This window comes from Methylobacterium sp. 22177 (genome assembly GCF_052045615.1).
GTDB classification, from domain to species: domain Bacteria; phylum Pseudomonadota; class Alphaproteobacteria; order Rhizobiales; family Beijerinckiaceae; genus Methylobacterium; species Methylobacterium radiotolerans.
The window spans coordinates 56,188-150,279 of the sequence record NZ_JBQEPK010000013.1; the positions used below are offsets into that span (position 1 = coordinate 56,188).

80 protein-coding genes and 1 pseudogene (1 of these 81 only partly in view) are annotated in these 94,092 nt (G+C 72.8%); 36 read left to right on the forward strand and 45 right to left on the reverse strand.

Annotated features, from left to right (window positions below; translation table 11 throughout):
- A protein-coding gene (locus tag ACTJK8_RS14280; RefSeq protein WP_440762087.1) for a hybrid sensor histidine kinase/response regulator crosses the window boundary here: on the forward strand, positions 1-1,297 show its 3' portion. Its footprint begins 323 nt before the window's first position; 1,297 of the gene's 1,620 nt are visible here — the last part of the coding sequence; its start codon lies beyond the left edge, outside the window; the stop codon is at positions 1,295-1,297.
- Positions 1,298-1,314: 17 nt separating this feature from the next.
- The gene (locus tag ACTJK8_RS14285) at positions 1,315-1,629 is read left to right on the forward strand and encodes a hypothetical protein (protein WP_012320505.1); all 315 of its coding nucleotides are present in this window, start codon (positions 1,315-1,317) and stop codon (positions 1,627-1,629) included.
- 51 nt (positions 1,630-1,680) lie between these two features.
- On the opposite strand, the gene ACTJK8_RS14290 is transcribed toward ACTJK8_RS14285, so the two are convergent.
- Together ACTJK8_RS14290 and ydiJ are read right to left on the reverse strand one after the other, a co-directional pair.
- Entirely contained in the window at positions 1,681-2,571 is an 891-nt protein-coding gene (locus ACTJK8_RS14290; protein ID WP_440762088.1) for a ketopantoate reductase family protein, read from the reverse strand.
- An 8-nt stretch (positions 2,572-2,579) separates the two neighbouring features.
- Complete coding sequence (gene ydiJ, locus ACTJK8_RS14295; protein ID WP_440762089.1) at positions 2,580-5,663, reverse strand: D-2-hydroxyglutarate dehydrogenase YdiJ; 3,084 nt, start codon at positions 5,661-5,663, stop codon at positions 2,580-2,582.
- A gap of 114 nt (positions 5,664-5,777) precedes the next feature.
- Here ydiJ and ACTJK8_RS14300 point away from each other — a divergent pair, with 114 nt between their 5' ends.
- The 6 genes from ACTJK8_RS14300 (at position 5,778) to rpmG (ending at position 11,224) form a co-directional block, all read left to right on the forward strand.
- The gene (locus tag ACTJK8_RS14300) at positions 5,778-6,116 is read left to right on the forward strand and encodes a hypothetical protein (RefSeq protein ID WP_043074193.1); all 339 of its coding nucleotides are present in this window, start codon (positions 5,778-5,780) and stop codon (positions 6,114-6,116) included.
- Positions 6,117-6,253: 137 nt separating this feature from the next.
- A complete protein-coding gene (gene rnr / locus ACTJK8_RS14305) occupies positions 6,254-8,575 on the forward strand; it encodes a ribonuclease R (protein ID WP_058606207.1) in 2,322 nt (773 codons plus the stop codon).
- A 23-nt stretch (positions 8,576-8,598) separates the two neighbouring features.
- Entirely contained in the window at positions 8,599-9,063 is a 465-nt protein-coding gene (locus ACTJK8_RS14310) for a DUF983 domain-containing protein (protein WP_024829237.1), read from the forward strand.
- Positions 9,020-9,766, forward strand: a complete 747-nt coding sequence (locus ACTJK8_RS14315; protein WP_012320511.1) for an NUDIX hydrolase — start codon at positions 9,020-9,022, stop codon at positions 9,764-9,766. Before ACTJK8_RS14310 ends, ACTJK8_RS14315 begins: the two co-directional genes overlap by 44 nt.
- The gene (locus ACTJK8_RS14320; protein WP_234740692.1) at positions 9,763-10,950 is read left to right on the forward strand and encodes an MFS transporter; all 1,188 of its coding nucleotides are present in this window, start codon (positions 9,763-9,765) and stop codon (positions 10,948-10,950) included. Before ACTJK8_RS14315 ends, ACTJK8_RS14320 begins: the two co-directional genes overlap by 4 nt.
- A gap of 106 nt (positions 10,951-11,056) precedes the next feature.
- On the forward strand, positions 11,057-11,224 hold the full coding sequence (gene rpmG, locus ACTJK8_RS14325) for a 50S ribosomal protein L33 (RefSeq protein WP_012320513.1): 168 nt from the start codon (positions 11,057-11,059) through the stop codon (positions 11,222-11,224).
- A gap of 390 nt (positions 11,225-11,614) precedes the next feature.
- On the opposite strand, the gene ACTJK8_RS14330 is transcribed toward rpmG, so the two are convergent.
- The 5 genes from ACTJK8_RS14330 to ACTJK8_RS14350 form a co-directional block, all read right to left on the reverse strand.
- Positions 11,615-12,532, reverse strand: a complete 918-nt coding sequence (locus ACTJK8_RS14330; RefSeq protein WP_024829236.1) for a LysR family transcriptional regulator — start codon at positions 12,530-12,532, stop codon at positions 11,615-11,617.
- 76 nt (positions 12,533-12,608) lie between these two features.
- Complete coding sequence (locus ACTJK8_RS14335; RefSeq protein WP_440762090.1) at positions 12,609-14,270, reverse strand: OFA family MFS transporter; 1,662 nt, start codon at positions 14,268-14,270, stop codon at positions 12,609-12,611.
- A gap of 253 nt (positions 14,271-14,523) precedes the next feature.
- Entirely contained in the window at positions 14,524-15,210 is a 687-nt protein-coding gene (locus ACTJK8_RS14340; protein ID WP_012320516.1) for a hypothetical protein, read from the reverse strand.
- Positions 15,211-15,372: 162 nt separating this feature from the next.
- A complete protein-coding gene (gene acnA, locus ACTJK8_RS14345) occupies positions 15,373-18,072 on the reverse strand; it encodes an aconitate hydratase AcnA (protein ID WP_012320517.1) in 2,700 nt (899 codons plus the stop codon).
- A 414-nt stretch (positions 18,073-18,486) separates the two neighbouring features.
- Positions 18,487-19,305: a hypothetical protein gene (locus ACTJK8_RS14350; protein WP_440762105.1), complete on the reverse strand. Its 819-nt coding sequence runs from the start codon at positions 19,303-19,305 to the stop codon at positions 18,487-18,489.
- A 126-nt stretch (positions 19,306-19,431) separates the two neighbouring features.
- Between ACTJK8_RS14350 and ACTJK8_RS14355 the strand changes: the two genes are divergently transcribed.
- A complete protein-coding gene (locus tag ACTJK8_RS14355; RefSeq protein ID WP_024829233.1) occupies positions 19,432-20,832 on the forward strand; it encodes a leucyl aminopeptidase family protein in 1,401 nt (466 codons plus the stop codon).
- A gap of 37 nt (positions 20,833-20,869) precedes the next feature.
- Here the strand turns inward: ACTJK8_RS14355 and chrA are convergent, their stop codons facing one another.
- From chrA to ACTJK8_RS14375, 4 genes are all read right to left on the reverse strand, one after another.
- A complete protein-coding gene (gene chrA / locus ACTJK8_RS14360) occupies positions 20,870-22,252 on the reverse strand; it encodes a chromate efflux transporter (RefSeq protein ID WP_024829232.1) in 1,383 nt (460 codons plus the stop codon).
- On the reverse strand, positions 22,210-23,382 hold the full coding sequence (locus ACTJK8_RS14365; protein ID WP_012320521.1) for a M20 aminoacylase family protein: 1,173 nt from the start codon (positions 23,380-23,382) through the stop codon (positions 22,210-22,212). Before ACTJK8_RS14365 ends, chrA begins: the two co-directional genes overlap by 43 nt.
- Before the next feature lie 65 nt (positions 23,383-23,447).
- Positions 23,448-23,906 (reverse strand): Cu(I)-responsive transcriptional regulator, encoded by a 459-nt coding sequence (gene cueR, locus ACTJK8_RS14370; protein WP_059408587.1) that lies wholly within the window; start codon positions 23,904-23,906, stop codon positions 23,448-23,450.
- Complete coding sequence (locus tag ACTJK8_RS14375; RefSeq protein WP_440762091.1) at positions 23,903-26,377, reverse strand: heavy metal translocating P-type ATPase; 2,475 nt, start codon at positions 26,375-26,377, stop codon at positions 23,903-23,905. Before ACTJK8_RS14375 ends, cueR begins: the two co-directional genes overlap by 4 nt.
- Before the next feature lie 175 nt (positions 26,378-26,552).
- Between ACTJK8_RS14375 and ACTJK8_RS14380 the strand changes: the two genes are divergently transcribed.
- The gene (locus tag ACTJK8_RS14380; RefSeq protein ID WP_012320524.1) at positions 26,553-27,164 is read left to right on the forward strand and encodes a glutathione S-transferase family protein; all 612 of its coding nucleotides are present in this window, start codon (positions 26,553-26,555) and stop codon (positions 27,162-27,164) included.
- Here the strand turns inward: ACTJK8_RS14380 and ACTJK8_RS14385 are convergent.
- The 11 genes from ACTJK8_RS14385 to ACTJK8_RS14435 form a co-directional block, all read right to left on the reverse strand.
- A complete protein-coding gene (locus ACTJK8_RS14385; RefSeq protein ID WP_012320525.1) occupies positions 27,146-28,417 on the reverse strand; it encodes an ATP-binding protein in 1,272 nt (423 codons plus the stop codon). The genes ACTJK8_RS14380 and ACTJK8_RS14385 overlap by 19 nt on opposite strands.
- Positions 28,418-28,435: 18 nt before the next feature.
- A complete protein-coding gene (locus tag ACTJK8_RS14390; RefSeq protein WP_012320526.1) occupies positions 28,436-29,524 on the reverse strand; it encodes a lysylphosphatidylglycerol synthase domain-containing protein in 1,089 nt (362 codons plus the stop codon).
- 151 nt (positions 29,525-29,675) lie between these two features.
- Positions 29,676-30,305: a uracil-DNA glycosylase gene (locus ACTJK8_RS14395; RefSeq protein ID WP_012320527.1), complete on the reverse strand. Its 630-nt coding sequence runs from the start codon at positions 30,303-30,305 to the stop codon at positions 29,676-29,678.
- A complete protein-coding gene (locus ACTJK8_RS14400; protein ID WP_012320528.1) occupies positions 30,295-31,053 on the reverse strand; it encodes a PIG-L deacetylase family protein in 759 nt (252 codons plus the stop codon). Before ACTJK8_RS14400 ends, ACTJK8_RS14395 begins: the two co-directional genes overlap by 11 nt.
- Before the next feature lie 115 nt (positions 31,054-31,168).
- Positions 31,169-32,407 (reverse strand): glycosyltransferase family 4 protein, encoded by a 1,239-nt coding sequence (locus tag ACTJK8_RS14405; protein WP_012320529.1) that lies wholly within the window; start codon positions 32,405-32,407, stop codon positions 31,169-31,171.
- A gap of 85 nt (positions 32,408-32,492) precedes the next feature.
- Complete coding sequence (locus ACTJK8_RS14410) at positions 32,493-33,365, reverse strand: sugar phosphate isomerase/epimerase family protein (RefSeq protein WP_012320530.1); 873 nt, start codon at positions 33,363-33,365, stop codon at positions 32,493-32,495.
- Entirely contained in the window at positions 33,362-34,963 is a 1,602-nt protein-coding gene (locus ACTJK8_RS14415; protein WP_012320531.1) for a YcaO-like family protein, read from the reverse strand. The genes ACTJK8_RS14410 and ACTJK8_RS14415 overlap by 4 nt, the downstream gene beginning before the upstream one ends.
- A gap of 215 nt (positions 34,964-35,178) precedes the next feature.
- A complete protein-coding gene (locus ACTJK8_RS14420) occupies positions 35,179-36,174 on the reverse strand; it encodes a Gfo/Idh/MocA family protein (protein ID WP_012320532.1) in 996 nt (331 codons plus the stop codon).
- On the reverse strand, positions 36,174-37,355 hold the full coding sequence (locus ACTJK8_RS14425) for a class I SAM-dependent methyltransferase (protein ID WP_043074197.1): 1,182 nt from the start codon (positions 37,353-37,355) through the stop codon (positions 36,174-36,176). Before ACTJK8_RS14425 ends, ACTJK8_RS14420 begins: the two co-directional genes overlap by 1 nt.
- A gap of 44 nt (positions 37,356-37,399) precedes the next feature.
- A complete protein-coding gene (locus tag ACTJK8_RS14430; RefSeq protein WP_440762092.1) occupies positions 37,400-38,329 on the reverse strand; it encodes a hypothetical protein in 930 nt (309 codons plus the stop codon).
- Between the two features lie 40 nt (positions 38,330-38,369).
- The gene (locus ACTJK8_RS14435; protein WP_012320535.1) at positions 38,370-39,560 is read right to left on the reverse strand and encodes an inositol-3-phosphate synthase; all 1,191 of its coding nucleotides are present in this window, start codon (positions 39,558-39,560) and stop codon (positions 38,370-38,372) included.
- Between the two features lie 337 nt (positions 39,561-39,897).
- On the opposite strand from ACTJK8_RS14435, the gene ACTJK8_RS14440 reads away from it, so the two are divergent.
- From ACTJK8_RS14440 to ACTJK8_RS14470, 7 genes are all read left to right on the forward strand, one after another.
- Positions 39,898-41,118: a transglycosylase SLT domain-containing protein gene (locus ACTJK8_RS14440; protein WP_012320536.1), complete on the forward strand. Its 1,221-nt coding sequence runs from the start codon at positions 39,898-39,900 to the stop codon at positions 41,116-41,118.
- A gap of 480 nt (positions 41,119-41,598) precedes the next feature.
- The gene (locus tag ACTJK8_RS14445; RefSeq protein WP_012320537.1) at positions 41,599-41,835 is read left to right on the forward strand and encodes a DUF6894 family protein; all 237 of its coding nucleotides are present in this window, start codon (positions 41,599-41,601) and stop codon (positions 41,833-41,835) included.
- Positions 41,836-41,952: 117 nt separating this feature from the next.
- Entirely contained in the window at positions 41,953-43,014 is a 1,062-nt protein-coding gene (locus tag ACTJK8_RS14450) for an MBL fold metallo-hydrolase (protein ID WP_012320538.1), read from the forward strand.
- Positions 43,015-43,199: 185 nt separating this feature from the next.
- Entirely contained in the window at positions 43,200-44,819 is a 1,620-nt protein-coding gene (locus tag ACTJK8_RS14455) for an ABC transporter substrate-binding protein (RefSeq protein ID WP_024829222.1), read from the forward strand.
- Positions 44,820-44,917: 98 nt separating this feature from the next.
- On the forward strand, positions 44,918-45,163 hold the full coding sequence (locus tag ACTJK8_RS14460) for a hypothetical protein (RefSeq protein ID WP_024829221.1): 246 nt from the start codon (positions 44,918-44,920) through the stop codon (positions 45,161-45,163).
- Between the two features lie 196 nt (positions 45,164-45,359).
- The gene (locus tag ACTJK8_RS14465) at positions 45,360-45,773 is read left to right on the forward strand and encodes a histidine kinase (RefSeq protein WP_012320541.1); all 414 of its coding nucleotides are present in this window, start codon (positions 45,360-45,362) and stop codon (positions 45,771-45,773) included.
- Positions 45,774-46,128: 355 nt separating this feature from the next.
- On the forward strand, positions 46,129-46,425 hold the full coding sequence (locus ACTJK8_RS14470) for a hypothetical protein (RefSeq protein WP_440762093.1): 297 nt from the start codon (positions 46,129-46,131) through the stop codon (positions 46,423-46,425).
- 73 nt (positions 46,426-46,498) lie between these two features.
- Here the strand turns inward: ACTJK8_RS14470 and pcaD are convergent, their stop codons facing one another.
- Together pcaD and ACTJK8_RS14480 are read right to left on the reverse strand one after the other, a co-directional pair.
- Positions 46,499-47,296 (reverse strand): 3-oxoadipate enol-lactonase, encoded by a 798-nt coding sequence (gene pcaD, locus ACTJK8_RS14475; protein ID WP_012320543.1) that lies wholly within the window; start codon positions 47,294-47,296, stop codon positions 46,499-46,501.
- Between the two features lie 88 nt (positions 47,297-47,384).
- Positions 47,385-47,657, reverse strand: a complete 273-nt coding sequence (locus tag ACTJK8_RS14480) for a DUF2061 domain-containing protein (RefSeq protein ID WP_012320544.1) — start codon at positions 47,655-47,657, stop codon at positions 47,385-47,387.
- A 207-nt stretch (positions 47,658-47,864) separates the two neighbouring features.
- Between ACTJK8_RS14480 and ACTJK8_RS14485 the strand changes: the two genes are divergently transcribed.
- On the forward strand, positions 47,865-48,134 hold the full coding sequence (locus ACTJK8_RS14485; RefSeq protein ID WP_012320545.1) for a hypothetical protein: 270 nt from the start codon (positions 47,865-47,867) through the stop codon (positions 48,132-48,134).
- Between the two features lie 54 nt (positions 48,135-48,188).
- Here ACTJK8_RS14485 and ACTJK8_RS14490 read toward each other — a convergent pair whose 3' ends face one another.
- Positions 48,189-48,572, reverse strand: a complete 384-nt coding sequence (locus ACTJK8_RS14490; RefSeq protein WP_012320546.1) for a hypothetical protein — start codon at positions 48,570-48,572, stop codon at positions 48,189-48,191.
- 138 nt (positions 48,573-48,710) lie between these two features.
- On the opposite strand from ACTJK8_RS14490, the gene ACTJK8_RS14495 reads away from it, so the two are divergent.
- Positions 48,711-49,139, forward strand: coding sequence for a DUF1810 domain-containing protein (locus tag ACTJK8_RS14495; RefSeq protein WP_012320547.1), 429 nt, complete (start codon positions 48,711-48,713; stop codon positions 49,137-49,139).
- Positions 49,140-49,143: 4 nt separating this feature from the next.
- Here the strand turns inward: ACTJK8_RS14495 and ACTJK8_RS14500 are convergent, their stop codons facing one another.
- Together ACTJK8_RS14500 and ACTJK8_RS14505 are read right to left on the reverse strand one after the other, a co-directional pair.
- Positions 49,144-51,588, reverse strand: a complete 2,445-nt coding sequence (locus tag ACTJK8_RS14500) for a PBP1A family penicillin-binding protein (RefSeq protein ID WP_058607396.1) — start codon at positions 51,586-51,588, stop codon at positions 49,144-49,146.
- A gap of 160 nt (positions 51,589-51,748) precedes the next feature.
- A complete protein-coding gene (locus ACTJK8_RS14505; RefSeq protein WP_024829216.1) occupies positions 51,749-52,411 on the reverse strand; it encodes an HdeD family acid-resistance protein in 663 nt (220 codons plus the stop codon).
- Positions 52,412-52,605: 194 nt separating this feature from the next.
- On the opposite strand from ACTJK8_RS14505, the gene ACTJK8_RS14510 reads away from it, so the two are divergent.
- Positions 52,606-53,874 carry an HlyD family secretion protein gene (locus ACTJK8_RS14510; protein ID WP_440762094.1) on the forward strand — a complete coding sequence of 423 codons (1,269 nt, stop codon included), beginning with the start codon at positions 52,606-52,608 and terminating at the stop codon, positions 53,872-53,874.
- Positions 53,871-55,535, forward strand: a complete 1,665-nt coding sequence (locus tag ACTJK8_RS14515) for a DHA2 family efflux MFS transporter permease subunit (RefSeq protein WP_012320551.1) — start codon at positions 53,871-53,873, stop codon at positions 55,533-55,535. The genes ACTJK8_RS14510 and ACTJK8_RS14515 overlap by 4 nt, the downstream gene beginning before the upstream one ends.
- 72 nt (positions 55,536-55,607) lie before the next feature.
- On the opposite strand, the gene rimM is transcribed toward ACTJK8_RS14515, so the two are convergent.
- The 5 genes from rimM to ACTJK8_RS14540 are packed head-to-tail and all read right to left on the reverse strand — an operon-like array spanning position 55,608 to position 58,814.
- Positions 55,608-56,303, reverse strand: a complete 696-nt coding sequence (gene rimM, locus ACTJK8_RS14520) for a ribosome maturation factor RimM (RefSeq protein WP_012320552.1) — start codon at positions 56,301-56,303, stop codon at positions 55,608-55,610.
- A 12-nt stretch (positions 56,304-56,315) separates the two neighbouring features.
- Complete coding sequence (gene rpsP, locus ACTJK8_RS14525) at positions 56,316-56,678, reverse strand: 30S ribosomal protein S16 (protein ID WP_012320553.1); 363 nt, start codon at positions 56,676-56,678, stop codon at positions 56,316-56,318.
- A gap of 7 nt (positions 56,679-56,685) precedes the next feature.
- On the reverse strand, positions 56,686-57,018 hold the full coding sequence (locus ACTJK8_RS14530; RefSeq protein ID WP_012320554.1) for a chorismate mutase: 333 nt from the start codon (positions 57,016-57,018) through the stop codon (positions 56,686-56,688).
- Entirely contained in the window at positions 57,015-58,577 is a 1,563-nt protein-coding gene (gene ffh / locus ACTJK8_RS14535) for a signal recognition particle protein (protein WP_024829213.1), read from the reverse strand. Before ffh ends, ACTJK8_RS14530 begins: the two co-directional genes overlap by 4 nt.
- Positions 58,578-58,595: 18 nt before the next feature.
- Complete coding sequence (locus ACTJK8_RS14540; RefSeq protein ID WP_012320556.1) at positions 58,596-58,814, reverse strand: glutathione S-transferase; 219 nt, start codon at positions 58,812-58,814, stop codon at positions 58,596-58,598.
- A gap of 311 nt (positions 58,815-59,125) precedes the next feature.
- Between ACTJK8_RS14540 and ACTJK8_RS14545 the strand changes: the two genes are divergently transcribed.
- Positions 59,126-59,755, forward strand: coding sequence for a hypothetical protein (locus ACTJK8_RS14545; RefSeq protein ID WP_012320557.1), 630 nt, complete (start codon positions 59,126-59,128; stop codon positions 59,753-59,755).
- A gap of 450 nt (positions 59,756-60,205) precedes the next feature.
- Positions 60,206-61,243 carry an aromatic ring-hydroxylating oxygenase subunit alpha gene (locus ACTJK8_RS14550; protein ID WP_167539008.1) on the forward strand — a complete coding sequence of 346 codons (1,038 nt, stop codon included), beginning with the start codon at positions 60,206-60,208 and terminating at the stop codon, positions 61,241-61,243.
- Positions 61,244-61,250: 7 nt separating this feature from the next.
- On the opposite strand, the gene ACTJK8_RS14555 is transcribed toward ACTJK8_RS14550, so the two are convergent.
- On the reverse strand, positions 61,251-61,982 hold the full coding sequence (locus ACTJK8_RS14555) for a class I SAM-dependent methyltransferase (protein ID WP_012320559.1): 732 nt from the start codon (positions 61,980-61,982) through the stop codon (positions 61,251-61,253).
- Positions 61,983-62,057: 75 nt separating this feature from the next.
- On the opposite strand from ACTJK8_RS14555, the gene trmD reads away from it, so the two are divergent.
- The gene (gene trmD / locus ACTJK8_RS14560; protein WP_440762095.1) at positions 62,058-62,822 is read left to right on the forward strand and encodes a tRNA (guanosine(37)-N1)-methyltransferase TrmD; all 765 of its coding nucleotides are present in this window, start codon (positions 62,058-62,060) and stop codon (positions 62,820-62,822) included.
- Here trmD and ACTJK8_RS14565 read toward each other — a convergent pair.
- Positions 62,780-62,959 (reverse strand): hypothetical protein, encoded by a 180-nt coding sequence (locus tag ACTJK8_RS14565; RefSeq protein ID WP_012320561.1) that lies wholly within the window; start codon positions 62,957-62,959, stop codon positions 62,780-62,782. The genes trmD and ACTJK8_RS14565 overlap by 43 nt on opposite strands.
- Before the next feature lie 215 nt (positions 62,960-63,174).
- Here ACTJK8_RS14565 and ACTJK8_RS14570 point away from each other — a divergent pair, with 215 nt between their 5' ends.
- On the forward strand, positions 63,175-64,344 hold the full coding sequence (locus ACTJK8_RS14570) for a phosphoserine transaminase (protein ID WP_024829210.1): 1,170 nt from the start codon (positions 63,175-63,177) through the stop codon (positions 64,342-64,344).
- A gap of 152 nt (positions 64,345-64,496) precedes the next feature.
- Here the strand turns inward: ACTJK8_RS14570 and ACTJK8_RS14575 are convergent, their stop codons facing one another.
- From ACTJK8_RS14575 to tesB, 3 genes are all read right to left on the reverse strand, one after another.
- Positions 64,497-65,996 (reverse strand): ammonium transporter, encoded by a 1,500-nt coding sequence (locus tag ACTJK8_RS14575; RefSeq protein ID WP_024829209.1) that lies wholly within the window; start codon positions 65,994-65,996, stop codon positions 64,497-64,499.
- Positions 65,997-66,077: 81 nt separating this feature from the next.
- Positions 66,078-66,416, reverse strand: coding sequence for a P-II family nitrogen regulator (locus ACTJK8_RS14580; RefSeq protein ID WP_010683623.1), 339 nt, complete (start codon positions 66,414-66,416; stop codon positions 66,078-66,080).
- A 300-nt stretch (positions 66,417-66,716) separates the two neighbouring features.
- Complete coding sequence (tesB, locus tag ACTJK8_RS14585) at positions 66,717-67,616, reverse strand: acyl-CoA thioesterase II (protein ID WP_083374385.1); 900 nt, start codon at positions 67,614-67,616, stop codon at positions 66,717-66,719.
- Between the two features lie 100 nt (positions 67,617-67,716).
- Between tesB and ACTJK8_RS14590 the strand changes: the two genes are divergently transcribed.
- On the forward strand, positions 67,717-68,982 hold the full coding sequence (locus tag ACTJK8_RS14590; RefSeq protein ID WP_440762096.1) for an FAD-dependent monooxygenase: 1,266 nt from the start codon (positions 67,717-67,719) through the stop codon (positions 68,980-68,982).
- A gap of 21 nt (positions 68,983-69,003) precedes the next feature.
- Here the strand turns inward: ACTJK8_RS14590 and ACTJK8_RS14595 are convergent, their stop codons facing one another.
- From ACTJK8_RS14595 to ACTJK8_RS14615, 5 genes are all read right to left on the reverse strand, one after another.
- Entirely contained in the window at positions 69,004-69,954 is a 951-nt protein-coding gene (locus ACTJK8_RS14595) for a phosphatase PAP2 family protein (RefSeq protein WP_440762097.1), read from the reverse strand.
- Between the two features lie 74 nt (positions 69,955-70,028).
- The gene (locus ACTJK8_RS14600; protein WP_440762098.1) at positions 70,029-71,081 is read right to left on the reverse strand and encodes an acyltransferase family protein; all 1,053 of its coding nucleotides are present in this window, start codon (positions 71,079-71,081) and stop codon (positions 70,029-70,031) included.
- A 133-nt stretch (positions 71,082-71,214) separates the two neighbouring features.
- Positions 71,215-71,718 carry a cupin domain-containing protein gene (locus ACTJK8_RS14605; protein ID WP_012320568.1) on the reverse strand — a complete coding sequence of 168 codons (504 nt, stop codon included), beginning with the start codon at positions 71,716-71,718 and terminating at the stop codon, positions 71,215-71,217.
- Positions 71,719-71,847: 129 nt separating this feature from the next.
- Positions 71,848-73,380 (reverse strand): glycosyltransferase family 2 protein, encoded by a 1,533-nt coding sequence (locus ACTJK8_RS14610; RefSeq protein WP_440762099.1) that lies wholly within the window; start codon positions 73,378-73,380, stop codon positions 71,848-71,850.
- Between the two features lie 19 nt (positions 73,381-73,399).
- The gene (locus tag ACTJK8_RS14615) at positions 73,400-76,534 is read right to left on the reverse strand and encodes a rhamnan synthesis F family protein (protein ID WP_440762100.1); all 3,135 of its coding nucleotides are present in this window, start codon (positions 76,532-76,534) and stop codon (positions 73,400-73,402) included.
- 345 nt (positions 76,535-76,879) lie between these two features.
- On the opposite strand from ACTJK8_RS14615, the gene ACTJK8_RS14620 reads away from it, so the two are divergent.
- From ACTJK8_RS14620 to ACTJK8_RS14650, 7 genes are all read left to right on the forward strand, one after another.
- Positions 76,880-77,884 carry an AAA family ATPase gene (locus tag ACTJK8_RS14620; protein ID WP_012320571.1) on the forward strand — a complete coding sequence of 335 codons (1,005 nt, stop codon included), beginning with the start codon at positions 76,880-76,882 and terminating at the stop codon, positions 77,882-77,884.
- Between the two features lie 2 nt (positions 77,885-77,886).
- Positions 77,887-78,798, forward strand: coding sequence for a DUF58 domain-containing protein (locus ACTJK8_RS14625; protein ID WP_012320572.1), 912 nt, complete (start codon positions 77,887-77,889; stop codon positions 78,796-78,798).
- A 7-nt stretch (positions 78,799-78,805) separates the two neighbouring features.
- Positions 78,806-81,625, forward strand: coding sequence for a DUF4159 domain-containing protein (locus ACTJK8_RS14630; RefSeq protein WP_440762101.1), 2,820 nt, complete (start codon positions 78,806-78,808; stop codon positions 81,623-81,625).
- Between the two features lie 334 nt (positions 81,626-81,959).
- Positions 81,960-84,041, forward strand: coding sequence for a hypothetical protein (locus ACTJK8_RS14635; protein ID WP_440762102.1), 2,082 nt, complete (start codon positions 81,960-81,962; stop codon positions 84,039-84,041).
- Positions 84,042-84,189: 148 nt separating this feature from the next.
- Entirely contained in the window at positions 84,190-86,115 is a 1,926-nt protein-coding gene (locus ACTJK8_RS14640) for an extracellular solute-binding protein (protein WP_440762103.1), read from the forward strand.
- Between the two features lie 14 nt (positions 86,116-86,129).
- The gene (locus ACTJK8_RS14645) at positions 86,130-87,977 is read left to right on the forward strand and encodes an extracellular solute-binding protein (protein ID WP_043343275.1); all 1,848 of its coding nucleotides are present in this window, start codon (positions 86,130-86,132) and stop codon (positions 87,975-87,977) included.
- A 4-nt stretch (positions 87,978-87,981) separates the two neighbouring features.
- Positions 87,982-89,088, forward strand: coding sequence for a microcin C ABC transporter permease YejB (locus tag ACTJK8_RS14650; protein WP_012320577.1), 1,107 nt, complete (start codon positions 87,982-87,984; stop codon positions 89,086-89,088).
- A gap of 19 nt (positions 89,089-89,107) precedes the next feature.
- Here ACTJK8_RS14650 and ACTJK8_RS14655 read toward each other — a convergent pair whose 3' ends face one another.
- Positions 89,108-89,599, reverse strand: a complete 492-nt coding sequence (locus tag ACTJK8_RS14655; protein WP_012320578.1) for an Rrf2 family transcriptional regulator — start codon at positions 89,597-89,599, stop codon at positions 89,108-89,110.
- 191 nt (positions 89,600-89,790) lie between these two features.
- On the opposite strand from ACTJK8_RS14655, the gene hmpA reads away from it, so the two are divergent.
- On the forward strand, positions 89,791-91,032 hold the full coding sequence (hmpA, locus tag ACTJK8_RS14660; protein WP_182177735.1) for an NO-inducible flavohemoprotein: 1,242 nt from the start codon (positions 89,791-89,793) through the stop codon (positions 91,030-91,032).
- A 7-nt stretch (positions 91,033-91,039) separates the two neighbouring features.
- Here hmpA and ACTJK8_RS14665 read toward each other — a convergent pair whose 3' ends face one another.
- Complete coding sequence (locus ACTJK8_RS14665; RefSeq protein ID WP_012320580.1) at positions 91,040-91,858, reverse strand: AraC family transcriptional regulator; 819 nt, start codon at positions 91,856-91,858, stop codon at positions 91,040-91,042.
- Between the two features lie 62 nt (positions 91,859-91,920).
- Between ACTJK8_RS14665 and ACTJK8_RS14670 the strand changes: the two genes are divergently transcribed.
- Together ACTJK8_RS14670 and ACTJK8_RS14675 are read left to right on the forward strand one after the other, a co-directional pair.
- Positions 91,921-93,117, forward strand: coding sequence for an MFS transporter (locus ACTJK8_RS14670; RefSeq protein WP_012320581.1), 1,197 nt, complete (start codon positions 91,921-91,923; stop codon positions 93,115-93,117).
- Positions 93,118-93,181: 64 nt separating this feature from the next.
- Complete coding sequence (locus ACTJK8_RS14675) at positions 93,182-93,691, forward strand: GNAT family N-acetyltransferase (RefSeq protein WP_012320582.1); 510 nt, start codon at positions 93,182-93,184, stop codon at positions 93,689-93,691.
- 37 nt (positions 93,692-93,728) lie between these two features.
- Here the strand turns inward: ACTJK8_RS14675 and ACTJK8_RS14680 are convergent.
- Positions 93,729-94,092 (reverse strand): annotated as a pseudogene (locus ACTJK8_RS14680) (multidrug effflux MFS transporter); the annotation flags it as partial.

The following is a 94,092-nucleotide window of genomic DNA, read 5'->3' on the forward strand; positions in this document are numbered from 1 at the left end:
CCTGAACTACCGCAAGAACGGCTCGACGTTCTGGAACGCCCTGTTCGTCTCTCCGGTCTACAATGCCGACGGCGAGCTCGTGTACTACTTCGGTTCGCAGCTCGACGTCTCGCGCCGCCGCGACGCCGAGGAGGCGCTGGGTCAGGCCCAGAAGATGGAGGCGCTCGGCCAGCTCACCGGCGGCATCGCGCACGATTTCAACAACCTGCTGCAGGTGATCGTCGGCTACGTCGACATCCTGGCGGCCGGCCTGGAGAAGCCCGACGCCGACCGCGCGCGGCTCGGCCGCGCCACCGAGAACATCCGGCAGGCGGCCGAGCGCGCCACGACGCTGACGCAGCAATTGCTGGCCTTCGCCCGCAAGCAGCGGCTGGACGGACGCGCGGTCAACCTCAACACCCTGATCGAGGGTATGGGCGAGATGGTCGCCCGCTCGGTGGGCGAGGCCGTGAAGGTCGAACTCGATCTCGCGCCGGATCTCTGGAACTGCCGCGTCGACCCGACCCAGGCCGAGGTCGCGATCCTGAACGTCCTGATCAACGCCCGCGACGCGATGCCGGAGGGCGGCACCGTCCGGATCTCCACCGAGAACAGCGAGGTCGCCTCGCGCGGTCGCGAGATCGGGCCGCTGCGCGACGGCCGCTACGTCAGCATCGCCATCAAGGACACCGGCACCGGCATCCCGCCCGCCGTGCTCGCCCGGGTGATGGACCCGTTCTTCACCACCAAGGAGGAGGGCAAGGGCACGGGCCTCGGCCTGTCGATGGTCTACGGATTCGCCAAGCAGTCGGGGGGCGCCGCGCAGATCGAGTCGGCGGTGGGGGCCGGCACGACGGTGCGCCTGTCGTTCCCCGCGACCGACGGCGACGTCAACGCGCCCGCGAAGGTCTCGCTGCGGGCCGTGGACCGCCAGGGCACCGAGACGATCCTGATCGTCGACGACCGCGAGGACGTGGCCGAGCTCGCCCGCACGATCCTGCGGGACTTCGGCTACACGACGCTGGTGGCGAGCAACGCCCGCGAGGCCCTGGAGATCCTGGATTCGAGCGGGAAGGTCGACCTGCTGTTCACCGATCTGATCATGCCGGGGGGCATGAACGGAGTGCTCCTGGCCCGCGAGGCCCGGCGCCGCCAGCCCAAGCTCAAGGTGCTGCTCGCCACGGGCTACGCGGAGGCGAGCCTGGAACGAACCGATATCGGCGGCTCGGAGTTTGATCTCCTGAACAAGCCCTACCGGCGCACGGAGCTAGTCCGCCGCGTCCGCGCGATCCTCGACGGTCCGACCGGGGTAGGCTGAGCTTCGGGAGACGGCCCATGTCCCAGGGCGACAAGTCGAAATACACCGACAAGCAGAAGCGCAAGGCCGAGCACATCGCCGAGTCGTACGAGTCCCGCGGCGTGCCGGAGAAGGAGGCGGAGGCCCGGGCCTGGGCCACCGTCAACAAGGACGACGGCGGCGGCAAGAAGCCGGGCGGATCGGGCCGCGGCAAGGCCACCGGCCACCCGGCCGCCCACAAGGGCGGCGCGTCCGGCGGCAAGGCCTCGGCCGGGCGGACGGCCGCGGAGCGCTCCGCCTCCGCCCGGAAGGCCGCCGCGACCCGCAAGGCCAACGCCGCCGCGCGGGCGTGACCGCCCGCCGCGGACCGGGCCGCCGACGTCCATGCCCGTGCAAGGACGGCCTCAGTCCCGCCGCTCGGCGAGCTTGACCAGCGCGTGCAGCAGCCGGTTGACCGGCGTCGGGATCCCGTGCGCCGCGCCCCTGCGCACGATCGTGCCGTTGAGGTGGTCGATCTCGCTCGGCCGGCCGCGGGCCAGGTCCTGGGCGGTGGACGAGCGCTGGCCGGCCATGGCGGCGCTGAGCGCCATCACGTCGTCGAGGATGCGGGGCGACACCGACACGCCCTCGGCCTCGGCGACGCGCGCGCATTCCTGGACGACGTCGGCGATGACCGCGGTCACGCCATCGCCCTCCACCAGGCGGCCGTAGGGCAGCTGCGTCAGGGCCGACAGGGCGTTGTAGGCGCAGTTGATGATCAGCTTCGCCCAGAGCGCGTCGACGGCCTTCGCCGAGACGGTGGTCGGGATGCCGGCCGCCGCGAACGCGGCGGCGACGCGCGCGCTCGTCCCCGACGCGCCGAGGATCAGGTCGCCGCGCCCGTTGTGCCGGACGTGGCCGGGGCCGGCCATCGCGGTGGCGACGTAGACCGCCACCGGCACGACCGGGCGGCCCAGCACGGCGGCGAGCCGCTCGGCGTTGTCGACGCCGTTCTGGAGGCTGAGGACCGTGGCGGCCGGATCGAGATGGCGGGCGATCATCGCGCCCGCCGCCTCGGTGTCGCCCGACTTCACGCAGACCAGCACGAGGTCGGCGCCCGACACGCCCGCCCCCGCATCGGTCGCCCGGACGGGCACCGAGGCCGTCCCGGCCGCGCTCTCCAGCACGAGACCGGCCTTCTCCACCGCCTCGACCAGGGCGGGACGGCCGATCAGCGTCACCGCGTGGCCGGCCCGCGCCAGGAGAAATCCGTAGTAACAGCCGACCGCGCCGGCCCCCACGACCGCGACGTTCATGGCGGGGCTCACGGCGCCACCGCCGCGGCGCGCTCGGGATGGAACGGCGCGGCGGCCGCCGCGGCCGCACGGACATGCTCGAGCAGCGCCTGGGCCGGGTGCCGCAGCCGCACGCCGTCGACCAGCTTGGCCTGCGAGCGGCAGGAATAGCCGTCCGCCAGCAGCGTGCAGCCGGGCGCCTCGGCGACGTGGCGGGCCCAGCTCAGGCCGTAGATCGCCTCTGAGGTGGCGCGGTGGCGCGCCTCGTGCCCGTAGGTCCCCGCCATGCCGCAGCAGCCGGCGGCCGGCACTTCGAGCCGCAGGCCGAGATGGGCGAACACGGCCTGCCAGTCCCGCACCGCGCCCGGCGCGTTGGTGCGCTCGGTGCAGTGCGGCAGCAGCCGCAGCGTGCGCCCGCCGTGCCCCGGCGCGATCCGGTCGAGGCGGCCGGCGAGCCATTCCTGCAGGAGGTGGACTTTCGGAAGGTCGCCGCCGAGCGCCTGCGCGTATTCGGACCGGTAGGTCAGCGTCATCGACGGGTCGATCCCGACCAGGGGCACGCCGTGCCCGGCGAGGTCGCGCAGCATCGCGACGTTGGACCGGGCGACGGCGGCGAACCGCGCCAGGAAGCCGTGCACGTGCAGCGGCTTGCCGTTCGGCCGGTAGGGCACGAGCCAGGGCCGGAAGCCGAGGGCGGCGAGGAGCTCGCAGCTGTCGGCCACGACCGCCGCGTCGAAGTGGCTGGTGAAGGCGTCCTGCACCACCAGCACGGACCGCGCGCGCTCCTGCGCATCCAGTCGGGCCAGGGCGTCCGAGGTCGCGACGGCGACGCCGCTTTCCGCCAGCCGCGCCGCGAGCGCGACCGGCGACAGGGCCGGGATCGCGACCAGCCCGGCCCGGGCCAGGATCAGCCGGGCCAGCGGGTTGGCCAGGACCGCGTTGCTCAGGCGCGGCGCCCGCGCCGCCAGCGGCAGCAGCGGCTCCAGCGCCGCCACGAGATGGTCCTTCAGCGGCCGGGCGTAGCGCGTGTGGTAGAGCGCCAGGAACTTCGCCCGGAAGGTCGGCACGTCGACCTTGATCGGGCACGACCCCGTGCAGGACTTGCAGGCGAGGCAGCCGTCCATCGCCTCCTTGACGGCGTGGGAGAAGTCGTCGGCCTCGGACCGGCCGCGGAGGCGGCTCCGCAGGGTCGCCGCCACGTCGCGCAGCCACCCGGCGCGCTGCCGCGCCAGCTCGGCTGCCGGGTCGACCCCGGCTTCCGCCGCGCGGCGCAGCCACTCGCGCATCAGGGAGGCACGACCCTTGGGCGAGTGGCGCCGCTCCCGCGTCGCCTTCCAGGACGGGCACATGGCCTCGTCCGCGTCGAAGCTGAAGCAGGCGCCGTTGCCGTTGCAGTGGAGCGCCGCGTCGAAGTCGTGCCGGACCGGCGCCGGGATGGCGCGGTCCTGCTCGCCCCGCCGCGGCACGCCGTCGATCCGGGTGAGGCCCGCGCCCCTGGCCGAGGCGATCTTGCCCGGGTTCATCCGGTCGACCGGGTCGAAGGCGCGCTTGACCGCCTCCAGCGCCGGCATCAGCGGCCCGAACGTCTCCGGCACGAATTCCGAGCGGAAGCCCTTGCCGTGCTCGCCCCAGAGCAGGCCGCCGTACTTGGCGGTGAGCGCGACCACCCCCTCCGTGACCTCGCGGATCAGGCCGTTCTGGGCCGGATCCTTCAGGTCGATGGCCGGCCGGACGTGCAGCACGCCGGCATCGACGTGGCCGAACATGCCGTAGCGGAGCCCCTTGCCGTCGAGCAGCGCGCGGAACTCCGCGATGAAGTCGGCGAGCCGCTCCGGCGGGACCGCCGTGTCCTCGACGAACGGGATCGGGCGCGCGTCGCCCTTGGCGGCGCCGAGCAGGCCCACCGCCTTCTTGCGCATGGTCCAGAGCCGCTCGATCGCCTCGCCCCGGGCGATGGTGAAGCCGAGGCGCTTGGTGTCGGTGCCGCGCTCGGCCTCCAGCATCCCGGTGAGCCGCGCGAGGGCGGCCTCCACGACGGTCTCGTCGTCGCCGACGAACTCCACGAGGTTGATGCCGTCCACCGGTCGCCCGGCCGGGTCGTCGGGGAAGAAGGCCCGGACCTCGGCCCAGATCGGATCCTTGCGGGCGAGCGCCAGCACGGTCGAGTCGATGGTCTCCACCGAGGCGGCGCCGAAGGGCAGCAGCGCCTGCGCGTCGCGGAGCGCCGCGTCGAAATCCACGTAGGACAGCGCGACCAGGACCGCGGCCTTCGGGATCGGCAGAACGTTGAGCCGCGCCTCGGCGATCAGCGCCAGCGTCCCCTCGGAGCCGCAGATCACGCTCTTGAGGTCGAACCGGCCGGCCGCGTCGCGCAGATGCGCGAGGTCGTACCCGGTGAGGCAGCGGTTGAGCTTGGGAAAGCGCTCGGCGATGAGCGCCGCGTTCTCGGTGACGACGGCGTCGACGGTACGGTGGATCTCGCCGACGCGGTCGTCGCGGCCCTTGGCGGCGGCGAGGCCCTCCGCGTCCAGGGGCTCGGCGGTCCAGACCGTGCCGTCGGTGAGCACGCAGGTCAGGGCCAGGACGTGGTCCCGGGTCTTCCCGTAGAGGCATGAGCCCTGCCCGCAGGCATCGGTGGAGATCATGCCGCCGATCGTGGCGCGGTTCGACGTGGACAGCTCGGGCGCGAAGAATAGGCCGTGCTTGGCCAGCTCCCGGTTGAGCTGGTCCTTCACCACCCCCGGCTCGACCCGGACGACGCGGTTGACGACGTCGATCTCCAGGATGCGGTTCATGTGCCGGGAGGTGTCGACCACGAGGCCGTGGCCCAGCGACTGACCGTTGGTGCCGGTCGCGCCGCCCCGGGGCCGGATCACGATCTCGGAAAAGCGCGGGTCGTCGAGGAGCTTGGCGATGCGCACGAGGTCGTCGCGGGTGCGCGGAAACGCCACGCCCCCGGGCGCCACTTGGTAGATCGAGTTGTCCGTGGAGAAGACCGTGCGGTCGGCATCCGACAGCGTCAGGTCGCCCTCGAAGCCGCGCAGGCGCAGCTCGGCGCAGGCCGCGGCATAGAGCGGCACGGCCTCGGTGTGGCGGGTCAGGACCGGGATCATCCGCGCCTTCTACACCCGACGGATCGCGGGAGACCATCGGCGACGGGACGAGGCGCGCTGGCATCCGGCTTGCCACGCACCTGCGACCGGCCGCGGCCTTCGAGACGGATGCCCATGAACGCGAGCGTCGAACGGGTCAGGGATGCCCTGGCCGAGCTGATCAAGGCCGCACTTCTCTCCGATGACGGCCTGAGCCGCGCCTGCCGCGACGCGGGTCGCGCCAAGCTCGCCGACCTCGCGGGCGACCCGCCCGGGCCGGAGAGCGTGCGGATGGACGGCGCCTGGACGCTCGCCGTGCAGGAGGCGGAGAGACCGGAACTCGCGCCGCTCGAGGGACGGGTGAACCTGACCCTGCCGCGCGCCTGCCCCTTCACCCTGGACGAACTCCTAGCGCCCGGCCTCAACGTGGACCTGGCCGTGGCGCGCATCCGGAAGAGCGCGTCGACGGGCTGATCGCGCCTGTTGAGGATTGCCGGGACAACGTTGCCGCGCGCGGGCGGGACACCCATGTTACACGCACAGGACCGACGCCTCGGTCCCGCGCCCGCACGCGGGTCCCGTCTATCGCAGAACTGTCCGGCACCCCCCTTTTGGCACGACGCACCACCGCCCCGGCGGCCGAGCCCGCCGCTCCGCAGCCCTTCCCCACCCGTGAGCAGATCCTCGCCTTCGTCGCCGAGTCGAAGGAGCGCGTCGGCAAGCGGGAGATCGCCAAGGCCTTCGGCATCAAGGGGGCCGCCAAGATCGACCTGAAGCGCGTCCTGAAGGAGATCGAAGAGGACGGCGCCCTCGACCGCGGCCGCGGCGGCCTCGCCCCGGCGGGCCACCTGCCGCCGGTCGTGCTGGCCGACATCCGCTCCCGCGACCGCCACGGCGATTTCCTGGCGATCCCGGTGGAGTGGACCGGGACCGGCAAGCCGCCCGCCATCGTTCTGGTGCAGCCGCGCGGCCCCCGGAAGGGCAACCGCCCGGCCCCGGGCATCGGCGACCGCGCCCTGATCCGGGTCGAGCGCGACGCGGAAGGCGGCTACGCCGGCCGGGTCGTCAAGGTCATCGGCAAGAACAAGGCCGAGATCATCGGCGTCTACCGGGCCGGCGCACAGGGCGGCCGGATCGTGCCCGTCGAGAAGCGCGCGCAGGGCCGCGAGATCCTGATCCCGCCCGGCGAGGAGGGGCAGGCTCGCGACGGCGACCTCGTCAGCGTCTCGCTGGAGCGCGAGACGCGGTTCGGCCTGCCGAAGGGGCGTGTGCGCGAGCGATTGGGCTCGCTCGGTTCCGAGAAGGCGGTGAGCCTGATCGCGCTGCACCTCCACAACATCCCGCACGTCTTCGCCGACGCGACCCTGGCGGAGGCCGACGCCGCCAGGCCCGCCACGCTGAAGGGCCGCGAGGACTGGCGCGACCGGCCCCTCCTGACCATCGACCCGCCGGACGCCAAGGACCACGACGATGCCGTCATGGCCGAGGCCGATCCCGACCCGGCCAATCCCGGCGGCTTCATCCTCACCGTCGCCATCGCGGACGTGGCCGCCTATGTCCGGCCGGGCTCCAGCCTCGACCGCGAGGCCCTGGAACGGGGCAACTCGGTCTACTTCCCCGACCGGGTCGTGCCGATGCTGCCCGAGCGGATCTCGAACGACCTCTGCTCCCTCCGCGAGGGCGAGGACCGGCCGGCGCTGGCGGTGCGGATGGTCATCGCCGCCGACGGCGAGAAGCGCCGCCACGGCTTCCACCGGGTGATGATGCGCTCCCGCGCGAAGCTCGCCTACGCGCAGGCGCAGGCCGCCATCGACGGGCGCCCGGACGATGCGACCGGGCCGCTTCTGGAGACGGCCCTTCGCCCCCTCTGGGCGGCCTACGCGGCCCTGCGCGCGGCCCGCGACCGCCGGGGGCCGCTGGCCCTCGACCTGCCCGAGCGCAAGGTCCTGCTCTCGCCCGAGGGCGCGGTCGACCGGGTGATCGTGCCGGAGCGCCTCGACGCCCACCGGCTGATCGAGGAGTTCATGATCCAGGCGAACGTCGCCGCCGCCGAGACCCTGGAGCAGGCCCGACAGCCCCTGATCTACCGCGTCCACGACGAGCCCGCCCTGGAGAAGATGCGGGCGCTCGGCGAGGTCCTGGCCTCGGTCGGCATCAAGCTGCCGAAGGAGGGCGCGCTGCGGCCCGCCCTGTTCAACCGGATCCTCGCCACCGCGGCCGAGACCGAGCACGGCGTCTTCCTCAACGAGGTGATCCTGCGCAGCCAGGCCCAGGCCGTCTACGCCCCCGAGAATCTCGGGCATTTCGGCCTGAACCTGCGCCGCTACGCGCACTTCACCTCGCCGATCCGGCGCTACGCCGACCTGATCGTGCACCGGGCGCTGATCACCGCCTGCCGGCTCGGATCGGACGGGCTCGCGAGCGACGTCTCCCTCGGCGAGCTGGCGCAGATCGGCGAACAGATCTCGGCGGCCGAGCGCCGCGCCATGGCGGCCGAGCGCGAGACGATCGATCGGCTCATCGCCCACCACCTCGCCGACCAGGTCGGCGCCACCTTCGCGGGCCAGATCGCCGGCGTCACCCGGGCCGGGCTGTTCATCAAGCTCGACGAGACGGGCGCGGACGGCTTCGTGCCGGTCTCGCAGCTCGGCGCCGACTATTTCCGCCACGAGGAGGGCCGCCACGCCCTGGTGGGCGAGCGCACCGGGGAGACGTTCCGCCTCGGCGACCGGGTCGAAGTGCGGCTCGTGGAGGCCGCACCGGTGGCCGGGGCATTGCGCTTCGAGCTGCTCAGCGAGGGCCGGACCCGCTCCGGTGGCCGGACTGCCGGGCCCGGCAAGAAGGCCGGCGGCCGGGCCTTCAAGGCCGCGCCGCCCGGCCGCCCCCCCGGCATCCGCAACACCGGGTCGCGCCACCGCGGCTCGCGCCGCTGACCCGGGCGGTGTAGACCCTGGACATGGCCGCCGACGCGATACCCGAGCGCACCCGCCTGATCCCCGCGATGGCCCGGGGCTTCATCGGCCGCTGCCCGCATTGCGGCCAGGGCCGGATCTTCGGGCGCTTCCTCAAGGTGCGGCCGGCATGCGACGTCTGCGGCCTGGAGCTGCACCACCACCGGGCCGACGACCTGCCGCCCTACGTGGTGATCTTCATCGTCGCCCACATCGTCGGCTACCTGATCCTCGAGACTGAGAGCGCCTACGACGTGCCGCTCTGGGTCGAGATGGGCGTCTGGCCGGTCTTCACCCTGGTCTTCGCGCTGGTCCTGCTCCAGCCCGTGAAGGGCTCCGTCGTCGGGCTGCAATACGCCCTTGGCATGCACGGCTTCGCCACGCTACCGCGGAGCCGCCCCGCCCCGGGACCGGAGGAGACACGCCTTGCCGCTGCCGCAGCAGGAGCCCCAGATCGCCACAGCTCCTGAGCGGAAGCCCGCCGCTGCCGCGCGCCTGCGGCCGCGGGACGCCGCGACCATGATCGTGATCGACCGGCGCGGACGGGGCAGCCCGAAGGTCCTGATGGGCCGGCGCAACCCGAACCTCGCCTTCATGCCGGGCAAGTTCGTCTTCCCGGGCGGCCGGATCGAGCTCGGCGACCGCCACATGCCGGTGGCTGGGGCGCTGCCCGACTACGCCGAGGCGGCGCTGACCCGGCAGGTCTCCCGGCCCCCGCACCATCTCGGCCGGGCCCTGGCGCTCGCCGCCATCCGCGAGACCTACGAGGAGACCGGCCTGCTGCTGGGCACGACCGAGCACGGCGCTCCCGAGGACGTTCCGGCGGGCTGGGAAGGCTTCGCGCGGCACGGCGTCCTGCCGGACCTCGAGGCGCTGCACCTCGTCGCCCGCGCGATCACCCCGCCGAAGCGGGTGCGCCGCTTCGACACGCGCTTCTTCACCGTCGACCGCCGCATGGTGGCGGCCGAGGAGCCGGGGCGGGTCCAGGCCGACGCCGAGTTCACCGAGCTCGCCTGGGTCAGGCTCGACGCCGCCCGCAAGCTCGACCTGCCCACCATAACCCGCGCGATCCTGGACGATCTGGAGGCGCAGATCGCCGCCGATTTCGCGCCCTACCGGATGATCCCCTTCCACTACGAGCGCTACGGGCGGCGCGAGCGGGTGGCCTTGTGAGCGGTTCCAACGGATTGGAGCAGGAGCAGCGGCGCGGGATCAGGTCGGAGGAGGTGGCGGCGATCTCGGCGGCCGTGACCTGCGTCACCGTCGTCGGCATCGGCCTCAGCCTGTCGATCCCGCTCCTCTCGATCGAGATGGAGCGTCGCGGCGCCTCGAGCACGCTGATCGGGCTCAACACCGCGGTGGCGGGCATCGCCAGCATCTGCACGGTGCCGTTCGTGCCGCGCCTCGCCGCGCGGGTCGGCGTCGCCCCGCTGCTCGGGCTGGCGCTCCTCGTCGGGGCGGTCAGCCTCGCGCTGTTCCCGCTCCTGCCGGGCATCGCCCTGTGGTTCCCCCTGCGCTTCGTCTTCTCGGCGACGCTCGGCGCGCTGTTCGTCCTCTCCGAGTACTGGATCAACGCCGCCGCCCCGCCGGAGCGGCGCGGTCTGGTGATGGGCATCTACGCCACCGTCCTGGCGGCGGGCTTCGCGGTCGGACCGCTGCTGCTGGCCCTGGTCGGCACCGAGGGGCTGGCGCCCTACGCGACGGGGGCCGCCCTCATGCTGGCCGGCGGCCTGCCCATCGCCCTGGCCCGCGGCCTGTCCCCGACGATCGAGACGGGCTCCGGCCGCGGCATCCTCGGCTACGTCCGGCTCGCCCCCGGCGCCCTGGCGGCGGCCCTGGCCTACGGGGCGGTGGAGACCGGCATCTTCGCCATCCTGCCGCTCTACGGCCTGCGCCTCGGCTACGACGCGCAGGGGGCGGCCGGCCTCGTCAGCCTGATCGCGCTGGGCAACGTCCTGTTCCAGATCCCGTTCGGCTGGCTCGCCGACCGCCTCGACCGGGGCGCGGTGCTCCTCGGCGCGGGCCTCGCGGGCGCCGCGGGCTCGGCCCTGATCCCCCTCGCGGCCGGCCATCCGGCGGCGTTCGGTCTGCTCCTCCTCGTCTGGGGCGGCATCGCCGGCACCCTCTACACGGTCGGCCTCGCGATGCTGGGCGACCGCACGCCGCTGAACGACCTCGCGGGCGCCAACGCGGCCTTCGTGGTGCTCTACAATGTCGGCCTGATGCTGGGACCGCCGGTGATCGGCGGCGGGCTCGACCTCGTGCCGCCGAACGGGTTCGCGCTGGCGCTGCTCGCCCTGTTCCTGGCCTTCGCCGGCTGGCTCGCCGCGACGGAGCGCCGACGCGCCCGCTCTTGACCTGCCGGGCCCGATCGGGCATTCACCCGCCCGTATTCGGCCGGGCCCTCCCGGCCATTTGCGTTTCGCTCACGCGGAATGCCGCACCCTGCAGGAGCGCCGCGCCATGGCCAAGGCCGTCACCGTCAAGATCAAGCTCGTCTCCACCGCCGACACGGGCTACTTCTACGTCACCAAGAAAAACTCCCGCACGCAGACCGAGAAGCTGACGATGCGCAAGTACGATCCGGTCGCGCGCAAGCACGTCGAGTTCAAGGAAACCAAGATCAAGTAAGCCCGCGGGCCGCATCGCGGCCCCACGGCCGACGGGAAGCCGCTCCGACACGGGGCGGCTTTTTCTTTGCCCGACACCGCGATCCCGCCCGCGGCCGGGCGAACTCGGAGCGCTGCGGCCCGAACGGCCGACAGCTTGGCGCCAGCACGAATCGTTAACCGTCGCTCGTCCCGGAGGCTGCTCGATTCGCCGGCCGATCACCGGCCCGCGGGTTCGGCCAGCCCGACAGGTGGAGGGCGGGTTCGATGCAGCGGATCCTGCTGGCGCTTCTCATCACCGCGGCGGTACTCGCGCTCTGGCTCCTCCTGACGCTGCCGGTGCACGCGCTCCGTGCGACCCGCGGATTGCTCCCGGCACGCCGCGCCCCGGTCCGGGCGCGGAGCCGATCGCTCACGCGGGCCCCGACGCTGCCAGATCCGGATCGAGCGTCCGCGCCAGGGACCGCGCGATAGAGACGAGGGCCGTGACCATCGGCGTGGACGGCTCGCGCCGCGGGGCGACGAGGCCGATCGTGTGCTCCAGGTCCGGCGCGGTGATCGGGAGGCTGCGCACGCCCGCCATGGGGCCGAGGGCGTCGACCAGAATCTCCGGCATGATCGAGGCCCAGCGCAGGGTGCGCACATGGGTCAGCAGCACGATCATCGAGTTCGATTCGAGGGTCGCGGCGGGATCCGCACCCGCCTCCCGGATCTGATGGTCGATGATCCGCCGGTTCTGCATGTTCGGCGTGAGCAGGCAGAGGGGCAGCCGGCTGGTCTCGGCCCAGGTCACGTTGGCGCGATCGTCGAACGGGCCGCCGATCGCCGTCACGAGGCGGTAGCGCTCCCGGTAGAGGGGAACGGAGATCACCCGCCCGAGGGGCTCATTGTCGAGGTAGGTCAGGCCCGCATCCGCCTCCAGGTTCTCGATCAACGAGAAAATGTCGGCCGAGGTGGCGGATTCGACCGTCAGCCGCACGTCCGGGTGCCGCTCGCGGTAGGGCGTCGTGAGGTTCACGATCATCGGCAACGCCGTGGGGATGGCGGCGATGCGCAGGTGGCCGGTCAGGCCCCGGCGCAGGCCGGTGACCTCCTCGTGCATGGCCCGCGCGTCGGCCACGATGCGCCGCGCCCATTCCAGGACCCGCTCGCCCTCGGGGGTGAAGCCCTGGAAGCGGGAGCCGCGCAGCACGAGCTGCACGCCGAAGCGGTTCTCCAGCTGCTTCACGCCGGCCGAGAGCGTCTGCTGGGTCACGCCGCAGGCTTCGGCGGCGTGCCCGAAATGCTGCTCGCGGGCGAGCGCGAGCAGGAAGTCCAGCTTGTCGATCACGACGACGGCATCCCGGCACGGCGAGGCGCCGGAAACCTAGCGACCCGCCGTGCCCGCCACAACCGAGCGCGCCCGCTCAGCGGAACAGGATGAACGCCTTCGACAGGGTGATGCCGATGCCCCAGACGATCGGGATGCCGACCACCGCCCAGGCCACGGCGGCCCCGGCGCTGAACCCGCCGCGGCCGATGCCGAAGGAGCCGGACGGTCCCGAGGCCGTGGCGCCCGCGCGGACGTCCAGGGAGGCCCGCTCGGAATCGGACATGAACCAGCGCTGCGCCAGCGGCCGGACCAGCAGGTTGCAGAGGAAGCCGACCGCCAGGAAGCTCGCCAGCACGTACATGGTCCGGCCGTAGAGATCGGCCCCCTGCACGCCCGCGGCGACCTGCGCCTCGCGGATCTTGGTGATGACGAAGGGCCCGACGATGCCGGCCATCGACCACGCGGTGAGCAGGCGCCCGTGGATCGCGCCCACGAACTGCGTGCCGAACACGTCGGCGAGGTAGGCCGGCACCGTCGCGAAACCGCCGCCGTACATGGACAGGATCACGCAGAAGATCGCGACGAACAGCGCCTGCGAGCCGATGCCGGCGGCCCAGGGCGCCGCCGCGTACAGGAGGCCGCCCAGCGCGAAGAAGATCGCGTAGGTGCCCTTCCGCCCGATCCGGTCCGACATCGAGGCCCAGAAGAACCGGCCCAGGATGTTGAACAGGGACAGCAGGCCGACGAAGCCGGCCGCGATGGCCGCGACCTGCGCCTTCTGGCCGGCGTCGAGGGCCGAGAAGCCGGTGCCGGGCAGGCCGATCAGCTCGCCGCCGAAGATCTCTTGGAGCATCGGCGAGGCCAGGGCCAGCACGCCGATGCCGGCCGACACGTTGAGGAACAGGACGAGCCAGATCATCCAGAACTGGAAGGTCTTGTGGGCGTCGCGCAGGTGGACGTGCCCCGAGGCGATCATGGCGTTCTTGGCAGTCGGGCTGGTCCAGCCGGCCGGCCGCCAGCCGGCCGGCGGCACCCGGTAGCCGAACGCGCCGCCCAGCATGAACAGGATGTACCCGACTCCCATCACCGCCAGCGTCTGCCAGACGCCGGCCGAATCCGCGGTCCGGAAGCCCTTGATCAGGCTGTCGGCCAGGGGCGAGCCGATCATCGCGCCGCCGCCGAAGCCCATGATCGCCATGCCGGTTGCCATGCCGCGGCGATCCGGGAACCACTTGATCAGCGTCGAGACCGGCGAGATGTAGCCGAGGCCCAGCCCGACGCCGCCGATCAGGCCCATGCCGAGCCAGACGATCCAGAGCTGGTGGATGTAGACGCCGAAGGCGCCGATCAGGAAGCCGCCGCCCCAGCAGAGGGCCGCCGCGATGCCGGCCTTGCGCGGGCCCGCCCGCTCCAGCCAGCCGCCGAACAGCGCGGCCGAGAGGCCGAGCACGACGATGCCAATGGAGAAGACCGTGACGAGGTCGCTGACGCGCCAATCGCAGGTGGTGGTGAACAGGGCCGTCATCACGCCCATGTCGGGGCAGGCGGCGGGCGCCGGCTTGCCCACGGAGAGCGCCCGGGTCAGCGGCAGCCAGAACACCGACAGACCGTAGGCCATCCCGATGCAGAGATGAATCGCCAGGGCCGCCGGCGGCACCAGCCAGCGATTGAAGCCCGGCTTGGCGACGATCCGCTCGCGCGACAGCAAACTCGGCGTTCCCTCAGGCGCGATCGCGCCTGCCACTCCAGCACTCATGATGGACTCCTCCGCCGCGGCCTCGTTGGCGGGCCGCTCGGCGGGCGACCATGCGCGATCTGTGTGCAGGGTGCCAGCGCGCGACACGCTGAGCCGGCGTTTTTAATCCCGTTGGCCGCCGCCTGTATGCATATTCCGCGTGCACGGGTGGCGAGGCGCGGTCGGGAACCGGCTCTGCCGTGCAGCCGACCGCGCGGAGATCTCCGCGGAGCCGGGCAGCGGTCTTGTCCGGCGCCCGGCCCCGCGGTCCTTCTCACATCGGCGGGGTCAGGCCGTCCTTGCCGACCGCCACGAGCTTGCCCTCCGCCTTGGGACCGTCCTTGGCGACCACGGCGAAGACCTTGGAGCCGGGCGTCAGGATCGCCTTGTCGGCGGGCTCGAAGGCGACGATCGGCGCCGAGGACGGCACCACGATCTCCTTGGATCCATCCTTGCCGTAGCTCACCGTCAGGGTGCGCTCGCCGCCCGAGGCGGCCTTGTCGGCCTTCACGGTGCCGTTGGTCATCGCGCTCTTCACTTTCGGGGCGTTCGACGACTCGGCCTTCACGGTGCCGTTGGTCATCGCGCTCTTCACCTTGGCGCCGGCGCCCGCGGTGTGGTCGGTGATCGAGTCCCAGCCGTAATGGCCCTCGCCCGTGCCGCGCATCGACTCGGGGAAGAGCACGACCTCCAGGGCGGTCATCGGGTTCTCGCCCTTGGTGGCGGTGCCGATGAAGACGCCGTCCTTGATCGCGTCGAGGCTGGACGGGACCACCCAGGCGAACTTGGCGCCGGCGACGTCGACCGTCTCGGTCTTGCCGTCCTCGGTCTTGATCGTGAGCGTGCTGCCGTCGGCCTTGTCGACGGTCCCGCGGACGCGCTCGACCTGCGCGGCGAAGGCCGCGCTCGACAGCAGGGCTGTCAGGCCGGCGGCGGCGAGGGTCTTGCTGAGATGCTTCATCGAGGTCCCATCCTGGCTTCGGGAGCCGGGTTATGGGGCGCCCCGCGCGCGAAACAAGGTTGTGCGCAAGCGAAATGCCGGGCCTGTGAAACAAATAAGGCGGCGCCCGGTTGAGCGCCGCCTCATGGGTCGGTCGGGCGGCCCGAGGGCCGCCGCAGGAGGCTAGGCCGCGAGCGAGCGGAGCACGTAGGGCAGGATGCCGCCGTTGCGGAAGTACTCGAGCTCGTCGAGCGTATCGATGCGGCAGGTCAGGGGAACCTGCTTCACCGAGCCGTCGGCGGACTTGATCTCCGCGGTCAGCGTCTGGCGGGGCTTCAGCTCCCCGGCGAGGCCCTTGATGGTGACGGTCTCGTCACCCTTCAGGCCCAGCGACTGCCAGCTCGTGTCGCCCTGGAAGACCAGCGGCACCACGCCCATCCCGACGAGGTTCGAGCGGTGGATGCGCTCGAAGCTCTCGGCCACCACGGCGCGGACGCCGAGCAGCTTCGTGCCCTTGGCCGCCCAGTCGCGCGACGAGCCGGTGCCGTACTCCTTGCCGGCGAAGATGACGAGCGGCGTGCCCTGCTCGGCGTACTTCATCGCCGCGTCGTAGATGAACATCTTCTCGCCGGACGGCTGGAAGTGCGTCCACCCGCCCTCGACCACGCCGCCGGAGGCGTCCTTCACCATCTGGTTCTTGATGCGGATGTTGGCGAAGGTGCCCCGCATCATCACCTCGTGGTTGCCGCGCCGCGTGCCGTACTGGTTGAAGTCCTGCACGCGCACCTGATGCGACTGCAGGTACTCGCCGGCCGGCGACGCCGCGCGGATGTTGCCCGCCGGCGAGATGTGGTCGGTGGTGATCGAGTCGAGGAACAGGCCGAGGATGCGCGCGCCCTCGATGTCCTCGACCGGCTTCGGGGTCTTCTCCATGCCGACGAAGTAGGGCGGGTTCTGCACGTAGGTGGAGCCCGGGTTCCACGCGAAGGTCTCGGCCTCGGTGACCTCGACGTCCTTCCAGTTCTGGTCGCCGCCGAACACGTCGGCGTAGCGGGACTTGAACAGCGCCGAGGTGATGTTCTCCTCGATGAACTGCTGCACCTCGGCCGAGGACGGCCAGATGTCCCTCAGGTAGACCGGCTTGCCGTCGGATCCCTGGCCCAGCGGCTCGGTGGTGATGTCGATCTGGAGCGAGCCGGCGAGCGCGTAGGCGACGACCAGCGGCGGCGAGGCGAGGTAGTTCGCCCGCACGTCGGGGTTCACGCGGCCCTCGAAGTTGCGGTTGCCCGAGAGCACCGCCGCGGCGACGACGTCGTTGTCGTTGATCGCCTTCGAGATCGCCTCCGGCAGCGGGCCGGAATTGCCGATGCAGGTCGTGCAGCCGAAGCCCACGAGGTTGAAGCCGAGCGCGTCCAGCGGCTCCTGCAGGCCGGACTTCTCCAGGTACTCGCCGACCACCTGCGATCCGGGCGCGAGCGAGGTCTTCACCCAGGGCTTGGAGCGCAGGCCCTTGGCGACGGCGTTGCGGGCCAGCAGCCCCGCGCCGATCATCACCGAGGGGTTCGACGTGTTGGTGCAGCTCGTGATCGCGGCGATCACCACGTCGCCGTGCCCGATGTCGAAGTTGGTGCCCTCGACCGGGTAGCGGCGGGCGAGGTCGGCGGCCTTCTTGAACTCGGTCTCCATGGAAGCGGCGAAGCCCGCCTTGGCGCCGTCGAGGAGCACCCGGTCCTGCGGGCGCTTCGGGCCGGCGAGCGAGGGCCGGACCTCGCCCATGTCGAGCTCCAGCGTGTCGGTGAAGACCGGGTCGGGGGTCTGGGCGTCGCGCCACATGCCCTGCGCCTTCGCGTAGGCCTCGACCAGGGCGATCCGATCGTCGGAGCGGCCGGTGACCTTCAGGAAGTCGATAGTCTTCTGGTCGACCGGGAAGAAGCCGCAGGTCGCGCCGTACTCGGGCGCCATGTTGGAGATCGTGGCCCGGTCGGCGACGGCCATGTCGTCGAGGCCGGGACCGTAGAACTCCACGAACTTGCCGACCACGCCCTTCTTGCGCAGCATCTGGGTGACGGTGAGCACGAGGTCGGTGGCGGTGGTGCCCTCGGGCAGCTTGCCCGACAGCTTGAAGCCCACGACCTCGGGGATCAGCATCGACAGCGGCTGGCCGAGCATGGCCGCCTCGGCCTCAATGCCGCCGACGCCCCAGCCCAGCACGGCCATGCCGTTGACCATGGTGGTGTGCGAATCGGTGCCGACGAGCGAGTCGGGATAGGCGACGTCGGCGCCGTTCTCCGACTTCGTCCAGACGGTCTGGGCAAGGTATTCTAGGTTCACCTGGTGGCAGATGCCGGTGCCCGGGGGGACCACCGAGAAGTTGTCAAAGGCCGACTGGCCCCACTTCAGGAAGGTGTAGCGCTCGCCGTTGCGCTCGTATTCCAGGGCGACGTTGTCGGCCAGCGCCTTCGGGGTGCCGAACTCGTCGACGATCACCGAGTGGTCGATCACGAGATCGACCGGCACCAGCGGGTTGATCTTCTGCGGGTCGCCGCCGAGCGCCACCATGGCGTCGCGCATGGCGGCGAGGTCGACCACCGCCGGCACACCGGTGAAGTCCTGCATCAGCACCCGCGAGGGGCGGAACGCGATCTCGACCTCGGCCTTGCCCTTCTGGTCGAGCCAGCCGACGGCGGCCTCGATGTCGGCCTTCTTGACCGAGCGGTCGTCCTCGTAGCGCAGCAGGTTCTCCAGGATCACCTTCATGGAGAAGGGCAGCGCGGCGGCGGAGGCGAGGCCGTTCTTCTCGGCCGCGGGAATGGAGTAGTAGGTGTAGGTCTTGCCGCCGGCTTCGAGCGTCTGGCGGGCCTTGAAGCTGTCGAGTGAGGGCACGGCTGGTTCTATCCTCGCTGCGGGTTGTCGAACACGCGCAGGCAAGACCTGCGCTACGAGATCTGTGTTCGGCCTGTGTAGCGCCCGACGGGCGCGCGCCGCCCCGGGAGTGCCCGGGCAGGACGATGCGCGGGGGCGATTTGGACGCCCGTGATGCCGCGCGGCGCAGCCGCGGAGGGATATAGAACTTTTCGAATCTGGCCGCTACCGGGTCGTCATGACAGGCGCGTTTTCCTGTCGGGCCCGGAGCGCGAGGGCGCGAGCGCGGTCAGCGGCCGGGCGCTGGGACGCGTCGGGAAGGCGTCCTGCGCGACGGCGCAGCACCGATCCGGGGCGCGGAGCCGGGACCGGGGGTGTCGAGCCGGCGTGAGGGCCGGCATGGCTGAGCCGCGCAAGGCCGGGCGGGTCGCCCGATCACCCCTGCCCCGGCAGGCCAGCGCCGGACAGCGCCTTCGACCGATTCGGCTGGGCCGCGAGCCGGCGCAGGGAGGCGACGTTCGTGGCCGCCTCCTCGGCGCTCATGTCGCGGCGCAGGACGGCCTCGGCGTCGGCGAAGCGGCCCTTGAGGCTCAGGACCATGGCGAGGTTTGCCCGCACCCGCGCGTCGGCGCCGGGCTGGTCGGCGGCGAGCCGCAGGGTCTGCTCGGCCTGATCGAGGTTGCGCGACAGCGCGTAGGACAGGCCGAGATTGGACAGGAGCGAGGGCTCGTTCGGCCGAATCTTGAGGGCGGCCTCGTAGAAGCCCTGCGCGCGGGCCTGCTCGCCGAGCTGGGCGGAGGCCGAGCCCTGCGCCGACAGGATGCGCCAGTCGGGATTGGCGGGGGTGTGCGCGTTGGCCAGCACGTCGATCGCCTCGCGGAAGCGGCCCGCTTCGACCAGCGACTTGCCGTAGGCGCCGAGAAGGGCCCGGTCGCGCGGGTTGCGCAGGGCGGCCTGCTGCAGCACCGCCGAGGCCTGGCTGATCTGATCGGTGGCCCGCAGGGCGCGGGCGTAGGCCATCGCCGTGCGCCCGTCGGCGGGGTCGGCGTTGAAGCGCTCGGCCAGCCGGTCGACGTCCTGCCGCGAGGGCGCCGCGGCGGCCGCGGATGGGCCGCCGAGGGGGCCGATCGAGCCGGTCGTTTCCGGAGAGCCGGTGTTGCAGCCGGCGAGGCCGAGCGCGACGGCGGCCGCGAGGGCCGCGCGGCGTCCGGCACGGGCCTGGGACTGGGTGACCCGGAACAGGGCCGTCATCATGGTGCGCTCCGCCGGCATCTGGACCGGACGCGATGGCACGCGCTTCACGCTCCCGGCCGGCCGGTGATAGAGCGTTAACCCTAATCACCGGTTAAGCCGCCGCTCCGGGCGGCACGCGAGAGGCACATGACCCAGGCCGAGATTCCGGCGACGACCCGCGGGCTCCTGCCCGGCGACACCCAGGCCGTACCGGTGACGCTGGTCACGACGGGGGATTGGGCGGTCGTCGAGTCCGGCCTGGAGCCGGCCCAGCGGAGCTTCGCCCAGGCCATCGGCTTCACGCCGAAGGCGGGCAGCCTCGCGCTCCTGCCCGGCCCGGACGGCAGCCTCGCGCGGGTCCTGTTCGGCCTCGGCGATCCGGAGGCGGCCGCCTACGACCGTCTCCTCGTCGGCAAGCTGCCGGGGCTGCTGCCGGAGGGGATCTTCCGCCTCGAGAACGCCGCCGAGCCGCATGAGGCCGCCCTCGCCTGGCTGATGGGGAGCTACCGCTTCGGCCGCTACCGGTCCGGCGGCGGGACCAAGGCCCGGCTCGCGGCGCCGGCCGGCATCGACGCGGCCGAGGTCGAGCGGATCGCCGCCGCGGTCGCGCTGGGCCGGGATCTCGTCAACACGCCGGCCAACGATCTCGGACCCGCCGAGATCGAGGCGGCTGCCCGGGCACTCGGCGACCGTCACGGCGCCACCGTCACGGTGACGGAGGGCGCGGCCCTCGCCGAGGGGTACCCGCTGATCCACGCGGTCGGCGCCGCCTCGCCCCGGGCACCGCGGCTGATCGACCTGACCTGGGGGCCGGCGGACGCGCCGCGCGTGACCCTGGTCGGCAAGGGCGTCGCCTTCGACACCGGCGGCCTCGACCTCAAGCCGTCGGCCGCGATGCTGCTGATGAAGAAGGATATGGGCGGCGCCGCCGCGGCGCTGGCCGCCGCCGACATGGTCATGGGCGCGGGCCTGACCCTGCGCCTGCGCCTGCTGATCCCCGCGGTGGAGAACGCGGTCGCGGGCAACGCCTTCCGCCCCGGCGACGTGCTGCCCAGCCGGGCCGGGCTCAGCGTCGAGATCGGCAACACCGACGCGGAGGGCCGGCTGATCCTCGCCGACGCGCTCGCCCTCGCGGACGCCGACGCGCCCGAGCTGATCCTCGACTTCTCGACCCTGACCGGTGCGGCCCGGGTGGCCCTCGGGCCGGACCTGCCGGCCTTCTTCACGGAGGACGACGCGCTGGCCGAGGCGGTGGCGCGGGCCGGGCGGACGGCGATCGATCCGGTCTGGCGCATGCCGCTGCACGCGCCCTACGCGAGCCTGCTCGACTCCAAGGTGGCCGATCTCAACAACGTCTCCGGCGGGCCGTTCGCGGGGGCGATCACCGCGGCCCTGTTCCTGCGCCGCTTCGCGCCCAACACGAGGGCGCACGGCCATTTCGACCTCTACGGCTGGAACCCCTCGACCAAGCCCGGCCGGCCGGAGGGCGGCGAGGTCCAGACCGCGCGGCTGACCTACGCGCTGCTCAAGGCCCGCTACGGCGGCTGATCGCCGCTCTTCGCTGCGCTCGGGACGACGGAGCGGCTCAAACGAGCCCCGCCTGCCGCAGCAGGATCCCGGCCCCGGCGCACAGCGCCAGGGTCTGGAGCGTCCCGAGCCCGAACCGGAAGACCGCGAGGATCGCCGCCAGGGTCAGCAGCAGGGCGGCCGGGTCCAGGCTGCCCGGCACCGGCAGGTCGAGCCTGAGCGGCCCGAGCGGCACCGTCTCGACCTGGGCGAACAGCGTCCGCAGCCCGAACCACACCGCGAGGTTGAGGATCACGCCCGCCACCGCGGCGGTGATCGCCGAGAGGGCGCCGGCCAGCCGGCGGCTGCCGCGCAGGCGCCCGATCAGCGGCGCGCCGGCGAAGATCCACAGGAAGCACGGCACGAAGGTGACCCAGGTCGTCAGCAGCCCGGCGAGCGTCCCGGCGAGCAGCGGCGGCAGGGCGCCGGGCGCCCGGAAGCCCGCCAGGAAGCCCACGAACTGGAGCACCATGATCAGCGGGCCGGGCGTGGTCTCGGCGAGCCCGAGTCCGTCGAGCATCTCGCCGGGCTTCAGCCAGCCGAACTGCTCCACGGCCTGCTGCGCCACGTAGGCGAGCGCCGCGTAGGCGCCCCCGAAGGTCACGAGGGCCATCTTGGAGAAGAACAGCGCCACCTGCCCGAAGACCGGCGGCACGCCGGGCAGGACCAGCAGCGCCGCCACCGGCAGGAGCCAGACCGCGAGCCAGAGCGCGGCCGTCCGCAGCGAGGACGCGGCGCCGACGCGCTCCCGCGGCAGCGCCGCCTCGCCGATCAGGACGTCCGCCTCCTCCGCCGGATCCACCGCGCGCTCGGCAGCCGGGCGCCGGCCGCGGGCGAGGCCGAGCGCGCCGGCGGCGACCACGACCAGCGGGAACGGCACCGCGAGGGCGAAGATCGCCACGAAGGCCGCGAGGGCCACGAGCCGGTCCGTCCGGTCACGCAGGGCGCGGCCGCCGAGCCGCCACAGGGCGTGCAGCACGATGGCGAGCACCGCCGCCTTGAGGCCGAAGAACAGCCCGGCGACCGCGTCGACATGGCCGTAGAGCACGTAGAGCCAGCTCAGGGCCATCAGGGCGAGGAGCCCGGGCAGCACGAACAGCCCCCCGGCGACGAGGCCGCCCGCCGGCCCGTGCATGAGCCAGCCGATATAGGTGGCGAGCTGCTGCGCCTCCGGCCCCGGCAGCAGGGTGCAGAACCCGAGCCCGTGCAGGAAGCGCCGCTCCGAGATCCAGCGCCGCTCGTCCACCAGGATGCGGTGCATCACGGCGATCTGCCCGGCCGGCCCGCCGAAGGAGAGCGCCGCCACCCGCAGCCAGACCGGGACGGCCTCGGCCAGCGACGGGGCGGCGGGCGGCGCGCTCAGGCGCTGCGCGGCAGCCCGGTCTCGATCAGGCGCGCCCACAGGGAAGCCCCGTACGGCGCGGCCGCGTCGTTGAAGTCGTAGTGCGGGTGGTGGAGCGAGGCACTGTCGCCGTTGCCGATGAACATGTACGCGCCGGGGCGGCGGCCGAGCATGTAGGAGAAGTCCTCGGCGGTCATCATCGGCGCCACCGCCCGGTCGACGTTCTCCCCACCCACCAGCGCCGCGGCGACGCCGGCCATGAAGTCGGTCTCGGCGGGATGGTTCTCGGTCACCGGGTAGCTCGCCCCGTACTCGACCCGGCCCCGCGCGCCGAAGCCGCCGGCGATCTCGGCCACCAGGGTCTCGATCCGCGCCTTGATCTGGCTGCGCACGGCCTGGGACAGGGTGCGCATCGTGCCCCGCATGGTGACGGTCTGCGGAAGCACGTTGAAGGCCTCGCCGGCCTCCAGCGCGCAGACCGAGACGACGGCCGACTGCACCGGGTCGAGGTTGCGCGACACGATGCTCTGCAGGGCGATGATGACGTGGCTCGCCACGAGCACGCTGTCGACGGCGTTCTGCGGCAGGGCCGCATGGCCGCCCCGTCCCTCGATCGTGACGGTGAACCGGTCGGTCGAGGCCATGATCGGCCCCGGCCGGATCGCGAAGGTGCCGACCGCCATGCCGGGAATGTTGTGCATCCCGTAGACCGACTCGACCCCGAACCGCTCCATCAGGCCGTCGTCGACCATCGCCTCGCCGCCGCCGCCGCCCTCCTCGGCGGGCTGGAAGATCAGCACGGCCGCCCCGTCGAAATCCCGGGTCTCGGCCAGGTACTTGGCGGCGCCGAGCAGCATGGCGGTGTGCCCGTCGTGGCCGCAGGCGTGCATCTTGCCCGGCACGGTCGAGCGATAGGGCAGGTCGCGCACCTCCTGGATCGGCAGGGCGTCCATGTCGGCGCGCAGGCCGATGGCGCGGTTCGAGCTGCGTCCCCGGCCGCGGATGACGCCGACCACCCCGGTGCGGCCGATACCGGTAACGACCTCGTCGCAGCCGAAGGACCGCAGCGTCTCGGCGACGAAGCCGGCGGTGCGGTCGACGTCGTAGAGCAGCTCGGGATGGGCGTGCAGGTCGTGCCGCCACGCCGTCATCGTGTCGGCGAAGGCGTGGATCCGTTCGAGGACGGGCATCGGGTCGGGGCTCTCGTGGCCTTTGCGGGTGGGTCGGACCAGCAAAGCCGGGGCCAGAGCCGCCGTCAACGGCCACGCTTGACGAGCGCGCGGATCGCCCGCTGCCGCGTCGGCCCGTGATCCGGCGCCGCGAGATCATCGAGGATCGGACATTCTGGACGCGCGTCGCCGCAGCAGGCCTCCGCCAGATGCTCCAGCGTCCGGGCCATCCCCTCCATCTCGGCGATGCGGCGGCGCAGATCGGCGATCTGCTCCTGCGCGATCGCCTTCACCCCGGCGCTCGGCCGGGCCCGGTCGCGCCAGAGCGCCAGGAGATCCGCGATCGCGTCCACGCTGAAGCCAAGGTCGCGGGCGCGGCGGATGAAGCGCAGCGTGTGCAGGTCCGCCTCGCCGTAATGGCGGTAGCCGGCCTCGGACCGGGCGGCCGGCGGAAGCAGGCCGGTCGCCTCGTACCAGCGGATCATCTTGGCCGAGACGCCGGTGCGGCGCGCCGCCTCGCCGATCGTCAGGTTCGCCGCACTCATGCCGGCCTCGCGGCGAGGGCCGGCGTCGCGGCCGCCGCGGGCCACCCGCCGGCCCGGCGCAGCCGCAGGGCGTTGCCGAGGACGAACACGCTCGAGAACGCCATGGCGCCCGCGGCCAGGACCGGCGACAGGGCCGGGCCGCCGAACGGCACCAGCACGCCCGCCGCCACCGGGATCAGCGCGGCGTTGTAGGCGAAGGCCCAGAACAGGTTCTGGCGGATGTTGGCCATCACCGCCCGCGACAGCGTGAGAGCCTCGACCAGGGCTTCCAGGTCGCCCGACATCAGCACCACGTCGGCGCTCTCGACGGCGATGTCGGTGCCGGTGCCGATCGCCAGCCCGACATCGGCCTCGGCCAGCGCCGGCGCGTCGTTGATGCCGTCGCCCACGAAGGCCACCGGCCCGTGCGCGGCCCGGAACCGCTGAACGGCCTCGACCTTCCCGCCGGGCAGCACGCCGGCGGCCACGGCGTCGATGCCGAGGCTCCGCGCCACGCCGGCCGCCGTGACGGGATCGTCGCCCGTGACCATCGCTACCGCGAGCCCGCGCGCCCTCAGGGCCGCCACCGCCGCGCGGGCGCCCGGCTTCACGGGATCGGCCACCGCCAGGATCGCCGCGTGGCGGCCGTCGAGGACGAGGTGGATCGGACTCCGCCCCGCGCCCGCCAGCGACGCGGCCCGGGCGGCGAGATCCGGGTCCAGGGCGACTCCGAGGCGGTCCAGGTAGCGCGGCGCGCCGAGGGCCACGGCCCGGCCCGCGACCCGTCCGGAGATCCCGAAACCCGCCACCGCCTCGAAGCTGTCGGGCTCGGGCGTGGCGAGGCCGCGGTCGCGGGCCGCCGCCACGACGGCGCCGGCCAGCGGGTGCTCGGAGCGGGTCTCCAGCGCGGCGGCGAGGGCCAGCGCCGCGTCCTCCGCGACACCGGCGGCCGGAACGATCTCGGTGAGCCGGGGGCGCCCCTCGGTCAGGGTGCCGGTCTTGTCGAGGGCCACGACCCGCACGTCGCGCAGGCCCTGAAGCGCCGCGCCGTCGCGGAACAGCACGCCGCGCGCCGCCGCGCGCCCGGTGCCGACCATGATGGCGGTGGGCGTCGCCAGCCCCATGGCGCAGGGGCAGGCGATGATCAGCACCGCCACGGCGTTCACCAGGGCCGGCCCCAGGGCCGGGGCCGGCGCCAGGATCAGCCAGGCCAGGAAGGTCACCGCGGCGATGCCGATCACCGCCGGCACGAACCGCCCGGTGACGCGGTCGACCAGCGCCTGGATCGGCAGCTTGCCGCCCTGGGCGCGCTCCACCATGGCGGCGATCTGCGCCACCACGGTGGCGCCGCCCACGGCCCCGACCCGGAGGTCGAGGCTGCCGCGGCCGTTGAGCGTCCCGCCGACAACGGGATCGCCGGGCCCCTTGCGCACCGGGGCCGGCTCGCCCGTGACCATGCTCTCGTCGACGTGGCTGGTGCCCGAGACCACGGCGCCGTCAGCCGCCACGCGCTCGCCCGGGCGCACCCGGACCACGTCGCCGACGCGCAGGGCGTCGAGGGGCACCTCGGTCTCCGCACCGTCGCGGACGACGCGGGCGGTCTTCGGCGTCAGGTCCATCAGCCGCGCGATCGCCTGGCCGGTGCGCCCCTTGGCGCGCGCCTCCAGCGTCCGGCCGAGCAGGATCAGCGTGACGATCAGGACGCTCGCCTCGAAGTAGAGGTGCGCCGCCCCCGCCGGCAGGAGATCGGGCGCCAGCGTCGAGACCAGCGAGTACAGGTAGGCGGCGCCGGCACCGAGGGCGACCAGGGCGTTCATGTCGGGATGGCCGCGCAGCAGGCCCGGAACGCCGCGCAGGAAGAAGCGCCGCCCCGGGCCGGCGAGGACCAGGGTGGCCAGCACCGCCTGGATCAGGGCCGTCACGGGGCCTCCGTGCAGGGCGGGCAGGAGGTGGCCGCCCATGTCGAGGACCACGACGGGCGCCGACAGCAGGGCGGCGACGATCAGGTCGCGGCGCAGGGCGCGGCCCTCCTCGGCCTGACGGGCCGAGGGGTCGGCCGGATGGCCGGCCTCGACCGGCCGGGCCTCGTAGCCGGCCGTCTCGACGGCCGCCACCAGCGCGTCCATCGGCACCACGCCCTCCGGATGGCGGATCGCGGCCCGGCCCGCGGCGAGGTTGACGCTGGCCCCGGTCACCCCCGGAACGGCGGCCAGCGCACGCTCGACCCGGCCCACGCAGCTCGCGCACGACATGCCCTCGACGGCCAGCAGGCTCTGCGTCTCGGGGACGGGGTAGCCGGCATCCGCGAGCGCCGTCGCGACGTCGCCCGGGCCCGTGGCGCCGTCGAGGACGAGGCTGGCGCGGTGGGTGGCGAGGTTCACCGCCACGTCTCGGGCGCCGGGCAGCGCCGCGAGGGCGCGCTCGACGCGGCCGACGCAGGAGGCGCAGGACATGCCCTCGACGGGCAGGGTGAGGGCGACGGATTTCGACATGGCAGTGATCCGGTTCGAAGCGTCCATGCCCGGTCAGATGGGGCTTCCCATCATGGGAAGGTCAAGGGGTTGGCGGGCGACCTCCCCGGTCGGGCCCGCCGATGCGGGGCCGCCGCCGTTGTCGAATCGCGCGCGCCCGGCCAAGGTCCGCGCCACCGGAGCGGCGGGGACACGGATGGGCGAAGCGCTGACGATCTACGGCGACCCGGGTTCCGGGAACTGCCTCAAGGTCAAGTGGGTCGCGGCCCATCTCGGCATCCCGGCGCTCTGGCGCGACGTCGACGTCCCGGGCGGCGGGACGCGCAGGCCCGAGTTCCTCGCCCTGAACCCCGCCGGCCGCGTGCCGATCGTCGTCCTGTCCGACGGCACCGTGCTGTCGGAATCGAACGCGATCATCGTCTACCTCGCGGAGGGCTCGGCGCTGGTGCCCGCGGAGGCCCTGCCCCGCGCCCGCATGCTGCAGTGGATGTTCTGGGAGCAGTACAGCCACGAGCCCTACATCGCGGTCCGCCGCTACCAGCTCCACTATCTCGCGCGGTCGCCGGAGGATCTCGACCCGAAGCTCGCCGAGCGCGGCGCCGACGCCCTGCGGCTGATGGAGCGAACCCTCGCGCGCTCGGCTTTCATGGCGGGCGACACCCTGACCCTCGCCGACGTGGCGCTCGTCGCCTACACGCGCATGGCCCACGAGGGCGGCTTCGACCTCGCGGACTACCCGGCGATCCGCGCCTGGGTCGGGCGCGTCGAGGGCGGGCTCGGGATCGGCCCCTACGCCGGGCCGGCCTGATCGGCCGCGGCCTGCGGCGGCGCGGCGCCGTATTCCGGCAGGCTGACCCGCACGGTCGTGCCCTCCCCGGCCGCGCTCTCGATGGCAAGCCGCCCGCGGTGGCGGTTGAGGCTGTGCTTGACGATGGCGAGCCCGAGGCCCGTGCCGCCGCGGGCGCGGCTCGACGCGACGTCGACCCGGTAGAAGCGCTCCGTCAGCCGCGGGATGTGCTCGGGCGGGATGCCCGGCCCGTCGTCGGCCACCGACAGGACGACGCGGCGCCCGAGGCGCGGGTCGTCCTCGCGGGCGAGCCCGACGCTGATCCGGCCGCCGCCGTACTTCACGGCGTTCTCGATCAGGTTCTCGATCACCCGGGCGAGCTCGTCGGCGTCGCCGGGGACCGCGTAGGGGCCCGCCCCCTCCTCCAGTCGGATCGTGGCGCCCCGCGCCTCGGCGGGCAGGCCCTGGGCGTCGACCATCTGGCGGGCGAGCGCCCCGAGATCGACCACCGCGGTGGGCGCCACGTGCTCGCGCAGCTCGATCCGCGACAGCGACAGCAGGTCGTCGATCAGCCGCGTCATCCGCTGGGCCTGGACGCGCATGATCTCCAGGAAGCGCTCCCGGGCCTGGGCGTCGTCGCGGGCCGGACCCTGCAGGGTCTCGATGAAGCCGATCAGGGTGGCGAGCGGCGTGCGCAGCTCGTGGCTCGCGTTGGCGACGAAATCGACCCGCATCGCCTCGAGACGCCGGGCCGAGGTGAGGTCGCGCAGGAACAGCAGCGCGCTCACGCCGGACCCGTCGGGCATCGGCAGCGCGCCGATCTGGACCTCGAAGGTCCGCTCCAGCGGCACCCGGGTCGACAGCGCGACCCGGCGCGGGAGGCCGGAACTCAGCACCGCCTCGATGCCGTCGAGGACCTCCGGGTCGCGGAGCGCGAAGGACAGGGGCCGGGCCTGATGGAGCGCCGGCAGCAGCGCCCGGGCGGCGGGATTGGCCTCCAGCACCAGGGTGCGCCGGTCCACGAGGATGACCGGGTCCGGCACGTGGGCGAGCAGCGCCTCGGCGACGGCGTGGCGCGGCGTGGCGGCGGCCGGTCGCGCGACGGGGGCCTCGCGGCCGCGCCCGCCGAGCCAGCCGCCCAGGCAGACCGCCGCGAGCCCGATCAGGATCAGCGGGAGGTCGAGCCGCCCGGCCAGGGCGGTGGCGAGCCCGAGCAGGCCCGCGGCGATCGCGGCGCCAGTCCAGGCGGGGGAGCTGCGCAGGCGGCCGGACATGGCGGGCGCGCCGGCCGATCAGCGGGACTCGGACTCGTCGCGCCACGCCCGGCCGGACGGCCCGGCCGTGCCCTCCGGCGGGCCGGGATCGCGGGCACCGCCCGCACGCTTCACGATCTCGTAGAGGCCGAGCATCGCCAGGGCGGTCACGAACGGCACGACGTAGTAGCAGCCCCGGAACAGCAGCAGCGAGGTCAGCACCTCGTTGCGCGGCAGGCTCGACAGGGCGAGGAGCACGGTGGCCTCGAACACCCCGATGCCGCCGGGCGCGTTCGACGCGATCCCCAGCATGGCGGCCAGCACGTAGATCGCCAGGAAGGTGGTGAAGCCCAGCGTCGTCTCCTGCGGCAGCAGGACGTAGAGCACAGCCGCCGCCGCGCAGACGTCGCCGATGCCGACGATCATCTGGCCGATCGACACGGACGCCCCGGGCAGCTCCAGGCGCCAGTGCTTCACGGTGATGCTGCGCTTCTTGGCCGAGACCCAGGCCAGGTAGCCGAGCACCAGGGCGAGCGCCGCGAGGCCGACACCCTGGTTGATCCGGATCGACGTGAAGGCGAGCCCGGCGAGCTGGCCGGCCTCGATGATCAGGCTCAGGCCCAGCACCACGCCCATGCCGAGCCAGAAGGTGAAGCCGGCGATGACGGTGAGCGCGGCGATCTTGGCCGTCGAGAGGCCCTGCCGCGCGTAGATCCAGTAGCGGATCGTCCCGGCGGTGAGCAGCGGGAAGCCGAGGGTGAAGCTCACCGCGTAGCTCGTGAACGAGGCGAGCGCGGTGATCCGGTACGGCACCTTGATCTTGAGCTGGCGCAGGGCCAGCGCGTCGTAGCCGGTCAGGAACAGGTAGCTGACGCCGACGAACAGGAAGGCGAGGCCGAGCTGCTCGGCGGTCGCGGCCGCGATGGCGCTGCGCACCTCCGCCCAGCTGACGCTCTGCACGAGCTTCCACAGGACGCCGAGGGAGACCGCGAACAGCACGATGCTGGCCGCCGTGCCGATCCAGGCATAGCGGCTGCGCCGGCTCTTCCGCTTCGAGCCCGCTCCGGCATCGTGCTGGACCGGCTCGACCGGCTCGACCGGGCTCCGGTGCTGTCCCTGAAAATTCATGCCGATCGGCGTCCGCCCTTCCGGCTGCGCGGCCCGGCCGAAGGCCGTCAGCCCGTGCCGGAATCTCCCGGACCGCGGCCCGTTGCCCCGCATGTAGGCCGAACCGGCGCGCAAGGCCAGGGAAGGCAGGCCCGTGACGGGCGATCTATCCTCAGCCGGAGGCCCGATCGAGGATCGCGGCCGCCTCCGCGAGGCCGCGCCGGATCCGCTCGGGCACCTCCGGCGCGGTGCAGACATAGGTCGGGCTCGGGTGCGGCACCCGGATCACCGGCAGGTCGGGGCGGAGCGCCGCGAGGGACGGCGCCGCCTCCCCGGCGAAGCGGCCGGCCAGCACCGCCACGGCGAGGCGCGGCAGCAGGTCGAGGAGCGGGGCCAGATAGGGCGCGGCCGCCGCGACCTCCGCCCGGCGGGGCGCCCGGTTGCGGGCGCCCTCGGCGTGGATCAGCCAGGGGACCGCGTTCCAGATCAGCGTGTCGGCCCGGCTGAGCCCGGCCTCGGCGAGGAAGCGGAACAGGTTCGCGGCCGTGCCGTTCGCGCTGTCGCGGGTGACGAAGCCGGTGCGCAGCACCGCCGGGCCCGGCGTCTCGAGGAGGAGGAGCATCCGCGCCCCGACGCCGCCATCCAGGGGGTCGGGCGCCGGGACCGGGGCGCCGCGCTCGGCCGCGATGCGCGCCGCGAGGGCCCGGATCGGGGCGATGTGGGGGCTGTCGATCAGGGCGCGGCGGGCCGCCAGGGCCTCCGGATCGGCCAGCGCCTTCGGGGCCCGCGGCTCAGCCGGCATCGAGGCCGGGAATCGTCGGGCCGCCGCGACGCGACCGGCGGAAGCGCTCGGTGCCCGTCTCCCGGGCGAGGCGCGCGTCGAGGCCGGCCACGCCGCCGAACTGGAAGCCGATCTGGCTGGCATAGGCCGCGCAGGCGGCGCGCTTCCGGGCCTGGCACTCCGGGTCGAGGGTCACCGTCGCCTCGGGAAGTTCCGCGAAGAGGTCCGCGAGCGGCTCCCGGGGCGCAGCCTCGCGCACCGTGTAGGGGAAGTCGCGCCACCACAGGATCGGGAGAAGCGGGTCGAGGCCGCGCAGCGCCCGGACCGCCTGGACGTGATCGACATGGCCGCCGATCGCCTGGGGGGCGAGGAGGAGATCCGGTTTGTCCGCGGCGATCAGCGCCGCGACGGCGGGCGCGAGGTCGGCCGCGATGCCGTCATCGGCGCGGGTCTCGGAGAAGAGTTCCGGCGCCGAGCCGTAGCCCCGGTGCGGCGCCTCCCGGAATGGCAGGTGCACGGGCGGGGCGATGCCGAGCGCGGCAGCCGCGCGGACATCTTCGTCCCGGCGCAGGGCCATGTAGTCGATCTCCGGTCCCAGGCCCTTGTCGAGCTGGCAGGCGAGCGCGAAGCCCTTCGGCTCGGCGACGCTGCCGGTGAACAGGGTCACCATCACGACGCGCCAGCCCGCTTGCGCGAGGCTTGCCAGGAGGCCGCCGCACGAGAAGGCCGCGTCGTCGAGATGGGGGGAGAGGGCGAGCGCGGTGGGCATGGTTCAGAGCCTGTCGGCGGGCACGACGTCCGAGCCGCGACCTCATCCCGAGGTACCGCTGCGCAGCGGGGGCCTCGAAGGGGGTGGATCGGGATTCCCGAAGCTGGCGGACCGTTCAGAGCAGGTGCGGCTCGGCTCGGAAGCGGCAGGTCGGGTCGTCGGGCAGGTCTTCGGGAAAATCGGTGGCGGGCTGCTCGTGGCGCACCCGCGCGTAGACCTCCATGATCTGCCGCCCGACCGCGTGCCACGAGTAGACCCGCCGGCACTCCTCCAGGCCGGCCGTCGCGATGCGCCGGCGCAGATCGGCGTCCGTGACGATCCGGGTGAGCGCGGCGGCCAGCGCCGGGACGTCGCCCGGGTTGACCAGCAGCCCGTTCTCCCCGTCGCGCAGGCAGTCCGAGACGCCAACCGCGTGGCACGACACGGTGGCGAGCCCGGCCGCCAGCGCCTCCAGGATCGTGTTGGAGAAGCCCTCCGCGTAGGTCGGCGAGACGAACACGTCGGCGCGGCGGTAGAGGTCGGGCACGGAGCCGTATTCCGCGTAGCCCGTGAAGGCGATCGCGCGCTCCGAGAAGGCGCGCTCCGCGGCGAGCGCCTTGGCCGGGTCCACGTCGGGCCCGATTCCCGAGATCGTGGCCGCGAAGGGCGTGCCCTGCGCGCGCAGGATCGCCAGGGCCTCGATGAAGTCCAGCACGCCTTTCCGACGGTCGACCCGGCCGTGGTAGAACAGCCGCACCGGCCCGTCATGGGGCGCCGGCAGCCCGTCGGACGTGCCCTGCGCGAACCGATCGGTGTCGACCGCGCCGGGCACGATGGTGAAGCGGGCCGGGTCCGACCCGAGCCGCTCGCAGACCTCGTCCACGAAGGAGGCGCCGCCGATCAGCAGCGCGTTGGCGTGGGCCAGCACCTCGCACATGGCGACCCGGTGGGTCTCGCAGCAGGAGCCGACCCAGTGGCCGTCGCCGCCCTGGATCGAGACGACGCTCGGCACGCCGAGCTTGCGGGCGGCGAGCAGCACCGCCCAGCCGGTCGGGTAGCCGTACTGGGCGTGCAGGATGTCGAAGGGGTTCCGGGCGTGCTCCCGGGCGATCGCGTCCACCATCGTGGCGATGTCGCGCTCGAAATCGCCCGACGTCTGCTCGCCGAGCTGTTCCAGGCCGATCACCCGCACGCCCGGCACCGGCGGCGGCGGCCCGCCCCCGTAGACCCGGGTGCCGAAGGCGTCGCCCCGGTACTGCGAGATCATCGTGACGTCGTGGCCGGCGCCGACGAGTTCGCGCAGCAGGTTCTGCGCGTAGACGCTCATGCCCGATATGGCCGGGAAATAGCGGCGGCTGAGGAAGAGGATTCTCATCGCACCGCACCTTCGCAGAGACCGGGAGAGGCGCCGAGGCGCTCCCTCTCCCGTGCCCGATCCTCGCCTCGCCGCAATTCGGCCCTCACTGCCATTGCCGCCGCGTCTCCTGCTCGCCCGCCAGGACCGGGCCGGGGCGCCGGCAGCCGCGGAGATAGTCCAGCGCCTGCGGGATCATCACGTCGGCCCGGTGGCTCTCGCGGGAGAGCTCGACGCAGATCAGCTTGCCGAAGCCCACCGCCTCCAGAGCCTCCAGCACGCCCGGCACGTCCATGTCGCCCTCGCCGAAGGGCAGGTGGATGTGGCTGCCGCGCTTCATGTCCTCGATCGCCACGGTGCCGATCCGGTCGGCGAATTCCCGCACGGCGGCCGCCGGCTCGCGCTCGCCGGTGACGAGGCAGTGACCCGTGTCCAGGGCGAGCCTCAGCCCCGGCACGTCGAGCGCCGCGTAATCGTCGAGCGTCTCGATCAGCATGCCGGGCTCGGGCTCCAGGCAGGGCACGATTCCGGACTCGGCCGCGAAGGCCGCGACCTCGTGCAGACCCTCGACCAGCCAGCGCCGGGCCTCGCCGTGATCGACGCCGGGCTTCGGCACGCCGGCCCAGAACGAGACCGCCTCGGCGGAGAGCATCGCGCCGATCTCGATCGCGCGCTTCAGGAAGCCGACGCGCCGGGCGCGGCCCGCGGCGTCGGCGGTCACGAGCGTCGGCTCGTGCTTGGCGGACGGATCGAGCAGGAAGCGGGCACCCGTCTCGATGACGCAGGTCAGCTCCAGCTTCTCCAGCAGGCTCGCCACCCGGCCGGCCTCCGCCGCCCAGGTCTCGGCGAAGGGGTCGAGATGGTGGATGTCGAGGGTGAGCGCCACGCCATCGTAGCCCGCCGCCTTGATCAGGTGGAGCGCGTCGTCGAGGCGGTGGTTGGCCGCGCCGTTGGTGTTGTAGGCGAACCGGAGCGTCACGCCGCCCTCCCCTTCCGCTGGGCGAGGCGGAAGGGCGCGTGGTGCGATTCCGGCTCGCGGTAGAGCGGATAGTGCCGCCCGACGATCCGCTCGGCCAGGGCCACGTCGAACAGCGGCTGGCCGCCGAACCGCTCCAAGGCCTCCGGGGTGAGACGCACCGGGCGCAGGGTCTCGCTCTCGGTGCCGAACGTGATCAGCGGGTGGTCGCGGTCGAGAAGCTTCTTCGTGTTGCGCTCGCCGATCCGGTAGTAGCTCATGGTCTCGACCTCGAGCCCCGGCACGATCGCCTTCACGACGCCGACCCCGCCCCCCGGGGGCGTGCAATCGACGTAGAGCACGTCGAACCCGGCCTCCAGCAGCCGGTCGCAGGCGATCTTCCCCCGGGCGTGGCCGTCGGCGGCCGGGGTCGAGGGCAGCTCGGCGAAGCTTTTCGTGCTGCGCTCGGAATAGACCGTGTCGGCCAGCACGCCGCGCAGGTCGGCCGCCGGCATCTCGATCCATTCGAGCATGGCTTGCAGGGCGCGGCTCTCCTCCAGGTCCAGGCTCGGCAGCGCCTTCTGGATGAACGCGTCGACGTAGCCCGGCGGCGTCACCGTGGCGGCCATGTCGAGGGGGCCGTGGCCGAAGGTCTTGCGGACCCGCGCGGCCTGGAACTCCAGGAGCGCCTTGCGCAGCGCCCGCTCCCGGTCCGGGTCGCAGGCCTCGCCGCAGGCCGAGAGGGCGATCGGCGCCGGGGTCCGCGCCGGATCCTCGTCGTAGCCGACGACGTAGAGGTTGGTCAGGCCGAACTGGTCGGTGGCGAATTTCGGGAGCGCCCGGATCCCGAGCTCCTTGAGCCGGGCCAGCATCGCGGCGTTCTCCGGACCGATCCCCTCGAGGTCGAGCATCACGCCCTGGTCGAGGGCCCGGAACAGCAGCCCGTTGCCGTCCCGCTGCAGCAGCTCCAGCACGCCGTGGCCCAGCGCGAAGGGCACGTCCGGGCCGGCGCCGAGGCCGTTGGTGATCAGGTTGGTGAAGGGCTTGTAGCCCTCCGACAGCTCGAAATAGTCGGTCGCGGCGACGTCGAGAGGCATCAGGACGATCTCGCCCGTCGCGTGCCGGACGCTGGGGGTCCATTCGAGCACCGTGTCGCGGCCGACCGGGGAGCCGGCGGGCAGGCAGAGGGTCAGCGGGTCGGCGACCGACTTGGCGCCGTAGACCCGGACGAGATCGGTGTAGCTCGCCCGCTCCTTCGCCCGCGGCAGCACCGCGAGCGACGGCATCAGGTTCTCGGCGATCTCCGCGACGGCGCCGATCAGCGCCTCGTCGTCGGTGGCGCCGTAGCCGATGCCCGACGGCATCGCGCCCACGAAGAACGGGTCGTCGAGAAACAGGGCCACGAACCAGACCGGGACGCCGGTGCGATCGAGGGGCGCCAGCGGGAAGCCGACGACGCGCCCCTCCGGCAGGACGTCGAGATAGGCCTTGACCGGGTCCGGCAGGGTCCCGGGCAACCCCTCGATCGGCCGCTTGGCGCCGAAGCGGTAGGGGCGCGGCGCCTTGATCCGCTCGTGGCGGGCGCGGTCGTCCTGGTCGTGGAAGGCGTCTGCGTTGCTCAAGTCGTGTTCCCGTCTGCCGCGACCGCCTGCCTTCCCACCTTCGTCCTATCCCCCCTCATCCCGAGGTGACCGCGAAGCGGGCCTCGAAGGAGGGCTCCAGATAACGCCGGGACCCCTGGAGCCCTCCTTCGAGGCCTCCACTGCGCTCCGGCACCTCAGGATGAGGGGTGAGTGGGAGATGCTTGGGTCGGTTGCGTGATTGAAATTCCTGTCCGCTACCCCTGCCCGTACGCGCGCGCGACGAGCCGCATCGTGTGGAGGTCGCGCGCGGCCGAGTAGGCCACCCGCTCCTCGGGCCGGCGCAGGGCCGAGCCGAAGGCGCGCACCTGCTCGGCGAAGGGCGAGCTGTCGGCGTCGAAAGCGAGCGGCTCCGCGCGGCCGCTGGCACCGTCGATGAAGGTCAGGGATCCGCCGGCCGTCTGGCCCATCGTGTTCTCGGCGACGAGCAGGCCCTTCGTGCCGACCACCTCCAGGCGGCGGCGGGGCAGCGCGTCCGGGCAATTGTAGGCGACGTGGAGGCTCGCCAGCGCGCCGCCCGCGGTCCGCCCGATCAGCAGGGCGCCGTCGTCGACCGCGTAGTCCTGGGCCCTGGTCTGCGTCAGGGCCGCGAGGTCGGCGATCGGCTCGCCGAGCAGGAAGTCCACGAGGTCGAGCCCGTGCGGGGCGAGGTCCATCAGCGCGCCGCCTCCGGCCTGGGCGGCGTCGATCCGCCAGTTCGGCTGGCCGGCCTCCGACCAGTCGCGCCCGAGCCAGCAGGCATAGACGATCCGCACCGCCGTCACGGTGCCGAGCCGCCCGGCCTCGACCTGCGCGCGGATCGCCCGGTGGGCCGGGTGGTGCCGCTGGTCGAAGGCCGTGCCGTAGAAGATTCTTTGCGACTCGACGGCGTGGGCAATGGCCTCGGCGTCCCCGAGCGTCGCCGCCATGGGCTTCTCGCAGAGCACCGCCTTGCCGGCCGCCGCCAGCGCTTCCACGGCGCCGCGGTGGAGGTGGTTCGGCGTCGCCACGTAGACCGCCTCGACCGCGGGCTCGGCGATGAGGCCGGCGAGGTCGGCATGGACGCGCGCGCCCGCCCGCTCGGCTGCGGCTCGGCTCTCCGGGTTCGGATCGCAGACGGCGACCAGCCGGTGCCCGGCGGCGCGGATGCCCGGCTCCATGTAGTCGCGGGCGACCCAGCCGTAGCCGACGATGCCCCAGCCGACCGCGTCCATCACCACCGCTCCGGCAGATCGACGAATTCGCGCACGCGCACGCGCTGCGTCTCCGGCGCATCGAGGCTCTCGTCGAAGGTCAGCGTCTCGGGTCCCGGGGAGTGCAGCGGGTAGGTCGCGCGCGGGCCGTACTCCGCCTCGTAGCGCTCCGAGGGCCAGCGCACGACGTAACCGTCGCCGTCAGGCGCGTAGAGCGGGTTGAGCCGCAGCACGGTCCCCGGCTTCGGCAGGGTCAGGCCATCGACCAGCGCGCGCGGCGCCGGGCGCATGCCGGGACCGCACACCACCGAGAACGCCTCGCAGGTGCGCAGGGCCGCGGGCTCCTGCGGGCCCGGCGCGCGCGCCTCGACCAGCGCCCGGGTCAGCTCCGCGTCGTCGTACACGAGGGCGTCGGGAAACAGCTCGGCGATCTCCTCGGCCGTCACCGCCCGGCCGGCCGAGAAGCCCGGGCAGTCGCGGTTGTGGATGTGGCTCAGCGCCAGCCAGCCGTCGTCGCCGGCGTTCTGGCGGAGGCACTCGAGCAAGGCCGCCTTGTCGTCGAGGAAGTAGAAGGCGTCGTTGCAGACGACGAGGTCGACCGGCGCCCCCGGGATCGGCCAGTGGGCTGAGCCGGCGTCGAAGCAGACGAGCTGCGCCTTCTCGGCGACGACCCAGTGGCGCGCGACCCAGAGCTTGGCGAAGACCACGTCGGCCCCGGCCACCTTGCAGCCGCGCCGCTGCAGCTCCCGCAGGTAGTGGCCGATGCCGCAGGCGAATTCGAAGACGCACACGGGCTCGTTCCAGTGCGCCTCCAGCAGCGACAGGCCGGCCAGGAAGGTCGGGTCGCTCCAGCGGTGCAGGAAGTAGTCGCCGACCCGGCCCCAGCCGAGGAGCTCGACCGCCTCGCGCAGGGTCGCCTCGCGGCGCGTCTTGATCAGGCGGATGATCCCGGCCGGATCGGCCGGCGGGCCGTTCCACCAATCGTCCTGATCGACCAGCAGGGCGGCGAGCGCCTCGTCGGGCTCGCCGGCGTCGAGATGGGCGAGCACCCGCTCGATCAGGGCCGCGCGGTTGATCCGCAGGTACGGGATGCCGTCGATCACGGGCCAGCGCGCGCCGGTCTCCGCGTCGCGCAGGGCGTGCGGGCCGTCGGCCTTCAGCGGGTTGCCGGTGTCCGGCGATCTGAGTTCGAACGGGATCATGGTTCTCGGAGCCGCCCGGGCAGATGGGCGACCGGGTCCGGCGATCAAGGGATGCGCATGTCGGCGAGGACACGATCGTGGAAGCCCTTCACCGGGCCGGCATGGACCAGCTCCCACTCGTCGAGCACCATCCCCATCGTGGTCGAGGCCCCGCGCAGGTGCTGGGCGATCTGGAGGACGCGGTCGATGCAGTCGGCCGCGTGGAAGGCGCGGCCCTCGGCGGTGGCGTCGTCGGGCAGGATCGCGCGGGCGCGGTCGACCTGGCCGCGCAGGGGCTCGCCGAGTTCATTGAGCGCCCAGGCGGTGGTGGTCGCCATGATCGGCCCGAGATGGTCGCCGAGCAGCATCTCGCCGGTGAAGCCGGCATCCGGCATCGCGGCGTTGTGGAAGTGGTGGGCCATCGCGGCCAGGAACACGGTGCCGGGATCGGCCCGGTAGAACGGGCTGAGGCAGACGCCGTAGACCGCCACGATCAGGCAATGCTCGGCGTGGTTCTCCGGCGGCTCCAGCAGGATCCGGGCGCGGCCGGGACAGGTGACGCCCGCCCGCGGCTGCTGCGCCAGGGCGCCGACGAAGCCCGGCAGCGGCCCGGGCCGGCCCGCCGGACGCGGCGCGAGCCGCGCGCGCAGGCGGTCGCGGAGATCGGGATCGAGGTCCCCGGTGACGGCGTCGAAGCCCGACACCAGCACCGCGGAGGCGGCCTCGTCCGAGAGCCCCGCCGCGGTCAGGAAGGCCGCGTCGAGGTCGCAGAGGCGCGTCGCCGCGAGGGTGACGGCCGCGATGTCGAGGGCGACGTCGTCGGGCGCGCCGCCGCCGGTGAGGAGCCCCCACCCCTGCGCGAACAGCCGCTCGGCAATCGACCCCTGGCGGCCCGCCGAGCGGACGCGCTTGAGGTCGTTCATCTCGACCAGGAGGTCGCGCAACGCCTCCGGCGCGGCGGTGCCGGAATGGGGCGACTGAGTCTCGCTTGGCATCGTCTCGTTCCGAAAAGCCGCCCCCTGGTTTCGACGACGCCTAGTGCACGCCCAGCCAGTCGCGGAGCATCTGCTCCTGCTTGCCGAAGGCGTGCTCCGGCCCGTGGCCGTTCTTCACCATCGGCGCCTTGAAGAAGGTGGAGAGCTGCTCCTGCACGCCGCCGTCGCCGCGCTTGCTCGCGAGATCGAGCACGCGGGCGATCTCGATGACGAGCGGCGCGGCCAGGATCGAGTCCTTGCAGAGGAAGTTGACCTTGATCTGCATCCGCTGGCCCATGAAGCCGGTGACGTCGATGTTGTCCCAGGCCTCCTTGTCGTCGCCGCGCGGCCGGTAATAGTGGATGTGCACCAAGTGGTCCTCGACCGGGTAGCCGAGGATCGAGTCGAGCACCGTGCCCTTGGTGTTGAGCTTCGACTGCAGCGAGTTCGGGTCGTTCAGGGCGAGGCCGTCGCGGTTGCCCAGGATGTTGGTCGAGAACCAGCCGTCGACGTGGAGCGCGCGCGCCTTGAAGGCGGGGGCCAGCACGGTCTTCATCATGGTCTGCCCGGTCTTGCCGTCCTTGCCGGCCACCGGGACGTTCAGCTCCTTGGCGAGCTCCAGGAGCGCCGGCACGTCGGCGGCCACGCTCGGGGTGAAGTTGGCGTAGGGGATGCCGCTCTTGATCGCCGCGTAGGCGTAGAGCATCGCCGGGGAGATCGCCTCGTCGCTCGAATCCAGGCCCTTCTCGAAGGCGGCGGTCGAGTTCAGGGTCGGGTCGTTGAGGTCGGGCCAGCGCTCCGTGGAGGCGAGGTTCACCACGACGACGTCGTCGAGGTTGCTCTCCTTCTGGAAGCGGCGGAGGTCGTTGGCGATCACCGAGACCGCCTCGCGGTGGTCCTTGGCGACGATCCGGTTCTGGCCGTCGATGTTCTTGCAGAACTTGGCGCTTCCGACCGCCGGCCAGGGCGTGATGCCCTTCAGGACCTGGGCGCCGTTCTCGATATCGTCCTTCGAGAGCACGCCGTGCCCGCTCGCCGCGGAGGCGAGGTCGTCGCCGTTCAGGTCCCAGCCGCCGAAGACGAGGTCCTTGTAGTCGGCCATGCCGGCCACGGAGAGACCGGCGAGCGGCAGCCCGTCGAGACGGTTGGAGCCGGATTTGATCATCTCGATGCCGGCGATGGCAGTGGTGGCGACAGCGCCTCCCATGCCTACGAACGCGACACCGACGCGGCGACCGGACTGCATGCTCATCGGTAACTGATGTCCTTGTGCGGACGCGGGTGGCGTCTTGAAGGGTCCGTCCTGGGACGGAAATTCGCCCCCCCGGGGCCGTACCTAACTGGCTCGGCGGTGCCGCGTTCCAAGCCGAATGCGACAACATTGCCCCAACGTCCACCCGCGCGGGGCCGGCCGGCGGCGTTAACGCGACCCTAAGGAGCAGGGTTAACCCTTCCTTGACCGTGCCACGCTTGGATCACGGGGCCGTCCCATTCTGGTCACGGCCGGCGTCGATAGGGCCGCCGCTTCCGGAAAAAACCCGGCCGTCAGAGCCGGGCGGACGCAAGGACCGATCTGAAGAGGACCAATGATGGGGGTTTTCCCGGAGCCGGCGCGTCGCGCCGACGACGTGAGCCGACTCGTGCCGCAGACCCTGACCGGCACGGGCCATTTCGAGGATGAAGCCGTGGCGTGGCTGCCGCGGGCCGGACGCGAGACAGGGCGCCGGTCACTTCGCCGCACCGGCCTCGGCCGGATCTCCGGGACGCTGGCCCTGGGGCTCGTCGCCGGGTTCGGCCTGCCGCAGGCCGCCTTCGCGCCCGCCTACTTCGCGCCGGCCGCCCAGGCCCACGACCGGGTCGACACCAGCCCGCGAGCCGCGCATGCCCTCGCACAACGCGCGTCCGAGCCCGCGGTTCCCGCGGAGGCGCCGGCGGCCAAGGACGCCTGGAACGGCCTGCCGGTGCCGGAGCAGGAGCCCGCCACCACGGCCCTGATCCAGGAAGACCTCGCGGCCCTGCCGCGGGTCACGCAGGAGCAGGACGCGGTCAAGTTCGGCGAGCGCAGCGTGCCGCGCAAGGTGGTCGACACGATCGTCAAGGCCTCCGACGAGGCCGGCGTCGATCCGGTCTACATGATGGCGCTGGCCGACAAGGAATCGAGCTTCGACACGGACGCGAAGGCTGCCACATCCTCGGCGCAGGGGCTGTTCCAGTTCGTCGCCCGCACCTGGCTGGAGATGATCCGCGATTACGGCGCCCGCTACGGGCTCGCCGAGGAGGCCGCCGCCGTGAAGGGCCGGGGCGCCGCGATCACCGTCGCGGGCAGCATGCGCGCCCGGGTGCTCGGCCTGCGCAACGACCCGCGCGTCGCCGCCCTGATGGCGGCCGAGCTGATCAAGCGCGATCGCGAGCGGATCGAGGCCCGGGTCGGGCGCGCGCTCACCACGACCGAGCTGTACCTCGCCCATTTCCTCGGCACGGCGAGCGCCGGCCGCTTCCTGTCGCTCTCCTCCGAGAAGCCCGACGAGGTCGCCGGACGCGAGTTCCGCACGGCGGCCCGGGCCAATCGCAGCCTGTTCACCGAGAAGACGGGCGGCAAGCGCCGCAGCCTGACCGTGTCCGAGCTGCACGACCGGATCGACGGCATGATCGACCGGCGGCTGACCCGCTACCAGGGCGTGGCGGCGGTCGCCGAGGCCCTCGACAAGGCGCCGGTCCAGAGCGACGTCGCCGCCGCCGAGGAGACGGCTCCCGTGGCCGGCAACCGCCGCGTCGAGGTGACGGAGGCGCTGCCGCCGGACGGGGTGTGAGGACCCCGTCGGGGCGCCCGCTCGCCTGAGCCAATTGCCTGAGCAAGTTGGATCGCCGCTTCGGCGCGCCGGGTCTGTCGGATGGACAGTCCTCCCTGCCGACATCGTCCCCGATCGAGGCGCCGTCCCCGATCGAGGCGCCCAGATGTCACCTCGGGCGGATCTCGGGCAGGCCCGAGACCCGTCGGGAGAGGGGGGCGTGAAAATGAGGAATGGCGCGGCTCTCCCGCACGGAATCGTCGTCGTTCCGAACCGTCGCGACGCGATCGGGAACGGCTCTCGCGCCGACCGCGGTTCCGGCTTCCGGCCCCGCCCGCGGCGCCCCGGAGCATCCGGCGGTTCAGGGGCGGCGCATCGGGGCCGGAGACGGGCTCTCGCCCGAGCGTCGAGCAGCGTCAGACCTCGGCTTTTAAGGCACTGTTAACCATAGCAAGACCAATCCTGTCGGCAGACTACTTCTCTAAGAGACGCTTGGCGCCGATGCCCCGCTACTTCATCGATCTGCACGACGGCTCGCAGCCGATCCACGATGAGGTCGGGTTCGACCTGCCGGATCTGCCGGCGGCCCGCGCCAAGGTCACCCGGATCATGTCGGCGATCGCCCGCGACATGCTGCCGGACGTCGAGCGCCAGGATTACGTGGCCTGCGTCCGCGACGGCGTCGGCAAGGTGGTCTACCGGGCGCGCCTGTCCCTCGCCGCCGAGATGGTGGAGTGAGGCGGGCGTCCTCCGCGCCCGCGATGCGCCCCTGAGACCGCGCCGAATCCGCCCTGAGGCTCCCCGCCGCGCCGCGGCAGCGCTTGACCGCCCCCCGGTTCCGGCCATCTCGGATCCATGAAACGGCGCAGCCTGCTCACGGTCGCGAGTGCGGCCACGGTCATGACGCTCGGCGGCGTCGGCTACGCCGCGCACCGGCGCGGACGGAATCCCTATTACCGCGGCCCGACCTCCGACCATTTCGACGGGCTGCGGTTCTTCCTGCCGGGACAGTCGACCGACAAGGCGCTGCCGGACGTGCTGCGCTGGCAGGCTAAGCGGCAGCGCGAGCCCTGGCCGAAGAGCTTCCCCAGCCCCTATCCCGCCGACCGGCCACCGGAGCGGGTCGAAGGCCTGCGGGTCGTGCTGATCGGCCACGCGAGCTACCTCGTGCAGGTCGCCGGCCGGAACATCCTGATCGATCCGGTCTTCGCCAAGCGCGCGAGCCCGGTCCGCTTCGCCGGGCCGAAGCGCGTCAACCCGCCGGGGATCGCCCTCGCCGACCTGCCGCCCATCGACGCGGTCCTCATCACCCACAATCACTACGACCATCTCGACGGGCCGAGCCTCGCCCGGATCTGGCAGGCGCACCAGCCGCTGATCGTGGCGCCCCTGGGCAACGACACGATCCTGCGCGGCTACGACGACACGATGCATGTCGAGACCCGCGACTGGGGGGAGTCGGTCGATCTCGGCGACGGGCTGCAGGTCCACCTGACCCCCGCGAACCACTGGTCGGCCCGGGGCGTCAACGACCGACGGATGGCACTGTGGTGCGCCTTCGTGCTGACCTCGCCCCGCGGCGTGCACTACCATGTCGGCGATACCGGCTTCGGCGACGGCGCGCTGTTCTCCGACGTCCGGGCCCGGTTCGGGCCGCCGCGCCTCGCGACGCTGCCGATCGGCGCCTACGAGCCGCGCTGGTTCATGCAGGCCCAGCACGTCGATCCGGCCGAGGCCGTGAAGGCCTTCACCCTGCTCGGCGCCGAGCAGGCCCTCGGCCACCATTGGGGCACGTTCCAGCTCACCGACGAAGGCATCGAGCGGCCCGTCGAGGCGCTCGCGGCGGCCCTCGGCGGCGCCGGTATCCCGGCCGAGCGCTTCGTCGCACTCCGGCCGGGCCAAGTCTGGGAGGCCTGACCCGCGCTGTCTCCGGGCTGTCTCCGCGCTGTCTCCGGGAAGCGGCGGCAGGCGCAGGCGGGCATTGGGCACGATGCGTGCATCATTCTGTATGCAGCATGGGGAGGAGGCTGGGGCAGCGCCGTCGCGCGCCTGACGGCCGGTGCCGCTCCGTGCGGCGCCCGCGCCTTCAGCCGAGAGACACGATGGACCCGATCAAGCCGACACGCCGATCCCTGATGGCCGGGGGCGTCGCCCTCGCGGCGCTGGGAGCGGCGGGCCGGGCCGGCGCGCAGGGCGCGGCCCCCGGCACCCTGACCTACGGCATCTCCATGACCGACCTGCCGCTGACCACCGGGCAGCCGGACCGGGGCGCGGGCGGCTACCAGTTCACCGGCCTGACCCTCTACGACCCCCTGGTCGCCTGGGAGCTCGACGTCGCCGACCGGCCCGGCAAGATGGTGCCGGGCCTCGCCACCGCGTGGGAGGCCGACCCGGCCGACCCCAAGGTCTGGACCTTCCACCTGCGCGAGGGCGTGGCCTTCCACGACGGCTCGGCCTTCGATGCCGACGCGGTGATCTGGAACTTCGACAAGGTGCTGAACAAGGAGGCGCCGCATTTCGACCAGCGGCAGGCCGCCCAGGTCCGCCCACGCCTGCCCGGGGTCGCGAGCTACCGGAAGCTCGATGCCAAGACCGTCCAGGTCGTCACCAAGACGCCCGACAGCCTGTTCCCCTACCAGATGCTCTGGTTCCTGATCTCGTCGCCGGCGCAGTACGAGAAGGTCGGGAAGGACTGGGCGAAGTTCGCCTTCGAGCCCTCGGGGACCGGGCCGTTCCGGATGGGGCAGCTGGTGCCGCGGGTGCGCCTCGAGCTGCTGCCGAACGTCGGCTACTGGAACCCGAAGCGGGTCCCGAAGCTCGCGAAGCTGACCCTCACCTGCGTGCCCGAGGACCTCGCCCGGGTGAACGCGCTCCTGTCCGGCAGCGTCGACCTGATCGAGGCGCCCGCGCCCGACGCGGTGCCGCGCCTGAAGGCCGCCGGCATGCGGGTCGTGGGCAACGAGACGCCCCATGTCTGGAACTACCACCTGTCGATGCTGGAGGGATCGCCCTGGCGCGACCTGCGCCTGCGCAAGGCCGCCAACCTCGCCATCGACCGCGCGGGCGTCGTCGAGCTGATGGGCGGTCTCGCCCAGCCCGCGGTCGGGCAGGTCCAGGAGTCGAGCCCGTGGTTCGGCAAGCCGGGCTTCAGGATCCGGACCGACGTCGAGGCGGCGCGCAAGCTCGTCGAGGAGGCCGGCTACTCGGTGAAGAACCCCGTGAAGGCCACGGTCCTGATCCCGACCGGCGGCACCGGGCAGATGCTGTCGCTGCCGATCAACGAGTTCGTCCAGCAGAGCTGGGCGGAGATCGGGATCCAGGTGGAGTTCAAGACCGTCGAGCTGGAGGTCGCCTACACGGCGTGGCGCCAGGGCGCCGCGGATCCGAGCCTCAAGGGCGTGAGCGCCGGCAACATCGCCTACGTCACGTCCGACCCGTTCTACGCGATCCTGCGCTTCTACGATTCGCGTCAGATCGCGCCGAACGGCGTGAACTGGAGCCACTACCGCAACCCCGAGGTCGACGCCCTCTGCGACAAGGTGAAGGCGAGCCTCGACGTGGCCGAGCAGAACCGGCTGCTCGCGCGCATCCACGAAATCGTCGTTGACGACGCCGTGCAGGTCTGGGTGGTTCACGACACCAATCCGCACGCGCTGTCGTCGCGGGTGAAGAATTACGTCCAGGCGCAGCACTGGTTTCAGGACCTCGCGACGCTCGCCTGATCCATCCGGAACTGTGAGGCGCGCGGGAAGAACGGGAGAACATCGGGAACGATCGGCGCGAAGACGGGTTGGACCCCTAACGCACGAAGGAGAGTCCCATGAAGACCCTGCTTGCCGGCGCCGTCCTGGCCGCCTCCCTCGCGAGCGTCGTCCCCGCCGCGGCGCAGCGAATCGAGATCGGCCCCGACGGGCCGAGCGTCGACCTGCGCTCCCGCGCCAATCGGGAGCGCGACTTCCGCCGCGAAGAGTATCGACGCGACCGCGCCTACGACGAGGACCGCCTCTACCGGCGGCAGCGCTTCGACGACGACCGCCCGGTGATGCGGCGCGGCTACGGATACTGACTCGCCGCGCGGATCGCCGTCCGGTGATTGCGCGTCCTCTTCGGGGGCCGGCTCGCGCCGGCCCCTTTTTCTATGCCGACTCGCCGGCGACCGAGCCGAGACGGCGCGCTCAACCCACAGGGTCGAATTTCGCACTTGCAGCACGGCGAGTCGGAGACTAGGAAGATCGAGCATCAAATTTCGGGAGCATCTGGCAATGACCCTCCGTTTCATCAGTGGCTTCGCGGCGGTGACCCTCGCGGTGTGCGGCCTCTCTGCTCCGGCCGCTCTCGCCAAGCCGGTGAGCGGAGCGAGCGCCGTCAAGATGATCGACACCGACAACGACGGCACCGTCGACATGAAGGAAGTGGAGGCGGTGGCCTCGGCGACCTTCGACCGTCTCGAGAAGGACTCGGACGGCACGCTCGACGCCAAGGAGCTGAAGGGCCGCCTGAGCAAGGCCGGCGTGCAGCAGGCCGATCCGGACAACGACGGCACCCTGGACAAGAAGGAGTACCTCGCGGCCGTCGGCGAGCGCTTCAAGATGGCCGATCCGGACAACGACGGCACGCTCGACGCCAAGGAGCTGAACTCCAAGGCCGGCAAGGCCCTCCTCGCCCTCATCAAGTAATACCGGCCGGACGCTCCTGATGGTGCGTCGATGAGTGAGGCCCCCGCGGAGCTGCCGCGGGGGCCTCACCGCGTTTTAACCATCCGTTCACCTTGCCGGACCGCGCCATCCGCCGGATTTGCACGCAAAAGTTGTGGTTTGTCGCCGACCTTTTCTGGCATGCCCCCGCATCGGCCCTCATACGGCATCGGGCATCGGCGTCTCCGCGCTCCGTCGCGCGGGCCGGCGGACCGTTCGGCACCCGGTTTACCCATCCGGAGAGATGCGACGCTCGACCGCTCGCCGGGCACGCCGGGGGGAGTTGACGGCTCGCAACCTGTAGGTGCACCCTCGAGCTGGTTGAGGGACCAACACGATGCGCAACGGCTCACCAGAGGACGAAGCGAACGCGAGACGCCGCGCGGAACTGTGCGCGCTGGCCGAGGGGCGTGACACCGGCACCGGGCGGGACGCCGACGTCGCGGATGCGGACCCGACGGACCGGCTCGGCGAGCTCGGCGAGCTCGGCGACGCGCTGCTCGCCGCCTATCAACTGGCCGAGCAGGACGGCGATCCGCTGACCGTGGCGCTGCTCGAACAGGCGCTGCTGCGGACCGGGCGGCGCCTGGCGCGCGGCATGTCGCCCGCCGATGTCGGCATCGCCTGCCACTGAAGCGGCGCAGGATCCCGCTCGCGGCGCGCGACCCCTCCCCTGAGGCGATCGCCGGGACGCCGCGGCGGCCCGGCTACGCGCCCGGCGCGGCGCGGTCGAGGAAGGCGCGCAGGTAGGCGCCGACCGCGTCCGCGCGCTCGACGGCCAGCAGGTGCGCCGCGCGGGGCAGCACGACGAGCTCGGCCTGGGCGATGCCGCCGCAGATCTCCTCGGCCATGGCCGGAGGTGTCGAGGGATCGTCGCGGCCGGCGATGACCAGGGTCGGCGCGGTGATGGCTCCGAGCGCCGGACGGAGATCCATTCGTCCGATCGCCCCGCAGCAGACCGCGTAACCGGCCGGATCGCAGGCCAGGAATCGCTCGCGGACAGCCCGGACCGCCTCGGGGTCGCGCGCCGCGAAGCCCGGCGTGAACCAGCGCCCCAGCGTCGCCTCGACCACGGCCGACGTTCCCTGGGCGCGCACGGTCGCGGCCCGCTCATCCCAGCTCTGCTGGCTCGGCAGGAAGGCCGCCGTCGCCATCAGGGTGGCACTGAGCGCCCGTCCGGGATCGGCGCTCGCCAGCGCCTGCACGGTCATCCCGCCGAGCGACAGGCCGACCAGATGGGCCCGGCCGATGCCGAGGGCGTCCAGCAGGCCCGCGAGGTCCCCGGCCAGATCCGCGATCGCCGTGGGCCGGTCGCGCGTGTCCGATCCGCCGTGGCCGCGGGTGTCGTAGCGCAGCGTCCGGTAGCGTCCCGCGAGCGCCGGCAGGAGCGCGTCCCACATTTCAAGGGTCGCCCCCAGCGAGTTCGAGAAGGCGACGACCGGAGCGTCCTCGGGACCCTCAAGGTGGTAGCGGAGGCCGAGTCCTCCGACGGTGATCTGCGGCATGCGGCTCTCTCCGGTCCGGGCTCTCGAGGGTGTCGCGCCGGCGGGCGGCGGGGCGGGGATCGCGGGCATCGCCATCCCCCGACGGCATTCAGGCGCGACCAAGGGGAATCAGGCCCCAGCCACGCTCGTGGAGGTAGTACAGCACGGTCTTGGTCACGGTCTCGGTCGAGGCGATCGAGCCGGCGACCAGCACGCTTCCGGTGAACAGATAGGACAGCAGCAGCGTGTCGAGGCTCCCGACGACGCGCCAGCTCATGGCCTTGGCGATCGAGCGGAGGCGGCTCTCCCCGGCCGGGGACGCGCCCGTCCGGGCGGGCTCCGGCGCGCGGCCATCTTGGGTCGGGACGTTGTCGGCGGGCATACGGGCTCCCTGCTGTCCATCCGAGACACGCGCGGCGGCGCTGTCCGTTGCGGGCCGCGCCACCGGATGCCGTCCCGTCGGACCGCCCGGCGCGCGGATGACGATGCCGCGAGCCCGGCGATCCGGAGGATCGTCTTCAACATGAGCTAATGCGCCGGCGGCCGAAACGCTCGACAAGAGCGGCGGCGAGGCCAGAGGAGATCAGCGATGCACGAGCCTGCGATGGGCGACGCCGCGACCCGCCCGGCGGAGTTCTGGGACACGGTCGGCGGTCTGGTGACCGCGAAGGTCGAGCCGGTGATCGGCCGCGCCGACAAGCAGCGCAGCCCGGTGATCGACTACCTGCGCGACCTGGAGGCCCTGGCGCGGCGCCAGTGCAGCAGCCGCGAGACGGTCCAGATCATCGCCTCGGGGCGGCGGCTTCTCGGGGACCGCAGCGAGATCGGGCCAGCGGACGGGCCGTTCACCCGCGCCTGAGCCGGGCACCCGGCGCCGCGGGCGATCGCGCGGCGGGTGCGGCCGGGCTGCCCATCAGGGCCGCCCGCGCCCCGGCGGCCGAGCGGGCACCGCCCGCGCCGCCCGCGACCGGACCAGGTAGATCGCCGCCGCCACCGCCCAGGCGGCGCAGGTCGGTGCCACCCATTGCTGCAGGTTCGGCAGCGACCAGCCGTACAGGAACTCGGCGCCGAGATGCGCCTGCACGGCGTCCCAGCCCGCATGCTTGATGTCGTGCTCCCGCTGCCCGGCCTCGCGGCCGTAATAGTAGGTCGAGACCACGAGCGCCGCGACGCCTTCCGGGCGGGGGCTGCGCAGCAGGATCAGCGCGGCCGCCATTCCGGCGGTCTCGGGGATCGCCGTCAGCGCGTGGCTCATCGCCGGGTTCGCGACCATGTAGGCGACGAGCGTTCCGAGCATGGGCGGCGCTTACACCAATCCCGACGCGGCGTCTGCGGCGACCCGGATCCGCGCCCGCGTTCGCGCGTGCCTTCGCGCGTGCATCCGCTGCCGGCGCCGCGCGGTTGACCCGGCGAGGCAGGGGCATCGGAGCCGCGCATGACCGACACCTACGAACTCGGCCGCTTCGTCGCCGCGCAGGAGGGCGTCTACCCGCGCGCCCTGGCGGAATTGCAGGCCGGGGACAAGCGCAGCCACTGGATGTGGTTCGTCTTCCCGCAGATCGCCGGGCTCGGCGCGAGCCCGATGGCGCAGCGCTACGCCATCGGGTCGCTCGCGGAGGCCGAGGCCTACGCGGCGCACCCGGTGCTCGGCGCGCGCCTGCGCGCCTGCACGGCGGCCGTCAACGCCGTCGCCGGGCGCTCGGCACACGCGATCTTCGGCTCGCCCGACGATCTGAAGTTCCGCTCCAGCATGACGCTGTTCGCCCGCGCCGTGCCGGGGGAGCCGGTCTTCGCCGACGCGCTCGCGCGCTACTTCGACGGCGTCCCCGACCCGCGGACTCTGGCGAAGCTCGGGGCGGGCTAGGGCGTCACCGGCCCCACAGGCCGACCCGCTCGGCCCGGGCCTGCTCCTCCGCGCCCAGGAGGTCCGGTGGGGCGTCCTCCGAGGCGCGGGCGCCGCCCGCCGCCAGGATCAGCCCGGCGAGGTCGTCGCCCTCGATGCGGCAGCGGGCCGTGGCCCCGTCGGACAGGCCGCTGCAGACGACCTCGCGACGGCGCAGGTAGCTGGCGAGCTGGCGGGCGAGGTGGCCGCGCTCGCCGACCACGCCGAGGAGGCGCACGACTCGCCCGCGCAGGTTGAGGGTGCCGGTGTCGATCACCTCCGGCACGCCGCGGACCTCGCCAACCGCGGCCGGCTCGGGTGCGGGTGCCGTCGCCCGGGCCGGCTCGGCCCGCTCCGCCGAGGGGCGGGCCCTGCCCTTCGCGAGCTTCTCGGTGGCCCGCTGGACGAAGTCGTGGAAGATCCCGGCCGGCATCTCACCGCCGAACATGCGGTTCATCGGACTGTCGTCGTCGTTGCCGACCCAGATCCCGACCACGAGGTCGGGGGTCATGCCGACGAACCACGCGTCGCGGAAATCCTGGCTCGTGCCGGTCTTGCCGCCGATGATCTGGCCCGGCACCCGCGCTGCGCGGCCGGTGCCGGATTCCACCACCGCCTGCAGCGAGTCGAGCATCATCGTGCGCGGTTCCTGCGCCAGCATCGGCCCCGGGGCCGCGTCGGTGCGGACGTAGAGCGGCTGCGGCGCGGCCCCGCGGATCGCCTGGATGCCGTAGGTCTGGAGCGGGGTGCGCCCGGACAGGACCGAGCCGTAGGCGCGGGTCATCTCCAGGAGGCTCACGGCGCCCGAGCCGAGGACGAGGCTCGGCACGTTGGGCAGGTCGGACTGGATCCCGAGCTTGCGGGCGGTGGCGATCACCGCCGGGATGCCGACATCCTGCCCGAGCTGGGCCGCCACGGTGTTGATCGAGAGCGCGAAGGCGGTCCGCAGGGGCACGGCCCCCCGGTAGCGGCCGTCGTCGTTCTCGGGCTGCCAGTCGCCGATCTGGATCGGGCGGTCGACCATCACGGATTCCGGCGTGTAGCCCTTCTCGTAGGCCGTCAGGTAGGCGAGGAGCTTGAACAGGGAGCCGGGCTGGCGCTTGGCCTGGACGGCGCGGTTGAACTGGCTGTCCTCGTAGTCGCGGCCGCCGACCATGGCGAGGATCGCGCCCTCCTTCGAGAGCACCACCATGGCGGCCTGGCCGACCTTGCGGCGGGCGCCGTCCTTGTCGAGGCGGCGGGCCACGACGCCCTCGGCGAGGCTCTGCAGGTCGAGGTTGAGGGTCGAGCGCACCGTCATGTCGCCGTCCGTGCCGGCGAGGCGCTTCACGTCGCCCGCGATCATGTCGAGGAAGTAGTTGGTGCCGGGCGGCGCCTCAGGGGGCGACTTGAGGGTCACGCTCTGCTTGCGCGCGGCGTCGGCCTCTCCTTGCGTGATCGCGTTGGTCTCGACCATGGCCTGGAGCACCACGTCGGCGCGCTCCTTGGCGCCGCCGAGGTTGCGGGTCGGGGCGAGCTGCGAGGGCGCCCGCACCAGCCCGGCCAGCATCGCCGATTCCGGCAGGTTCAGCGCCTTGGCGGGCTTGCCGAAATAGCGCCGCGCCGCCGCGTCCGCCCCGTAGGCGCCGGCGCCGAAATAGGCGGAGTCGAGGTAGCCGAGCAGGATCGCGTCCTTGCTCATCGTCGATTCGACCCGCAGCGCCAGGAAGGCCTCCTGCACCTTCCGCCAGAGCGTCTTCTCCTGGTTGAGGGAGGTCAGGCGAACGTATTGCTGGGTGATGGTCGAGCCGCCCTCGCGCACGCCGCCGCCGCGGAGATTGCGCCACGTCGCCCGGGCGAGGCCGCGCAGGTCGATGCCCCAGTGACTGTAGAAGCGGCGGTCCTCGATCGCCACGATCGCCTGGGCGAGGTGCGGCGGCAGGTCGGCCGCGGTGAGCTTCTGGCCCCGGAAGCTGCCGCGTGTGGCGAAGACCCGGCCGTCGTCGGCCTCGACGGTGATCGCCCGCTGGCCGGTCTCGACCACGGCGCCGCCCAGCGGCGGCAGACTCACGAAGGCGGCGAACAGGTAGATCGCCAGCGCCAGCGCCGGCAGCAGGACCACCAGGGCGGCGACGATCACGGCCGGGTGCCGGCGGCCGAGGATCGGGCGAAATCGCCGAGTCCGGACGCGCGCGCCCGTCTCGGCGGCGGGCGGGAGATCGGCCCGCGCTCGCGCCGCGCGCTCCGCCGCGCGGGCCGACAGGGCCCGGCCGGTCCGCGCGAGGCCGAGTCCGGCCGCGGCGAGGAGGGTCCGGAGATGGCGCGCGAGGTCGCGCGCGGCGCGCCCGGCCTCCCGGGCGGCGAGCCGCGGGTCCGGAGCGTCGGCGGCGGGATCCGGCTTCGGCGGTTTCGGCCCGTCGGCCGGGGCGCGTTCCGGCGCGTCGGGCGTCATCGTGGTGCGTGTTCCGGGACCGGTCGATCCGGCCGACCGAGCCTTCTAAGCCGCATCCGTCCCGGTGTCCCGCCGGTGCGGGGTCGCGGGACGGGCGCTGCGTCGATCGCGCCGCGACCGTGTGGATCGGGCCACGGGGTCCGGTCCGGCCGGGGCCGGCTCACCGGCCGAGCGGCGCTCCCGGACCGACGGCCCCGTGCTGGGCGCGCAGCTTGAAGGCCAGGATCAGCAGGAGGATGCCGAAGGCGAAGGTGTAGGAGCCGATCCACCACGTCAGCACCAGGGCCGACATGCCCGGGTTGATGAGCAGCGCGAGGCCGAACAGGATCGACACGACCCCGCCCAGGACGAGCCACCAGCGCCCGTAATGGAGGTGCAGGCGGAAGGCCGCGGCGATCATCAGGCCGCCGGTGACCAGCGCCCAGGCGGCGAGCAGCAGGACGAATGCCCAGACGGCCGCGGCCGGCACCAGCACCGCCGCGACGCCCACGACGATGTCGACGAGGCCCTCGAGCAGCAGGAAGCCCCAGCGCTCGTGGCGCTGCGCGGCCCGGACCGCGCCGACGACGGCGAAGATTCCGTCGACGAGCATGTAGGCGGCGAAGAACAGGACGAGTGAGAGCACGAAGGCGCCCGGGGCGATGAACGCGACCGCCCCGAACAGGATCGCGATGACGCCGCGCAGGGCGACGAGCCACCAGTTCCGCGCCAGCGCCGCGCTCATGGCGTCGAGGCGCGCCACGCCGACGAGCGGGATGCCGGAGGGCGTGGTCGCGGGGCCGGATCCGGGGCTGTTCGGCGTCGGGGATGGGCTGCTGGTCATGGCGAACTCCTGGGCCTTCAGGCCGAGAACCGCGAAGGTTCCGGGCGCAGAACGCCGCAGTGCGGCATGCGTTCCTAGACGGGCCGATCTGCGCGTGGAACCTTGAGCCTGCGGCCGGCTTTTGCTGCCTGAGGCGGGCGATGCGACAAGCCCGGTCACCCCCGGGTGGCCGGCCCATCGGGCGACGACTTCCCATGTTTGACGATCAGCGGCACCTCTCCGAGGACGAGGCGCGCCCGCGGCCGGCCGACGGCCCGGCCGTCGCGCGCGAACGCGACGTGCTCGATCTCGGCCGCACCGAGCCGGCCGCCGATCGCGCGGCCGACCGCGAGGCCGCGCGCAAGCCCGGCACGGAGGGGGCCGACGACGCGCCCGAGGCGCAGGACGGGCAGGCGGGAGACGAAGCCGAGGATGACGACGACGGCGCGCGGCGCCCCAGCGTCCTGCGGCGCCACCCCGTCGCGTTCCTGCTCGGCGGCCTCGCGGTCGTCGCGCTCTGCGTCGGGGTGTTCTTCTACTGGCTGCTCTACATGCATCCCTACGAGAGCACCGACGACGCCTTCGTCGACGCGCGCAGCATCTCGATCCAGCCGAAGGTCGGCGGCTACCTGGTGGACGTGCCGGTCACCGACAACCAGCACGTCGAGGCCGGCCAGATCCTGTTCCAGGTCTTCCAGCGCGACTACGACATCGCCCTCGACCAGGCGAAGGCGCAGGTCGCCGCCGACGAGGCCGGCATCAAGAACATCGACGCGCAGATCCAGGCGCAGTACGCCAACATCGACGTGTCCAAGGCGCAGGTCGCCACCGCCGAGGCGGCGCTGAAATTCGCCCAGGAGGACGCGGCCCGCTACAAGGACCTCGCCGAGCGCGGCTCCGGCTCGGTCCAGCAGTCGCAGTCGGCGACCTCGACGCTGCAGCAGCGGCAGGCGGCCGTGCAGAGCGCCAATGCCAGCGTGGTCGCCGCGCAGAAGCAGGTCGGCTCGCTCCAGGCCCAGAAGGCCTCGACCCAGGCGCAGCTCGGCCGCGACCGGGCGCAGGTCGAGCAGGCCGAGCTGAACCTCGGCTACACGACGGTGCGCGCCGTGCAGGGCGGCCGCATCGTGCGGCTCACCGGCGGCGTCGGCCAGCTCGCGCAGGCCGGCCAGACCCTGGCGATGTTCGTGCCCGACGACATCTGGGTGACGGCGAACTTCAAGGAGACGCAGATCACCGACATGCGGCCGGGCCAGCCGGTCGACATCGAGATCGATGCCTATCCCGGCCGCAAGATCCAGGGCACCGTGGCCTCGGTGCAGCCGGGCTCGGGCACGGCCTTCAGCCTGCTGCCGGCACAGAACGCCACCGGCAACTACGTGAAGGTGACCCAGCGCATCCCGGTCAAGATCGTGGTCAAGAACTGGCCGACGGACGTGTCGATCGGCCCGGGCATGTCGATCGTCCCGACCGTCACGGTGCGGTGAGCGCCGTGGCCGGCCAGGCGAGCGCGGCCGCGCCCGGACGCAAGCCGGGTGCGGGGCAGGCGAGAGGAAGCAAGGCCGCGTCCGGCAAGGCCCCGGGCGGCCACAATCCGTGGCTGATCGCGGGCGTGGTGGCGCTGGCGACCTTCATGGAGGTGCTCGACACCACCATCGCCAACGTGGCCCTGCGCTACATCTCGGGCGGGCTCGCGGTCGGCCCCGACGAGGCGGCCTGGGTGGTGACGAGCTACCTCGTCGCCAACGCGATCACCCTGACCGCGTCGAGCTTCCTGGCCAAGCGCTACGGCCGCAAGGCCTTCTTCATGTGGTCGGTGGCGCTGTTCACCGCCTCGTCGATCCTGTGCGGCTTCGCCTGGAGCCTGGAATCCCTGCTGCTGTTCCGGGTGATGCAGGGGCTCGGCGGCGGCGGCATGGCGCCGCTCGCGCAGTCGATCCTGGCCGATTCCTTCCCGCCGGCGAAGCGCGGCCAGGCCTTCGCGCTCTACGGGGTCGCCATCGTGGTGGCGCCGGTGATCGGCCCGACGCTCGGCGGCTGGCTCTCCGACAACGCTTCCTGGCACTGGTGCTTCCTGATCAACGGGCCGGTGGGCGTGATCGCCCTCGGGCTGATGTACTGGCTGATCGAGGACAGCGACGCGGCCAAGAAGGAGCGCCGCGCCCTGGTCCGCAAGGGCATCCGCTTCGACATCGTCGGCTTCGTGCTGGTCGCCCTGTTCCTCGGCTCGCTGGAGGTGATCCTCGACGAGGGCCAGCGGAAGGACTGGTTCGGCACCTCGACGCTGATGAACGTCTCCGGCGTGCTGATGGTGGTCTCGTTCATCGCCATGATCCCGTGGCTGCTGACCCGCGAGAACCCGGTCGTCGACCTCCGCCTGATCGGCAATCGCCAGTTCGGCTCGTGCTTCCTGGTGATGATGTTCACCGGGGCGATCCTGATCGCCACCACGCAGTTCATCCCGCAGATCACGCAGGAATATTACGGCTACACCGCCACCCTGTCGGGCCTCGTCCTCGGCCCGGGCGGCATCGTCACGGTGGTGATGATGTTCCTCACCGGCCGGATCTCGTCCTACGTCCAGCCGAAATGGCTGATCGCCACCGGCATGACGATCGTGGCGCTCGGCATGTACGACCTGACGCGGATCGACGGCAGCACGACCTTCGCGTTCTTCGCGTGGTCGCGGGTCTATATCGGCATCGGCCTGCCGATGGTGTTCCTGTCGATCACCTCGGCCTCGTACGAGGGGATCCGCAAGGACCAGACCGATCAGGCCTCGGCGCTGATCAACGTCGCCCGCAACGTCGGCGGCTCGATGGGTGTCTCGCTCGCCCAGAACATCCTGGCCTACCGGAGCCAGTTCCATCAGAGCCGCCTGGTGGAGAGCGTCAACCCGGCCTCGCCGGCCTACCAGGAGACCATGCGGCAGGCGACGCAGTACTTCTCCGAGCACGGCTACGCCGGTGTCGAGGCCCAGAACCAGGCGACGGCGTGGATCGGGAGCGTGCTCAGCACCCAGGTGGCCTACTGGGCCTATATCGACGTGTTCTGGGTGCTCGGCCTCGTCGCCGCCTGCGCGGTCCCGCTGGCCCTGAGCCTGAAGAGCGTCAAGCTCGGCGGTGGGGCGCCGGCCGGGGGGCACTGAGGGCGGCGGCCGCGGCCGGGACGGCGCCCGGATTCCGGACGCGCCCTCGGCGCGCGGACCGGCCCCCGAGCCCTAGCCCGGATCGTCGGCGGGCTTCTCGCCCGGTGCCGCGAACAGATCCTCCGGCGCGGCCACGGTGACGCGGCGCTGCGCCACGTCGAGGACCGGCACGAAGGCCTTGGTGAAGGGCAGGAGCGCGGTGGCGCCGCCGTTCGGCGGTCGCAGCTCCAGGAGATCGCCGCCGCCGTAATTCGGCACGGCCACGATCGTCCCGACGAGGGTTCCGGCCTCGTCCACCGCCGCGGCGCCGATCAGGTCGGCGGCGTAGACCTCGTCGTCGTCCTCGGGCGCGGCCAGACGGTCGCGGGGAACGAACAGGGCCACGCGGTTGAGCGCCTCCGCGGCGCTGCGGCCCGAGACACCCTTGACCCGGGCGATCAGCATGTCGGGCGACGAGCCGGGGGCGGGACGCACGTCGGCGAGCGCCAGCGTCCGGCCGTCGGACGTCTGGAGCGCTCCGTAGCCGGCGATCGCCTGCGGATCGCCGGTGTAGGACTTGAGCCGGACCTCGCCGGTGAGGCCGTGCGCCCGCCCGAACTCGCCCAGCAGGACGAGGTTGGGATCGGGCGGCACGGGCGGCGGCGCCGGCCTGGGGGCCGGTGCCTTGGGCGAGGTCGCCGCGTCGGGCGCGATCTTGCCGATCGCCGAGCTCGTGCGGCCTCGGCGGCCGCCGTCGCGGGAGGTGGGACCTGCGGGGCGGCGCGCCATGACCGGTGCGCCTTACGCGGCGGCGTCCTCGGCGGGGGCGGCGGCCTTCTCGGCGCGCTTGGCGGCGCGCTCCTTGGCCTTCTCGCCCGGCTCCGCCTTCTGCGGGTTGTTGCGGGCCGGACGCTTGGCGAGGCCGGCCTGGTCGAGGAAGCGCAGGACGCGGTCGGTCGGCTGCGCGCCCTTGGCGAGCCAGCTCTGGATCTTCTCGTTGTCGAGCACGATGCGGGCCGGATCGTCCTTGGCCTTCATCGGGTCGTAGGCGCCGACCTTGTCGATGAAGCGGCCGTCGCGCGGGGCACGGGCGTCGGCGACGACGATGCGGTAGTAGGGGCGCTTCTTGGCGCCGCCGCGGGTGAGACGGATCTTGAGGGCCATGGTCTGACTACTTTCGCTGTTGCTCGATCTGGGACTCGTGGTCCGCCTTGATCGACTGGTGGTGCCGAATGACTTCCTTGACCACGAAGGCCAGAAACTTCTCGGCGAAGTCGGGGTCGAGCTTGGCCTCGACCGCGAGCTTGCGGAGCCGGGCGACCTGACGGGCCTCCCGGTCCGGATCGGAAGGGGGGATCCCCTTTCGGGCCTTGAGCTCGCCGACCCGCTGCGTGCAGCGGAAACGCTCGGCGAGGAGGTGGATCAGCGCCGCATCGAAATTGTCGATGCTGTCCCGCAGGCGCGCGAGTTCGGGATCGACGGCCTGGGCCGCGAGCACGCTCATTTCTTCTTCCCCGGCATGAACCCACCGAGACCCGGCAGCTTCGGGCCGCCGAGGCCCGGAAGTCCGGGAAGCTTGGGCATCCCGCCCCCGCCCAGGCCCGGCGGCATCGGCGGCAGCTTGCCGCCGAACTGCTTCTCGAGCTGCGCGATCTGCTCCGGCGTCGGCTCCGGCATGCCGGGCGGGAGGCCGGGCATGCCGCCGCCCATCCCGCCGCCGCCCAGGCCGAACATCGAGCCGAGCGCCTGCCCGATCCCGCGCTTGCCCTGGCCCATCGCCTTCATCATGTCGGCCATGGTCCGGTGCATCTTCAGGAGCTTGTTGATCTCCGAGACGTCGACCCCAGAGCCGGCCGCGATGCGCTTCTTGCGGCTGTTCTTGAGGAGGTCGGGGTTCTTCCGCTCCTGCGGGGTCATCGACGAGATGATCGCCCGCTGGCGCTTGAACATCTTCTCGTCGAGGTTGGCGCCCTCGACCTGCTTCTTGATCTGGCCCATCCCGGGCAGCATGCCCATCAGGCCGCCGATGCCGCCCATCTTCTCCATCTGGGCGAGCTGCATGGACAGGTCTTCGAGATCGAACTTGCCCTTGCGCATCTTCTCCGCGGTGCGGAGCGCCTGCTCGTGGTCGATGGTCTCGGCGGCCTTCTCGACGAGCGAGACGATGTCGCCCATGCCGAGGATGCGGTTGGCGACGCGGGCCGGGTGGAACTCCTCCAGCGCGTCGACCTTCTCGCCGACGCCGACGAGCTTGATCGGCTTGCCGGTGACGGCGCGCATCGACAGAGCCGCGCCGCCGCGGGAATCGCCGTCCATCCGGGTCAGGACGATGCCGGTGACGCCGAGGCGCTGGTCGAAGGCGCGGGCGGTGTTGACCGCGTCCTGGCCGGTGAGCGCGTCGGCGACGAGCAGCACCTCGTGGGGCTTCGTCGCGGCCTTCACCTCGGCGGCCTCGGCCATCAGGCCCTCGTCCACCGTGGTGCGGCCGGCGGTGTCGAGCATCACCACGTCGAACCCGCCGAGACGGGCGGCGTCCATGGCGCGCTTGGCGATCTGCACCGCAGACTGGCCGGCGACGATCGGCAGGCTCTCCACGCCGACCTGCTTGGCCAGCACCGCGAGCTGCTCCATGGCGGCCGGGCGGCGCGTGTCGAGGGAGGCGAGCAGCACCTTGCGCTTCTCGCGGTCGGAGAGGCGCCGGGCGATCTTGGCGGTGGTCGTGGTCTTGCCCGAGCCCTGCAGGCCGACCATCAGGATCGGCACCGGGGCGGGGGCGTTGAGATCGACGGTCTCGGCGTCGGTGCCGAGCATCGCCACGAGCTCGTCGTTGACGATCTTCACGACCATCTGGCCGGGCGTCACCGACTTGAGCACGACGGCGCCGACGGCCTTCTCCTTCACCCGGTCGGTGAAGCCGCGGACCACCTCGAGGGCGACGTCGGCCTCCAGCAGGGCGCGGCGCACCTCGCGCATGGCGGCGGTGACGTCGGCCTCGGTCAGGGCACCGCGACGGGTGAGTCCCGAGAGGATGCCGGAGAGGCGGTCGGACAGGCCTTCGAACATGATCCTGACGCCCCGCCGTTACTGCTCGAGCCCGGCGCGCTCGACGCGGCGCGCCTGGAGGGCGGCCTCGAAGCTGCGCAGGGCGCTCGCGAATTTGTCCCGGCACTCCGGGTTGCAGAAGCCCACCACGGCGCCGTTGTAGAGCGTCAGCGAGTCGGCCGAGATCGGCTTGCCCGACCACGGGCAGGTCTCGTTGATCGCGTCCTCGATCTTCAACGCTTCTTGATCTCGCGTCATGCGGGTGCCTCGGCCGGCGGATCCCGTCCTCGCATATCGGCCAACGCCCATCGCGCCCGAGGGCGCGGACGCGCTGTCGGGCGTTGACCTCCGGCCTCACGGGACCGGTCGGCTTGGCATCGGTCGATCTGCAACGGATCGGGAGGCCGGGGCGTAGCGGCAGCCGGCCGGAAAGTCAATTTTCGCGCCCGGTCCGGGCCACCGCGGTTCGCTCCGGCGCCGGGACGGGCGGGACGAACAGCGTTAACTTTTACCGATCGTTAAGCATGTTGGGATTGTCTTCAGCCCATATTCGCTCAGGACGCCCGCCGATGTCGGAACCCGCCCGCTCTCACTCGCCGACCGAGCCCGGCAGCTTTCCCGCGACCGGTCCGCTCCGCGACTGGCTGACGGCGATGAAGGCCCAGGCGCCGGTCGAGACCCGCGGCGAGGCGCGGCCGGCGGAGGCCCCGCCCGAGGCGAAGCGGGCCCGCGGCGGCGAGACGGCGTGGTCGCCCCGCGTCGTCGCGACCCACGAGGCCCCGCGGGTCGCGGCCGAGGATCCCGACATCGCCGAGCTGATGGCCGAGAACCTGATGCTGAAGGCCAAGCTGCGCGTCGAGGCCGAGCGCCAGGACGAGCTGCAGGCCATCCTGGCCGACGAGATCCGGACCCTGCGCGAGCATATCCGCGACGAGATCGGCTCCCTGGAGGATCTCCGGGCCGAGCAGGAGGACGTCCGCATCGAGCGCGAGGAGTTCCGCGGCGAGCGGGAGCGCTTCCGGGCCGAGCGCGAGGAGCTGCGCGCCGAGCGCGACCGGGCGATCGCGGAGCGGGACGCCCTGCGGGCCGAGCGTCTGACCCTGGCGGGCGAGCGCGACGCCCTGCGCGAGGAGCGCGACCTGTGGCGCGCCCGGACCGAGGCGCTGGCCCAACCGCTGTTCCAGTCCCAGCGGCGCTGAGCGCGCACCCGGACCCTGAAACGCCGAAGGGCCACCCGAGAGGGTGGCCCTTCCATTGCCGAACCGTGTCGTCCGGCGGAACTGTCCCGAGATCGGGTCTCTAGCGCGTCTTAGAGCGACGCGCCGGAGGCGACGGTCCAGGTCCGATGAGCCGAGACACACGGCTGATGACAATGAGACACTGGATCACCTCCTTTCGTTTGTTGCGGGTGAAGCGAAGGTAGGTGGCCGCACCCGGCTTGTGAAGCCCCGCGCCTGCGCCCGTTTGTCCTCCCCAGATCGGTGCCGAACCGGCGCCGCGCCGGACCGGGCTCTCCCAGGGGCCGGCGCTTCCCCGCCCCGGCGGCCGGGCGTATGACGGGCGTCCCGAGGTCTGCCCGAACCGCCTTGAACGCGCCCTTCGCCAACCCGCCGCGCCCCGCCGACGAGGCCGCGCTCGATCCCGACGCGATGCGCCAGCCGCTCGGCAACGCGTGGTACTGCGTCGGGCAGTCCCGGAGCCTCGGCAGGGCGGGCGGCCGATCGGCCCTGCGGGCCGTGGCGCTGAACGGCGAGCAGATCGTGCTGGGCCGCGCCCCCGACGGCACGCCCTTCGCGCTGCGCGACCGCTGCCCCCACCGTGGCATGGCCCTGTCGAAGGGCCGCTTCGACGGCGACACCCTGATGTGCCCGTTCCACGGCTGGCGCTTCGGCACCGACGGGCGCTGCCGCGACGTCCCGACCCTGTCGGAGCACGACGCGGCCGACTTCTCGCGCATCCAGGTGCAGCGCTTCCCCGTGCGGGAGAGCGCCGGCTTCCTGTGGGTCAACCCGCATCTCGGCCCCGCCGCGGGCGCGGTGCCGGAGGTGCCGGCGCTGGACTTCGAGCCCGCCGGCTTCCTCGTGGTCGAGTTGGAGGTCGAGGCCTCCTTCGACCTGACGACGCTGAGCCTCGTCGATCCCGGGCACGTCGCCTTCGTCCACGATTCGTGGTGGTTCCGGCCTTCGAAGCAGCTCCGCGAGAAGGTGAAGACCTTCCAGCCGGTGCCCCACGGCTTCGTGATGACGAGCCACGCGACCACGACGAGTTCGCCGGTCTACCGCCTGCTCGGCGGCATCCCCGAGGTCGAGATCGAGTTCCGCCTGCCCGGCGTGCGGCTGGAGCGCATCCGCGCGGGGGAGAAGCGGGTGGCGAACTACACCTTCGCGACGCCGCTGACGCCGGACCGGACCCTGCTCACCAACGCGCTCTACTGGAGCATGCCGGCGCTGAACCTGCTCAAGCCGGTCGCGCGCCCGCTGATGCGGCAGTTCCTGACCCAGGACCAGCAGGTGCTCCAGCACGCGCAGGACGGGCTCGACCGCAAGCCCACCATGGTGCTGTTCGGCCAGGGCGACCTGCCCTCGCAATGGTATTTCCGGCTGAAGCGCGAGGCCCTGGAATCGGCCCGCGACGGGCGCCCGTTCGTCAACCCGCTGGAGCGCCGCGAGCTGCGCTGGCGCTCCTGAGACGCCGCTACCGCGCCGTCGCGTCGTCGCGGCAGGGCCGGATCGTCTCCGGCCTCGGGCGCGCCTCCGGGGCGGGGGCGGCGAACACCGCTAGGTAGGCCCCGTCCGCGAGCGGCCGGAAGCCGGTTTCCCGGTAGCCCGCGGCGGCGAGCTCGCAGCGCAGGAGCGCCGGCGGCGTGCCGTGCCGCGACGGGATCGCGTCGGCGTCGACGATCCCGACCCGGCCGCCCGGGCGCATCGCGGCGGCGAGGTTGTGGAGCAGGCCGAAGGGCTGGGTGATCTCGTGGTACATGTGGACGAGGATCGCCGCGTCCACCGAGGCCGGGGGCAGGCGCGGGTCGTGCGGCTCGCCGCGCACGACCGTGACGTTCCCGAGCGGCCGCACCCGCGTCTCCAGGGCCGCCAGGTAGGACGGCGTCACGTCCTCGGCGAGCACGCGGCCCCGTGGCCCGACCCGGGGGCTCAGCCGCACCGCGTAGTAGCCGCTGCCGGCGCCGATATCCGCCACCGTCTCGCCGGGGGCGATGCCCATCCCCGTGGCGACCTGCTCGAACTCGCCGGCCCTGTCGCGCTCGGCCTCCGAGGACCAGCGCGGCGCGACGATCTCGGCCACGGGCCGGTCGGGCCTGGGGAAGGCGGCGGCGGGCGCGCCCGGGGGCGCCAGGGGCTCGGCGGCGCGGGCCGGGCCGGCCAGGGCGGCAGGAGCGGCGACGGCGAGGAGGGCGAGGGCGCGGATCATGGCCGACAACCCGCGGGGCGCGTCCGCGGTGCCGGGCCCGTTGACCGTGCCGCACCCCGCGCGCCATCAAGCGCCATGACGCGCGCGGACACGCCCTGGCGGGCCACGATCCTCACCCTCTACCCGGAGATGTTCCCGGGCCCGCTGGGCCTCTCCCTGTCGGGCGACGCCTTGGCGCGGGGCGACTGGACCCTGGAGGCCCGCAACATCCGCGAGCACGGCCTCGGCCGCCACCGCTCGGTCGACGACACGCCGGCTGGCGGCGGGGCCGGGATGGTCCTGCGCTGCGACGTGCTCGCAGCCGCCATCGACGCCGCGGCCGTGGACGCCGCGACCGGGGCCGACGACCCGCGCCCGCGCCTGCTCATGTCGCCCCGCGGCCGGCCGCTCACCCAGGCGCGCGTGCGCGACCTCGCGGCGGGACCGGGCGCGCTGATCGTCTGCGGCCGCTTCGAGGGCGTCGACGAGCGCGTGATCGCCGGGCGCGGCCTGGAGGAGGTCTCGATCGGCGACTACGTGCTGTCCGGCGGCGAGATCGCCGCCCTGGTGGTGCTGGATGCGTGCGTGCGGCTCCTGCCCGGCGTGATGGGCAAGATAGAATCCGGCGTCGAGGAGAGCTTCGAGGGCGGGCTCCTCGAGTACCCGCACTACACGCGCCCCCGCGACTGGGAGGGCCGCGCGATCCCGGACGTCCTGTCCAGCGGCAACCACGCCGCCATCGCCCGCTGGCGGCGGGCGGAGGCCGAGCGGATCACCGCCGAGCGCCGCCCCGATCTGCGCGACGGGTCTGTGGCCGGTCAGGCCGGCTCGAGGTCGATCACCGGGCCGTCGCGGTCGTAATCCAGCGGGTCGAGCTGCAGCGGCCGCGGCACGACGCGCGGTGTCCGGCTCGCCAGCACGATGCGGGGTATTAAGGCTCCAATAACCAAGAGTAGAACGGACCAGACCGCCAATATCGCGGCGCTGTGGAAAGACATCGGCGCACCTCAAACGCAACGCGGCACCTCATTAAGGCTAACGGGCCCGGATTAATCGACTGTTCCCCGCCGCCCGGGCCCCTGTCCCGACCGGGGGCAGCGCCGCGAAGACTGCCGGTGGGACGGGCGCTTGCAAGCCGGCCGGTTTCGGCGCATGCGCGAGTCGGGACGCGCCTCCCCGCGGGAGCGCGGCCCTCTGCAAGGATGGATCCGCCATGACCAGCCGCCCCACGCAGCGCCCGCGCGTGCCCCATTTCTCCTCCGGTCCCTGCGCGAAGCGCCCCGGCTGGACCCCGGCCGCCCTGGCCGACGCCGCGCTCGGCCGGTCGCACCGCTCGCCCCTCGGCAAGGCCAAGCTCGGCCGGGCCATCGACCTGACGCGCGCGGTGCTGCAGGTGCCGGCCGAGTACCGGATCGGCATCGTGCCGGCCTCCGACACCGGCGCCGTCGAGATGGCGATGTGGACGATGCTCGGGCCGAAGCCCGTCGAGGTCGCCGCCTGGGAGGCGTTCGGCAAGGAGTGGGTGACGGACGCGCTGAAGCAGCTCAAGATCGCGCCGCGCATCCACCAGACGCCCTACGGGATCCTGCCGGACCTCGCGGCGATCGACACGAAGAACAGCGACGTGGTCTTCACCTGGAACGGCACCGCGGCCGGCGTGAAGGTGCCGGACGGCGACTGGATCGCGGCCGACCGCGCGGGGCTGACGATCTGCGACGCGACCTCGGCGGCCTTCGCCCAACCCCTGCCCTGGGACAAGCTCGATGTCGTGACCTTCTCGTGGCAGAAGGTGATGGGCGGCGAGGCGGCGCACGGCATGCTGATCCTCTCGCCCCGCGCCGTGGCGCGGCTGGAGAGCCACACGCCGTCCTGGCCCCTGCCGAAGATCTTCCGCCTCACCAAGGACGGGAAGCTGATCGAGGGCATCTTCAAGGGCGACACGATCAACACGCCCTCGATGCTGGCCGTCGAGGACTACCTCGACACCCTGGACTGGGCCGAGCGGATCGGCGGCCTGAAGGCGCTGCACGCGCGGGCCGACGCCAACGCGAAGGTCGTCTACGACTGGGTCGCGCGCACGCCCTGGATCGCGCCGCTGGCCGCCGATCCCGCGACCTACTCGAACACGGGCGTCTGCCTCGTGATCGCCGATCCGGACGTGCTCGCCCGCGGCGACGCGGCGGTCTCGGCCTTCGCGGCGGGGATCGTCGAGCGCCTCGACCGCGAGGGCGTCGCCCTCGACATCGGCGCCTACCGCGACGCCCCGGCGGGCCTGCGGATCTGGTGCGGCGCCACCGTGGAGACCTCGGATCTGGAAGCGCTGACGCCCTGGCTCGACTGGGCCTTCGCGGAGGAGAAGGCGGCGCTGACGCGGGCGGCGTGAGCGCTTCGGGGTCGATGCCCGATCGCCACCCCGCATCGTCTTCGCGAGCGGGGCGAAGCGAGACGGCCTGACGCAAAAGAAAACCCCGGCCCTCGCGGAGCCGGGGTTTTCTCGTTCGGGAGACGCGGCCCAGCAGGGCCGCGCCGTCAGTCTCAGTAGTTGTAGGCGCGCTCGCCGTGATCGGCGATGTCGAGACCCTCGCGCTCCTCCTCCTGCGTGACGCGCAGGCCGATCGTCACGTCGACGAGCTTGTAGAGGATCGCCGAGCCGATACCCGACCACAGCAGGGTCAGGCCGACCGCCTCGGCCTGGACGATGAGCTGGCTCATCATGTCGTAGGCACCGACGGCCAGCTCGCCCGGCTTCGAGGTGTAGTCGGGGATGCCGACGCCGCCGAGGTTCGGGTCGACCAGGATGCCGGTCGCCAGCGCGCCCAGGATGCCGCCGATGCAGTGGACGCCGAAGACGTCCAGCGAGTCGTCGTAGCCCAGCGCGTTCTTCACGGTGGAGCACATCACGAAGCAGACCACGCCGGCGACGAGGCCCAGCACGATCGAGCCCATCGGGCCGGCGAAGCCGGAGGCCGGGGTGACCGCGACGAGGCCGGCGACCGCGCCCGACAGCATGCCGAGCAGGGACGGCTTGCCCTTGAGCGCCCACTCGGCGAACAGCCACGCCACCGCGGCGCCGCAGGTCGCCACGAAGGTGTTGAGCATCGCGAGCGCGGCGGTGCCGTTGGACTCGAGGTTCGAGCCGGCGTTGAAGCCGAACCAGCCGACCCACAGCAGCGAGGCGCCGATCATCGTCATGGTCAGGGAGTGCGGGGCGAGCAGGTCACGGCCGTAGCCGATGCGCTTGCCCATGATCAGGCAGCCGACGAAGCCGGCGATGCCCGCGTTGATGTGCACCACGGTGCCACCGGCGAAGTCGAGGGCGCCCTTCTGGAAGAGGAAGCCGGCATCCTTGTTGACCGCGTCGAGGGCCGCCTGGGCGGTCGCCTTCGAGGCGTCGTCGGTGGCGGCGGCCAGAGCCTTGGCGGCGTTGCCGACGGCGTCCGGGCCGGCCCAGTACCAGACCATGTGGGCCATCGGGAAGTAGATGATCGTGACCCAGAGGATCGTGAACACCACCAGCGCGGAGAACTTCATCCGCTCGGCGAAGGCGCCGACGATCAGTGCGGGCGTGATCATGGCGAACGTCATCTGGAAGCACAGATAGGCGTATTCCGGGATCACGACGCCGTTCGAGAAGGTCGCGACCGTCGAGTTCGCGTCGACGCCCTTCAGGAACGCCTTCGAGAAGCCGCCGACGAAGTCGTTGAGGCCGCCGCCGCTCGTGAAGGCGAGGCTGTAGCCGTAGAACACCCAGAGCAGGCCGACGATCGACACGATCGCGAACACCTGGGTCAGCACCGACAGCATGTTCTTGGTGCGCACGAGGCCACCGTAGAACAGCGCGAGGCCGGGGATGCTCATCATCAGCACCAGGGCCGACGAGATCATCATCCAGGCCGTGTCACCCTTGTTGGGGATCGGCGAGGGCGGCGGCGAGGCGGCTTCCGGTGTCGGGGTCTGCGCGAGGGACGGCTCGATCAGGAGGGCGGCGATCGCCGCCCCTCCCAAGCCGAGCATGAGGGCATGACGAAGTTTCATGGGCACGTGGCTCCCGGTCTCAAGTCCGTATTGTTTCAGGAGGTCTGGCGATCGGCGGGCCCGGACGCGCCGGGCCGCGGATCAGAGGGCGTCGGCGTCGGTCTCGCCGGTCCGGATGCGCACCGCCTTCTCCAGCGGCATCACGAAGATCTTGCCGTCGCCGATCTGGCCGGTCCGCGCGGCCCCCGCGATGGCGTCGATCACGCTGGACGTCAGGTCCGAGGCGACGGCGACCTCGATCTTCAGCTTGGGCAGGAAGCTGACCGCGTATTCCGCGCCGCGGTAGATCTCGGTGTGGCCCTTCTGGCGGCCATAGCCCTTCACCTCCGTCACCGTCAGGCCGTGGACGCCGATTCCGGTGAGCGCGTCGCGCACCTCCTCGAGCTTGAACGGCTTGATGATGGCCATCACGATTTTCATGGGCGACGCCCCCTTCGAAGTCCTCGGGAACCGTTGCCGTCACCCGATTTGCGGGACGAGCCGGAACGGACCGTCCGCAGGCTCGGGATGACCCGCGGTCGAAGGCCGCTATTCAAGGACTATGCCAGACAAGCTTGACCGGGAACATTTTCACCGATCGTCATTTTGCCCATGGATTAGCCCGAAACGGACAGATCGCGGGCAGGATCCGGAGCGATCACGCACAAAGTCGAGGCAAACTGCCCGAATCCGTGCAGCCCGAGCTGTGGCACGCCGGTAACACACGCGCGGGAACCCGCTTTAATCCCGCGTCGGCCGGATCAGACCCTCCTGGGCCACCGACGCCACGAGGTGGCCGGCGCGGTCGAAGATCTGGCCGCGCGCGAAGCCGCGGGCGCCGCCCGCGACCGGGCTGTCCTGCGCGTAGAGCAGCCAGTCGTCGATCTTGACCGGTCGGTGGAACCAGAGGGCGTGGTCGAGGCTCGCGGCCTGGATCGCCGGATCGAACACGGAGCGCGCGTGCGGGATCAGCGAGACGTCGAGCAGGGTCATGTCGGAGGCGTAGGCCAGTACGGCCCGATGCAGCGCCGGATCGTCCGGCAGCGCCGAGGCCGCGCGCAGCCAGACATTGAAGATCGGATCGGGCGCCCGGCCGCCCGCGCCGGCGGGCAGGTAGCGGTTGAGATCGACCGGCCGCAGCGCGATCGGCCGCTCGCGGCCGAAATAGGCGGCGATCGCCTCCGGCATCCCGGTGCCGCCGGCGGCCGCCAGGGCCTTGCCGTCGAGGAGCCCCTCGGGTCCGGCCACCGCCGGCATCGCCGGCTGGTGCGTCAGTCCCTCCTCGACGACCTGGTAGGAGACCGTCGTGGCGAAGATCGCGCGCCCGTGCTGGATCGCCTTGACCCGCCGGGTCGTGAAGCTCCGCCCGTCCCGGATCCGCTCGACCTCGTAGACGATGGGCGTGCGCGGGTCGCCGGGCAGCATGAAGTAGGCGTGGAGGGAGTGGGCGGGGCGGTCGTCCGGCACCGTCCGGGTCGCGGCGACCAGCGCCTGCGCCACCACCTGCCCGCCGAAGACGCGCCGCCAGCCCGTCTTGGGGTTCTGGCCGCGGAACAGGTCGACCTCCAGGCGCTCCAGGTCGAGGATGGCGATCAGCTCGGCGACGGCGTCCGTCATCGCGTCGGTGTTGGCGTCGGTCATGACCCGCGGGGTTTCCGTTCGTTGCCCGCGTGCGACATAGGCTGTTCGGACGAACCAATCCACGCGTCCCGCGTGCGGCAACCCTAGGAGATCCGCCCCGATGACGGCCGAGACGCCTCGCCCCGGCAGCCGCAGCCTCCTGATCGCCGGCGGCGGCCTGCCCAGCCTCGCCCTGGCGCTCGCCCTGAAGCAGGCCCACGGGCCGGCCCTGGCAGTGACGGTGATCGACCCGGGCGCGGCCGACCCCGCCCGGCATCGCGGCCGCGCCTACGCCCTGGCGGCGGGCGGGCGGCGGATGCTGGAGCGCCTCGGCCTGTGGGCCCGGGTCGCCGACGCGGCCGAGCCGATCGCCGAGATGGTGATCAGCGACAGCCGCCTCGCCGACCCGGTGCGGCCGGTCTTCCTGACCTTCGGCCGCGAGGCGGACGCCGAGCGCGACGACGGCGAGCCCTTCGCCCACATGATCGAGGCCGAGCCGCTCGCCGCGGCCCTGGCGGAGGCCTGCCGGGCGGCGGGGGTGGCGATCGTCGCCGCCGGGGTGGTGCGCGCGCTGCCGGAGGGGGCCGCGATCCGCGCGGCGCTCACCACCGGCGAGACCCTGCGGGGCGACCTGCTGGTGGCCGCCGACGGGGCACGGTCGCGGCTGCGCGAGGCCGCGCGGATCGGCTGGGTCGGCTGGTCCTATCCGCAGGTCGGCATCGTGGCGACGATCGGCCACGCGCGGCCGCACGAAGGCCGCGCCTTCGAGCACTTCCTGCCCGCGGGCCCGTTCGCGATCCTGCCGCTGCGGGACGGCGGTCCCCTGGGGCACCGCTCGTCCATCGTCTGGACCGAGCGGTCGGACGACGCCGAGGCCCTGCTCTCCGGCGAGCCCGACGAGGTGCTCGCCGAGATCGAGCGCCGGTTCACCCTGGATCTCGGCACGCTCGCGCTGGAGCACGGCCCGAGCCGGCACCCCCTCGCCTTCGGCATCGCCCGGGCCTTCCGCGCCGAGCGTCTCGCCCTGCTGGGCGACGCCGCCCACGTGATCCACCCGATCGCCGGCCAGGGCCTCAACCTCGGGCTCGCGGACGCCGCGGCGCTGGCCGAGGCCGTGACCGGCGCGCTGCGCCTCGGCCTCGACCCCGGAAGCCCCGACGTGCTGCGCGCCTACGAGCGCGCCCGGCGCTTCGACAGCTTCGCCATGGCGGCGGCGACCGACGGGCTGAACCGGCTGTTCTCGAACGACGCCCTGCCGCTGCGGCTCGCCCGCGACCTCGGCCTCGGGATCGTCGACCGGCTGCCGGGGCTCAAGCGCTTCTTCATCGGCGAGGCCGCGGCCGCGCGCGACTCGCGGCCCCGGCTGATGCGGGGCGAGGCGCTCTGAGGCGCCCGCCAGCCGCCGGCCTCAGGCCCGTCCCGGCGCGGGGCCGCCCTCGGACGCTCCGGGGCGGAGCGCGTCCGCGGCCCGCCGCCCGAGCGCCCGCGCGGCGCAGATCGCCAGGGCGGCGATGACCAGCCCGGCGATCACGTCGACGAAGTAGTGGCCGCCATCGATCGGTGTGGCGGCGATGAGGAGGGCGTTGACGACGAGGGCCGGGATCCGGGCCGCGCGCAGACGCCAGAAGGCCCAGATGTAGAGGCCGCCGAGCGCCGCGTGGAAGCTCGGGAACGTGATGATGCCCTCGACGTGATCGAGGTTGATCGTCCGGAGCGTGCCGTCGCGCAGGCCGGTCAGGTCCGCGACGTGGACGTAGGACGCGGCCGGGTGCAGGTTGGGGAAGTCAGCCGGGGACAGGCCGAGGAACACGAAGTTCGCCAGGGCGGGCGTCAGCGCCGACACCAGGACCGTCACCGTGCCGGCGAGGGCGAAGGCCAGGACGAAGTCCCGCAGCGCTCGAAGCCGGCCGCTGAAGCCCAGCAGGATGACCGCCAGCATGGTCTGCAGGATCAGGCTCCGGTAGGCGAGCGAGAGCGCCAGCCCGAGTCGCGGATGGCCGTCCACGAAGGCCAGGTAGGCCCGCCAGTCCAGACCGAGCCGCCGGTCCCAGGCGTGGAAGGTCGAATCCCAGAGCGGGCCGCCGGTGCTCGCGACCGTGTACGACAGGGCAGCCGCGCAGGCGCTGAAGGCGATGACCTGCGCCAGCGCGCTGAGCGTGGCGGCGATGCGCGGCTCGGGGCGGCGCGTGCGGTAGACCTGCGCCAGGGCCTCGAGCCCGCCGCAGGCCACCCCGGTGACGAGGGCGCTGTCCCAGGCGAAGCGCAGCCCGGCGACCGCCATCCAGACGACCGTGGCGACCAGCGTGGCGGCGATCAGGGGCCACGTGCCGACGCCGCCGCGCGGGCGCTCAGCGAACATCGGGGCCCCGGGCGGGTGGCGCTGTCATCGAGGGTCTTGTGGCCGGAATGCCGGCGGATGGTCCCGCACAAGTCTTAAGGATCCGCCCCGGAGAAGCCCGGCCCCGGCGCGGAGCCCGGCGGCGCGCGATACCGGCGGCCGGCGAGCCCGTCGACGACGCCGTCGACCACGGCGTCGGCGGCCCGGCGGACCGCCCGGATCGGCCCGCGCAGCGCGCGCGCCGCGATCAGGTGCAGCGGCAGGCCGAGAACCACGAGCAGCGCCAGGAGATGCCACCGGTCCCAGGCGGGCCGGTGCGGCGCCCAGAGGAGGAAGAGGCCGCTCACGATGTAGAGCTCGAAGCTCGCCCGCCCCAGGCGGCCCGCCGCGGCGCGCGGCGGGCCGCGCAGCCGGCCGGCGGCCGCCAGCATGAACGCCGAGCCCGCCACGGCCGACACGGCGAACAGCGCCGGGTCGCCGTACTGCCCGGTCGCGACGTGGACGAAGTTGCGCGGCGCGCAGACCAGGAGCACGGCGAGGCCGCAGGCGCCGAGGAGCGCCGACACGTCGAACGCGCCCCGCCCGAGCCGCAGGCCCGCGACGTAGAACGGCAGGGCGCCCACGAGCGCGTGGACCTGCCAGTACGGGAACGCCCGCGCGCTGCAGATCCACGACAGGGCCAGGGCGCCGCCGAGGACGATCCAGTAGCCGCCCGGAAAGACCGCCGCGCGCGCCGCGGCGTCGATCACCCGCACGAGCCCCAGGACGACCAGGAACCAGAGCACGCCCAGGCCGAAGTTCTGGCCGTACACCGCGTCGCGCAGCGCGTCCGCCGCCGACAGGGTGCCGTCGAGGGCGCAGGGGATCAGCGCGAGGGTGCTGAACGTCAGCGCCACCACCACGAGTTTCAGCGCGGAGAGGCAGGCGGCGGCGAGATCCATCTCTCCCTTCATCCGGTCGACCATCCCGCAGAGCAGGAAGAAGAACGGCATGTGGAAGGCGTAGATCACCCGCCAGACCGCGAGGGCCGGCCCGGGCTCGGGGCCCGACGGGCCGTAGAAGACGGGCTGCAGCAGGTGGCCGGAGAGGACCAGCAGCACGGCGAGGCCGCGCGCGGCGTCGAGCTGCAGGTCGCGGAGTGGGGCCATCGGGTCAATTCGCGGCGTCGGGGATCCGATGATGCCGCGCCAAGCCTTAGCAAGCCGTGTCACCAGATTGCGGAATTCAACCTGGACGGTACCTCACCGCGGCCGCGCGTCGGGAGTGACGGGCGCCCGCGCGTCAGCCGGTGACGAGCGCCCGGGCCCGGCGCAGCCAGCGCAGCGACGCCTCGACCAGGGTCGGGGCGCGGTGCTTGAGGATCGCCGATTTCAGCAGCGTCCGGGGCACCTCCCAGAGCTGGACGGAGCCGACCGGGAAATGCGCCACGTCGCCCGGCGTCAGGTGGTGGCGGCTTCCGTCCGCGTCGGTGACGAAGACCTCGCCGTCGAGGATGGTGATGATCTCGTCGGCGTGGTGGGTCCAGCGGAACGCGCTGGCCGTGGTGCGCCACAGGTAGACCTGCGCGCTCCCATCATGGGTCTGCGAGACCTCCGCGACCTCGGTGACGGGGTCGCCGGAGACGACCCAGTCCGCCGGGATCGGCGCCGGGACGAAGGCGGCCCCGCTCGATCGGACCGCCGTGCTGGCGACGGGGCGGCCCCGCTCGTGCAGCCGGATCTCCGCCGCGAGGCCGACCAGGGCGAGGCCGACGAGGAGGGCCGCGGCGGCGAGCAGCTTCTTCACGGTCGGCTCCCCACCCCGGCGCGGTCGAGTCTGTCCGCGCGTCCCCGCGAGGGGGGTAGAGGCTCGGGTCGCTCCGTTCCAGCCCGCCGCGCCGAACTTCGCGCGTTTAGCTTAACCCCGGGGGCCCGCTCAGGCGGCGTCCGCCCGGCGCTCCGCGATCCAGCGCGTCGCGTCGGCGCGCGGGGCGACAACGTCGGTGTCGATGCGCAGCTGCGGGCTGTAGGCCGGATCCTCGGCGATGACGTCGCCCCAGCGGCGCAGGAAGCGCGCGATCTGCGAGCCCGGCGCGAAGCTGGTCTGCCGCGAGGCGCTCTCGTGGTGCGCCATCTCGGCGAAGGGCGTGTAGACAATGCGGTAGCCGAGCTGCCGCATTTTCAGGCACAGGTCGACGTCGTTGAAGTCGAGGGCGAAGCCCTCGTCGAAGCCGTTGACCGCCTCCAGCACCGCCTTGCGGGTCGCGAAGAGCGCCCCGGTCACCGCCGAGCAGTCGCGCTGCGTCAGGGCCCAGTCGCCGTAGGTCGGCTCGGCCGCGTCCCGGTTGTACCAGGGGTGGGCGAACACATCGAAGATGCCGCCGGTCATGCCGGCATGCTGGATCTTGCCCGTGGGGAACAGCAGCCGGCCGCCGGCGCCGCCGACGCCGCGGTCCAGCGCGAAGGTGAGGAGCGCCTCGATCCAGCCGGGCCGGCGCACGACGAGGTCGTCGTTCATCAGGATGACGAGGTCGGTCTCGGCCGCGCGCCAGAGCGTGTTCATCTTGGCCGCGTAGTTGAACCGCTCGCCCGGCGCACGGGTCGTCAGCAGGCGGGTCAGGGTGAAGCGGTCGGAGCGGCCGCGATAGATCGCGTCGTCGGCGACGTCGTCGCCGATCAGCACCCGGATCCTGTCGGCCGGGTAGGTGCTGCGGCCGAGGCTGTCGAGCAGGTTGATCACGTGGGGCTTGGCGCCCTCCACGACGCGGCCCTGATCGTCCTTCGGGCGGCTCTGGTTGGTCGGCACGACCAGGGTCACGGCCGGCCGCGCGTCGAAGCTCCGGCGGATCTCCAGCGTGTCCGCGGTCAGCCCGGGGGCGGCGCGCAGCGGCATGCCGGACGCCTCGAACCACCGGTCGAGGGCGTGGGCGCGCCCCGCACGGGTCGCCTTCGGGCGCTCCAGCGGCGAGGCGATCAGGGTCTGGGGGATCCGGTCGATGCCGATCCCCGCGGAGATCGCGCCGAGCAGGAACCGGAACCAGGCGGCGCTGCCGTGGCGCAGGCCGAAGTCGGGGCTCAGCCCGGCCAGGGCCGAGACGCGGATCAGCAGCGGGAAGCCGATGTAGTCGTCGGCCATGAGCAGGGCCGGGTTGAAGGCCGGCTTGCAGTGGACGCTCCGGACCTGGCCGGCGCCGTCCACCACGGCGTCGTCGCCGTAGAAGATGCCGATATCGGGCCGCTCCGCCAGCGCGCGCGTCAGGTGCGCGGCGAGGTCGGGGCGCAGCTCGGAGGCCGCGGGCGCGACGAAGATCGCCCGGCAGGCGGGGAACTGGCCGGCCGCGACCTGGGCGAGCCGGCGCTCGTCGAGGGGGCGGAGCTGCGCGTCGAGGGGCAGCGGCAGGATCGCGTCCGGCCACGGGAGCGTGCCCCACGAGCTCGACGGGGCCGGGACCGGCTTCTTCTTCAACACGGGTCGCGTCTCCGGAACGTCAGGATCGTTCGGCGGCCAGGAGGCGGGTCAGGCTCGCCTCCATGGCTCGCGCCACCGCGCCGATGGACAGCCGCTCGCGGATGCGCGCCCGGGCGGCGGCGCCGATCCGGGCCGCGTCGCCGCCGGTCACCGCCCGGGCCGCGTCGTTGAGGGCCCGGGTCAGGTCCGCCTCGTCCACCTGCCCCCACTCGGCGCCCCGCAGGTACGGGCCGTAGGTCTGGTCGAGGGCCGTGACCTCGGCCTTGACGGGGAAGCCGCAGGTGGCGTCGAGGAAGTCGCGGCAGCCGCCGTAATCGGTGGCGACCACGACCTTGCCCATCTCCATCGCCTCGGCGATCGTCAGGCCGAACCCCTCCGAGGAGTGCGACGAGGCGTAGACCGCGCAGAGGTCGAACAGCGCGCCCAGCTCGTTCTGGGAGAGCGGCTGGTCGATCACCACCACGTCGCCGGACGTGCCCACGAGGTCGAGGAGCTTCTTGCCCTCCTCGGGCAGGTCGAAGACGTGCTTGGTCTTGAGCACGAGCTGCCAGCCCGCCTGTCCCAGCCCGGCCGCCCGGAAGGCCCGGATCAGCGCGTGCGGGTTCTTGCGGGCGAGGTAGCTCGAGCCGTCGAAGGCGTAGAGGATCACCCGCTTGGACGGGTCGATCGCGAAGGCCTTGCGCAGGTTGGCCTTGGCGGCGGCGCTCGGCGGCTCGCCGGCCTCGTTCTCGACCACGTAGGGCACGACGTCGACCGGGATGTCGGTGATCTGCCGGAAGATCGCCGCGCAGAACTCCGTGGGCGCCCAGATCGCGTCGAGGCCGTCGACGGTCGGCAGCCAGCCGCCGGGCACGTGCGAGGTCTCCCAGACGAACAGCCCGATCTTGAGCCGCGCCTCCGCGGCGATCGCCCGCTGCCGGTCGCTCATCAGCGAGTGCCAGCTGTCGCCGTTGAAATGCACCAGCGCGACGTCGGCGGGGCCCGAGAAGGTCCGGGCCTGCCACGCCGGCGCCACCCGGGCGTGGACGTGGAACGGCCGTTCCATCGGGTGGACGTTCAGCGCGAAGGGGGTCCGATGCAGGGCGCGGGCGTAGCTGCGGGCCGCGACGCCGAGGCCGTTGGCGTAGTTCATCGGCGAGACGAAGGCGACGCGCAGCGGCCGCGCCGGCGCCTGGGGCCTGCGCAGATCCGCCCAGATCCTGGCGCCCGGATACGTGTAGGTCACGTCGAGCCGGTCGAGGTCGAAGCCGCGCTCGGCGATCGCCTCCCGCACCGCCGCCCCGCCGATCGCGGCGTGCTCGCCCAGCAGCGAGCGCTTCACGAACGGGAAGCCCTGGCTGAGCATGTTCTCCCAGTCGAACAGGGTGCGGTTGTTGCGCGGGTCGTTGACCAGCGACATGTGCTTGTTCTGGGCCGAGAACAGGCTGCGCATCCCGAGCCCGGCCGCGCGCATCCGCTGCGAGAAGGTCAGCTCGTACTCGGTGATCACCGCGTTCTTGTCCGGCCAGTTCGCCACCGACAGGAGGAAGTGGCTGAACGCGTAGGACGACAGGCAGCGCCGCTTCAGGGCCAGGAAGAAGCTCTGGAGGTGGTGGCTGTAGTAGAAATTGTCGGCGAGCCCGATCACCGCCTCCGGGAAGGCGTCGATCTTGGCGAGCAGGCCGGCGAAGTCGTCGCGGTCGAGGGGCCCGACGAGGCTGTCATTGGCGAGGTAGAGCGTCTCGGAATCGAGGAGGTCGGTGTCCTCCAGGAGGACATGCGCCCAGGCGGCGAAGTCGAAGCCGCTGTTCTCGCGCAGGTAGACCGAGGCGCAGAGATCCAGGATCGCCTGGGGCACGGCGTTCTTGTGCTGGTCGGCGGCGATGATCAGGACGAGGTCGGTCCCGTTCTCCGCGAACGCCCGCAGGTAGGGCTCGACGTGGCCGCGGATCCGCCCCTCGGGGCAGTGGGTGATGAACAGGGCCGTGCGGCCGTGCCGCCGAGCCTCGCGCTTCAGGCAGGAGAGGCGCGCGTCGGAGGCTTCCGGCACCGCGGCGCCGGGGACGCGGCGGGTCAGGCGGCCCGCCTCCAGGCCGGTCGTGACGTAGTCGATCAGCGGGTTGAGGCCGAGCGCGGCGACCTTCGGGTAGCGGGCGCGGTACCAGGGCGCGTCGAAGCGCGGCGACGGGCTGGTCGTGCGCCCGCCATCGGCGAGGAAATGCGCCAGCGGGTTCTGCCCGGCCGCGTCGTCACCGAGGAAAGTCTCGGTGTACCAGCGCGTGTCGAACCAGGGGCCCGGGTCGAGGCCCTCGGCGGCGCCGTGCTCGAGGTAGTGGACCAGCGGGTTGAGGCTGTCGGCCCGCACCGCGGCGGACTGGGCCGCGTACCAGTCGGGATCGAACAGCGGGTGGGGCGCGTAGCGGCGGTAACCGCCGGCCATCACGTAGTGCTCCAGGGGCTCGAGCCCGCTGGTCTCGGCCTCCGGGCAGCGCGCGCGGTAGAACGCGGCGTCGAACAGGCCCGACCGGCGGATCAGGTCGACGTGCCGCGACAGGCCGGCGAACTCCTCCGGGTTGCGCAGGTAGCCCTGCTTCCGGCCGGTCTCGTAGAAGTGACTCAGGGCGTTGCCGCCGGCCGCGCGGGCGTCCGGGTAGCGCGACAGGTACCAGGCGGTGTCGAACTGAGGCGACGGGTCGGTGTCGGTCCGCGACAGGAAGTCGGAGAACGCCCGGGCGCGGTGCTCCGCGCCGCCGAGGTAGCGCGTCGCGTACCAGTCCGGATCGAACAGCGGGTTGGGACGGATGCCCGCCGCGGCGCCGCGGTCGAGGTAGTGGAGCAGCGGGTTGGTGCCCTCGGCCCGGAGGCCCGGGACGGAATCGAGGTAGAGATCGCCGTGGAACAGCGGGTGCGGCCAGCGCCCCTCGCGCCCGCCGTGGACCGCGTAGTGCACCGCCGGGTCGATCCCCTCGCCGACCACGTCGGGGTAGCGCCTCGCGTACCAGGCCGGATCGAACAGGCCGGATTCCTTGACCGCGCGGACGAGGTCCGCCTGCCGGGGCTCGCCGCGGCGGCGGCCCTTGAGCCGCCGGGTCAGCGGGCGCGAGAGGGACTGCGCCGCGCCGGCGAGGCCGGCCTTGTCCGACGATCCGACGACGAACACATCTCGAAGGCGCATGGTCAGGTCCGGATACGCGGGAAGCCCGCAAAGCTGCCCACGCCGCGATCCGCGAGAGACATCAGAGGGTTCGGCCGGTCCGGCGGTCGCGGGTGAGGATCGCCCCGGCTTGGGCGCCTTCCTAAAGGTCCGGGTCGCCCACGCCAAGAGCGGGGGCAAGCTCGGCGACCGCCCAGAGACGCGGAGGTCTCGTCCGCCGGCATGCGCGCCGGCCTCGCGCAGCGCGAAACTGGCCACGAACGGGCGTGCGGCGATCCCGACCTTGCCAGCCCGGCACCAGAAGCCCCACACTTGCGGGATTGGCCGGCGGGTCCCGCGGGGCCCGGGCAGGAGATGGATATCGGCATGACGCAGGGGATCAGCCCGGCCACCACCCTGGACGACGGCATCGTGGCGACGGCGGAGAGCTGCCTCGCCGCCGTCGGCGCGGCGCGGGAGGCGATCCACGGGGTGATCTTCGGCCAGGAGGAGGTCGTCGATCTCGCCCTCGTGACTATCCTGGCCGGCGGCCACGGCCTGCTGGTCGGCCTGCCGGGCCTCGCCAAGACCAAGCTGGTCGAGACGCTCGGCACGGTGCTGGGCCTCGACGCGCGGCGCGTGCAGTTCACCCCGGACCTGATGCCCTCGGACATCCTCGGCACCGAGATCCTGGAGGAGGACGCCGAGCGCCGCCGGGCCTTCCGGTTCGTGCAGGGGCCGGTCTTCACGCAGCTCCTGATGGCCGACGAGATCAACCGGGCGAGCCCGCGCACGCAGTCGGCCCTGCTCCAGGCCATGCAGGAGGGCCACGTCTCGGTGGCGGGCGCCCGGCACGACCTGCCCCGGCCGTTCCACGTGCTGGCGACCCAGAACCCGATCGAGCAGGAGGGCACCTACCCGCTGCCCGAGGCGCAGCTCGACCGGTTCCTCCTGGAGATCGACGTCGGCTACCCCGACCGCGCCGCCGAGCGCCGGATCCTGATCGAGACCACCGGCGTGGACGAGGCGCGGCCGCGGGCCGTGATGTCCACCGAGCAGCTGCTCACCGCCCAGCGCCTCGTGCGCCGGCTGCCGGTGGGGGAGGCCGTGGTCGAGGCGATCCTCGACCTCGTGCGCGCCGCCCGGCCGGACAGCGGCGACGCCATCGTGAAGGACAAGCTCCTCTGGGGCCCGGGCCCCCGCGCGAGTCAGGCGCTGACGCTCGCCGCCCGCGCCCGGGCGCTGATCGAGGGCCGGGTCGCGCCCTCGGTGGCGGACGTGAAGGCGCTGGCCGAGCCGGTGCTCAAGCACCGGATGGCACTGAGCTACACCGCCCGCGCCGACGGCGAGACCATCGAGGGCCTGATCGCCAAGCTCGCGGAGAAGCTCTGACTTTGGTCGCGACGAACGCCCTCGACGCCGGCAGGCGCACCCCAGGCCGGCGCGAGAGCGAGGGCGCGACCGCCCTCTCCGACAAGATGCCCCGCCTCGTCCTGGAGGCGCGCCGCGTGTCGAGCCTGCTGGCCCACGGCCTCCACGGCCGCCGCCGCGCGGGGCCGGGCGAGAGCTTCTGGCAGTTCCGCCCCTTCGTGACCGGCGAGGCCGCGGCGCGCGTCGACTGGCGCCGCTCGGCCCGCGACGACCGGCTCTACGTGCGCGAGCGCGAATGGGAGGCGGCCCACAATATCTGGCTGTGGATCGACCGCTCGGCCTCGATGGGGTTCGTGTCGGACCTCGCCTCGGCCCCGAAGGTCGAGCGGGCGCTCGTCCTCGGGCTCGCCCTGGCCGACGCCTTCGTGGAGGGCGGCGAGCGGGTGGGCCTGCTCGGGCTGACCCGCGCGAGCGCCTCCCGCGGGATCGTCGAGCGCCTGGCCCAGGCGCTCGTGGCCGACCACGCGGGCCTGACTCAGGACCTGCCGCCCCGCGCCAGCCCCGCCCGCTTCGACGAGGTGGTGCTGATCGGCGATTTCCTGACCGCGCCGGACCGGATCGCGGCCTCCGTGCAGAGTCTCGCCGGCCGCGGCAGCCGCGGCCATCTCCTCATGGTCGTGGACCCGATCGAGGAGACCTTCCCGTTCACCGGCCAGGCCGTCCTGCACGATCTCGAGGGCGGCCTCAGCCTCGATATCGGCGACGCCGACGCCTGGGGGGCGCGCTACCGGGCCCGGATCGCCGAGCACCGGGCCGCGCTGGCGTCCATCGCCCGCGGACAGGGCTGGACGCTGACGATCCACCGCACGGACCGGCCGGCCAGCGAGGCGGCCCTGCGGCTCGCCACGCTGATCGCCGCCCGCGGCACGGAGTGAGGCCGCCATGCTGGGTCTGACCTTCGCCGCCCCGCTGGCGCTCGCCGCCCTGATCGGCCTGCCGGCCCTGTGGTTCCTGCTGCGGGTGACCCCGCCGCGCCCGCGGCGGATCAACTTCCCGCCGCTGAAGCTCGTCGCCGACCTGGTCCCGCAGCGGCAGACCCCGGCCCGCACGCCGCCCTGGCTGCTGATCCTCCGGCTCCTGATCGCCGCCGCGCTGATCCTCGCGGTCGCGGGTCCGGTCTGGAACGCCGGGGGCATCGGGGAAGGCGGTGGCCGCAGCGCGCTCCTCGTGCTCCTCGACAACGGTTTCCCGGCCGCCCACGACTGGCGCGACCGCCTGCGCGTCGCCACCGACGCGGTCGAGGGCGCCGCCCGGGACGGCCGGCCCGTCGCGGTGATCGGCCTCGCCGACGCCCCCGCGGCCTTCGAGGCGAAGACGCCGGCCGCCGCCCTGGAGCGCCTGCGCGCCCTCGCGCCGCGCCCGATCCTCCCCTCCCGCGACGCGCATCTCGCGACGATCGAGACCTTCCTCGACAAGAACCGCGGCGCCGGCCTCGTCTGGATCAGCGACGGCGTCGCCGGCGCGAACGACACGCGCTTCGCCAAGGGCCTCGCCGACCTCGCGGGCGACAAGGGCGCGGCCCTGACGGTGCTGCGGGCCGACAGGCCGCCCGCCCTCGCTCTCACCGCCACCGAGAATGCCGGCAAGCTCGTGACGCACGCCCTGCGGGCGGCGCCGAACGGGCGCGACGCCGGGGTGATCCGGGCGCTCGACCAGAAGGGCCTGCCGCTGGCCGAGCGCGACTTCGCCTTCGCGGCCGACGCCACCGAGGCGGACGCGACCTTCGAGATGCCTGTGGAGCTGCGCAACAGCATCAGCCGCCTGGAGATCGCGGGCGAGCGCTCGGCCGGCGCCGTGGTCCTGCAGGACGAGCGCGGCAAGCGCCGCCGCGTCGGCCTCGTGTTCGGCGGCACGCTCGACCAGGCGCAGCCCCTCCTGGCGCCGACCTATTACCTGTCCCGGGCGCTCCAGCCCTTCGCGGACGTGCAGGAGCCGCGGGGCGCCAAGGGGACGGCGGACTCGATCAACCAGCTCCTCGACAACCAGGTCTCGGTCCTCGTGCTCGCCGATGTCGGCGCCCTCGACGAGAGGACCACCGCGCGGATCGAGAGCTTCGTGAAGGACGGCGGTATGCTGCTGCGCTTCGCCGGCCCGCGGCTCGCCGCCGGCAACGACCCGCTGGTGCCGGTGCGGCTGCGGCGCGGCGGCCGGACGCTCGGCGGCACGCTCTCCTGGGACAGCCCCAAGACCCTGGCGCCCTTCCCGCCCGAGAGCCCCTTCGCGGGCCTGACGCCGCCCGCCGATATCGGCGTGCGCCGCCAGATCCTGGCCGAGCCGGACGGCGACCTGCCGAACCGGACCTGGGCGTCCCTGCAGGACGGCACGCCGATCGTCACCGCGCAGAAGCGCGGCCAGGGCACGATCGTGCTGTTCCACGTCACCGCCGACACGACGTGGTCGAACCTGCCGCTCTCCGGGCTGTTCATCGACATGCTTCGGCGCGTCGTGGCGCTGGCCGGCGCCTCGGCGCCGGTGCAGGGCGACGCCGCGCGGGCCGCCGCGCCGGTGCTCGCGCCGCGGGTGACGCTGGACGGGTTCGGCGCGCTGGGCTCGCCGCCGGCCTCGGCCACCGCGGTGTCGGCCGACTACGCCGACCGGGCGAACCTTGAGCATCCGCCGGGCTTCTACGGCCCGCCGGACGGAGGCATCAGCGTGAACGCCCTAAAACCGGATGACCGGCTGACGCCCCTCGACACCGCGGCCCTCGACGGCGCCCGGTTCGGGTCGCTCGCCGGGGCCGAGACCCTGGACCTGCGGCCGAGCCTGTTCACCCTGGCGCTGCTGCTGCTCGCGCTCGACACCCTGGCGGGACTGTGGCTCGGCGGCTTCCTGCGCCGCGGCGGTCTGGCGGCCCGCCTGCGCGGACGGCCGGCCGTGCTGGCCCTCGCCGGCCTGGTCCTGCTCGCCGCCCTGCCGGTGCGCCCGGCCGGCGCGGAGGAGCCCCCGGCCAACCGGCCGAACGGCATCGAATCGGCGCTGGTCACGCGCCTCGCCTACGTGATCACGGGCGACGCCGCCGTCGACGAGGCGAGCCGCACCGGCCTCACCGGCCTGACCCAGATGCTGGCCGCGCGCACCGCCCTGGAGCCGGGCGAGCCCGCCGGGATCGATCCGGCGAAGGACGAGCTGGCCTTCTACCCGCTGATCTACTGGCCGATCGCCCCGAACCGGCCGCAGCCCTCGGACGTCGCGATCCGCAAGATCGACGCGTTCATGCGCAACGGCGGCACGGTCCTGTTCGACACCCGCGACGCGCTCACCGCCCGGCCGGGCGGGCCGCCCACCCCGGAAGGGGCCTATCTCCGGAAGATGCTGGCGACGCTCGAGGTGCCGGAACTGGAGCCGGTGCCCCTCGACCACGTGCTGACCAAGGCCTTCTACCTCGTGGACAGCTTCCCGGGCCGCTACGCCACGGGCCAGACCTGGGTGGAGGCGCTGCCGCCGGCCGCGGACGGCGCCGAGCGCCGCCCGGCCCGCGCGGGGGACGGCGTGAGCCCGATCATCATCACCGGCAACGACCTCGCCGCCGCCTGGGCTGTCGGCCGCCGGGGCGAGCCGCTCTACCCGGTCGTGGGCGGCGACCAGCGCCAGCGCGAGATGGCGTTCCGCGGTGGCGTGAACATCGTGATGTACACGCTCACCGGCAACTACAAGGCGGATCAGGTCCACGTGCCCGCGCTGCTGGAGCGGCTGGGGCAGTGATGGTTTTGGACAGACAGCGCGCGGCCGCCTCCCCTCCCTTCTCTGCGTGCCTGCAGATCCGAAGCGCGCGCGCGGCGGCGCGTCGGCAGGACGGGGCGCGGGTCCCCTCTCCCGTGCGGGAGAGGGACAGGGTGAGGGACCATGTCTCCCCGGACGCGGCGCTCCCTGTCGGCACGTCGACGGCGCGCTTGAGCCCGAAACTTCCCGGCCCTCACCCCAGCCCTCTCCCGTACGGGAGAGGGAGCCCGTCGCGCCTGCCCGCGCCGCCGCGTGAGCGTGGCGGCGCCCGGCACGAAGCGCGGCGTCGCCTCACGGATCCGGAGTGCTCCGCCCGATGCTGAGCCTCAGCTTCACCCCCCTCCTGCCCTGGCCGGCCATCGCCGTCCTGGGCGCGATCGTCGCCGTCCTGGCGGTCTTCGCCGTCCTGGCCCGCGGCCGGACCGCGCTGCTGCGCGTCCTCGTCCTCGCCCTGGTGCTGGCGGCGCTCGCCAATCCCGCGCTGGTGCGCGAGGACCGCGAGCCCGTGAAGGACGTGGCCGCCATCGTGGTCGACCGGTCCGGCTCCCAGCAGCTCGGCGACCGGCCGCAGATGACCGACGCGGTCCGCGCCGAGCTGCAGCGCCGCTTCGGGGCGCTGACCGACATCGAGCCCCGCTTCATCGACGTGCCCGATTCCAAGGACGGCGACGACGGCACCAAGCTGTTCACGGCCCTGAGCCAGGCGCTCGCCGACGTGCCGCCGGAGCGGCTCGCCGGGATCGTGATGCTCACCGACGGCGTGGTGCACGACATCCCCGCCTCCCTGGCCCAGCTCGGCATCAAGGCGCCGCTCCACGTCCTCGTCACCGGACACCCGGACGAGCGCGACCGGCAGATCAAGCTCCTGGAGGCGCCCCGCTTCGGCATCGTCGGCAAGGACCTGACGATCCGCGCCGAGGTCATGGAGCGCGGCGGGACCGGCCACGCGGTCGTCACGGTGCGCCGCGACGGCGAGGAGATCGGCCGGCGGGACGTCGCCACCGACAAGCCGTTCTCCCTGAACCTGCGCATCGAGCACGGCGGCCCGAACGTGGTGGAGATCGAGGTCGAGCCGCTGCCGGGCGAGCTCACCACGGTCAACAACCGGGCGGTCCTGCCCATCGAGGGCATCCGCGAGAAGCTCCGGGTGCTGCTCGTCTCCGGCGAGCCGCACCAGGGCGAGCGCACGTGGCGCAACCTCCTGAAGTCGGACGCCAACGTCGACCTCGTCCACTTCACGATCCTGCGGCCGCCGGAGAAGCAGGACGGCACGCCGATCTCGGAACTCTCCCTGATCGCCTTCCCGACGCGCGAGCTGTTCGTCCAGAAGATCAAGGACTTCGACCTGATCATCTTCGACCGCTACGCCAACCAGAGCGTGCTGCCGCAGGCCTATTTCGACAACATCGTCCGCTACGTCCGCGAGGGCGGCGCCCTGCTGATCGCCGCCGGTCCCGAATTCGCCGGACCGGCCAGCCTCGCCCGCACGCGGCTCGCCGGCATCCTGCCGGGCGACCCCGACGGCCGGGTCGTCGAGAAGCCCTACAAGGCGACGCCGACCCAGATCGGCCAGCGCCACCCGGTGGCCCGCGACCTGCCGGGCTCGGACGCCAGCCCGCCCGCCTGGGGCGACTGGCTGCGCATCGTCGAGGCCAGGACCCGGCCGGGGATCCAGCCGATCCTGTCGGGGGCCGAGGGCCTGCCGCTGCTCGCGCTGTCGCGCGAGGACAAGGGCCGCGTCGCCCTGCTCCTGTCCGACCACGCCTGGCTCTGGGCGCGGGGCTACCAGGAGGGCGGCCCCTATCTCGATCTGCTGCGCCGCCTCGGCCACTGGCTGATGAAGGAGCCGGCCCTCGAGGAGGAGGCCCTGCGCGCCCAGACCACCGGGCGCGGCCGCGAGGTGCGGGTCGAGCGCCAGACGATGGCGGACCAGGCCGAGCCGGTCACCGTCACGGGCCCGACCGGCAAGGTGACGACGCTGACGCTCAAGCCCAAGGAGCCCGGCCTGTTCACCGCGACCTTCGACGCGGAGACCCTGGGCCTGCACACCCTGCGCTCGGGCAACCTCGTGGCCTTCGTCAGCGTCGGGCCGGCCAACCCGCGCGAGCTGGCCGACGTGTTCAGCGACACCGAGCGCCTGAAGGCCGCGGCCGACGGATCGGGCGGCTCGGTCCGCCGGGTCGCCGAGACCGGCGGCATCCAGGTGCCGCGCCTCGCGCTGGTGCGCGGCGGCCGCCTCGCCGGCAGCGACTGGATCGGCTTCCGTCCGAGCGACAGCGCCAACATCCGCGGCGTCGAGGTCTACCCGCTGGCGCTCGGCCTCGCGGCGCTGGCCGCGCTGGCGGCCGCCCTGCTCGCCATGTGGCTGGTCGAGGGCCGCCGGGGGCGGGCGGCGTGACGCGGCCCCGCGGCGGGTCGCGCGCGGCGCGCGCGCGGTCCTGTGCGGCGGCGCATGGTCGACGGGTGGCCGCCCGCGTCCTATGACCCCGGTACTCTCGAGATGTCCGCGCCGCGCGCGGGCCCGACGCAACGGAGACAGCCTGCCCGTGACAGCGCAGACCGTGACTGGACGCCTCCTCGCCGCGACACTCCTCGCCGCCTGCCTCCAGCTCGCCCCGGCCCGTGCGCAGGAACCGGCCGCGATGCCGTCGACGCCGGCTGAGTTGCCTGCCACCCTGCCGGCCGCCAACGGCCAGTGGACCCACGCGATCACGCTGATGGGCCAGCCGAAATACGGCCCCGACTTCAAGCATTTCGACTACGCCGACCCGGCCGCGCCCAAGGGCGGGATGGTCCGGTTCGGGGCCCAGGGCGGGTTCGACAATTTCAACATCGTCGTCGCCGGCCTGAAGGGTGACCTCGAGAACGGCATCCAGCAGATCTACGATTCGCTGATGACCGAGTCATCGGACGAGCCGTTCACCTCCTACGGCCTGCTCGCCGAGGCGGTCCGGATCGCCCCCGATCTCGGCTCGGTCTCGTACCGGCTGCGCGAGAACGCCCGCTGGCACGACGGCCAGCCGATCACGCCCGAGGACGTGGTCTGGTCCTTCGACGTGCTCAAGGCCAACAGCCCGTTCTACGCCGCCTACTACCAGACCGTGGCCAAGGCCGCGGTGACCGGGCCGCACGAGGTGACCTTCACCTTCACGGAGACCGGCAACCGCGAGTTGCCGCAGGTGATCGGGCAGCTGCGCGTCCTGCCCAAGCACTGGTGGACCGCCAAGGACGCCAACGGCAAGCCGCGCAGCGTCACCGAGACGACCCTGGAGCCGCCGCTGGGCTCGGGCCCCTATCGCCTCGCGAAGTTCGAGCCGGGCCGCACGACGACCTACACCCGCGTGCCCGACTACTGGGGCAAGGACCTGCCGGTGAACGCCGGGCGCTACAACTTCGACACCGAGCGCTACGAGTATTTCCGCGACGGCACGGTGCTGGTCGAGGCGCTGAAGGGCGACCTCTACGACTTCCGGGTGGAGAACATCGCCCGGAACTGGGCGACCGCCTACGAGGATTTCCCGGCCGTGAAGGAGGGCCGGCTGATCAAGGAGGCGTTCCCCGAGCGCGGCATGGGCATCATGCAGGCCTTCGCGTTCAACACGCGCCGGGACAAGTTCAAGGATCCGCGCGTCCGCCGGGCCTTCAACCTCGCGCTGAACTACGAGGAGATGAACAAGGCCCTGTTCTACGGCCTGTACAAGCGGATCAACTCCTACTTCTTCGGCTCGGAGCTGGCCTCCTCCGGCCTGCCCGAGGGCGAGGAGAAGGCGATCCTCGAGAGCGTCAAGGACAAGGTCCCGGCCTCGGTCTTCACCACCCCCTACGCCAACCCGGTCAACGACGGCCCCGAGGCCGTGCGCAAGAACCTCCGCGAGGCCGTCGGCCTGCTGCGCGAGGCCGGCTACGAGCTGCGCGGCGGCAAGATGGTCAGCAAGGCCACCGGCGAGCCGCTGACCGTCGAGTTCCTGGAGTTCCAGAACACCTTCGAGCGGGTCATCCTGCCGTTCGCGGCGCAGCTGAAGCTGATCGGCATCGACTCCACCCTCCGGGTGATCGACCAGGCGCAGTACCAGAACCGCATCCGCAACTTCGACTTCGACGTCACCACGGCGTCGTGGGGCGAGTCGCTCTCGCCCGGCAACGAGCAGCGCGAGTACTGGGGCTCGGCGGCGGCCGACAAGCCCGGCTCGCGCAACCTGATCGGGATCAAGGATCCCGGCATCGACGCCCTGATCGAGAAGGTGATCTTCGCCAAGGACCGGCACACCGTGATCGCGGCGACGCGCGCCCTCGACCGGGTGCTCCTCGCCCACGACTACGTCGTCCCGCAATGGTCCTCCGACCAGCAGCGGACGCTGCGCTGGAACCGGTTCGGCCACCCGGCGATCCTGCCGCTCTACGCCAGTTCCGGCTTCCCGACGACGTGGTGGTACGACGAGAAGCTCGCGGCCAAGACCGGGGCGCCCCGTTGACGGGGGCGCCCGGGATGCCGACCCGGCGCGGCCTGGTCCTCGGGGCCGGCGCCCTCGCGGCGATGCCGCCGTGGCGCCGCGCCCGCGCGGCCGAGGGGGCGGAGCGCCACGGCCTGTCCAGCTTCGGCGAGCTGAAATACGGTCCCGACTTCGCGCATTTCGACTACGTCAATCCGATGGCGCCCCGCGGCGGGCGCTTCTCGGCGCAGCTCGCCGCGACGACCGGCAACCAGTCGCTCAACACCTTCAACACGCTCAACATCTACGTGCTGCGCGGCGACGGGGCCGCCGGCATGAACCTGACCTTCGACAGTCTGATGGTCCGGGCCCTCGACGAGCCGGACGCCCTCTACGGGCTGGTCGCGCGCGCCGTCACGGTCAGTCCGGACGGCCTGACGTACACCTTCGCGCTGCGCCCGCAGGCGCGGTTCCACGACGGCTCGCCGCTGACCGCGCGGGACGCGGCCTTCAGCCTCAAGCTCCTGCGCGACAAGGGCCATCCCGAGATCGCCGAGGTCATCCGTCCCATGACCGACGCCCGGGCCGAGGGCGACGGGCGGCTCGTGGTGACCTTCGAGCCGGGCCGCGCCCGGGACCTGCCGCTGTTCGTCGCGCAGCTGCCGCTCTTCTCCGCCGCCTACTACGCCGGCCGGGACTTCGAGGCCTCGACCCTGGAGGCGCCCCTCGGCTCCGGTCCCTACCGGGTCGGCGCCGTCGACGCGGGCCGGTCCATCGGCCTGGAGCGCGTCCCGGATTACTGGGCCGCCGAACTGCCGGTGAATGTCGGCCAGAACAATTTCGACGCGATCCGCTACGAGTATTTCCGCGACCGCACCGTGGCGTTCGAGGCGTTCAAGAGCGGCGCCTTCACGTTCCGCGAGGAGTTCACCGCCCGGGTCTGGGCCACCGGCTACGACTTCCCGGCGATGAACGAGGGTCGCGTCGTCCGCGAGACGGTGCCGGACGCGCGGCCGAGCGGCACGCAGGGCTGGTGGATCAACACCCGACGCGCGGCGTTCCGCGACCCGCGGGTGCGCGAGGCGATCGGCCTGTGCTTCGATTTCGAGTGGTCGAACCGCAACCTGATGTACGGCGCCTACGCGCGCACGGCCTCGTTCTTCGAGAATTCCGACCTCAAGGCGACCGGCAAGCCCTCGGCCGAGGAACTCGCCCTGCTGGAGCCGTTCAAGGACCTGCCGCCCGAGGTGTTCGGCGAGGCCTGGGCGCCGCCGGTCTCCGACGGGTCCGGCCAGGACCGGGCGCTGCTGAAGCGCGCCGACGCGCTCCTGCGGGAGGCCGGCTGCACCCGCCAGGGCGGCAACCTGCTGCTGCCCGGCGGCCAGCCCCTGACCCTCGAGTTCCTCGACGAGGATCCGGTCTTCCAGGCGGTCACGCAGCCCTTCATCCGCAACCTCGGACTGCTCGGCATCAGGGCGAGCCTGCGCACGGTCGACCCGTCCCAGTACCAGGCGCGGCTGAAGGATTTCGACTTCGACGTCACGCCGCGCCGCTACAGCAGCGGGCTCACCCCCGGCGCGGAGCTGCGCGAGACCTACGGGTCCCGCTCCGCCGGGACCGCGGGCTCGAACAACCTCGCGGGAATCGCGAGCCCGGCGATCGACGCGCTGCTCACCGCCGTCGCCGACGCGACGTCGCGGGCCGACCTGACCACCGCCTGCCGGGCCCTCGACCGGGTCCTGCGGGCCGGGCGCTACTGGGTGCCGATGTGGTACGCCTCGACCCACCGCCTCGCCCTCTGGGACGTGTACGGCCGCCCGGCGACCCCGCCGAAATACGACCTCGGCGCCCCTGGGACGTGGTGGTTCGACGCCGACAAGGCCAAGCGGATCGGGCGGGACTGACGCCATGCTCGCCTACATCCTGCGCCGCATCGGCCTGATGATCCCGACCCTGTTCGGGATCATGCTGATCACCTTCACCATCGTGCAGTTCGCCCCCGGCGGACCGGTGGAGCGGGTGCTGTCGCAGCTCCAGGGCCAGCGCGACGGGGCCATGTCCCGCGTCACCGGCGGCTCGGGCGACCTCGGCGGCGCCAGCCGGCCGTCGGGCGGCGGCGGAGACGCCAGTTCCCGCTACCGCGGCGCCCAGGGGTTGAGCCCGGAATTCATCGCCAAGCTCGAGAAGCAGTTCGGCTTCGACAGGCCGGCGCCCGAGCGCTTCGCCAAGATGCTGTGGGACTATGTCCGGTTCGATTTCGGCCGCAGCTACTTCCGCGACGTCACGGTCATCCAGCTGATCAAGGAGCGCCTGCCGGTCTCGATCTCGCTGGGCCTGTGGATGACGCTGCTGTCCTACGCGATCTCGATCCCGCTGGGCATCCGCAAGGCCGTGGCGGACGGCACGCGCTTCGACCGCGCGACCTCCTTCGTGGTGATCATCGGCTACGCGATCCCGGGTTTCATGTTCGGGCTGATGCTCATCATCCTGTTCGCCGGCGGCTCGTTCTACCAGTGGTTCCCGCTGCGCGGGCTGACCAGCGAGGGGTGGGAGAGCTTCTCGCCCTGGCACAAGGTGACCGACTACGCGTGGCACATGGTGCTGCCGCTGACAGCCCTGGTGATCGGCGCCTTCGCCACCTCGACCCTGCTCACCAAGAACTCGTTCCTCGACGAGATCCGCAAGCAGTACGTGCTGACCGCACGGATGAAGGGGCTCTCCGAGCGGCGCGTGCTCTACGGGCACGTGTTCCGCAACGCCATGCTGATCGTGATCGCGGGCTTTCCGGGCGCCTTCATCTCGGCCTTCTTCACCGGTTCGCTGCTGATCGAGACGATCTTCTCCCTCGACGGCCTGGGCGAGCTGTCGTTCCGGGCGATCGTCGGGCGCGACTATCCGGTGGTGTTCGCCACGCTCTACATCTTCTCGCTGCTCGGGCTCGCGGTGAACCTGCTGTCCGACCTGATCTACGTCTGGATCGACCCGCGGATCGATTTCTCGGCCCGGGCGACCTGACCGCGCGGCGCGCGGGCCGTCAGGCCTCCGGCAGGCCCGCGGCACCGGCCGGCATCGGCGGCTCGCCGCCCGGAGGCCCGGCGAGGCCCAGCAGCGCCGCGATCGCGTCGCCGTCCGGCGAGCCGAGCAGATCCGCCAGGGTGTAGCGGTCGAGGACGGCGAGGAACGCCGCCAGAGCCTCCCCCAGCACCCGCCGGAGCCGGCACGGGGCCGTGATGGCGCAGGCGCCGCCGCCGAAGCACTCGACCAGCGCCAGGTCGTCCTCGGTCTGGCGCACCACCGCACCGACGACGATCTCCCCCGGCGGCATCGCCAGGCGGAGGCCGCCGCCCCGGCCGCGGATCGTCCGGATCAGGCCCAGCCGTCCCAGCTGGTGGACCACCTTGGTCAGGTGATTCTCCGAGATGCCGTAGGCGCGGGCGATCGCGGCGATGGAGCTCTGCTCGGGCTCGTGGAGCCCGACGTAGATCAGCGTGCGCAGCGCGTAATCCGTGTAGCGGGTCAGGCGCATCTCAACTCCAGAAGACGATCTCTGCCGTGGGGCGATGCGGTGCCCGCCGCGAGCCGCGTCCGTACGCCCTGCGGAGAAGCGGCACCACCGCCGACGCGGGGCCGATCGCCGCCCCATAAGATATATTTTTATTGCACCTTTCGAGGGGCGCGCTAGAAGATGCATATCGTATGCACCTTCTGAGCCGTGCCATGCCCGCGCCCCTGTCCCCCGCCACCGTCGCTCTCATCAAGGCCACCGTCCCGGCCCTGGAGGCCCACGGCCTCACCATCACGCGGCGCATGTACGAGCGCCTGTTCGAGAACGCGGAGATCCGCGACCTCTTCAACCAGTCCCATCACGGCGAGACCGGCGCGCAGCCGAAGGCCCTGGCCCAGGCCGTGCTCGCCTACGCCCGCAACATCGACAATCTCGGTGTGCTGGCCGGAGCGGTGGAGCGTATCGCGCAGAAGCACGTCGCCCTGAACATCCTGCCGGAGCACTATCCCCACGTCGCCGACGCGCTCCTCGGCGCGATCGGGGACGTCCTCGGTGAGGCCGCCACGCCGGAGATCGCCGCGGCCTGGGGGGAGGCGTACTGGTTCCTGGCGGAACTGCTGATCGGCCGGGAGGCCGCGATCTACCGCGACCACGCCTCCGAGCCGGGCGGCTGGAACGGCTGGCGCGACTTCGTGGTCGAGAGCGTGACCCAGGAGAGCGAGACGATCCGCTCCTTCGTCCTGGTCCCAGCCGATGGCGGCCCGGTGCTGCGGCATCGGCCGGGCCAGTATCTCGGCTTCCTCCTGGACCTGCCGGGCCGCGGCGTGCTGAAGCGGAACTACTCGGTGTCCTGCGCGCCGAGCGACCGGGCCTACCGCATCACCGTCAAGCGCGAGGCGGCGCCGGGCCGGCCGGCCGGGATCGCCTCGAACTGGCTGCACGACCACGCCCAGCCCGGCACCGTGCTGAAGGTCGCGGCTCCGGCGGGCGATTTCAGCCTCGACGCGGAGGGCGACGCGCCCGTGGTGCTGGTCAGCGGCGGCGTCGGGCTGACCCCGATGATCAGCATGCTCGAGACCATCGCGGCGGACAGCCCGGACCGGCCGACCTGGTACGTGCACGGCGCCCTGTTCGGCCGCGTGCACGCCCTGCGCGACCACGCCCGGGCGCTCGCGGCGCGGGCCCGCAACGCGCGGCTCGTGACCTTCTACGCGGAGCCCGAAACCGCGGACCGGCCGGGTGAGCACTACGACGTCAAGGGCCTGATCACGGCGGACTGGCTCGTCGAGCACACGCCGCACGACCGAGCGACCTACTATCTGTGCGGTCCCAAGCCGTTCCTTCGGGATCTCGCCACCGGCCTGCTGCGCCGCGGCGTCCCGGCCGAGCGGGTGAAGTTCGAGTTCTTCGGCCCGGCCGACGAGCTGTTCGACGAGCCCCGGCAGGCGGCCTAGGCGGCGCTCAAGCCGGCCCGGCGCCGCGGAGCGGGCGCTCCGGGCCGAGCACCCGCGCCACGGTCGTCCGCAGGGCCTGCGCGCTTCGGTAGCCCACCGCCGCCGCGACCGCCCGCGGCGGCCGCCCCTCGGCCGCGAGCGCCAGCGCCCGGATCACGCGGGCCCGGGCCCGCCAGTCGCCGAAGCTGAGGCCCGTTTCCGCACGGAAGCCGCGCGTGAGCGTGCGGCGGCTCGCGCCGGCCCGGTCGGCCCAGGCGTCGAGATCGGCCTCCGAGGCCGGATCCTCGATCAGCGCGAGGCAGACGCGGCGCAGGCGCGGGTCGCGCGGGAGCGGCAGCGCCAGCGGCGTCGCGGGGGCCCGGCCGATCTCGTCGAGCACCAGGGCGGCGAGGTGGCCGCCGCGGCCGTCGACCGCGTAGAGCACCGGCTCCTCCGCCAGCGCCGTGAGCGCCGAGGCCATGAGCCGCGACACCGCGATCACCCGGCAACTCGCCGGGAAGGACCGGACCGCGGCGGGATCGAGATAGGCCGAGCACATCGAGACCGCGCCGTGGGTCGCGACCGCGTGCGGCAGCCGCGGCGGGATCCAGAGGGCGTGCCCCTCGGGAACGACCCAGGTGCCGTCGTCCGCGAAGGCCATCATCAGCCCGGACGTGGCGTAGAGCAGCTGCGCGCGGGGATGGAAGTGCCGGTCGAGATGCATCCCGGCCGCGTAGGTCTTGGGCATCACCGCGACCGGGCGGGGTACGTCCTGATAGTCGGCCGCCTCTGTCGACCGCCCCGCGGCGGCGCGCGCCCCCGTCAACATTGGCCCGTTCGCGTACATATCCGGCCCAACACCGCCATCGGGTCAGGCTATCAGGGTGCCGTCCCGGAGGATACGCCGCGATGGATTCGGATACACTGTCCCGCCGCACCCTGCGCTTCGTGAACGTCGCGCACGCCCTCGACCACTTCGTGCTGCTGATCTACCCGACCGCGGTCATCGCCATCGCGGCCCAGACCGGGCTCGGCTACGGCGAGCTGATCGGGCTCGCCACCGGCGCCTTCGTGGCCTTCGGCCTGTGCTCGCTGCCCATGGGCTCGCTCGCCGACCGGTTCGGGCGGCGCAACATGCTGGCGGTGTTCTTCTTCGGCTACGGCCTGTCCTGCCTCGGCGTCGCGAGCGCCTCGACGCCGCTCGGCTTCGCCCTCTGGCTCTGCGTCCTCGGGCTCGCCTCGGCGATCTACCACCCGGTCGGCTCGGCCATGCTGGTGACCCATGCCCGCCGGCTCGGGCACGATCTCGGCATCAACGGCGTCTGGGGCAATTTCGGCGCGGCCTCCGCCTCCGGCCTCACCGCGCTGCTCGCCGCCACGATCAGCTGGCGCGCGGCCTTCGTCGTTCCCGGCCTCGTCTGCCTCGCCTGCGGGGCGGCGTTCGTGGCGCTGGTCCCGGGCGACGGCGACGCCGCGGGAAGGAAGGCCGGCGGCGCGGCGGTGATCCCGGTGACCCGGCCCTGGGCCCTCATGGCGATGTTCGCCCTGTCGATCTTCGCGGGCGGCCTGACCTTCAACCTGACGACGATCAGCCTGCCCAAGGTGATCGACGAGGGCGTCGGGCAGGCGCTGCCGCTGGCGCTGACCGGCTCCCTCGCCACGGGCGTCTTCCTGTTCGGGGCGCTGATGCAGCTCGCCATGGGCCGGCTGATCGACCGCTACAGCCTGCCGTCCCTGTTCGTGGCGCTCTCGGTGCTGCAGCCGCTGGGGCTCGGGATCGCGGCCGTCTCCACCGGCCTGCCGCTGCTCGCCGGGCTCGTCCTCGCCATGACGGCGATCTACGGGCAGGTGGTGATCAACGACGCGATGATCGCCCGCTACGTCCCGCCCGCCTACCGGGCCCGCGCCTACAGCGTGCGGTACTTCGTGGGCTTCACGGCGAGCGGCTTCGTGGTGCCGGCGATCGCCCTCCTGCACGACCGCGGCGGCTTCGCGCTGGTCCTCGGCGTCGCCTCCGCCTGCGGCGCGGTGATCTGGCTCTCGGCCCTGGGCTTCCTGAGGCTGACGCAGGGCGGCGAACGGCCCGCGCTGGCCGCCGCCGAGTAGCGCGACGGTTTGCGGGTCCGGCCCGGCGCTGCTACGCGGCGGCCGTCCGACCCGCGAGCACCCCGTGACCGATCTGTCCCTCGTCATCCGGCCGGAGCGGCCGGAGGATGCCCCCGCCATCGAGCGCCTCCATGCCCGGGCCTTCGGCCCCGGCCGCTTCGCCCGCACCGCCTACCGCCTCCGCGAGGGCGCGGCCGAGCGGATCGACCTCGGCATCACCGCCTCGGTCGGCAGCTTCCTCGTCGGCTCGGTCCGGATGGGTCCGGTGCGGACCGGGGCGACCCCGTTCGTGATGCTCGGCCCCCTGGCGGTCGATCCGAGCTTCGAGGGCCGCGGCATCGGCGGCACCCTGACCCGCGCGGCGATCGACGGGGCGCGGCGGGCGGGCGAGGGCCTGGTGATCCTCGTCGGCGACGCGCCCTACTACGCCCGCTTCGGCTTCACGCCGGTCCCGCCCGGGCGCCTGACGCTGCCGGGGCCGGTCGACCCGGCGCGCCTGCTGTGGCTGGAACTGGCCGACGGTTTCGGCGCCGGCGCGTCGGGCGCCGTTGAGGCGCTCGGCCCGACGCGGTGACGGAGACGGTCCCGCGCCGCCGTCGCGCGCGGTCCCGTCAGGCCCGCCGGAGCGCCAGCGCGGCGATCAGGCCGGCCGCGAGCAGGGCGAGCGCCACCGGCGTCGCCGAGGTCGCGGGCCACGCGGAGGCGGCGACCGTGAACAGCGCCCCGAAGGTCATCTGCGTGAAGCCGTAGAGGCTGGACGCCGAGCCGGCCGCGTGCGGGTCGACGTTCATCAGCCCCGCCACCGCGTTGGGGCTGAGCAGGCCGACGCCCACCGCGTAGGCGAAGAGCGGCACGATCAGGCTGACCACGCCGAGCATGCCGGTGCGGTCCACGAGCAGCAGCGACAGCGCCGCGCCGATGCAGAGGAGGTTGCCGCTCCGCGCCGCCTTGCGGATCGGCACCCGGGCGGCGAGC

Excerpts from the sequence above, each read along its gene's own strand:
- pcaD (WP_012320543.1), bottom strand. The coding sequence starts at position 47,296 with ATGCCGCAGATCACCGTCGGAGGACTCGGCCTCCGCTACCACCTTGAG.
- ACTJK8_RS14365 (WP_012320521.1), bottom strand. The coding sequence starts at position 23,382 with ATGCCCGTCCTCGAACGGATCCACGCCTTCGCCGACACGATGACGGCG.
- ACTJK8_RS14530 (WP_012320554.1), bottom strand. The coding sequence starts at position 57,018 with ATGAGCGTGCTCGCGGCCCAGGCCGTCGATCCCGAACTCGCGCGCCTG.
- ACTJK8_RS14385 (WP_012320525.1), bottom strand. The coding sequence starts at position 28,417 with ATGTCCGGCCGCCTGCGCAGCTCCCCCGCCTGGACTGGCGCCGCGATC.
- ACTJK8_RS14375 (WP_440762091.1), bottom strand. The coding sequence starts at position 26,377 with ATGTCGAAATCCGTCGCCCTCACCCTGCCCGTCGAGGGCATGTCCTGC.
- ACTJK8_RS14590 (WP_440762096.1), top strand. The coding sequence starts at position 67,717 with ATGACGGCCGAGACGCCTCGCCCCGGCAGCCGCAGCCTCCTGATCGCC.
- ACTJK8_RS14340 (WP_012320516.1), bottom strand. The coding sequence starts at position 15,210 with ATGAAGCATCTCAGCAAGACCCTCGCCGCCGCCGGCCTGACAGCCCTG.
- ACTJK8_RS14630 (WP_440762101.1), top strand. The coding sequence starts at position 78,806 with ATGCTGGGTCTGACCTTCGCCGCCCCGCTGGCGCTCGCCGCCCTGATC.
- ACTJK8_RS14285 (WP_012320505.1), top strand. The coding sequence starts at position 1,315 with ATGTCCCAGGGCGACAAGTCGAAATACACCGACAAGCAGAAGCGCAAG.
- ACTJK8_RS14435 (WP_012320535.1), bottom strand. The coding sequence starts at position 39,560 with ATGAGCATGCAGTCCGGTCGCCGCGTCGGTGTCGCGTTCGTAGGCATG.
- rimM (WP_012320552.1), bottom strand. The coding sequence starts at position 56,303 with ATGGCGCGCCGCCCCGCAGGTCCCACCTCCCGCGACGGCGGCCGCCGA.
- ACTJK8_RS14495 (WP_012320547.1), top strand. The coding sequence starts at position 48,711 with ATGACCGACACCTACGAACTCGGCCGCTTCGTCGCCGCGCAGGAGGGC.
- ACTJK8_RS14575 (WP_024829209.1), bottom strand. The coding sequence starts at position 65,996 with ATGAAACTTCGTCATGCCCTCATGCTCGGCTTGGGAGGGGCGGCGATC.
- ACTJK8_RS14390 (WP_012320526.1), bottom strand. The coding sequence starts at position 29,524 with ATGAATTTTCAGGGACAGCACCGGAGCCCGGTCGAGCCGGTCGAGCCG.
- hmpA (WP_182177735.1), top strand. The coding sequence starts at position 89,791 with ATGCCCGCGCCCCTGTCCCCCGCCACCGTCGCTCTCATCAAGGCCACC.
- ACTJK8_RS14355 (WP_024829233.1), top strand. The coding sequence starts at position 19,432 with ATGACCCAGGCCGAGATTCCGGCGACGACCCGCGGGCTCCTGCCCGGC.
- ACTJK8_RS14555 (WP_012320559.1), bottom strand. The coding sequence starts at position 61,982 with ATGATCCGCGCCCTCGCCCTCCTCGCCGTCGCCGCTCCTGCCGCCCTG.
- trmD (WP_440762095.1), top strand. The coding sequence starts at position 62,058 with ATGACGCGCGCGGACACGCCCTGGCGGGCCACGATCCTCACCCTCTAC.
- ACTJK8_RS14595 (WP_440762097.1), bottom strand. The coding sequence starts at position 69,954 with ATGTTCGCTGAGCGCCCGCGCGGCGGCGTCGGCACGTGGCCCCTGATC.
- ACTJK8_RS14565 (WP_012320561.1), bottom strand. The coding sequence starts at position 62,959 with ATGTCTTTCCACAGCGCCGCGATATTGGCGGTCTGGTCCGTTCTACTC.
- ACTJK8_RS14665 (WP_012320580.1), bottom strand. The coding sequence starts at position 91,858 with ATGTACGCGAACGGGCCAATGTTGACGGGGGCGCGCGCCGCCGCGGGG.
- ffh (WP_024829213.1), bottom strand. The coding sequence starts at position 58,577 with ATGTTCGAAGGCCTGTCCGACCGCCTCTCCGGCATCCTCTCGGGACTC.
- ACTJK8_RS14545 (WP_012320557.1), top strand. The coding sequence starts at position 59,126 with ATGTCGGAACCCGCCCGCTCTCACTCGCCGACCGAGCCCGGCAGCTTT.
- ACTJK8_RS14450 (WP_012320538.1), top strand. The coding sequence starts at position 41,953 with ATGAAACGGCGCAGCCTGCTCACGGTCGCGAGTGCGGCCACGGTCATG.
- ACTJK8_RS14380 (WP_012320524.1), top strand. The coding sequence starts at position 26,553 with ATGGGCGAAGCGCTGACGATCTACGGCGACCCGGGTTCCGGGAACTGC.
- ACTJK8_RS14570 (WP_024829210.1), top strand. The coding sequence starts at position 63,175 with ATGACCAGCCGCCCCACGCAGCGCCCGCGCGTGCCCCATTTCTCCTCC.
- ACTJK8_RS14460 (WP_024829221.1), top strand. The coding sequence starts at position 44,918 with ATGAAGACCCTGCTTGCCGGCGCCGTCCTGGCCGCCTCCCTCGCGAGC.
- ACTJK8_RS14350 (WP_440762105.1), bottom strand. The coding sequence starts at position 19,305 with ATGATGACGGCCCTGTTCCGGGTCACCCAGTCCCAGGCCCGTGCCGGA.
- ACTJK8_RS14650 (WP_012320577.1), top strand. The coding sequence starts at position 87,982 with ATGCTCGCCTACATCCTGCGCCGCATCGGCCTGATGATCCCGACCCTG.
- ACTJK8_RS14600 (WP_440762098.1), bottom strand. The coding sequence starts at position 71,081 with ATGGCCCCACTCCGCGACCTGCAGCTCGACGCCGCGCGCGGCCTCGCC.
- ACTJK8_RS14400 (WP_012320528.1), bottom strand. The coding sequence starts at position 31,053 with ATGCCCACCGCGCTCGCCCTCTCCCCCCATCTCGACGACGCGGCCTTC.
- ACTJK8_RS14655 (WP_012320578.1), bottom strand. The coding sequence starts at position 89,599 with ATGCGCCTGACCCGCTACACGGATTACGCGCTGCGCACGCTGATCTAC.
- ACTJK8_RS14470 (WP_440762093.1), top strand. The coding sequence starts at position 46,129 with ATGCGCAACGGCTCACCAGAGGACGAAGCGAACGCGAGACGCCGCGCG.
- rpsP (WP_012320553.1), bottom strand. The coding sequence starts at position 56,678 with ATGGCCCTCAAGATCCGTCTCACCCGCGGCGGCGCCAAGAAGCGCCCC.
- ACTJK8_RS14300 (WP_043074193.1), top strand. The coding sequence starts at position 5,778 with ATGAACGCGAGCGTCGAACGGGTCAGGGATGCCCTGGCCGAGCTGATC.
- ACTJK8_RS14420 (WP_012320532.1), bottom strand. The coding sequence starts at position 36,174 with ATGGACGCGGTCGGCTGGGGCATCGTCGGCTACGGCTGGGTCGCCCGC.
- ACTJK8_RS14485 (WP_012320545.1), top strand. The coding sequence starts at position 47,865 with ATGCACGAGCCTGCGATGGGCGACGCCGCGACCCGCCCGGCGGAGTTC.
- ACTJK8_RS14645 (WP_043343275.1), top strand. The coding sequence starts at position 86,130 with ATGCCGACCCGGCGCGGCCTGGTCCTCGGGGCCGGCGCCCTCGCGGCG.
- ACTJK8_RS14500 (WP_058607396.1), bottom strand. The coding sequence starts at position 51,588 with ATGACGCCCGACGCGCCGGAACGCGCCCCGGCCGACGGGCCGAAACCG.
- rpmG (WP_012320513.1), top strand. The coding sequence starts at position 11,057 with ATGGCCAAGGCCGTCACCGTCAAGATCAAGCTCGTCTCCACCGCCGAC.
- ACTJK8_RS14335 (WP_440762090.1), bottom strand. The coding sequence starts at position 14,270 with ATGAGTGCTGGAGTGGCAGGCGCGATCGCGCCTGAGGGAACGCCGAGT.
- ACTJK8_RS14440 (WP_012320536.1), top strand. The coding sequence starts at position 39,898 with ATGGGGGTTTTCCCGGAGCCGGCGCGTCGCGCCGACGACGTGAGCCGA.
- ACTJK8_RS14425 (WP_043074197.1), bottom strand. The coding sequence starts at position 37,355 with ATGATCCCGTTCGAACTCAGATCGCCGGACACCGGCAACCCGCTGAAG.
- ACTJK8_RS14505 (WP_024829216.1), bottom strand. The coding sequence starts at position 52,411 with ATGACCAGCAGCCCATCCCCGACGCCGAACAGCCCCGGATCCGGCCCC.
- ACTJK8_RS14290 (WP_440762088.1), bottom strand. The coding sequence starts at position 2,571 with ATGAACGTCGCGGTCGTGGGGGCCGGCGCGGTCGGCTGTTACTACGGA.
- ACTJK8_RS14405 (WP_012320529.1), bottom strand. The coding sequence starts at position 32,407 with ATGAGAATCCTCTTCCTCAGCCGCCGCTATTTCCCGGCCATATCGGGC.
- ACTJK8_RS14395 (WP_012320527.1), bottom strand. The coding sequence starts at position 30,305 with ATGCCGGCTGAGCCGCGGGCCCCGAAGGCGCTGGCCGATCCGGAGGCC.
- ACTJK8_RS14670 (WP_012320581.1), top strand. The coding sequence starts at position 91,921 with ATGGATTCGGATACACTGTCCCGCCGCACCCTGCGCTTCGTGAACGTC.
- ACTJK8_RS14615 (WP_440762100.1), bottom strand. The coding sequence starts at position 76,534 with ATGCGCCTTCGAGATGTGTTCGTCGTCGGATCGTCGGACAAGGCCGGC.
- ACTJK8_RS14580 (WP_010683623.1), bottom strand. The coding sequence starts at position 66,416 with ATGAAAATCGTGATGGCCATCATCAAGCCGTTCAAGCTCGAGGAGGTG.
- cueR (WP_059408587.1), bottom strand. The coding sequence starts at position 23,906 with ATGAGTGCGGCGAACCTGACGATCGGCGAGGCGGCGCGCCGCACCGGC.
- ACTJK8_RS14480 (WP_012320544.1), bottom strand. The coding sequence starts at position 47,657 with ATGCCCGCCGACAACGTCCCGACCCAAGATGGCCGCGCGCCGGAGCCC.
- ACTJK8_RS14455 (WP_024829222.1), top strand. The coding sequence starts at position 43,200 with ATGGACCCGATCAAGCCGACACGCCGATCCCTGATGGCCGGGGGCGTC.
- ACTJK8_RS14445 (WP_012320537.1), top strand. The coding sequence starts at position 41,599 with ATGCCCCGCTACTTCATCGATCTGCACGACGGCTCGCAGCCGATCCAC.
- ACTJK8_RS14430 (WP_440762092.1), bottom strand. The coding sequence starts at position 38,329 with ATGCCAAGCGAGACTCAGTCGCCCCATTCCGGCACCGCCGCGCCGGAG.
- ACTJK8_RS14540 (WP_012320556.1), bottom strand. The coding sequence starts at position 58,814 with ATGACGCGAGATCAAGAAGCGTTGAAGATCGAGGACGCGATCAACGAG.
- ydiJ (WP_440762089.1), bottom strand. The coding sequence starts at position 5,663 with ATGATCCCGGTCCTGACCCGCCACACCGAGGCCGTGCCGCTCTATGCC.
- ACTJK8_RS14490 (WP_012320546.1), bottom strand. The coding sequence starts at position 48,572 with ATGCTCGGAACGCTCGTCGCCTACATGGTCGCGAACCCGGCGATGAGC.
- ACTJK8_RS14310 (WP_024829237.1), top strand. The coding sequence starts at position 8,599 with ATGGCCGCCGACGCGATACCCGAGCGCACCCGCCTGATCCCCGCGATG.
- ACTJK8_RS14510 (WP_440762094.1), top strand. The coding sequence starts at position 52,606 with ATGTTTGACGATCAGCGGCACCTCTCCGAGGACGAGGCGCGCCCGCGG.
- ACTJK8_RS14550 (WP_167539008.1), top strand. The coding sequence starts at position 60,206 with ATGCGCCAGCCGCTCGGCAACGCGTGGTACTGCGTCGGGCAGTCCCGG.
- ACTJK8_RS14620 (WP_012320571.1), top strand. The coding sequence starts at position 76,880 with ATGACGCAGGGGATCAGCCCGGCCACCACCCTGGACGACGGCATCGTG.
- tesB (WP_083374385.1), bottom strand. The coding sequence starts at position 67,616 with ATGACCGACGCCAACACCGACGCGATGACGGACGCCGTCGCCGAGCTG.
- ACTJK8_RS14465 (WP_012320541.1), top strand. The coding sequence starts at position 45,360 with ATGACCCTCCGTTTCATCAGTGGCTTCGCGGCGGTGACCCTCGCGGTG.
- ACTJK8_RS14635 (WP_440762102.1), top strand. The coding sequence starts at position 81,960 with ATGCTGAGCCTCAGCTTCACCCCCCTCCTGCCCTGGCCGGCCATCGCC.